The 115343-nt window shown below is 65.8% G+C and carries 99 protein-coding genes (2 of these 99 only partly in view); 41 read left to right on the top strand and 58 right to left on the bottom strand.

The window, feature by feature from the left end; all coding sequences use genetic code 11:
* Both ACP7AR_RS08600 and ACP7AR_RS08605 read left to right on the top strand, forming a co-directional pair.
* A protein-coding gene (locus ACP7AR_RS08600) for a UDP-glucose dehydrogenase family protein (protein WP_426184727.1) crosses the window boundary here: on the top strand, positions 1 to 254 show its 3' end. It extends 1057 nt beyond the left edge of the window; only the last 254 of its 1311 coding nucleotides appear in the window; its start codon lies beyond the left edge, outside the window; it ends in the stop codon at positions 252 to 254.
* 73 nt (positions 255 to 327) lie between these two features.
* Positions 328 to 1269, top strand: coding sequence for a Ppx/GppA phosphatase family protein (locus ACP7AR_RS08605; protein ID WP_426184729.1), 942 nt, complete (start codon positions 328 to 330; stop codon positions 1267 to 1269).
* A 27-nt stretch (positions 1270 to 1296) separates the two neighbouring features.
* On the opposite strand, the gene ACP7AR_RS08610 is transcribed toward ACP7AR_RS08605, so the two are convergent.
* On the bottom strand, positions 1297 to 2730 hold the full coding sequence (locus tag ACP7AR_RS08610) for a GmrSD restriction endonuclease domain-containing protein (RefSeq protein ID WP_426184731.1): 1434 nt from the start codon (positions 2728 to 2730) through the stop codon (positions 1297 to 1299).
* Positions 2731 to 2869: 139 nt separating this feature from the next.
* Between ACP7AR_RS08610 and ACP7AR_RS08615 the strand changes: the two genes are divergently transcribed.
* On the top strand, positions 2870 to 3334 hold the full coding sequence (locus tag ACP7AR_RS08615) for a VanZ family protein (protein WP_426184733.1): 465 nt from the start codon (positions 2870 to 2872) through the stop codon (positions 3332 to 3334).
* A 76-nt stretch (positions 3335 to 3410) separates the two neighbouring features.
* On the top strand, positions 3411 to 4148 hold the full coding sequence (locus tag ACP7AR_RS08620) for a low molecular weight phosphatase family protein (protein ID WP_426184735.1): 738 nt from the start codon (positions 3411 to 3413) through the stop codon (positions 4146 to 4148).
* A 12-nt stretch (positions 4149 to 4160) separates the two neighbouring features.
* Here the strand turns inward: ACP7AR_RS08620 and ACP7AR_RS08625 are convergent, their stop codons facing one another.
* The 3 genes from ACP7AR_RS08625 to rfbA (ACP7AR_RS08635) are packed head-to-tail and all read right to left on the bottom strand — an operon-like array spanning position 4161 to position 7473.
* Positions 4161 to 5609: a sugar nucleotide-binding protein gene (locus tag ACP7AR_RS08625; protein WP_426184737.1), complete on the bottom strand. Its 1449-nt coding sequence runs from the start codon at positions 5607 to 5609 to the stop codon at positions 4161 to 4163.
* Positions 5606 to 6604 carry a dTDP-glucose 4,6-dehydratase gene (gene rfbB / locus ACP7AR_RS08630; RefSeq protein WP_426184739.1) on the bottom strand — a complete coding sequence of 333 codons (999 nt, stop codon included), beginning with the start codon at positions 6602 to 6604 and terminating at the stop codon, positions 5606 to 5608. The genes ACP7AR_RS08625 and rfbB (ACP7AR_RS08630) overlap by 4 nt, the downstream gene beginning before the upstream one ends.
* Positions 6601 to 7473, bottom strand: coding sequence for a glucose-1-phosphate thymidylyltransferase RfbA (gene rfbA / locus ACP7AR_RS08635; protein ID WP_426184741.1), 873 nt, complete (start codon positions 7471 to 7473; stop codon positions 6601 to 6603). Before rfbA (ACP7AR_RS08635) ends, rfbB (ACP7AR_RS08630) begins: the two co-directional genes overlap by 4 nt.
* Before the next feature lie 476 nt (positions 7474 to 7949).
* On the opposite strand from rfbA (ACP7AR_RS08635), the gene galE reads away from it, so the two are divergent.
* On the top strand, positions 7950 to 8981 hold the full coding sequence (galE, locus tag ACP7AR_RS08640) for a UDP-glucose 4-epimerase GalE (RefSeq protein WP_426184743.1): 1032 nt from the start codon (positions 7950 to 7952) through the stop codon (positions 8979 to 8981).
* A 1053-nt stretch (positions 8982 to 10034) separates the two neighbouring features.
* Positions 10035 to 11453, top strand: coding sequence for an O-antigen polymerase (locus ACP7AR_RS08645; RefSeq protein ID WP_426184745.1), 1419 nt, complete (start codon positions 10035 to 10037; stop codon positions 11451 to 11453).
* 25 nt (positions 11454 to 11478) lie between these two features.
* Here ACP7AR_RS08645 and ACP7AR_RS08650 read toward each other — a convergent pair whose 3' ends face one another.
* From ACP7AR_RS08650 to ACP7AR_RS08665, 4 genes are all read right to left on the bottom strand, one after another.
* A complete protein-coding gene (locus tag ACP7AR_RS08650) occupies positions 11479 to 12543 on the bottom strand; it encodes an acyltransferase family protein (protein WP_426184747.1) in 1065 nt (354 codons plus the stop codon).
* Positions 12544 to 12732: 189 nt separating this feature from the next.
* Entirely contained in the window at positions 12733 to 12876 is a 144-nt protein-coding gene (locus tag ACP7AR_RS08655; RefSeq protein ID WP_426184749.1) for a hypothetical protein, read from the bottom strand.
* Between the two features lie 505 nt (positions 12877 to 13381).
* Positions 13382 to 14710 (bottom strand): UDP-glucose dehydrogenase family protein, encoded by a 1329-nt coding sequence (locus ACP7AR_RS08660; RefSeq protein ID WP_426184751.1) that lies wholly within the window; start codon positions 14708 to 14710, stop codon positions 13382 to 13384.
* Between the two features lie 169 nt (positions 14711 to 14879).
* A complete protein-coding gene (locus ACP7AR_RS08665) occupies positions 14880 to 16742 on the bottom strand; it encodes a DUF4012 domain-containing protein (RefSeq protein WP_426184753.1) in 1863 nt (620 codons plus the stop codon).
* Between the two features lie 176 nt (positions 16743 to 16918).
* Between ACP7AR_RS08665 and ACP7AR_RS08670 the strand changes: the two genes are divergently transcribed.
* Positions 16919 to 18286, top strand: coding sequence for a lipopolysaccharide biosynthesis protein (locus ACP7AR_RS08670; protein ID WP_426184755.1), 1368 nt, complete (start codon positions 16919 to 16921; stop codon positions 18284 to 18286).
* On the opposite strand, the gene ACP7AR_RS08675 is transcribed toward ACP7AR_RS08670, so the two are convergent.
* From ACP7AR_RS08675 to ACP7AR_RS08705, 7 genes are all read right to left on the bottom strand, one after another.
* Positions 18283 to 19320, bottom strand: a complete 1038-nt coding sequence (locus tag ACP7AR_RS08675; RefSeq protein ID WP_426184757.1) for a glycosyltransferase family 2 protein — start codon at positions 19318 to 19320, stop codon at positions 18283 to 18285. The genes ACP7AR_RS08670 and ACP7AR_RS08675 overlap by 4 nt on opposite strands.
* Entirely contained in the window at positions 19290 to 20267 is a 978-nt protein-coding gene (locus ACP7AR_RS08680) for an NAD-dependent epimerase/dehydratase family protein (RefSeq protein ID WP_426184759.1), read from the bottom strand. Before ACP7AR_RS08680 ends, ACP7AR_RS08675 begins: the two co-directional genes overlap by 31 nt.
* A complete protein-coding gene (locus ACP7AR_RS08685) occupies positions 20264 to 21172 on the bottom strand; it encodes a glycosyltransferase family 2 protein (RefSeq protein ID WP_426184761.1) in 909 nt (302 codons plus the stop codon). The genes ACP7AR_RS08680 and ACP7AR_RS08685 overlap by 4 nt, the downstream gene beginning before the upstream one ends.
* 107 nt (positions 21173 to 21279) lie before the next feature.
* Positions 21280 to 22446 carry a glycosyltransferase family 4 protein gene (locus ACP7AR_RS08690; RefSeq protein WP_426184763.1) on the bottom strand — a complete coding sequence of 389 codons (1167 nt, stop codon included), beginning with the start codon at positions 22444 to 22446 and terminating at the stop codon, positions 21280 to 21282.
* On the bottom strand, positions 22433 to 24445 hold the full coding sequence (locus ACP7AR_RS08695) for an NAD-dependent epimerase/dehydratase family protein (protein ID WP_426184765.1): 2013 nt from the start codon (positions 24443 to 24445) through the stop codon (positions 22433 to 22435). The genes ACP7AR_RS08690 and ACP7AR_RS08695 overlap by 14 nt, the downstream gene beginning before the upstream one ends.
* On the bottom strand, positions 24445 to 26280 hold the full coding sequence (locus ACP7AR_RS08700) for a polysaccharide biosynthesis protein (protein ID WP_426184767.1): 1836 nt from the start codon (positions 26278 to 26280) through the stop codon (positions 24445 to 24447). The genes ACP7AR_RS08695 and ACP7AR_RS08700 overlap by 1 nt, the downstream gene beginning before the upstream one ends.
* Positions 26281 to 26463: 183 nt before the next feature.
* Positions 26464 to 27624 carry a hypothetical protein gene (locus tag ACP7AR_RS08705; RefSeq protein WP_426184769.1) on the bottom strand — a complete coding sequence of 387 codons (1161 nt, stop codon included), beginning with the start codon at positions 27622 to 27624 and terminating at the stop codon, positions 26464 to 26466.
* A gap of 110 nt (positions 27625 to 27734) precedes the next feature.
* Between ACP7AR_RS08705 and ACP7AR_RS08710 the strand changes: the two genes are divergently transcribed.
* Both ACP7AR_RS08710 and ACP7AR_RS08715 read left to right on the top strand, forming a co-directional pair.
* A complete protein-coding gene (locus ACP7AR_RS08710; protein ID WP_426184771.1) occupies positions 27735 to 29099 on the top strand; it encodes a polysaccharide biosynthesis tyrosine autokinase in 1365 nt (454 codons plus the stop codon).
* Between the two features lie 116 nt (positions 29100 to 29215).
* On the top strand, positions 29216 to 30661 hold the full coding sequence (locus tag ACP7AR_RS08715; protein WP_426184773.1) for a polysaccharide biosynthesis tyrosine autokinase: 1446 nt from the start codon (positions 29216 to 29218) through the stop codon (positions 30659 to 30661).
* A gap of 77 nt (positions 30662 to 30738) precedes the next feature.
* Here ACP7AR_RS08715 and ACP7AR_RS08720 read toward each other — a convergent pair whose 3' ends face one another.
* A complete protein-coding gene (locus tag ACP7AR_RS08720; RefSeq protein ID WP_426184775.1) occupies positions 30739 to 31182 on the bottom strand; it encodes a GtrA family protein in 444 nt (147 codons plus the stop codon).
* A 56-nt stretch (positions 31183 to 31238) separates the two neighbouring features.
* Between ACP7AR_RS08720 and ACP7AR_RS08725 the strand changes: the two genes are divergently transcribed.
* The 10 genes from ACP7AR_RS08725 to ACP7AR_RS08770 all read left to right on the top strand — a co-directional run bounded on the left by ACP7AR_RS08725 (position 31239) and on the right by ACP7AR_RS08770 (position 42434).
* A complete protein-coding gene (locus tag ACP7AR_RS08725) occupies positions 31239 to 32021 on the top strand; it encodes a glycosyltransferase family 2 protein (RefSeq protein ID WP_426184777.1) in 783 nt (260 codons plus the stop codon).
* Between the two features lies 1 nt (position 32022).
* Positions 32023 to 33471: a hypothetical protein gene (locus ACP7AR_RS08730; protein ID WP_426184779.1), complete on the top strand. Its 1449-nt coding sequence runs from the start codon at positions 32023 to 32025 to the stop codon at positions 33469 to 33471.
* A gap of 107 nt (positions 33472 to 33578) precedes the next feature.
* Complete coding sequence (locus tag ACP7AR_RS08735) at positions 33579 to 35384, top strand: DUF222 domain-containing protein (protein WP_426184781.1); 1806 nt, start codon at positions 33579 to 33581, stop codon at positions 35382 to 35384.
* Between the two features lie 147 nt (positions 35385 to 35531).
* Positions 35532 to 36023, top strand: a complete 492-nt coding sequence (locus ACP7AR_RS08740; RefSeq protein WP_426184783.1) for a hypothetical protein — start codon at positions 35532 to 35534, stop codon at positions 36021 to 36023.
* Between the two features lie 268 nt (positions 36024 to 36291).
* Positions 36292 to 37821: a sugar transferase gene (locus ACP7AR_RS08745; protein WP_426184785.1), complete on the top strand. Its 1530-nt coding sequence runs from the start codon at positions 36292 to 36294 to the stop codon at positions 37819 to 37821.
* A gap of 79 nt (positions 37822 to 37900) precedes the next feature.
* The gene (locus tag ACP7AR_RS08750) at positions 37901 to 38515 is read left to right on the top strand and encodes a hypothetical protein (protein WP_426184787.1); all 615 of its coding nucleotides are present in this window, start codon (positions 37901 to 37903) and stop codon (positions 38513 to 38515) included.
* 2 nt (positions 38516 to 38517) lie between these two features.
* Entirely contained in the window at positions 38518 to 39888 is a 1371-nt protein-coding gene (locus ACP7AR_RS08755) for an MFS transporter (protein ID WP_426184789.1), read from the top strand.
* On the top strand, positions 39885 to 40916 hold the full coding sequence (locus ACP7AR_RS08760) for a hypothetical protein (protein WP_426184791.1): 1032 nt from the start codon (positions 39885 to 39887) through the stop codon (positions 40914 to 40916). Before ACP7AR_RS08755 ends, ACP7AR_RS08760 begins: the two co-directional genes overlap by 4 nt.
* A 7-nt stretch (positions 40917 to 40923) precedes the next feature.
* Positions 40924 to 41784 (top strand): glycosyltransferase, encoded by an 861-nt coding sequence (locus ACP7AR_RS08765; protein WP_426184793.1) that lies wholly within the window; start codon positions 40924 to 40926, stop codon positions 41782 to 41784.
* Positions 41781 to 42434, top strand: a complete 654-nt coding sequence (locus tag ACP7AR_RS08770) for a polysaccharide deacetylase family protein (RefSeq protein WP_426184795.1) — start codon at positions 41781 to 41783, stop codon at positions 42432 to 42434. Before ACP7AR_RS08765 ends, ACP7AR_RS08770 begins: the two co-directional genes overlap by 4 nt.
* On the opposite strand, the gene ACP7AR_RS08775 is transcribed toward ACP7AR_RS08770, so the two are convergent.
* Entirely contained in the window at positions 42351 to 42842 is a 492-nt protein-coding gene (locus ACP7AR_RS08775; RefSeq protein ID WP_426184797.1) for a VanZ family protein, read from the bottom strand. The genes ACP7AR_RS08770 and ACP7AR_RS08775 overlap by 84 nt on opposite strands.
* Before the next feature lie 130 nt (positions 42843 to 42972).
* Here ACP7AR_RS08775 and ACP7AR_RS08780 point away from each other — a divergent pair, with 130 nt between their 5' ends.
* On the top strand, positions 42973 to 44529 hold the full coding sequence (locus ACP7AR_RS08780; protein WP_426184799.1) for a DUF4082 domain-containing protein: 1557 nt from the start codon (positions 42973 to 42975) through the stop codon (positions 44527 to 44529).
* Between the two features lie 39 nt (positions 44530 to 44568).
* On the opposite strand, the gene ACP7AR_RS08785 is transcribed toward ACP7AR_RS08780, so the two are convergent.
* On the bottom strand, positions 44569 to 45453 hold the full coding sequence (locus ACP7AR_RS08785; protein ID WP_426184801.1) for a hypothetical protein: 885 nt from the start codon (positions 45451 to 45453) through the stop codon (positions 44569 to 44571).
* On the bottom strand, positions 45450 to 46145 hold the full coding sequence (locus tag ACP7AR_RS08790; protein ID WP_426184803.1) for a hypothetical protein: 696 nt from the start codon (positions 46143 to 46145) through the stop codon (positions 45450 to 45452). The genes ACP7AR_RS08785 and ACP7AR_RS08790 overlap by 4 nt, the downstream gene beginning before the upstream one ends.
* A 76-nt stretch (positions 46146 to 46221) precedes the next feature.
* Between ACP7AR_RS08790 and ACP7AR_RS08795 the strand changes: the two genes are divergently transcribed.
* The 4 genes from ACP7AR_RS08795 to ACP7AR_RS08810 are packed head-to-tail and all read left to right on the top strand — an operon-like array spanning position 46222 to position 50409.
* A complete protein-coding gene (locus tag ACP7AR_RS08795; protein WP_426184805.1) occupies positions 46222 to 46980 on the top strand; it encodes a hypothetical protein in 759 nt (252 codons plus the stop codon).
* Positions 46977 to 48290, top strand: coding sequence for an O-antigen ligase family protein (locus tag ACP7AR_RS08800; RefSeq protein ID WP_426184807.1), 1314 nt, complete (start codon positions 46977 to 46979; stop codon positions 48288 to 48290). The genes ACP7AR_RS08795 and ACP7AR_RS08800 overlap by 4 nt, the downstream gene beginning before the upstream one ends.
* Positions 48287 to 49192, top strand: a complete 906-nt coding sequence (locus ACP7AR_RS08805; protein WP_426184809.1) for a glycosyltransferase family 2 protein — start codon at positions 48287 to 48289, stop codon at positions 49190 to 49192. Before ACP7AR_RS08800 ends, ACP7AR_RS08805 begins: the two co-directional genes overlap by 4 nt.
* A complete protein-coding gene (locus ACP7AR_RS08810; RefSeq protein WP_426184811.1) occupies positions 49189 to 50409 on the top strand; it encodes a glycosyltransferase family 4 protein in 1221 nt (406 codons plus the stop codon). Before ACP7AR_RS08805 ends, ACP7AR_RS08810 begins: the two co-directional genes overlap by 4 nt.
* Here the strand turns inward: ACP7AR_RS08810 and ACP7AR_RS08815 are convergent.
* The 13 genes from ACP7AR_RS08815 to ACP7AR_RS08875 are packed head-to-tail and all read right to left on the bottom strand — an operon-like array spanning position 50396 to position 71008.
* Positions 50396 to 52126, bottom strand: coding sequence for a hypothetical protein (locus ACP7AR_RS08815; protein WP_426184813.1), 1731 nt, complete (start codon positions 52124 to 52126; stop codon positions 50396 to 50398). The genes ACP7AR_RS08810 and ACP7AR_RS08815 overlap by 14 nt on opposite strands.
* Positions 52127 to 52147: 21 nt before the next feature.
* Positions 52148 to 52405 (bottom strand): acyl carrier protein, encoded by a 258-nt coding sequence (locus ACP7AR_RS08820; RefSeq protein ID WP_426184815.1) that lies wholly within the window; start codon positions 52403 to 52405, stop codon positions 52148 to 52150.
* A 23-nt stretch (positions 52406 to 52428) separates the two neighbouring features.
* Positions 52429 to 53655: a pyridoxal-dependent decarboxylase, exosortase A system-associated gene (locus ACP7AR_RS08825; protein ID WP_426184817.1), complete on the bottom strand. Its 1227-nt coding sequence runs from the start codon at positions 53653 to 53655 to the stop codon at positions 52429 to 52431.
* On the bottom strand, positions 53652 to 55214 hold the full coding sequence (locus ACP7AR_RS08830; RefSeq protein WP_426184819.1) for an acyl-CoA ligase (AMP-forming), exosortase A system-associated: 1563 nt from the start codon (positions 55212 to 55214) through the stop codon (positions 53652 to 53654). The genes ACP7AR_RS08825 and ACP7AR_RS08830 overlap by 4 nt, the downstream gene beginning before the upstream one ends.
* Complete coding sequence (locus ACP7AR_RS08835; RefSeq protein ID WP_426184821.1) at positions 55211 to 56572, bottom strand: glycosyltransferase family 4 protein; 1362 nt, start codon at positions 56570 to 56572, stop codon at positions 55211 to 55213. Before ACP7AR_RS08835 ends, ACP7AR_RS08830 begins: the two co-directional genes overlap by 4 nt.
* Positions 56548 to 58929, bottom strand: a complete 2382-nt coding sequence (locus ACP7AR_RS08840; protein WP_426184823.1) for a glycosyltransferase — start codon at positions 58927 to 58929, stop codon at positions 56548 to 56550. Before ACP7AR_RS08840 ends, ACP7AR_RS08835 begins: the two co-directional genes overlap by 25 nt.
* Positions 58926 to 60383, bottom strand: a complete 1458-nt coding sequence (locus tag ACP7AR_RS08845; RefSeq protein ID WP_426184825.1) for an oligosaccharide flippase family protein — start codon at positions 60381 to 60383, stop codon at positions 58926 to 58928. The genes ACP7AR_RS08840 and ACP7AR_RS08845 overlap by 4 nt, the downstream gene beginning before the upstream one ends.
* Positions 60380 to 61492, bottom strand: a complete 1113-nt coding sequence (locus tag ACP7AR_RS08850) for a DegT/DnrJ/EryC1/StrS family aminotransferase (protein WP_426184827.1) — start codon at positions 61490 to 61492, stop codon at positions 60380 to 60382. Before ACP7AR_RS08850 ends, ACP7AR_RS08845 begins: the two co-directional genes overlap by 4 nt.
* Positions 61489 to 62121 (bottom strand): NeuD/PglB/VioB family sugar acetyltransferase, encoded by a 633-nt coding sequence (locus ACP7AR_RS08855; protein WP_426184829.1) that lies wholly within the window; start codon positions 62119 to 62121, stop codon positions 61489 to 61491. The genes ACP7AR_RS08850 and ACP7AR_RS08855 overlap by 4 nt, the downstream gene beginning before the upstream one ends.
* Positions 62118 to 63263, bottom strand: a complete 1146-nt coding sequence (locus ACP7AR_RS08860; protein ID WP_426184831.1) for a DegT/DnrJ/EryC1/StrS family aminotransferase — start codon at positions 63261 to 63263, stop codon at positions 62118 to 62120. Before ACP7AR_RS08860 ends, ACP7AR_RS08855 begins: the two co-directional genes overlap by 4 nt.
* Complete coding sequence (locus tag ACP7AR_RS08865) at positions 63260 to 64255, bottom strand: NAD-dependent epimerase/dehydratase family protein (RefSeq protein WP_426184833.1); 996 nt, start codon at positions 64253 to 64255, stop codon at positions 63260 to 63262. Before ACP7AR_RS08865 ends, ACP7AR_RS08860 begins: the two co-directional genes overlap by 4 nt.
* Positions 64252 to 65319: a Gfo/Idh/MocA family oxidoreductase gene (locus tag ACP7AR_RS08870; protein WP_426184835.1), complete on the bottom strand. Its 1068-nt coding sequence runs from the start codon at positions 65317 to 65319 to the stop codon at positions 64252 to 64254. The genes ACP7AR_RS08865 and ACP7AR_RS08870 overlap by 4 nt, the downstream gene beginning before the upstream one ends.
* Positions 65320 to 65371: 52 nt before the next feature.
* A complete protein-coding gene (locus tag ACP7AR_RS08875; protein ID WP_426184837.1) occupies positions 65372 to 71008 on the bottom strand; it encodes a DUF4082 domain-containing protein in 5637 nt (1878 codons plus the stop codon).
* A 226-nt stretch (positions 71009 to 71234) separates the two neighbouring features.
* On the opposite strand from ACP7AR_RS08875, the gene ACP7AR_RS08880 reads away from it, so the two are divergent.
* From ACP7AR_RS08880 to ACP7AR_RS08895, 4 genes are all read left to right on the top strand, one after another.
* Complete coding sequence (locus ACP7AR_RS08880; RefSeq protein ID WP_426184839.1) at positions 71235 to 71837, top strand: acyltransferase; 603 nt, start codon at positions 71235 to 71237, stop codon at positions 71835 to 71837.
* A 125-nt stretch (positions 71838 to 71962) separates the two neighbouring features.
* Complete coding sequence (gene rfbA / locus ACP7AR_RS08885; protein WP_426184841.1) at positions 71963 to 72835, top strand: glucose-1-phosphate thymidylyltransferase RfbA; 873 nt, start codon at positions 71963 to 71965, stop codon at positions 72833 to 72835.
* Complete coding sequence (rfbB, locus tag ACP7AR_RS08890; protein WP_426184843.1) at positions 72832 to 73827, top strand: dTDP-glucose 4,6-dehydratase; 996 nt, start codon at positions 72832 to 72834, stop codon at positions 73825 to 73827. The genes rfbA (ACP7AR_RS08885) and rfbB (ACP7AR_RS08890) overlap by 4 nt, the downstream gene beginning before the upstream one ends.
* Positions 73824 to 75251 carry a sugar nucleotide-binding protein gene (locus tag ACP7AR_RS08895; protein WP_426184845.1) on the top strand — a complete coding sequence of 476 codons (1428 nt, stop codon included), beginning with the start codon at positions 73824 to 73826 and terminating at the stop codon, positions 75249 to 75251. The genes rfbB (ACP7AR_RS08890) and ACP7AR_RS08895 overlap by 4 nt, the downstream gene beginning before the upstream one ends.
* Here ACP7AR_RS08895 and glmM read toward each other — a convergent pair.
* Genes glmM through rplM form a run of 3 tightly spaced genes read right to left on the bottom strand, consistent with a single transcriptional unit; the run spans position 75229 to position 77563 of the window.
* Entirely contained in the window at positions 75229 to 76587 is a 1359-nt protein-coding gene (glmM, locus tag ACP7AR_RS08900; RefSeq protein WP_426184847.1) for a phosphoglucosamine mutase, read from the bottom strand. The two genes, ACP7AR_RS08895 and glmM, sit on opposite strands and share 23 nt — an antisense overlap.
* Positions 76588 to 76601: 14 nt before the next feature.
* Positions 76602 to 77087, bottom strand: a complete 486-nt coding sequence (gene rpsI / locus ACP7AR_RS08905; RefSeq protein WP_426184849.1) for a 30S ribosomal protein S9 — start codon at positions 77085 to 77087, stop codon at positions 76602 to 76604.
* Positions 77088 to 77116: 29 nt separating this feature from the next.
* Positions 77117 to 77563, bottom strand: a complete 447-nt coding sequence (gene rplM / locus ACP7AR_RS08910) for a 50S ribosomal protein L13 (protein ID WP_426184851.1) — start codon at positions 77561 to 77563, stop codon at positions 77117 to 77119.
* Positions 77564 to 78026: 463 nt separating this feature from the next.
* On the opposite strand from rplM, the gene ACP7AR_RS08915 reads away from it, so the two are divergent.
* The gene (locus ACP7AR_RS08915; protein WP_426184853.1) at positions 78027 to 79022 is read left to right on the top strand and encodes a hypothetical protein; all 996 of its coding nucleotides are present in this window, start codon (positions 78027 to 78029) and stop codon (positions 79020 to 79022) included.
* A gap of 145 nt (positions 79023 to 79167) precedes the next feature.
* On the opposite strand, the gene ACP7AR_RS08920 is transcribed toward ACP7AR_RS08915, so the two are convergent.
* Positions 79168 to 81054 (bottom strand): acyltransferase family protein, encoded by a 1887-nt coding sequence (locus ACP7AR_RS08920; RefSeq protein WP_426184855.1) that lies wholly within the window; start codon positions 81052 to 81054, stop codon positions 79168 to 79170.
* A 53-nt stretch (positions 81055 to 81107) separates the two neighbouring features.
* Here ACP7AR_RS08920 and truA point away from each other — a divergent pair, with 53 nt between their 5' ends.
* Both truA and ACP7AR_RS08930 read left to right on the top strand, forming a co-directional pair.
* On the top strand, positions 81108 to 81959 hold the full coding sequence (gene truA, locus ACP7AR_RS08925; protein ID WP_426184857.1) for a tRNA pseudouridine(38-40) synthase TruA: 852 nt from the start codon (positions 81108 to 81110) through the stop codon (positions 81957 to 81959).
* Between the two features lie 43 nt (positions 81960 to 82002).
* A complete protein-coding gene (locus tag ACP7AR_RS08930; RefSeq protein WP_426184859.1) occupies positions 82003 to 82671 on the top strand; it encodes an endonuclease/exonuclease/phosphatase family protein in 669 nt (222 codons plus the stop codon).
* 321 nt (positions 82672 to 82992) lie between these two features.
* On the opposite strand, the gene ACP7AR_RS08935 is transcribed toward ACP7AR_RS08930, so the two are convergent.
* The 3 genes from ACP7AR_RS08935 to ACP7AR_RS08945 form a co-directional block, all read right to left on the bottom strand.
* A complete protein-coding gene (locus ACP7AR_RS08935; protein ID WP_426187698.1) occupies positions 82993 to 83592 on the bottom strand; it encodes a methionine ABC transporter permease in 600 nt (199 codons plus the stop codon).
* Positions 83593 to 83666: 74 nt separating this feature from the next.
* Positions 83667 to 84731, bottom strand: coding sequence for a methionine ABC transporter ATP-binding protein (locus ACP7AR_RS08940; RefSeq protein ID WP_426184861.1), 1065 nt, complete (start codon positions 84729 to 84731; stop codon positions 83667 to 83669).
* Positions 84728 to 85642 carry a MetQ/NlpA family ABC transporter substrate-binding protein gene (locus ACP7AR_RS08945; protein WP_426184863.1) on the bottom strand — a complete coding sequence of 305 codons (915 nt, stop codon included), beginning with the start codon at positions 85640 to 85642 and terminating at the stop codon, positions 84728 to 84730. Before ACP7AR_RS08945 ends, ACP7AR_RS08940 begins: the two co-directional genes overlap by 4 nt.
* A gap of 88 nt (positions 85643 to 85730) precedes the next feature.
* Between ACP7AR_RS08945 and ACP7AR_RS08950 the strand changes: the two genes are divergently transcribed.
* Positions 85731 to 87044, top strand: coding sequence for a M20/M25/M40 family metallo-hydrolase (locus tag ACP7AR_RS08950; protein ID WP_426184865.1), 1314 nt, complete (start codon positions 85731 to 85733; stop codon positions 87042 to 87044).
* Positions 87045 to 87155: 111 nt separating this feature from the next.
* On the opposite strand, the gene ACP7AR_RS08955 is transcribed toward ACP7AR_RS08950, so the two are convergent.
* From ACP7AR_RS08955 to ACP7AR_RS08965, 3 genes are read right to left on the bottom strand one after another with little or no spacing between them, the layout of a single operon-like run.
* Complete coding sequence (locus tag ACP7AR_RS08955; protein ID WP_426184867.1) at positions 87156 to 88277, bottom strand: aminopeptidase; 1122 nt, start codon at positions 88275 to 88277, stop codon at positions 87156 to 87158.
* Entirely contained in the window at positions 88274 to 89821 is a 1548-nt protein-coding gene (locus tag ACP7AR_RS08960) for an FGGY-family carbohydrate kinase (protein ID WP_426184869.1), read from the bottom strand. The genes ACP7AR_RS08955 and ACP7AR_RS08960 overlap by 4 nt, the downstream gene beginning before the upstream one ends.
* Complete coding sequence (locus ACP7AR_RS08965) at positions 89818 to 90612, bottom strand: inositol monophosphatase family protein (RefSeq protein WP_426184871.1); 795 nt, start codon at positions 90610 to 90612, stop codon at positions 89818 to 89820. Before ACP7AR_RS08965 ends, ACP7AR_RS08960 begins: the two co-directional genes overlap by 4 nt.
* Positions 90613 to 90856: 244 nt before the next feature.
* Here ACP7AR_RS08965 and ACP7AR_RS08970 point away from each other — a divergent pair, with 244 nt between their 5' ends.
* Positions 90857 to 91654, top strand: a complete 798-nt coding sequence (locus ACP7AR_RS08970) for a DeoR/GlpR family DNA-binding transcription regulator (RefSeq protein WP_426184873.1) — start codon at positions 90857 to 90859, stop codon at positions 91652 to 91654.
* A gap of 53 nt (positions 91655 to 91707) precedes the next feature.
* Entirely contained in the window at positions 91708 to 92523 is an 816-nt protein-coding gene (locus tag ACP7AR_RS08975) for a BtpA/SgcQ family protein (protein ID WP_426184875.1), read from the top strand.
* An 84-nt stretch (positions 92524 to 92607) separates the two neighbouring features.
* Here the strand turns inward: ACP7AR_RS08975 and ACP7AR_RS08980 are convergent, their stop codons facing one another.
* The 6 genes from ACP7AR_RS08980 to ACP7AR_RS09005 all read right to left on the bottom strand — a co-directional run bounded on the left by ACP7AR_RS08980 (position 92608) and on the right by ACP7AR_RS09005 (position 98979).
* The gene (locus ACP7AR_RS08980) at positions 92608 to 93231 is read right to left on the bottom strand and encodes a DAK2 domain-containing protein (protein WP_426184877.1); all 624 of its coding nucleotides are present in this window, start codon (positions 93229 to 93231) and stop codon (positions 92608 to 92610) included.
* 2 nt (positions 93232 to 93233) lie between these two features.
* Entirely contained in the window at positions 93234 to 94235 is a 1002-nt protein-coding gene (locus ACP7AR_RS08985) for a dihydroxyacetone kinase subunit DhaK (RefSeq protein WP_426184878.1), read from the bottom strand.
* Entirely contained in the window at positions 94232 to 95347 is a 1116-nt protein-coding gene (locus ACP7AR_RS08990; protein ID WP_426184880.1) for an ABC transporter permease, read from the bottom strand. Before ACP7AR_RS08990 ends, ACP7AR_RS08985 begins: the two co-directional genes overlap by 4 nt.
* Positions 95344 to 96363 carry an ABC transporter permease gene (locus tag ACP7AR_RS08995; protein WP_426184882.1) on the bottom strand — a complete coding sequence of 340 codons (1020 nt, stop codon included), beginning with the start codon at positions 96361 to 96363 and terminating at the stop codon, positions 95344 to 95346. Before ACP7AR_RS08995 ends, ACP7AR_RS08990 begins: the two co-directional genes overlap by 4 nt.
* A complete protein-coding gene (locus tag ACP7AR_RS09000) occupies positions 96363 to 97859 on the bottom strand; it encodes a sugar ABC transporter ATP-binding protein (RefSeq protein WP_426184884.1) in 1497 nt (498 codons plus the stop codon). Before ACP7AR_RS09000 ends, ACP7AR_RS08995 begins: the two co-directional genes overlap by 1 nt.
* Positions 97860 to 97938: 79 nt before the next feature.
* Positions 97939 to 98979 carry a substrate-binding domain-containing protein gene (locus ACP7AR_RS09005; protein WP_426184886.1) on the bottom strand — a complete coding sequence of 347 codons (1041 nt, stop codon included), beginning with the start codon at positions 98977 to 98979 and terminating at the stop codon, positions 97939 to 97941.
* 195 nt (positions 98980 to 99174) lie between these two features.
* On the opposite strand from ACP7AR_RS09005, the gene ACP7AR_RS09010 reads away from it, so the two are divergent.
* On the top strand, positions 99175 to 99912 hold the full coding sequence (locus ACP7AR_RS09010; protein ID WP_426184888.1) for a DeoR/GlpR family DNA-binding transcription regulator: 738 nt from the start codon (positions 99175 to 99177) through the stop codon (positions 99910 to 99912).
* Between the two features lie 37 nt (positions 99913 to 99949).
* Here ACP7AR_RS09010 and ACP7AR_RS09015 read toward each other — a convergent pair whose 3' ends face one another.
* Positions 99950 to 100321, bottom strand: coding sequence for a winged helix-turn-helix transcriptional regulator (locus ACP7AR_RS09015; RefSeq protein WP_426184890.1), 372 nt, complete (start codon positions 100319 to 100321; stop codon positions 99950 to 99952).
* A gap of 94 nt (positions 100322 to 100415) precedes the next feature.
* On the opposite strand from ACP7AR_RS09015, the gene ACP7AR_RS09020 reads away from it, so the two are divergent.
* On the top strand, positions 100416 to 101270 hold the full coding sequence (locus tag ACP7AR_RS09020) for an SDR family oxidoreductase (protein WP_426184892.1): 855 nt from the start codon (positions 100416 to 100418) through the stop codon (positions 101268 to 101270).
* A gap of 60 nt (positions 101271 to 101330) precedes the next feature.
* Here the strand turns inward: ACP7AR_RS09020 and rraA are convergent, their stop codons facing one another.
* The 9 genes from rraA to ACP7AR_RS09065 all read right to left on the bottom strand — a co-directional run bounded on the left by rraA (position 101331) and on the right by ACP7AR_RS09065 (position 109867).
* Positions 101331 to 101798, bottom strand: a complete 468-nt coding sequence (rraA, locus tag ACP7AR_RS09025; RefSeq protein WP_426184894.1) for a ribonuclease E activity regulator RraA — start codon at positions 101796 to 101798, stop codon at positions 101331 to 101333.
* Positions 101799 to 101832: 34 nt separating this feature from the next.
* Entirely contained in the window at positions 101833 to 102159 is a 327-nt protein-coding gene (locus ACP7AR_RS09030; protein ID WP_426184896.1) for a DUF6385 domain-containing protein, read from the bottom strand.
* 43 nt (positions 102160 to 102202) lie between these two features.
* Positions 102203 to 103537 carry an FAD-dependent oxidoreductase gene (locus tag ACP7AR_RS09035; protein ID WP_426184898.1) on the bottom strand — a complete coding sequence of 445 codons (1335 nt, stop codon included), beginning with the start codon at positions 103535 to 103537 and terminating at the stop codon, positions 102203 to 102205.
* Between the two features lie 17 nt (positions 103538 to 103554).
* The gene (locus ACP7AR_RS09040) at positions 103555 to 104484 is read right to left on the bottom strand and encodes a DUF6772 family protein (RefSeq protein WP_426184900.1); all 930 of its coding nucleotides are present in this window, start codon (positions 104482 to 104484) and stop codon (positions 103555 to 103557) included.
* 75 nt (positions 104485 to 104559) lie between these two features.
* Positions 104560 to 106098: an ABC transporter substrate-binding protein gene (locus ACP7AR_RS09045; protein ID WP_426184902.1), complete on the bottom strand. Its 1539-nt coding sequence runs from the start codon at positions 106096 to 106098 to the stop codon at positions 104560 to 104562.
* A gap of 61 nt (positions 106099 to 106159) precedes the next feature.
* On the bottom strand, positions 106160 to 106981 hold the full coding sequence (locus tag ACP7AR_RS09050) for an ABC transporter ATP-binding protein (protein ID WP_426184904.1): 822 nt from the start codon (positions 106979 to 106981) through the stop codon (positions 106160 to 106162).
* Entirely contained in the window at positions 106978 to 108006 is a 1029-nt protein-coding gene (locus ACP7AR_RS09055; protein WP_426184906.1) for an ABC transporter ATP-binding protein, read from the bottom strand. The genes ACP7AR_RS09050 and ACP7AR_RS09055 overlap by 4 nt, the downstream gene beginning before the upstream one ends.
* Entirely contained in the window at positions 108006 to 108896 is an 891-nt protein-coding gene (locus tag ACP7AR_RS09060; RefSeq protein WP_426184908.1) for an ABC transporter permease, read from the bottom strand. The genes ACP7AR_RS09055 and ACP7AR_RS09060 overlap by 1 nt, the downstream gene beginning before the upstream one ends.
* The gene (locus ACP7AR_RS09065; protein ID WP_426184910.1) at positions 108893 to 109867 is read right to left on the bottom strand and encodes an ABC transporter permease; all 975 of its coding nucleotides are present in this window, start codon (positions 109865 to 109867) and stop codon (positions 108893 to 108895) included. The genes ACP7AR_RS09060 and ACP7AR_RS09065 overlap by 4 nt, the downstream gene beginning before the upstream one ends.
* A 218-nt stretch (positions 109868 to 110085) precedes the next feature.
* On the opposite strand from ACP7AR_RS09065, the gene ACP7AR_RS09070 reads away from it, so the two are divergent.
* From ACP7AR_RS09070 to ACP7AR_RS09090, 5 genes are all read left to right on the top strand, one after another.
* Positions 110086 to 111051, top strand: coding sequence for a DUF6772 family protein (locus ACP7AR_RS09070; RefSeq protein ID WP_426184912.1), 966 nt, complete (start codon positions 110086 to 110088; stop codon positions 111049 to 111051).
* A gap of 13 nt (positions 111052 to 111064) precedes the next feature.
* Positions 111065 to 111400: a DUF6385 domain-containing protein gene (locus tag ACP7AR_RS09075; protein ID WP_426187700.1), complete on the top strand. Its 336-nt coding sequence runs from the start codon at positions 111065 to 111067 to the stop codon at positions 111398 to 111400.
* A gap of 11 nt (positions 111401 to 111411) precedes the next feature.
* Positions 111412 to 112467 (top strand): LacI family DNA-binding transcriptional regulator, encoded by a 1056-nt coding sequence (locus ACP7AR_RS09080; RefSeq protein WP_426184914.1) that lies wholly within the window; start codon positions 111412 to 111414, stop codon positions 112465 to 112467.
* A gap of 35 nt (positions 112468 to 112502) precedes the next feature.
* Positions 112503 to 113891, top strand: coding sequence for an FAD-dependent oxidoreductase (locus tag ACP7AR_RS09085; RefSeq protein ID WP_426184916.1), 1389 nt, complete (start codon positions 112503 to 112505; stop codon positions 113889 to 113891).
* A 135-nt stretch (positions 113892 to 114026) separates the two neighbouring features.
* Positions 114027 to 115343 carry the 5' portion of a protein kinase domain-containing protein gene (locus ACP7AR_RS09090; RefSeq protein WP_426184918.1) on the top strand. Its footprint extends 33 nt past the window's final position, so 1317 of the gene's 1350 nt are visible here — the first part of the coding sequence; its start codon is at positions 114027 to 114029; its stop codon lies off the right edge, out of view.

Raw genomic sequence — 115343 nt, forward strand, 5'->3', positions numbered from 1 at the left:
CCGACCCGCAGGCCATCGACAACGCCCGCCGCCTGCATCCTCAGCTCACGTACGAGCCCTCCCGTGATGAGTCGATCCGCGACGCTGATGCTGTCGTGATGGTCACGGAGTGGGACGAGTACCGCCGTGATCTCACCCCCGAGCACGCTTCATCGCTCACTGCGGGGCGCGTCGTCGTCGACGGGCGCAACGGCTTCGACGCCGCCGCGTGGCGTGCCGCCGGCTGGTCGTACTTCGGCATGGGACGCCCCTAGGTCTCACCCGCCTGTCATAGTCGCCGCGACCGACGACCCGTGACCGAAGGCGCCGAGCGAGTACGCTCAACCCGTGCGCCTGGGAATCCTCGACATCGGTTCGAACACCGTCCATCTTCTCGCTGCGGATGCCCGCCCCGGTGGCCGTCCGCTCGCGACGACGAGCGATCGCACGGTGGTGCGCCTGATGCGGTACCTCACACCGGAGGGCGCGATCAGCGAAGAAGGCGTGCAGGCGCTGGAAGCGGCCGTCACCAGGGCGCGCGAGATCGCGACCACTGAGCGCGTCGAGACTCTGCTGGCGACGGCCACCAGCGCCGTGCGCGAGGCGCTCAACGGCGATGAGGTCATCGCCCGCATCGAGGCTGCACTCGGCCAGCCACTGCAGGTACTCACGGGCGTCGAAGAGGCGGAGCTCACCTTCCTCGCCGTGCGGCGCTGGTTCGGGTGGGATGCCGGACGCATTCTGCTGCTCGACATCGGCGGAGGATCGTTCGAGTTCGCGGCAGGTGGCGACGAAGCGCCTGAGGTCGCGGCATCCGTTCCGCTCGGTGCCGGACGTATGACCGTCCAGTTCTTGCCGGAGGACCCGCCGGGCGCGGATGCTGTCGAGCGGCTGCGCGCGCACGCCGCCGAGGTGCTCGCGCCTGTGGCTGCGAAGCTCAACGCCCTCCCCGATCCGGATCATATGGTGGGCTCGTCGAAGGCGATCCGGTCACTGGCGAACCTCGCAGGTCGCGAGGTGTCAGGGCTCGGGTTCGACCGCACCGTGCTCTCGCGCTCGGCGTTGAAGTCCTGGATTCCGCGGCTCGCCCGGATTCCAGCATCCGCCCGCCAGGAGCTCCCCGGAATCACCCCAGACCGCACGTTCCAGATCGTCGCGGCTGCGGTCTCGCTGCACACCGCCATGAAGATGCTCGACATCGACGAGCTCGAAGTGTCGCCGTGGGCCCTTCGCGAGGGCGTGCTGCTGCGCTACACCGAGTCGATGAACTGGGGCGGCGCGGGGATCTGACCCGGGCGCCGCGCCAACGTGACGCCGTCACTCGCAGGCGATTCCGTCTCCGTCTCGGTCGAGCTTGCGGCTGTAGCCAGGGTCGCCGGCGCGGATGGGAGCAGCTCCCGCAGCGCGGACTGCCGTGCAGTTCTCGTAGTACGTCGAAGCCGGCGGCGCAGGAGCGGGAGCGACCGGCACAGGCGCGGGCGCGACCGGCGCGGGTGCGACGGGCGCAGGAGCTGGGGCCGGTGCGACGGGCGCGGGTTCTGCGGGAGCGGGAGCGGGAGCAGGTGCGACGTCGACAGGTGCCGCCGCGGCGAACGCCGACGTCATCGCCGGCTCATCCGCGCAACCGCCGAGCACGCGCGCGATGGCGTCATACTCGGCCTGTGTCACCCACAGCCCATAAGTGGCCTTGACCGACACCTGCCGTGCGACGTACTCGCAGCGGAAGCTCTTGTTCGCCGGCAACCAGGTGGCAGCATCGCCATCGCTCTTCTGGGCGTTGGCCTTGCCGTCGACCGCGAGCAGGTTCAGCGGATCGTTCGCAAATGTCGCCCGCTGGTCGGCCGTGAGCTGCTGCGCGCCCTTCTGCCATGCATCCGAAAGCGCGACGACGTGATCGATCTGCACCAGCTCCGACGTTCCCTGGCCACGCTCGAAGGTGATCGTCTGCCCGGTGAACGGGTCGTCGAGGATGCCGGAGAGGACCCTGCAGCGTCCCGAAAGGTTGACGTCAATCAGCTGCGCGGCGAGGGTGTCGTTGCGGGTGTCGCAGCCGTTTCGGTCGACGTCCAACCAGCGCTGGCCGAACTCGTCTCGGTCGTAGCCGGTCTTGGCCGCGCGTCCCTTGATCGGCAAGGTCTCGAGCACGTCGAGCGCCGTCAGCCCCTCGGTGGCGGAGGTGTCGGCAACCGTCGCGGTGTCTCCGATGAACGCGGCGGGCTCGGCGTCGTCGTCCGCGAACGAAGAGGTGGGCGTCGGTGAGGGAGCCGGTGCCGGGCTGGCTTCGGCTGTCGCGCTGGGTGAGGCCGCCGCCACCGGCTTGTCCGTGGTCGAGCCGACCACGATCGTGCTGATGTTTCCGGTGATGAGAAATGCGACCGCTGACACCGCGGTGACGATCGTCGCGACCTTGCGGTCACGGAACCGCAGCCAAGTCGGCGTGTTCTTCACGAGGGCGACGATGCCGGTGATGAGCACCACCAGCCACAGCGGCGCGAAGATCGGCGCCAAGATCAGCCCGAGTACCAGGACGGCCAGCCCGAGCACGATCCAGGCCCATATCGGCAGTCGACGCTTCTTCTCGGCGATCACGGCGGCCGGTGCGGCGGATGCAGCGGGCGGGGGCATTACCGATGTCGGCTGCGCGACAGAACGCACCTGAGCAGTCCAGGTGGAGCCATCCCACCAGCGCAGGTCGCTGGAGTTCTCTGCAGAGGGATCCGGATACCACCCGGCGGGAGGAGACGATGACATTCCAACTCCTTAGGCAGCCTGTCAAAGATCACTGTCGGCCGTATTCACCTGCACGTAACCGGCAAGGCGGGACTGGATGACGGCAGGACGCGGACGCGTCACTCAGGCTGTCCCAGGGTCGCGCTCATAGAATCGGCCCATGCCCGCACCCCGCGTCCCGCCGTTCGCGATCGTCGCCCGTGTGATGCTCGTGCCCTACGCCATCGCGGTGGCGCTGATCGTGTGGTTGCCGGCCACCGCAGCATCCAAGGTGACCGGCATCGTCTTCCGGTTCGCTCGGTACGTGAGCGAGCACTCCGGCATCTCGCTCACCACGAGTTACGCGGTCTTCGAGTTCCTCGCGAACATCGCACTGTTCGTTCCGCTCGGTCTGCTGCTGGTTGCCGCGTGGCCGCGATCGAACGCGTGGGTGGTGCTGCTGCTGGGTTATTCGGCGAGCGCCACGATCGAGTTGGTTCAGACGATGCTGCCGAGTCGATACCCCACTCTGTCGGATGTCGTCGCGAACACGATCGGCACCGCGATCGGATGCCTCGTTATTCGCCTGTTCGTGCAGCGGCATCCCGCTCCGCGGAGGGTGCAACCGGCGATGGTGGACGCATGATCCGTGCTGCATCTGGCTGGGCGTCTGCCTGGGTCACATCGACACCGGTCTTGCACGTGAGTCGTAGGGTGGAAGCGTGACACCTCTCCCCCCCGACCGCCCTGCCGGCATGAGCCGTCGCGAGTGGCGCGAGCAGCGAATGGCGAAGAGCACTCCGACGCCCCAGCCGCCCGCGGCCCCATCACTCTTCGGCAGTGCGAAGCCGGCCGAATCGACAGACGATGCCCGGCCGACCATCCTTACGGTGTGCACCGGAAACATCTGCCGCTCCCCCATGGCCGAGGTGCTGCTGCGCGCGCGGCTCGAGTCGCTCGGTGTGCGCGTGCACAGCGCCGGCACGCACGCGTTGGTCGATCACGCGATGACCGAGCCGGCGCAGGCACTCGCGGTCGAGTCGGGTGCGAGCCCGGCGGATGCCGCGGCTCACAGCGCCCGCTACCTGGTCGAGCCGTACCTGCTCGGGGCTGATCTGGTGCTCGCCATGGCGAGGGAGCACCGTTCGTACGCCGTCAAGATGATGCCGAGCCGGATGCGCCGCACGTTCACGGTTCGAGAGTTCGCACGGCTCGCGTCGACGCTCAGCACCGATCAGGCCCACGCCGCCGCCGAGGCCGCCGGCGCCGATCCGAAGGCGCGGCTGGCTGCTGTGTTGCAGGCTGTCACGGATCAGCGTGGACTCGTGCCGGCTGATCCTGAAGACGACGACGTGATCGACCCGTATCGCCGCTCGCAGGAGACATACGCGAAGTCGGCCGCTCAACTGATCCCTGCCCTGGATGAGGTCGAGCGCGTCGTGCGGGCTGCGCTCGGCTGAATCGGTCGAATCCTAAGAGGGTAGTTTGCGTCCAGCTTCGCTCGGCGAGCGAACAGCGAGGTAGTCGGCCAGCGCCACGCCGCCGTCACGCAGGGTGAACCCTGTCGCGGTGATCTTCGCCAGATCCAGCACGCTGTTTAGAGGACGCGGAGAAACCGGAGTGGATGCGTTCGCGAAGTACGCCGCAGTCGTCACGTTGCCGACGCGTGCGTTGTCGTTGCCAGTAAGGCGGAATACCTCGCGGGCAACGTCGGCCCATGAGAGCGCTGGGCCGCTGCAGGTGACGTTGTACGTGCCATACGCGGCATTCTTCTCCAACAAATGCACGATGGCATCCGCGATGTCGTTCGTGAATGACAGCCGCCCGATCTGGTCGCTGACGACGCTCGGATCGACACCACTGTCCGCGAGCGAGGCCATGGTGCGGACGAAGTTCTTGCCCTCGCCGATCACCCAGGATGTGCGCACGATGTAGTGCCGTGACGAGGTCTGCGCGGCGAGATCTCCGGCCGCTTTGGTTTGACCGTACACGCCGAGCGGCGCGAATTCGGCATCCTCGGTGTAAGCGCCCGTCGCGGAACCGTCGAACACGTAGTCGCTCGAGACGTGCACGAGCGTGATGCCGTTCTCGTTGGCGACGCGTGCGAGTGCCGCGACCGCCACAGCATTCGCCTGCCATGCGGCAGTACGTCCTTCGGCCGTCTCTGCGGCATCGACGGCCGTGTACGCGGCGGCGTTGATGATCGTGCCGTAGTCGCGCCAGCGTCGCGCTCGTGCGATGTCGGGAGCCGTGACGTCGAGCTCGTCACGGGTGACGTACTCGATGTGAGGCGCGTCTCCGAGCCGTTCACGTAGCGCGAGACCGAGCTGCCCACCCGCACCGAGCACCAGCGTTTTGCGTGGGGCGATCGGTGTGACGTCGGCGAGCCGTGGATGCGCCTTGTCCTTCTCCGAGATCTCGACCTCGCTGAGCGGGATGGGCCACTCGATTGCGGCGCTCTCGTCGGCGAGATTCAGGAAGGCGTACTCCGCCGCCGGAGACCAGTGGTCGTTCACGAGGTAGGCGTACGCCGTGTCCGGCGCGAGCGTCTGATAGGAGTTGCCGACACCGCGGGGAACGAAGATCGCCCGCGACGGGTCGATCTCGGTGGTGAAGACCGCGCCGAAGCTCGGACCCTCGCGCAGGTCGACCCAGGCGCCGAAGATGCGTCCGGTCGCGACCGATACCCACTTGTCCCACGGCTCTGCGTGGATGCCGCGAGTGGTGCCGACCGCGTCATTGAAGGAGATGTTGTTCTGCACGGGGCCGAAGTCCTCGAGACCCAGTGTGGTCATCTTCTCGCGCTGCCAGTTCTCCTTGAACCACCCGCGTGAGTCGCCGTGCACCGGCAGCTCGAACACGATGAGTCCTGGGATCGGCGTTTCAATGGGCTGCAGCTGTTTGCCGAAGATGTCGCTCATTGCCCTTTTCCTGCGTAGAAGCCCTCGGTGGCATCCTTGCTGGGCGCCCACCAGCCCTCGTTCGCCCTGTACCAGTCGATCGTGGCCGAGAGGCCCGACTCGAAGTCGCCGTACGAGGGGGTCCAGCCGAGCTCGGTGCGCAGCTTCGTCGAGTCGATCGCGTAACGCAGGTCGTGTCCGGCGCGGTCGGTGACGTGCTCGTATGCGTCCGCGGGCTGTCCCATCAGCGTGAGGACCAGCTCGACGACGTCTTTGTTGTTCTTCTCTCCGTCGGCGCCGATCAGGTACGTCTCGCCGTCGACGCCCTTCTCGAGAATGGTCAGCACAGCGGAGGAGTGGTCGTCGGCATGGATCCAGTCGCGCACGTTCTCACCCGCACCGTAGAGCTTGGGCCGGATGCCGCGGATCACGTTGGTGATCTGGCGGGGGATAAACTTCTCCACGTGCTGGTACGGACCGTAGTTGTTCGAGCAGTTCGAGATCGTGGCCCGCACTCCGAACGAGCGCACCCACGCGCGCACCAGCAGGTCGCTGCCGGCCTTGGTCGAGGAGTACGGCGAAGACGGATTGTAGGGCGTGGTCTCGGTGAATCGCTCGGGATCATCCAGTTCGAGGTCTCCGTACACCTCATCGGTCGAGATGTGATGCAGACGGGTGTCATGGCGACGCGCCGCCTCGAGCAGCGTGTAGGTGCCGACGATGTTCGTGTCCAGGAACGGACGCGGATCATGCAACGAGTTGTCGTTGTGCGACTCCGCCGCGTAGTGCAGCACCGCATCCGAACGTGCGAACAGCTCGTCCACGAGCGGCGCATCCGTGATGTCGCCGTGAACGAACGCGACACGGTCCTCCGACAGCCCCACGAGCGATGCTCGGTTTCCGGCATACGTCAGCGCATCGAGAACGGTCACATGGTGGTCGGTGTTCTCTACAACGTGGTGCACGAAGTTCGATCCGATGAATCCGGCCCCTCCGGTCACGAGCAGACGGCTCATGCGTGTCCTCTCTTGAGCATGTCGAGCAGGTAGCTCCCATAGCCCGACTTCACCAGCTTGTCCGCGCGTGAGCGCAACTCGTCATCCGTGAGGTATCCCTGGCGCCAGGCGATCTCCTCCGGCACGCCGATCTTCAACGCCGTCCGCCGCTCCATTGTGCGGACGTAGTCGGCAGCATCAGTCATCTGATCGAATGTGCCGGTGTCCAGCCATGCGGTACCGCGCGGCAGCACCTCCACCTGCAGCTTGTCTCGCTCCAGGTAAGCACGGTTGATATCAGTGATCTCGTACTCTCCACGCGCACTCGGTTGGAGGTTCTGTGCCATCGCGACGACGTCGTTGTCGTAGAAATACAGGCCGGGTACCGCATAGTTGCTCTTCGGTGACGCCGGTTTCTCCTCCAGAGAGATCGCCTTGCCCTCACCGTCAAACTCGACCACGCCGTACGCCTGGGGCTCAGCGACCCAATATGCGAAAACCGCGCCGCCATCGATGTCAGCGAAGCGTTGGAGGCGACTGCCCAGCCCTGGACCGTACAGGAGATTGTCACCGAGCACGAGGGCGACACTGTCATCTCCGATAAAGTCGGCGCCGATTGTGAAAGCCTGCGCCAGACCGTCCGGAGACGGCTGCTGAGCGAACGCGAGATTGATCCCGAACTGCGATCCGTCGCCCAGCAGACGCTCGAAATGCTCCGCGTCGTGCGGCGTCGTGATCACGAGAATATCCCGGATGCCCGCGAGCATTAACGTCGACAACGGATAATAGACCATCGGCTTGTCATACACCGGGATCAACTGCTTCGACACACCGAGAGTAATCGGATGCAACCGAGTACCCGAGCCGCCCGCAAGAATTATGCCCTTCACGGCTCCATCGTGCCATACAGCTCACCCTCTAAGCGTTGGGGCCAGCGGTCCAGGCGCTGGCTACGGCAGGTTAAGCGTTCGACCCGGACAGCATTGTGGTCCGGCAAAAGACGTCGACGCGGCAACGGCTGCCGAGCCTCACTTCCGCGCGCGCTTACTGGTCGCATTACTCATTGCTCTGCTGTCCTCTTTCTTTCTGCAGCTTTTCTTCCTGTATTTTCAAATCAAGACATGAGCCCTGCCCCCGTGCGGGACTGCGGACGCACCGGACGAGGCTCTGCCGCCACGCCTATAGGGGATGTTCGGACAGCTGCGCTGATGCGCTCGGCTGCTCCAACCCGACTACGGCGCAAGTCACTGCACCGGCACTCGAGCTGCGCGCATAGCGCGCCGGCCGGTGCTCGCACACTAGGGCAAAGTCACCCACCGGCGCGCAGATGATTCTGCCTCACGTGCGCATAGCTAAGCTTGGGCCCATGCGCGTTCTCCTCACCGGCGGTGCCGGATACATCGGCTCGCACACGGCTCTCGTGCTGCTCGAGGCAGGTTACGACGTAACCGTGTTGGATGATTTCTCGAACAGCAGCGCCGAATCGGTAGCTCGCATCGAAGCTCTGACCGACCGTTCCGTGCAAACGATCGCCTGTAACCTCGGCGACCTCCGCGAAGCAGCGCAGGCGCTCCAGGTCATTGACTTTGAGGCCGCCATTCATCTTGCTGGTTTCAAGGCTGTAGGCGAATCCGTGAAAAACCCCTCAGCGTATTACCGCAATAACATCGTCTCGACGTTGAACCTTCTCGACATCCTTCGGGCGAAGAACGTGCGCGAGCTGGTGTTCAGTTCCTCTGCGACCGTCTACGGCGTTCCCCAGACTGAACGGATCGACGAGTCTCACCCGACCGGTCAGGGTCTTACGAATCCCTACGGACGGTCCAAAGCGATGATCGAGCAGATCATCCGAGACGTGCACGCCTCATGGCCTGACTTCAAGGCAGTGCTGCTCCGTTATTTCAATCCGGTCGGCGCCCACGAGTCTGGACGGATCGGCGAGAGCCCGTCGGGTGTTCCGAACAATCTCATGCCTTATGTGGCACAGGTCGCCGCCGGACAACGTGAGAGCGTGAAAGTGTTCGGCGACGCGTACGCGACGCCAGACGGCACTGGGGTTCGCGACTACATCCACGTCATGGACCTGGCGGATGGCCATCTTGCTGCGCTGCAGCATCTGGAGCCTGGGGTCGCGACGTATAACCTGGGCTCAGGCATCGGTTATAGCGTGCTCGACGTGATCGGTGCGTACGCCGAAGCCAGCGGCAAAGATGTGCCGTACGTCATCACCGAGCCCCGTGCTGGTGACGTCAGCAGGGTGATCGCAGACCCGTCCCGCGCCAACCAGATGCTCGGCTGGTCCGCGAAGCGCTCCCTCGACGATGCGTGCCGGGATTCCTGGCGCTGGCAGAAGCAGAACCCTGAGGGCCTGCAGGGGCGGTATACGGTGGCGGAATGAGCGGACGCTGCGCGCACCAACGCATTCCGTCAGGAGGTAGCACCCGGGCAGCATTGACTACGGTGCGTTCGAGGTCGTCCTGACCGACGTCACCGAACTGGGACGGGATGTGGGTCCACCCCGCAAGATGCCGTACTGCGACGATTTCCCGAAGCTACCGCAGGTACCGCCCCGCTACCTCACGATCGATGCATACCCCCGCGCTGCCGATCATCCCTCCGACCTACTTGCCGCACGTGCTTTGTGGCTGCAGCGCGCCTGCGGACTTCGATCCGGAGAGTTGCTCGATCTCGAGCTGGACCGCGTCCACGAGATCGACGGGGACGGGCCCTGAGTGTGGTCGCCCTAGGCAACTCGCCAACGAACGCTTCGTTCCGCTCGATGAGAACACTCTCATCCTGATCGATGAAATCACCGATATCCGCTCCCACAGTCCGGCCTTCGCCATGACTGCCGCCCCACGCAGTGCCTATTCACCGGCCACGGCCGCCGCCTCGCCCAGCAAGTTGTCCGCCGCGAACTCGACTACGCCGCCGTCACCGCTGACCTCAGCCATGGCATCTCCCATCAGCCGCGACTCGCCGGCACGACCGTGCTGGTCAACGCAGGCGTCTCCCCTGCAAGCGCGGAACCGAAGATGAACGCGTACTCGAGCTCGCAAAGCAGGACGCACCTGCCCGCGCACAGGCCGGCACCCCGGCGGTACGCAACATCGACCCGGCGATCCCGGGCCACCCGGGCAGAGTTGCGCATCGCGAACGCGACCTACATCGAACGGACGTCCCATCGCCGCCGACGGCGGACTAACCCGGACGTTTCACGCTCGCCGAATTCGAGACCATCCTGAACACGACCTCCGCCCTGGTGCCGTGACGCGAGCCGTCGCCTATCCGTGCAGCAGTCCCTGACTAGAAACTGTCACCTAACCGTGCAGCAGTCGCAAGCTGAGACGGTTCAACATGCGGTGAGCACGAAGATTTCCAACGCCAAGGGTGGCTAGGATTCGTAGAGGCTTCACGCACTGACCCTAACCCCGCGAAGGGAACTCACCTCTTGGAGTTTGCGCTTCTCCTGTGCTTCGTAACGATCGGCGGACTGCTGCTGACACGCGCCAGCCGCATGCCCCTGATCAACGCGGTGTCGGTCGCCACAGTGCCCTGGCTAGGTAGTGTCCTCGTGGCTGTCTGGTTCGGCGGTGTCACCGATGGCATCCTGGACCTGACGTGGATCATGTTGCTTGCGTCTTGGCTGGCTACGATCGTGGGCGCGTTGATCGGATGGGCGTGGCGAGGCGGGCCGCAGGTTGAGGAAAACGTGCGACCCAACATCGACATCGCGAACCTTCGATCGAAGCACATGATACTGATCGGTGTGCTCGCCGCCTATGTCGCGACCCAGTTCCTCACAATGTGGCCGACGATCCAGTCTGTTGGCGGGCTCGGCGCGATCTTCGACGGCGCGGGTGACGTATACCGGCGGGCGGTCATCGATGATGCGTTGAGCAAGGCGCAGTCCGGGCTGGGAGAGGGTGGCCTGCTGGCTGCTGGCCTCAACTATGTCCTGTTCATAGTGGGGATGTCTTCACTGTTCACGGGTTCGGTGCTGTGGGTGGCAAGGTACCGGCTGGCGGCGATCGTCCCGGTGGCGCTGTCCAGCGCGATCAGTATCCTCACGCTTCAGCGGACGTCCGTCGTGTTGAGTGTTCTCCTATTCACGTTTGGCGTGTTTGCCGTGAAATGGTCGGGTGTGGACCTCGAGCGTCGAGCGAAGGGAGCACGCCGTAGGTCAGCGCTCCCTGGGATTTTTGCAGGGCTGGTGGCACTCGGGGCCGCTGCGTGGTTCATGGTCTTCCTCAGTGGGACGCGCGGCGGCAAGGCGGAAGAGCGCGGCATTGTCACAACGTTCGCCGAGTACCTCCTCGGTGGGCTCGCAGGTTTGAACGCGCGCAACGCGCAAGGCGCAGACTGGGCACCACTTCCCGCGGAAGGCGGCGGCCTTGACCCCACGCTCGGCATGGGCGGATACACGTTCGGTGGGCTGTGGTCTGTTCTCGCACGCCTCGGATTTCCGGTGGAGCAGACTCGATACAACCTCAATTTCACGCCCGTGAACCTGTTCGGCGAAGCCACGATCACCAACGTTGCCGGCGCCTTGGGCGAGTATTATCTCGACTTCCGCTGGGCGGGGATCATCGTCATCTCTGCGGCCCTCGCCTTCCTCACTGCAACATTCCAACGACGCCTGCTGCGAGACGGCTCCATGGTCGTCATCCCGGCGCTCGCATTCCTGCTCACGGTTGGCGCGTGGTCATTCTTTGGCTCCTGGTTCTCTGATCTGCGCCTGATCCTTCTCGCCGTGCTGGGCGGACTCATTCTGAAATGGGCGATCTCCGGCACGAAGAAAGGTCACCACGAGCGCGCTGCGTCACTCGATTCCGGACACCAGCGTCCGACGCTAGGGCGGCCCGCATGATTCGATAGAGCGTGCGCCGGTTACGTCACAGTTCGACAGCAATCTTCCTAGCCCGAGCGAATCGGTTCTTCAGCCGAAGGAACGGGCTTTCGACGTACCGATATGACAGCGCCGGAATCACAATGGAGAAGGTCACCCCGAGCCCTGCGGCGAGAAGGAACGGAAGTGTGCTTGCTGCGAGAATTCCGAAGATAGGGTAATGCCAAAGATAGATGCCGTACGACCTCTTTCCTATCCAGACAAAGGGGCGCAGCGAGAGAAATGCTGTCACCCGTCTTTCATTGAGAACCACGTGCCCGATGATGATCGCGGTCGCGAACCCGACGACGACTGCTCCTCCGAACAGGTAGATTGGGGACTCGTATGGCATGAAGAAGAAGGCGGCAACGAGTGCTAGTACCGCGATTAAAGCAGCCCACAGACTGATTCGTGTCAGCCGAGGCAGGAGGGCTGCCAGCGCACATCCGATGAGAATCTGGAAGGCCCGGGTGTCGGAACCGTTGTAAACACGGTCGAACGACCACCCAAGTGCGGGCGCGATCAGTTGGTAGACGACCGCTAGCACCATGATCAGCACGATCGACATGCGCACATGCTTGGTGATCTTGATCGCGAGAAAGAGACACAGCGGCCAGAGCAAATAGAAATGCTCCTCAACTGACAGCGACCACGTATGGCCCAAATACCCCAGTGTGCTGAGATCGAAGGCGCGCACCCATGACGACAGGTAGCTAATTGCGGCGGGCACACCGACAAGCGTCGCTTCCCTCGTGGGGGCCCAGGGCACTGCGGCCCAGACTGCGGCTATGACGATGCACACCAGCAGCAGCGCCGGGAACAGACGTAGTGCCCGCTTCGCGTAGAACACACCGAAACGGATGCGTCCCGTCGCAGAGATCTCGGTCAACAGGATCGTGGTTATTAGGTAGCCGCTGAGAACAAAGAAAACGTCTACGCCAACGTACCCGCCCTGAGTCAATGGCAAGTGGGAATGATATGCGAGAACAGCGATGACTGCGAAGGCTCGAAGTCCATCCAACTGCGGCAGATACCTGTTGTCTTTGAGGCTGTAGGCAGATGTTCTCGTCACTATACGATTCTGCCATGCCCAACGTCCGCGTCGGATCTCGTCGATCGGCGTCGGTAACGGCACCCGCAGCGGACGCAGTTGAGGTGATCACCACTGATATCGAGGGACTGCTGCCCGGATAGGCGACAACTCTCGTTACGCCGCCAGTCCGACGGTCGTGTTCATGATGGTCTCGAATTCGATGGGCCACTAAACGCCCAGCGCCGCCAGACGGCCGCGCTGGTGGTAGGAGCGTTCGATCCAGGTCACGATTTCGACGCGCAGCTGGTCATGGGTGGTCCAGGAGCGACGGTCGAGGACGTTCTTCTGCAGCAAGCTGAAGAACGATTCCATGAAGGCGCCATCGCCGCAAGACGTGACCCAGCCGATGGATCCGACCAGACGAAGACGGGTCAGTGCGCGCAGGAACTTCCGGCTTCGAAATTACGACCCTCGTCGGAATGGACCACGCAACCGGCGCTTCGCCGCGCATCGCGATGGCATTATCAAAGGCTCGGACGGCCGGGCTGGACTTCACCCGCGGGTCGATCGAGTACCGACTGTGTTGTTCCCGAACATGTTCTTGATCGCCCAGAGTTAAAGCTTGCCTTCTGCGGTCCGGTGTTCGGTGATGTCGGTCAGCCAGAGCTAGTTCGGGCTGTCGGCGGTGAACTCGTGCCGGACCCTGCCGTTCTCGGCGGCCACCGTGCAGAGGTCATCCTGGACCGCAGGGCCGGGCTTCTTACCATCTCGTCCGCGCCCGGCTGAAAGGCGTTGGAATCCCGGCGCCGAGCACCATTCGTTCGATCGTTGAACGGTGCAGCTGAGCATCGGGAGCTTGCGCGAAAACGCTCGCGAATCAGGGACGGCCCATACCGTAGTAAACGAAACCGGCATCGCGCCACTCACGTGCATCCAGGCAATTGCGTCCGTCGACGATGATCGAAGCCGACACCAGATCAGCGACCTGCAGCGGGTGCATCTCCCGGCGATACTCGTCCCACTCAGTCACGAGAAGGACCAGATCTGCGCCTTCGAGCGCCTCATCGCGATCCGCGACATAAGTGAGCTGGGGGCTCACTCGGCGCGCGTTCTCGATCGCAGCGGGATCTGTGACCTTCACCTTCGCGCCTAGACCGTGCAAACGCGTCGCGACGTCGAGAGCCGGCGAGTCGCGGACGTCGTCGCTATGGGGCTTGAAGGCCGCCCCGAGAACCGTGATCTGCTTCTCGAAGACCGATCCCCCGAGCGCCTCCTCTACGATCGCGACCGCGCGGTCGCGTCTCCTCATGTTAATCTCGTCAACCTCGCGCAGGAAACCGACCGCCTCTCCACGCCCGAGCTCCTCCGCACGTGCCGCGAAAGCTCGGATGTCCTTCGGCAGACACCCACCACCAAATCCGATTCCCGCACCGAGGAAGCGACGACCGATCCGAGTATCATGTCCAATCGCGTCGGCAAGTGTCGTCACGTCTGCGCCGGTGACCTCTGCGATCTCGGACATCGCGTTTATGAACGAAATCTTCGTTGCAAGGAAGGCGTTGGCTGCGACTTTCACGAGCTCCGCCGTGGCAAGGTCGGTGACGATGAAGGGCGTTCCCGTCGAGACTGCTGGCGCATAGACCTCACGGAGAGAGGCAACAGCCAGGTGCCCTGCCGCCGTCGGCTCACCGTCAGCTCGACTGGGCACGCCGACCACGATTCGGTCGGGCTCGATCGTATCTTTGACGGCCCAACCTTCGCGCAAGAACTCCGGGTTCCACACAAGTGTCCCGCCGACGGATTCGACACGCGGTGTGAGTTCTTGCGCGGTACCCACAGGGGTGGTCGATTTCCCGACGACGATGTCGCCGTCGCTAAGGATGGAAAGTAGTCCGTCGATCGCCGCGTTGACGTACGTAAGATCGGCGGCCGAGCCGTCCTTGCGTTGAGGCGTTCCGACCGCAACGAAATGGAACTTGGCGCCGCGCGCTTCTTCGAGATCATGGGTGAACCTCAATCGACCGCTGGCCACACCATCGGCGAGCAGCCGTTGAAGGTCGGGCTCGAAGAATGGCGCTTCGCCGCGAGACAGGGCCTCCAACTTGTCGGGGTCGACATCGATTCCGACCACCTCATGGCCGATCGAGGCCATGGCGGCCGCATGAACCGCACCCAGGTAACCGCATCCGATCACAGACAGCTTCACTGAATATCCCCCGAGACTGGGCGAGCCTCGACTCGCATGAACATCAATCCAGCTTAGCCGGGAGCGTTGACTCAGTCGCACCGTTCGTCGTTAGTGTTCAGGGTCGTCGCATCCAAAGCCGACCCCGTTGCCCCGGAAGACATCTGAGCGCCGAGTCTCCAGTCGGCCTCTACTCGCACGACTGGCCGCTGGCGTCATTGACGCTCACGCGGCTCATGGGAGTGCGCCATACTTCGAGTGGGCCGAGCTCGTTATTCGCCACCTCGAACGCATACTCGATCACGTGCTGGTCGGCGAGGTGGTTGCGCACTTCAACCTTTACGGCTGGACGCCCCCCATGCAGGCCTTGCGCAAGCACGGTCGCTGGTGCTCCGTCGATTGTCACGGACGCCAAAGAGCCGCCCGCGGGGCCGTACAGCACCATGTAAGTACTGATGTCCTCTGGCTCGAAGTACGGGCCCTTAATATAGTACGGGAGGCGTGCAGCCTCATTAGCCGTCAGCATCGACGAAAGTTTCGCCGTGCCAGTGACCGTCGCTCCGTCAGCTGTGCACGTCAACTTCGCGTTCACTGCCAGATCGAGGTAATAGCTCTTCTTGGACCCGGTATTGTCATTCGCGTAGACGCCGATGACGGTGCGGTCCGCGTTGTCGGTTGGCATCGCACCGCTCATGCGGGAGGATTCGATCAAAGCAGTCTCGTCCGGATCGTTCGACTGGTAGAGCAGTCGTCCCTCGTCGACGGCGCGGGTGAGTCCCTGAATAAGTGGAGCAGGTGCGGCTTTGCCGCCGACGATTGCACTGAACACGGCTTCCGCGGTGCCCCCGAAGAACGCGTTCTGCATGTCTGGGTCCTCGTAGCGGAAGTAGACCTCGTTGAGTAACAGCGGCGCGGCGTTATCTGCGCTGATCGTGTCACCCGTGGCGAGCGGAAGAGGCCCGGTAGCCTTCAGAATGTAGGCTAGCGCGACGGGGTCGAGGGAGATCGCGGCGTCGAATGGTTCGCGGCCGGCGTCCGCCCACCAGGCAGAGAAAATCCGCACCGCCTCGGGGAACTCGGGGACCATCGTGAAGTCGGGTGTGTACATCCCGATCTTCTCGCCGTAGATGTGCACGGCCTCGGGGTCGAGTTCGGTGATGGGGGTGGTGCGGTGGTGGAAGTCCGAGCTGTTCACGACGTCGGTGATCGACATCTTTCCATCCTCGGTGTGGAGCACCACGAAAACTGCTGCATTGCCCCCAAGGCTGCGTGCTTCGCTGTTCCCCTGGAACATGAGGAGATAGGTGCGGGGGCCCTCTGCGCCGAGCGCACCGGGGAGCACGCCGAGGATGTCGCGCGCTGGACCGATCAGGCCTTCTGCCGTAACGACGACGTCGTCGAGCTGCTTGAGTGCGTCGGAGACCTGTGGGACGAGGTTCGTGCGCTCCGCATCCCCGAGCCGGACCATCGCGCTGTCAACAGCAGTGCTGATTACGTCGATCGTAGCGGATAGTCCGCCGATCGCGGCAACGTCGATGCCGCCATCCTTCGGGACGAGTGCGGACATGTCGAACGAACTCAATGGGACGAGCACCTTTCGGGCTAGGTCGTCTGTCACATCGACGGCGGTCCGCACAGAACGCAGGTTCTCGATGTAAGGTGCCGGGATGGCGGACGCGATCGACCATGCGGTTCCGTGGACGAGTTCGGATGCTGCTTGGGTCTCCGCGGTGATGATTGCCGCCGACGCCTGGGCCGCATCCAAATCGCCCGCGACTACAGCGGCTTGGACGTCCCGCACCTCGCCCATCGCAGTAGTGAGGTGTGAGCGCACCTGCAGCGCATCGTCGACCACACGCCAGCCCAGGATCCCGACCCCGACCACGAGCACCGCGAGCACGGAAAGCGTGATCCAGATCCCGCGCCGGGGGCGCCGAGCCTTCGGATTCTTCTCCGGCGACTCGAACAACGCGAGGACCTCGTCCGGGGCGGCTGCGCGCTGCTGGCGCATCTGACGGCGGGATATCGGGTTGTCGGCGCTCACAAGCACCATCTAACCAGGAGCCGACTGGGCATCAGACATGAACGAGCCGTCTCCGACGGGTTTACGGCTCGATGGCCGCTGAAGGGCCGGGGCTGCACACCCACTACGGGGCCACGCGATCGCGCTCACGGTAAGGTGGGAATCGGGCGCCCCTCCTGATCCATATATCAGGAAGGGGCAACCGCGTGAAGCTCAATGCTGGCTCGTTCTGTCACCTAGAACAGAACAAGACCCACCGCCTCGCCCATCAGACACACCAATGCTCAAACTTGCCGAGGAATCGGCCGCTTTCGATTGCTCGAAACCACATGATCCTTAAACGCTTGCCCCGCGGTGCCGGGTGGATGATGTACTCCTATCTCGCTGGGTTCGCCCTTCAGGGCGCATACTTCGTACTTCTCGCGCGGGCTCTTGGGGCCGATGATTACGGCATATTCGTAGGCGCTCTGTCGTTGGTAACGATCTTCGCCTCCGTGTCGGGGCTTGGGGCCGGCAACGTTCTCGTCCTCAAGACGTCTCGCGACTCCGATCAGTACCGCACCCAACTCGGCACCGCCTACGTGTATATCGCGGCGACTTTCCTGCCGCTGGCTGTTGCTGCGGTTCTTTTCACTCAATGGCTGGCCCCGGCGGTTGCGTTTGCCCTCATTCCGTTGCTGCTCTCCGAGCTCGTCTTCACCCGAGCCTACGACGTCGGCCTGCAATCGTTCCAGGCGCACGATGAACTCAAGGGTGTAGCGCACCTCAATGTTTGCGCTGCCGCACTCCGTGTGGCACTCGTGGGGGTATTCCTCCTGGTCGGCGCGCAAGGCGCTCTGAGTTGGGCATGGTTCTACGCGGGTTCGACGATCGCGATCGCCATCGGCGTCCTTATCATCTGCGCAGTGCGATTCGGAGGCCCGCGCATCGATCGGCAGTCGATTCGAAGCACATGGCGTCTGGGCACGTTCTTCGCCCTAGGGATGTCATCTCGCATCCTAGTGAACGACAGCGACAAGTTCATCCTCGCCGGCAGCGGGCGAACAGCCGAGGCGGGGCAGTACGGCGCCGCGCATCGGCTTATCAACATGGCGTTTGCTCCACTCCAAGCGATCACGTACTCCTTGAACACGCAGCTCTTCCGCGCGGGGGTAGGGGGGTATTCGGCCGTGTGGCGCGTACTCAGCCGCGTCCTCCCGGTGGCTGCGGGATACGTGCTGGTGGCCATAGCGGCTCTGTGGGCGCTGGCGCCGGTCGCTGTGCTGATCCTCGGCCCGGGCTACGAGCTCGTCGGCGTCATACTCCCGCTGCTCAGCCTGATGCTGGTCGGGCAGACCGGAACCTATTTCTTCGGCGACGCACTGATGGGGCTCGGCAAGCAAGGTGTCCGGAGCATCTGTCAGGCTGTCGTGGGGGTGCTCGTCCTCGTGCTGAATGCGCTGCTCACTCCCACTTACGGCTGGATTGCCGCGGCCTACATCGGTATCGGCGCGAGCCTACTGCTTGCGCTGCTGCTCAGCATGATCTTTACCTCTGGTGCTCTTGCTGAGCGTCGACGGCGGGAATCGTCTTAGAGCGCCACAGTTCGCGAGAAGTCGCCGCGCTCCGCATCTCTTACGGCAGTAAGGAAGATTCGCAGGCCGTCTCGCTCGCAGTAGCGGAGCGCACTGATCATGGCGAACAGCATTACCGTTGAACGATTGAGAAGGTAGCGCAGCCGCGATCCGACACCACTCAAGCTCTGATGGTCGAAAAACACCCGGTTACGCGTCGACAAATACAGCCGATCGCGCCTCGGGCTCCGTAGTGAGTTCGTCAGCGAATTGCCCTGCTGGGCCTGCGTCCATTTGCCCTCAGCATCCGCGATCACGATATCAAGGACAAGGAGGATGCGATGGCCTGAACGCACGAGACCCGACGTCCAGACCGTGTCGTCTGCGTAGAGCTGGAGACGGGTATCCGGGAGCCTCCGCAGCCGCAACAGCTCGCGCGGAATGAGTAGCCCGCCGTACGGGGCATAGGGCACTTCGACAACTCTCGTCTTATCACCATTCATGGCGCCACGCCGACGAAGTCGACGCCACATCAGCGCGAGAATGTCGAACCCGAGAAACGCACCGGGCCGGGGGTAGACGAGTTCAATTGGGATGCCGCTTGCAACGCGCTCGTGGAGAGCATTGGGGATGCGGCGGGGCGTCACTATCACGTTGTCGTTCGGCGAGATCGATGCAGCAGCACGAGCGTCGATCAGCGCCGCGAGCGTGCCGGGATCGACGGCATTATCGTCGTCGAGCAGCCAGACGAGATCCGCATCCGTTCCGGAAGCCCAGATCATCGCTGCGCGGAACGCGCTCGCGGAACCTTCATTCGAGCCGTTGCGCAATATCGTTACGCGTGGTTCCTCAGCGGCGAACTCGTCCATCGCTCGCGCGCTCGCCTCAACTGAGCCGTTGTCCACAACGAGCAGTCTGAATACCCCCTCCTCCAGTACACTCTCGACGGTACGACGACAGACGGTGTCGAACCGGTCTCCGTAAGTCACTGTAGCCGCGACGACATCGGTGCCGATCGCGCGCATCAGACGAAGTTCTCCGGGAGGTTTGTCCACACGTCCATCGTGTCCTTCGCCCATTCGAACTGCCTACGGAGTCCCTCCTCGATTCCGATAGAACTCGCCCACCCCAGCACGTCAGCTGCCTTATCGCTGGAGCCGCCTGTGCGATGGACATCACCGGCGGCGCGTTCGACATACGACACTTTCAAACGATGACCGGCGATCGCGGTGAGTGTGTCCAACACCTCGTTGACCGAAATATTGCTCCCGCCCGAGACGTTCACCACCTCGCCGGGGCGTGCAGCTGTAGCCTCTCCTGCACGACGGTTGGCATTTACGATGTCGTCGATGAACGTGAAGTCCCGGATCTGTTCCCCGGTGCCGAAGATGCGGATCTCCCGTTCGGACAGCGCGGACTGCATGAAGCGAGTGAACGCCATGTCCGGACGCTGCCCAGGCCCGTAGACGGTGAAGTAACGCAGAGAGATGGTCGGCACACCGAAATTCGATCCGTAAAGCGACACGAGGTGCTCCGCAGCGAGTTTCGTCACTCCGTACGGGGACACCGGCTGCGGGATATCCCGTTCCGTTGTCGGAAAGCGTTCTGCGTCGCCGTAGATGGAAGACGACGAAGCGTACACGAACTTCTGCAACTGCCCTTGACGCCGTGCCGCCTCGAGCAGGCGCTGGGTCGCGACTACGTTGTTTTGCGTGTATACTTCGAACTCGCGGCCCCAGGAAGAGCGGACGCCCGGTTGGCCCGCCTGGTGATAGATGACGTCGACGCCATCGAGCACGGCGTCCAGGTCCACCTCGTTTACGTCGGCTTCGAGGAGTTCAAATCCGGGGCCGCGCAGTCCCTCGAGGTTGTGCAGCTTGAGCTGCGGCGCATAGTACGGCGTGAGGGAATCAATGCCCACGACGGAGTGCCCGTCGTCGAGGAGACGGCGGGCGAGATTGCTTCCAACGAAACCGGCAGCGCCGGTGATGAGCGCCTTCATGGCTTCTCCTCGCTTCGGGGTTGAGCGGACGGAACAGGTGTGCGAAGAGATCGCAGAAGGACATCATCCCAGACGTGGACATCATCACGGCTCAGAGCAGCATATCGCCTGGTCATGACGGCGTCGCCGCGCCCCAGAGACGACGCGACGACGATGAGTTGCTGTTTGATCCAGCTACGCGCGGTGGTCGATGCCGTCGCCCACTTTCCAATGCGGGCAGGGCCGTAGCGTCGAATGATGATCCTTTCGAAGCGCGCCGATCTTGCGTACTTCTTCGGATCCAGATCGCTCGAGACCCGATAGAACAGCACGCGCTCGGAATCACGTGCGATTATCGAATCCTCAGACGCTGTGATCCACAGCGCCTTATCCTGACAGCGAAGCAGCGACTCGTCGTAAGGGTGCTTCCTGAACCACTCTGTGCGCGCGAAGACGGCGGGGTGGATCAACGGCGTCGCCGCAAACATTTTTTCAACCCGAATACGTTCTGTCACGGTCGGGGTCGCCGCGACGATCCCCGCTTTCTCGTCGATCACGATAGCTCGACCGTCGATCACGTCGGCGCCCGACCTACGCAGGAACTCCAACTGGTGGGTTAGCCGGTTCGGCATCATGATGTCGTCCGCGTCAAAGCGAGCGAGAAACTCACCACGCGCGAGAGAGGCGATCTCGTTTAGTCGCGCAGCGAGCCCCGCGGAGTCCTTATGCGCGACGACTCGGATCCGCGGATCGGTAAAAGTATGCAGAAGGCGGACTAGCTGGGGCGTTGAGCCGTCGGCGACGATTAGGAGCTCCCAATCGGAGTATGTCTGATTTACCACCGACTGGACCGCCTGTCTCACGTAGGTGTCAGACTCTCGTGCCACTGGCAGCCCAACTGTGATCGTGGGCTTATTGTTCGTCATTTCGTCGAAGACTTCCTTCTCGAGGCTTCCTGGTGGCCGATCGCGGCGGTCCCATACCAATGCGGACCGCGTTGGCCGTTGCGCACCCCATTACGCCGCATCAGTCGTTATCGATGCTTGCTCGCCCACATACGCTCCAGCGTATCCGTCCACGCACGCTGGACTGTCTCTCGCGAGAACCTGTCCGCGACCAGCTGCGCCGCGGATGCTGCCATCCGCAGAGAACCTTCACGATCGTCGAAGGCGTCGAGCAGTTGCCGCTTCAGCGCAGCTCCATCATCGATCGGCGACAGGCGGCCCGTCTCATGGTGGGAGACCAGGTCCACGATTCCGGTAGCGCTTGTCGCGACGACAGGGACGTCGGCGGCGAAGGCCTCGAGGACGACGGTCGGCAGGCCCTCCCGCCGACTTGGGAGACAGAAGACGTCGGAGATCGCGAGGTAGGGCGCTACGTCATCGACCTCTCCGACGAGCACGAGGCGCGGCACGGTTTTTCGAAGACGCTGCTCGCCCTCGAGGCCCGATCGGTCGTCGATCCCGCCTACGACCAGAAGCCAGGCCCTGTTTCGCTCCTCCGCCCCTGCCATGGCCACGGTGAGCGTTTCCAGCCCCTTGTCTGCGGTGAGCCTCCCGACGAAGGACACGACCTGGGCATCCTCGGGGATACCGAGATCCGTGCGGAGCGAGGTCTTCGCGACAGTGTCCGCACTCGCGCGTCGGAAGCGCTCGACATCCACACCGTTGGGGCTGCCGGCGCCGAGAACATCCACCTTCGCACTCGGCGCGAGTCGTTCTGAGAGTGCACGATCTCGCAACGACGCCCCGACGGCAATGACGCGCGTCGAGGCCGCACAGCTGACCTTCTCCAAAGTCCGGAGGAGGACGCGTAGCGTGCCGGAAGCACTCTCGAGCCGAAGCCCATGGAGCTCGTACACGCGTCCGGGGACCCGCGCCAGCATTCCAGCGATGCTGCCGAGAAGGCCCGCCTTGGGTGTTCCCACTACGATGAGGTCGGGTCGAACACGATTCAGAAGTCGCATCCATTGCACCAGTCCACGGAGGTCAGCGACCGGATTCGGCGCGCGAGCCATGTCAAGGACGTGCCTGGTGACGCCAGGGTGTTCACCGAATCGATCGCCGATCGGGCCATCGCCGGCCACCAGATGCACTTCCCACCCGTCATCGGCCAGGCGCTCGTAGAGCCCATCGTGATACCGAAGCTGGTAATCGATGGTCACACCGAACAGGACCGAACGCTTCTCAGATCTGGACACGCTGATCCTCCCCGGTGGTAAGAACGTCCCGGAGCCACTGATCGTCGCGCGTCACCCTGCCGTCCGCCCACCCGGCTTCCTGGCTCTGTCCGAACCACATCATCTCGAGCCGTCTGGCCAGGCCTGCGAACTGCGGTGCCACTCGACCGGCGATATAGCTCGCGGCGAGCGTCACCGCACAGATCCATCGTGGGATCGTCAGGGGCCGCCGATCGCCGGCCAGGGTCAACACGTCCTCAACGGACAGCCCCTCCCAGGGTTGCAGAACGATTCCCGAAACAGCCCCTTGCTCCGCACCGGTCGCCTCAACCGTCGCGGCGAGACCGTGGAGCCCGCTGATGACCGACGACTGATTCCCCGGGGCTGCGACACTGGCGAGGTGCGACGATGCGAGTCGACGCAGTTTCTGCGTCGTCGGCCTTCCTGGTCCCTGCACTGAAGTGGCGCGAACGATGACGATCCCCGTCTGATCAGCGGACTCGGCACGGGCGAGCGCCAGCAGGGCCAGCTCACCCTCGGTTTTGGATCGCGAGTAGGGCGAGAAAGGCGCGTACCGCGGCGTCTCATCGAGGTGACGTGCTCTGCCCTGGACAGCGGCCGAGCTCAACTGGATGAACCGTGCGGAGCCGGCGCGCCGGCTCGCGTGCGCGAGGACAGCGGGCAGGTAGGCATTCGCTCCCCAAAGCTCACGCGTCGCGTCTGCGTCCGGCGAGGCCGCACCGGCGGCGTTGACGACTACATCCACCCCGACCAGCTGTCCGGCGAGCTGATCAACGGTCGCGTCCTGCTTCGCCGCGTTCTGGATCGCGTCTCCATCACGCACGCTCACATCGAAGGACAGCCGCGGTCCCGGGAACTCGAGAACGTCGAATCCGCGTGCCCGGAGGTGCGCGACGACGCCGGCGCCGACAAAACCGGATGCTCCGAACACCGCCCACCGCTCGCGGGAGCCAGGAGCGGCCGGGGCGGACACGACCGCAGCAGTCACGACCAGCGGTTGATTCGGGGATGCTGGCAAACGGGAACCGCGCCAGCGCGGAAGTAGCAGATAAATCGCGCAGAGCAACGCGATGATCGATATGCCGAGCCAGATTGGCACGACGGCGCACCACGCCAGGAACCCGATGAAGGCACAGCCTGCGCTGAAGGCCGCAACGACAAGCGTGACGGCGCCGTGGCTAAGACCCGTGTCGGTGAGGCGCTGATACGCGTGCGTTCGATGTGCGGAGAGCACCCCTTCATCGCGGATGAATCGGCGAACGACGGCGGCGACAGTATCGGCCAGCCAGGGAGCGACGACGGGGATAATCAGCAGAGGGCTGACACCGAGTGCCAGCGACAGCAGCCCGCTCGCACCGACCGCAGCGCCGAGGAAGTAGCTTCCCACGTCGCCGAGGAAGAGGCTGGGGCGCCGGAGGTTCCATGGAAGGAACGAAGCGAAGGCCGCGGCGAGCACAATCCCCGAGATTGCGAGCCATAACTGGTCGGAAGCGAGACCGGCGATCAGGAACGCGACGCCGGCCAATGTTCCATGCACGCCGGATATGCCGTTGATGCCGTCGATGAAGTTCGCGACGTTGACGTAGCCTGCGACGACGATCATCCCGACGATCACCCACCAGATCGACTGGGCGGCCACGACGGTGACCGCTGCACCGGTACCTAGGCCGATCAGGAGCTGCAGAGCCAGTCGAAGCCCAGCCCGGAGGCTGAGCAGGTCGTCGATGAAGCCGACCAGCGCAGCGAGGTTCGTCGCGACTAGGACGATGCTCAGCGCTGCGACGTCACCGGTACCCGCGACGATGGCTGCGAGGAGTGCAACGTCCCATGCGAGCAGAGGTGCGAGCCCACCGCCGCGCAACGTCGGGGCGGTGTGCGACGAGCGTTCGTTCGGCACATCGACCGTACCAATGCGGCGCAGGAACGGCCGAATGGTGAAGGGCAGCAACGCGCCCAAAGCGAGCGAGATTCCACCAGCGAGCCATAGCTCGACGCTCATCAGCGCTTCCCGAGATCGAGCGGCTCGATGATGGCTGTGTCGTTGTTCCGGGGTTCCGAGACCATTCGCGCCTCCCAGCCGGCCTTATCCAGCCGTTCCGGCGAAATCGGATCGGCAGTCGTATGCGAAACCTTCGGATGGAACGGTCGCTCGAGATCTTCTCTGTTGCCGACGAGAACTTCATGCAGCTTCTCGCCGTGGCGCAGTCCGGTGAAGACGATCTCGATGCTCTTACCCGACATCGCGATCATGCGTTTTGCAACTTCGAGAATCGAGACCGGCTCACCCATATCGAGAATGAGAACCTCGCCGGCACGACCGATCCCGCCCGCCTGGATCACGAGCTGACATGCCTCGGGGATCGTCATGAAGTAGCGGGTAACATCCGGGTGCGTCACCGTCAGAGGTCCGCCCGCTTCGATCAGAGTTTTAAATGTCGGAAGCATCGACCCGCGGCTGCCGATCACGTTGCCGAAACGCACAGATAGATAGCGCATTCCGGTCTGCTCGCCAGCCCAAGCAGTGAGCTTCTCTGCTACACGCTTCGAGTGCCCCAACACGCTGGTCGGGTTGGCTGCCTTGTCGGTCGAGATGTTCACAAAGGTGTCGACGCCGACAGCCTGAGCTGCTCTCAGCACATTGAGAGTGCCGAGCACGTTCGTCTTCCACGCTTCGTCCGGGTACTGCTCGAGCATCGGCAGATGCTTCAGCGCGGCCGCATGGAACACGACCTCGGGTCGACGATCGGCGAAGATCTCAGTGAGCGTCTCGTTCTCGCGGATGTCGGCGAGCACGACATCATTGGTGTCGAGAAGCCCATGACCGGACGTGCCCAGCTGCGCCAGCTGCAGACCAGTCTCATCGCGGTCGAGCATGATGAGCTCGCTCGGGCCGAATTTCGCCAATTGTCGACACAATTCCGATCCGATCGACCCGCCAGCGCCGGTAACGAGCACGCGCCGGCCGGTGACGTAGCCCGCGATGAGCTCAACATTGGTGTCGACTGGATGGCGGCCGATCAGGTCTTCAATACTGATATCTCGCACATCCGCCGCTGACTCTTCACCACTCACCAGACTCGACAGCGTAGGGGTGACCGAAACCGTCAGACCGGCGGCGGCCGCAGCGTCAGTAAGACGTCGAAGCAGCGTGCTGTCGGCACGACCGATCGCTATGACAGCTGTCGTCGCGCCAGTGCGCTCGACGGCTGCGGAGATCTGGCTAGTGCGACCGACGACCGGCACCCCACGCAACCGCAGGTTCTTCTTCGCAGGGTCGTCGTCGAGAATGCCGACTGCACGGATAGGCGAGGTCGGGTCGGTCGTGATGTTGTGAAGAAGTGTGTCGCCAAGGTAACCGGCGCCGATGATCAACGCAGGCTCGGCGGCGTCGCCTGGCTTACGGTTGCGTTCCAGTAGCAGGCGCGAGAGATAACGCACCCCGAACATCATTAACAGCACGAAGGGGAAAGCGAGGATGACCGTGCCTCGTGGGATATTGACGAAGGGGCCCACTGTCATGACAAGGACGGCCAGAACGAATGCTTGGGCTGTCACGGCCAGCCCAAGAGTGCGCACCTCCTCGAACGAGCCGTAGGTGAATCGGCCACGATAGAACGCAAGGAAGTAACCCACGACGATTTGCGTCCCAGCCGCAACGAGTGCCAGAACCAGCGTAGCTATCCAGCCGGTTGCCGACGGTTCAAACTCGAACCGCAACACCACGGCCGCGAGAATGCCTACGATCCACGCAAGGCTGTCGACGATGGCTGCGGCGATTCGTCGTCGACGTTGCGCGACCGACAGGATCGTGATCGATCCCGTATCCGTGCGCATGCTGCTGCTATCTGCTGAGTCCACCGTTAACTGCCCCTCGCCAATGCAGCACCCCTGCTGCGCAACCTCTGGACCCCCGAGGTCCATTCAGCTGATTGCTAATTCGACTCCATGTTGGCACACAACTGGACCTGAAAGGCGCACCGTTGCTCCGCGCTACGCATGAAAGTTCGTTCAGAACGCTCAGCTTGCTGGAACCTCGTTTTCGATGGGGTCGGTCACGCCGGGATCCGTGGCGCCAGGATCTGTGACCCCTGGATCAGTAGTGTCAGGGTCAGTCGCTCCAGAATCCGCTGGAGGTGTCTCCTGCGTAGGTGGCCAGTTGTTGTTCTGTGACTGTTGACGTTCCATTTCTTCGATCTCCCTTACGCGCCGATCCTCATCACGCAGCGCGAGCACGGCGTCGCGGAAAGATATGAGGGCAGCCGCGCCGGAGGCACCGTTCAGCGGAGTGGCTGTCACCGACGTCGCTGCCGTGGTGACGGCATCTCTGAATTCTTGGCCGGCGGCCGGGTATGCCTCGTTCTCGGCAGTCGCGTAGGCCGTAAGAGTGCCTGCAAAGGTCGCGAGCTGGCCCGTAAAGGTTGTTGTCAGTGCATCGATCGCGGTGCGCGCGGTGCGCAACTCGTCGGACGCGGCGTCCAACGCGGTCGACGCTTCTTGCACCCGATCGATCGCGTCGGCCACACTCGCGAGTGAATCTTCGTCGATGGCGCCGCGTTCGTACGCGGCGGGCACAGTCGGCACGACCGCCTGTTCGAGCGCGGTGCGATACGCATCGACCGCCTGAACTGCCGCCGTGAGAGCCGCCGGGTCGGCAGTCTCCGTACGCTCCTCGGTCGCTGCCATTTCGTTCAGCGCAGTACGGATAATAGCGGCGTCGGCGAGCTGTGTGGCGATGCTCGCATCGAGTGCCGTCGTCGATGTCACGAGCGACTTCTCCGCTCCCGCCAGCGACGCCTCATCTGCGGTAAGAACTTCGATCGCGTCAGCCGCCGGATCAGCGCTCGCGACTTGCACTCCGGTGAATGCTGCGGTCGCGGCGACCACAGCAACGGCAATCGCACCGACGGTCGTGTTAACCCAGTCAACGCGTCTATGCCCGCGGTGCTTCTTCCCCTTCGAGCCTTTCGCGGATCCGACATAGATGACCGACGGCGAGCTGTTCACGACCGCCGAATCGACCAGATTCACGAGTCGGACTGCGTCCGCCCCCGCGCCGGGCGCGCGAGATTCTTCGCGCGGATGCCCCACGAGCGCCTCCAGCAGTGGATCTGGTCGCGAGGACTCGCTTAAGGCGCGCGCCGGCTTATCGAGATCGGGCACCTCGTTGCTCACAGACATGGACTCACCGTTCTGGAATGCGTGTAGTCGCCATCACCGGCGCCGCAGTGGACTATTCTCTCTAAAGATACCCGGCGGCCGCCGACGACATCCGAAGAACTGGGAGCGCGATGACCGTCCAGGACTATGTGCGCCTTCTGCGACGCAACCTCGTCCTCCTCATCTCATTGACCCTGATCGGCCTGTGCATCGGCGTGCTCGTCGCGCTGACGACTCCCACCAGGTACAGCACATCGACGCAGCTGCTCGTGTCTGCGCAGGCCGGCGATGCGGCGACGCCGGCTGAGCTCAATCTCGCGCGCGGCTATGCCCAGCAGGCCGTCACCAGCTATGTCGACATCATCCCGAGTTCACTCGTGCTGCAGCCTGTCATCGACAGCCTTGGTCTTGATTCCACTGTTGCGCAGCTGTCTTCAAGGGTGAGCGCAACGGCATCGCCGACGAGTACCGCCATCACCCTCACGGTCTCGGACCACAATCCCGCTCAGGCCGCGCGCATCGCGAATGCGATCGGCGACAGCTTCACCACCGTCGTCGCCGAGCAACTGGAACGGCCTGTCGATGCGAGGCCAAGTCTCGTGCGCATTGACACGCTCGAAGCGGCCTCTGTGCCGGTCTCCCCCGCGGCTCCGAACATTCCACTGACGGTGACACTCGGCGCGTTGCTCGGGCTCGCCGGCGGAATCGCTGTCGCTGTGCTGCGCGCGGTGCTCGACAACCGCATCCGTACGATCGACGACGTCGAACGTGCGGTGTCCGCGCCGACGCTGGGTGGCATCGCGCTCGACCCCGAGGCGAAAAAGCGTCCGTTAGTGGTGACTGCCGACGCGCGGGATCCCCGTGCAGAGGCATTTCGTTCCCTGCGCACGAACGTGAAGTTCCTCGATCTCGGCGAGGGCTCGATGGCTCTGACCGTCACCAGTGCCGGTCCCGGTGAAGGAAAATCGACCACGACCGCGAACCTCGCGATCACGTTTGCCGAATCCGGCGCGCGGGTGGCACTCATCGACGCCGACCTGCGACTGCCGCGCATCGCCGACTACTTCTCGATAGAGGGCGGCGTCGGACTGACGGAAGTGCTGATCGGGCGCGCGACCGCCAGTGAGACCCTGCAGCATTGGGGACGCGGCGCGCTGTTCATCCTGCCCGCCGGCACCGTTCCGCCGAACCCGGCGGAGTTGCTCGGATCAACCGCGATGATCGCCCTGCTCAATGATCTGAAGGCCGCATTCGACATCATCATCATCGATTCTCCGCCCGTGGGCCTCGTGACGGATGCTGCGGTGCTGGCCCGCCAGACGCAAGGCGCGATCCTCGTCGCCGCAGCGGGAAAGACCCGCGCCAATCGTCTCGCCGACGCCGAAGCGACCATCGAGAAGGTGGGAGCGAAGGTGCTCGGCACCGTCGTGACGATGCTCCCGACCAGAGGCGCCGACCGCGCGGGCTACGGCGTATACGGGGCCTATGGGGCGTAGCGCGCGTCCGCACGACGTGCCGGCAGCCGCAGCGCCGCAGCGCCGCAGAAGCCTATGGAACAATGACTGAAGCTTTTTCGTACACCACTGACATTCAACTCAAGGGACCAGACCGCGTGGAACTTCGCGACTATATACGCATCCTGCACAAGAACTGGATCATCATTCTCGTGCTGCTGCTCGTCGGCCTCGCCGGTGGCGCCGCGTATGCCTTCTCACAGGCCCCCAAGTACGTGGCCTCGACCCAGTTGTATGTGTCAGTGCGCACCGAAGGCGCCGCGACCGGCGATCTCGTGCAAGGGACGACCTTCGCACGGCAGATGGTCACCAGCTATGTCGACGTGATCGGCACGGCGCTCGTGCTCGATCCGGTGATCGAAGAACTCGACCTCGACGTGTCAGCATCAGCACTCGCGTCGCGCATCACGGCGACCACCGCGCTGAACACGGTGCTGATCGACATCTCCGTCACAGACACCGATCCTGCACTCGCCGCGAAGATCGCCGATCAGACGGCGACGAGCTTCGCCGAGGTGGTGCAGAACGACCTCGAGCGCCCCGAGACAGAGGGCGGGGCGAGCCCCGTGCAGATCACCATCACCGACCCGGCCGCGAAGCCGACGGCGCCGACAAGCCCGAACGTTCCTCTCCTCATCCTGTTGGGCGGGCTGCTCGGTCTTGCGGCCGGCATCGCCTTCGCGGTGTTGCGCACGGTGCTCGATACCCGCATCCACACGCTGCATGACCTCGAACTCGTCACCGACAGGCCGATGCTCGGCGGAATCGCCTACGACCCTGACGCCAAGAAGCGCCCGCTGATCGTGCACGCCGACCCACGGAGTCCCCGCGCCGAGTCGTTCCGGTCGCTGCGGACGAACCTGCAGTTCCTCGACATCGACAGCGACTCGCGCACCTTTGTCGTCTCGAGCGCAGGGCCGGGTGAGGGCAAGTCGACCACGACGGCCAACCTCGCCATCGCTCTGGCAGAGACCGGCGCGCGTGTCGCGCTGATCGACGGCGATCTCCGCCTCCCCCGCGTCGCCGACTACATGGGCATCGAAGGCGGCGTCGGGCTCACCAGCGTTCTCATCGGCCAGGTCGAGGTGTCGGAAGCGCTGCAGAAGTGGGGCACGAACGAGCTCTACGTGCTTCCCAGCGGCCCCGTGCCGCCCAACCCGAGCGAGATGCTGGGCTCTGCGGCCATGGACCGCCTGCTCACACCGCTGGAGGAGTACTTCGACTACATCCTCATCGACGCTCCCCCGCTGCTGCTCGTCACCGACGCCGCCGTCATCGGCAAGAAGACGCGGGGCGTCATCCTGGCCGCCGCATCCGGAAAGACGCGCAAGCCTGAGCTCTCCGGCGCGATCCGTACGCTCGAGACCGCCGGCGTCAACCTGCTCGGCGTCGTCGTGACCATGCTGCCGACCAAGGGACCGGACAGCTACGGCTACGGCTCGTACACGTACGGCTCGACCATGGAGCACGGGCAGGATCCCGTCGAGCTCACTCAGGCGGAGTCGAAGCCGCGGGCACGCGCACGCGTGAAGACCAAGGCGTAGTCCGGCGTTTCGACAGGCTCAGCGAGCGGGGGGGCGTCGTGCACGCTTCGACAAAGGCGAAGCGGCGGAGTGCGCCCTCAGCTCGCGGGCGCGCCCCGGAAGACCACCTTGTGGTACAGAACGAACCGGATCAGCACGACGATCACGATGCTGATGAGGTTCACGATGTTGAGCGCGAGCGCGCCAGGCGCATGACCGCGCAGCTGGGTGAACGCCTCGACTCCGAGCCAGACGAGCGCGGCGCCCAGGAGCGTGCATGCCAGGTTCACGCCCAGGAACAGGACGAGCTCGGAGACCCGTCCGCGGCGATCGCGGTGCCTGAACGTCCACTCCCGGTTCCCGATGTAGGCGTTGACCAGCGCGACGAGAGAGGCGACGATCTTCGCGACGACGAGGTCCCAGCCGAAGACGAACACGAGCAGGTTGAACACGGCGATCTCGATGACCGTGCTGAGCGCACCGACCACGAGGAACCGGCTTCCCACGCCCACGAGGCGGCGCAGACGGGCAGGGATCTTCACTCCACTAGGCTACTTCGTGCGCGTACTCTCGCCGCACACGCCCGCCGAGGAACCTCTTGACCTTCTCCCATCTCGCCATCGTCATGCCGGCATACAACGAAGCCGAAGGCATCCGTGGCTTCATCGACGAGATCCGCGACCACGTCTCACCGCTCGCCGCACGCGTCTCATTCGTCATCGCTGACGACCGCTCCACCGACGACACCGCCCGTGTCTTCGACGACGTGGCCGACGTCGAGGTGCGCACTCAGCCCGCCAACGGCGGCCACGGCCCGACCGCGCTGGCCGCATACCGCGCAGGGCTGGCGATCGAGCCTGATCTGCTGGTACACGTCGACGGCGACGGCCAGTTCCTCGGCGCCGACTTCGTACGGCTCATCACCGCTGCGGAGTCGACCGGAGCCGATGTCGTGCACGGCGTGCGCGACGGCCGCACCGACCCCTGGTACCGGAAGGTGCTCACCGCTGCTGTCGGGCTGCTGATCGCCGCAGCATCCGGCCGTCGCATCCCCGACGTCAACACTCCCCTGCGCGCCTATCGCCCCGCCGCGCTCCAGACGCTCATCGATGCCGTACCCGCCGACGTGAGCGTGCCGCACGTGCACTTCTCGCTCGCCGAGGCCCGCGGCGGTTTCGTCGTGCGCTACGTGCGGGTGGCCAGCATCCCGCGGCGCGGGGAATCAGCCAGCGGGACGATGTGGGGGCGCGCTGCCGGGGTTCGACTGCCGCCGAAGCGTCTGCGTCAATTCGCTGTCACCGCCTTGCAGGAGGCGTGGACGCTGTCGCTGCGTCCATCGGCGCCGCTGCGCAGCATCCGACGACCAGGGTCCGCCGACTGACATGAGCAAGGCGCGTTCCGTCGTCTTCTGGGTGCTGGCCGCAGCACTGCTGATCGCGCATGTGCTCGTAACGTGGCAGAGCCTCACCGTCTGGCGGTTCTGGGAAGACGAGGCCCTCAACCTCACCGTGCCGCGCAATCTGCTCGCCGGCCTCGGTTACGCCAGCGACGGCGCCCTCTCCGGGTCGACGATCACGCTGTTCGACGCACGGATCTCCACAGGCCCGGCCGTGCTCCTGCCGGTCGCTGCACTCCTCGCCACCGGCCTCGATCCCGTTCTGGCGGCACGACTGGTCCCGCTCGCGTACTGGGCGCTGCTGCTCGCCGGACTCTGGGTGCTCGGCCGCCGCATCGGCGGACGCTGGGCCGCGCTCGTCGCCGTCGCCGTGCCGCTCGCGTTCACGACTTCAGCGGGCATCTCGCCCATTCAAGGGCCTGCCGATCTGCTCGGCGAGATCCCCGCGGCGGCGTTGCTCGTCTGGGCGCTCGTCGTACTGCCGCGACGCGCATGGCTCGCAGGTCTGCTGGTCGGCCTCGCCGTGCAGGCGAAGCTCATCGCGCTGCTCGCTCTGCCCGCGTTCGCCGTGGCATTGTTCCTGCTCGCTCCCGGTTCGGGGTGGGCGCGCGTGGGCGCATTCGTGCGACGCTCTTTGGTGCCGTTGCTGTTCGTGGCGCTGCCGACGTTCCTGTTCGAGCTCGCGGCACTCCTGACGTTCGGCTTCGACGGCTTCATCGACCACCTGCGTGCGCTGGTCGCGTTCGTCCGCAGCGGCGGGCAAGGCGGCGAGCCCACCACCGTGGTGCAGAAGATCACGACGCTCGCGGAATCGTGGTCGCTGCCGGTGTGGGCTGCGGTCACTGTGGCGGTGGCCTCGCTGGTTCTCATCGTCGGCGGCCTGTGGGTCTCGCGCGGATCCTCGTCTGGCGTGCTGGTCTATGTATCGGCAGCAGCGGTCGGCGCGCTCGCGTTCGTCGCATGGTGGGCCACGGCGTCGCACCTGCCGCTGTGGGTACGGCATCCTGCCCCCGGCGTGTTCGCGTTCTTCCCGATCATCGCCGCCTGCGCGGTATGGGGAGCCCAGCGGATGCTGCGCGCACAGCGCCTTCGCATCGTCCAGGTCGTCGCGGCGGTCGCTTCGGGCGTCGTCGTGCTCGGGGTCGGTGCGGGCGCCGCGATGCACGCGGTCGCGGCGACGCAGCGACCCTGGTTGACGCTCGAGACGCAGCGCGCGGCCGTGGCACCGCTGAAGGAGTGGGTAGAGGCGAACGACGTCGAGTGGCTCGCCGCGCAGCCGTGGGGCGTGGCGGTCGCACCGATCGTGCTCACCGGTGCTCACGTCGGGCTGTTCGACGCCCCGGCGATGGACGGCGTGCCCCGGCTCACCGGGCAGGAGTGCGCGACCGAGGTGCTCGTCGACAGCGGGCCGTACCGGATCTGCGCGGCGGAATAGGGGTCGACGGGGGCCGTGATCCCGCCCGCTGCGTCGTGACCGCGGTGATCTTTCCACAGTTTGGCGAATCTTTGTTCGAATGTCCGTGACGTCTGCCACGATGAAGTATGGCCATTTTCAGCGAGATGCGCGACACCCTTGAGGGGTTGGAATCGCGCATGGGTGACGTCGATATCGACGTCCTGCTGACGGCCATGCGCAGGCTCGACGACGACGCGGTCGTCGGTGCACTGGCCGGCGCGGCAGCCGTTGCGAACTGCGCCGAGCGGATGCTGACGGTCGGCGCAGGAGTGGTCGCAGAGCGGTCGCGACGCGAGGCCGGGCATTCCGGTTTGGCGGCGGCGCACGGACACCGCAATGCGGTGTCGCTGGTGCAGTCGATCGTCGGCGGGACGCGCACAGACGCGGCGCGCGCCGTGCGGTTGGGCGAGTCGTTGATCGAGGGCGCGGACGCTGCAGGTGCGGGCTACCGCAGTGGGGATGCTTCAGGCGCAAGCGGCTGGGGCGCGAGCGGCGGAGGCGGCGACACCGAACCGGACTGGGGCGGCGACAGCTGGGGCGACGGAACAGGCCACGGGGCGTCAGATGCCGACGGGTCGGGCGCCGATGCGGGGGCGGGTGCCGCGAACGGCGCCACCGGTGAAGGAGCGGCGGCGTGGGATGCCGATGGGCCGCATGCGGGGTCACCCGGCGGCGATGGCGGTGCGGGTCCAACGGCCGGCACGGGTGCGCCGCCGCACGATCACGACGTCCGGATGCCGTGGCACGAGCCATTGCGACAGGCGTTGTTCGAGGGCAAGATCACGCCAGCGCAGCACGATGCGATCCTCCGAGGAATGGGCCAGCCGCCCGCCCGCGACGGCGCCGATAGCCCGACGGACGCGATGATCGAGGTATGGTCACTCGCCGCGGCGCAACTGGTGGCAGAGGCCGCTGACATGGCAGTCGAAGAGCTCGCGCGTCGCGCGCGACAGGTGCGCGATACCCTGGATCCGCAAGGCGTGCAGGAAAGATTCGAGCGCTCGTACGCCGCCCGGTCGTGGCGGTCGTGGCGCAACACGGATGGGCAGCATCACACGCACATCATCTCCGACGACGAAACTGCTGCGTGGCTCGACTCGATCAGGGATGCGGCGATGCGCCCCCGCCGGGGCGGACCGAGATTCATGACCGATGAGGAACGCGCGGCGGCGAGCGTGCTTGTGGACGATCCGCGCACGAACGACCAGCTCGCCTACGACCTGTTCACGGACATCCTGCGCGCCGGGGCACTCGCCAATGCTGCGGACGTGTACGGCGCCCGCCAGCCGGGGATCAGAATCGTCACGGTCGACGGTGCCGTCGGCGCGCGCGATGCGTTCGGACGGATGCTCGCCACCGGACACCTGGAAGATCGCGGCGATGCACTTCCCGGAAGCGTGGTCGACCGAAACCTGTGCACCGTCGGCAGCCGGAGCGTCACCGTCGACAGCTGCGGCAACCCCCTTGATGTCGGTCGCGAGCAACGACTGTTCACCGCGAAACAGCGCGTCGCGCTGGCCGTTCGCGACGGCGGATGCATGTTCCCGGAATGTCGCGTCCCGGCTTCCTATTGCGAAGCGCATCACTGCGACCATTGGCATGACGATCTGGGGCTCACCGACATCAACCGCGGCATTCTGCTCTGCCGACATCACCACATGCTGCTTCATAACAACGGGTGGAAGATCACGCGTGAAGGACTTGGCAAATTCATGCTCCATCCACCCGGCAGACGCGGCGGAGTCGGTGTCGGCGTCGGTGACGACTCGGAGCCGATCCCCCTCACCAGCCGATCGGCGATCCGTTGGGCGTGGGATCCACCACCCGAGTGGCCGCACTGGAGAAACATGCCCGCTGACAGCGCCGACGCGCGAATGGCTCGGTCGGCGTAAGTGGCGGGCGGGCGGTAGAGCCCAGCGGCGTCACCCAGCGCTGTGGGGAGCAGTAGAACCCTGGCTATCTGCGAGATCCGGCGGCGGGCAGCAGTGCTCGTCGGCAGCGGGCTGTTCCGCATCTGTGCTGCACCGTAATCTGAGTGCATGACCGACGCGCTGGCGGGTTGGAGCGACTTCAATGTCGCGATGGCGGGCGCGAACGCCGCGCTCGCGGGACTCGTCATCGTCGCGGCGAGCGTCAACATCGACAAGATCATCCGCGCCGGCACGCTCACAGCCCGGCTGGGCGCGGCCATCGCTTCGCTGGTGCTCGCTCTCGTGGCATCCGCTGTCGGCCTCATCCCGGAACTCGACCTGACCTGGTACGGAATCGTCGTCATCATCGGCGCCCTCACAGCCGGAGCGTTCCAACTGCACGCCACGCGCACCATCGCGAGCGATCCAACGCCGGAGCAGCGCGCACGCTTCGCGAAATCAATGCTGGGGTGGTTGCCGGTCGCGGCATACATCGCGGCGGGAGTCGCGTTGGTACTGGGAAGCTCAAGCGGACTCGTCCTCACAGCGGCCGGGTCCCTACTGGCGGTAATCGCCGCGATCGTCGTGTCCTGGGTCGTGCTTGTCGAAGTACTGCGCTGATTCGCCGGCAAGCGATTTCGTGGAAACACCATTTTGTGTCTTTCCTTCGGGCGCGGGTTCCGCTAATGTGACCAGCATCCGAACTGCAAGACAGTGAGTGCCGCTGGGAATCGGCACGCACAACGTGATCTGGGGTCACGCCGTCGAGCAGCATCGCGAAGTCTGCGATGACGGATGACCCGTGCGTGTGGGACGTGCGGGCTGGGGATGTAACTGGGGAAATAATGTCGCACTGGGGATATTTGCGTACATTCAGGGCTCGACGGATATGACTTCCGTCGACGATGCTCTGAGTCTGACACGCGAGGAATCGGCCGTTCTCTCGGCCCCTGTTCCGCGCGTCCGGGTCGAGACGATCACGGCTTCGATGCCGCGTATCTCGGCGACGCTGGAGCGCCGTCTGCATTGGGAACGGGCGCACCGCGTCCGTCTCGGCGCGACGGACGCAACCGTGATCGCGATCGCCACTGGCGTCGCCGCGGCATTCCAGCTGCATCTGGGTGAACCACCGATGAATGTCGCGATGCGATGTGTGCTGCTGGCGACGGTGTGGTTCGCCACGCTGCTCGTCATGCGCACGAGTGTCACGGCGCTCTTCGGTTCGAGTACCGCCGAGTACAGGGGCATTGCGCATGCCTCGGGCCTCGCCATCGGAATGATGGCGTTCGTGGCCGTGCTGCTCGACTGGGACTCGATGCGGATCACCGTGCTCATCACCCTCCCCATGGGCCTGCTCGGCCTTCTGATGAGTCGGTGGTCGTGGCGGCGCTGGCTGAGCAACCAGCGCCGCCATGGCCGATTCACCTCCCGAACCCTGGTCGTGGGCAACCGCGATGAGGTCGAGTACGTGGCACGCGCTCTGCACCCGAGCGCGACGGGCGGATACCAGGTCGTCGGCGCCACGCTGCTCGACGGCAACGCCCGCGAACTGCAACTCGACCACTCGAGCGTGCCGGTACTCGGCAACTACGACACGGTGGCGCAGGTCGCGATCGAGCTCAACGCCGACACGATCATCGTCGCCGGCCGTCCGGAACGGGATCCCGATTTCGTCAAGCGCCTCAGCTGGGAGCTCGAGGGAACAGCAGCGGAACTCGTGCTCTCGAACCGCCTCGCCGATGTCGCCGGGCCTCGCCTCTCGTTCGTTCCAGTCGATGGCCTGCCGCTGATCAAGGTGCAGATCCCGACCTATGAGGGCGCGAAGCACCTTCTCAAGCGCGCCCTCGACGTCGTCGTGTCCGCCATCGCACTGGTCCCGATCATCGTGATGACCCCGGCGCTGGCGCTGCTGATCAAACTGGATTCTCCCGGCCCCGTGTTCTTCTTTCAAGAACGCGTGGGCCGGGATGGGAAGCCGTTCCAGATCGTCAAGTTCCGTTCGATGCACGCCGATGCCGAGCAGAAGCTCGCCGCGCTCAAAGCGCAGCACGACGGGGCAGGGCTCCTGTTCAAACTGAAGGACGACCCGCGCATCACCCGCGTCGGAAAGGTGCTGCGCAAGTTGTCGTTCGATGAGCTGCCTCAGTTCTGGAACGTACTCCTGGGCGACATGAGCGTCGTCGGCCCGCGGCCGCCGCTGCCGAGCGAGGTCAGCGACTATGACGGCACCGTCTCTCGCCGGCTGTACATCAAGCCGGGAATCACCGGACTCTGGCAGGTCTCGGGGCGCAGCGATCTCAGCTGGGACGAGAGCATCCGCCTCGATCTGCGCTACGTGGAGAACTGGTCAGTGATCACCGACCTGCAGATCATGTGGCGCACGGCCAGGGTGATGATCACTCCGAAGGGTGCCTACTGATGAGGGGCAGGCGAGCCCGCGCGACCTGATCGCGCACCGGCTCACGAAGAGCATCAACAGCCGCGGGGAGGCGGTAGCGATGACAGAGAATGACGTTCGACCGGCGCTCACGCCGGCCATGAAGACAGCGATCGCAGTGGTCGGAGTGCTCGTGGTCGGCGCACTCATCGTCGTAGCCGCGCTCACAGCGGCCGGACGGCCTGAAGCCGCTCCGGCCGCGTCGTCGACCCCGGCCGCGGCACCGACGTCCGGGCCACTGCCAGGAGCGACGCCGACGACAGGATCAGAGGTGCAGCCACCGACCGAAGCTCCGCGCAACGGCCTTCCGCCGCTCGAACCGGCCGAACCGCTCATCACCGCACCCCTGCCCGAACCGGGATCGCGCAGCGGGGGTATGGTGAAGGGCTTCCCGGACGGCGTCGCCGACCCGATGCGCGACTCGAACGTCGTCTCGAGCTCGATCGCCACCGAGGGCGCTGTCATGCAGCTCAGCCTGGTGGCGTCCTCCGCTCAGACTCCGGACGCGATCCGCGAGCACTACCGAGCGTTGTGGACCTCGCTCGGACTGCGCGCGGTGCCCACGGACGACGAGACCGTCGCATTCAGCGGCGACTACGAATCGCTGACTTTGAGCGTCGGCGCCTCGGGCACCGGCAACCTGTACACGATCTTCGGCGTGCTGCGGACGGAGTGACGGTGTACATCTCTTTCTCCAACAAGCCCAAACAGGCCGAACCGTCATCGCCGGACGGCGCAAGGCGCCAACCTGGCAGGCGCACGGTCTCGTCCACTGTCGTCACGCTCGGCATCGTGTCGATGCTCACCGACATCTCCTCCGAATCGGTCGCCGCCATCCTCCCCCTCTACGTGACGGGCTTTCTCGGGATGTCGACGATCGCGTTCGGCGTGCTCGACGGCTTCTATCAGGGCGTCAGCGCGCTCGTGCGCATCGCCGGCGGCTATACGTCCGACCGCATCGGCCGGCCCAAGTGGGTCGCATTCACGGGATACGCCCTCGCCGCGGTCGCGCGCATCGGGCTGCTCTTCGCGACCGGCTTCGCCGCGCTGACCGCCGTGATCTCGGCTGATCGCATCGGCAAGGGCATCCGGACGGCGCCGAGGGATGCCGTGATCACCGCCTCATCGCGGCCCGACAGTCTCGGCACATCCTTCGGCGTGCATCGGATGCTGGACAACATCGGCGCTGCGATCGGCCCTCTGCTCGCCTTCTTCATCCTGCTGCTGATTCCCGACGGCTACGGCACGATCTTCGCGGCCTCGCTCGCGTTCGCGGTGATCGGTGTGACGATCCTCGGGCTGTTCGTGCCCAACGTGCGCGCACGACGTCGCGACGCCGCAGACGCGCGAGCAACGAACACCCCGCGTCCGAAGTTCGCCTGGGGCGTCGTCACATCGGGCCCGATGCGTCGTGTGCTCGCGGCCGCCGGCATCCTCGGGCTGCTGACCATCGGCGACGGGTTCGTCTATCTGGCGCTGCAGGCACGGAACGACTTCGCCGCCCAATGGTTCCCGCTTCTCTACGTCGGCACGAACATCGCCTTCCTCGCACTGGCCATCCCGCTCGGGCGTCTCGCCGACCGGATCGGCAGGGCACGGGTCTTCGTATATGGCCACGCCGGAATACTGGGGGCGTATCTGGCGGCAGCCCTGCCGATCGCTGATGCCGCAGCCACCGTGCTCTGCCTTGTACTGCTCGGCGCGTTCTACGCGGCGACAGACGGTGTGCTCGCAGCGCTCGCCGCGCAGCTGACCACGCCCGAAACCCACGGCACCGGCATCGCGGCTGCACAGACCGTCGTCGCACTCAGCCGATTCCTCTCCGCGGCCGGCTTCGGAATCCTCTGGTTCCACGTCGGTCGCGAGGCATCGATGCTGATCGTGGCGGGAGCGCTGATCGTCGCGATCCCGCTCGCAGCGCTGCTGCTGCGCCCGCTGCTCTCCGCTCCTCGTGCGGAGGCGACAGCTGACCCGGATCACACCGACGTGGAACGCATCGAGGCGGAGCCCATCGACGCGGAACCCGTCGAAGCGGAGCCGAGAACGTGACGGCGCGGCTCAAATGGTGGCTGATCAGCCTCGTGTCGGTGGTCGCACTCGGCGCGACCGTCGGCATCGGAGTCTCGGCCTGGGCGCAGTATCAACACCGGCAGAGCATGCCGTCGGCTGCCGAGACCACCGCTCCTGCGGATGTGACGGACGACGCGCAGATCCTGTTCCGCAACACGGCCGCCGGCGAGGGCTACGGGCACGTGGCCAGCGTCCCTCTCGCTCGACCCGACGGCGCGCGCGCAGTACTCGACCTCGTCTGCGACCGGGTCGCCGCGACCGCCGATGCGATCTCCTGCCTGCGCTCCGAGCGCGGCATCACGCCGAGCTACGACGCCCGCCTCTACGACGCAGCCGGCGAGAGTCAGCGGCTCGAATGGGCGCTGCCAGGGGTACCCAGCCGCACCCGGTTCTCGCCGGACGGCTCACTCGTCGCCACCACCTCGTTCGTCACAGGGCACGCCTACGCATCGATCGGCTTCTCGACCGAGACGGTGATCCATCGCGTCGCCGACGGCGAGAGCTTCGGCAGCCTCGAGGAGTGGTCGTTGGTCGTCGACGGCGAGCCGAGCACGCCGATCGACCGCAACTACTGGGGAGTCACATTCATCGACGATACGTCCTTCTATGCCACCGTCGGCATGACGACGATGGGAACGACGTACCTGGTGAAAGGCGACATCGCGACCAGGACGATGACCTCTGTGCTCGAAGGCGTCGAGTGCCCGTCGCTCTCGCCCGACGGCACGCAGATCGCCTTCAAGAGGGTGACCGGCGGCGCCGGCCCCAGCGTGCACTGGACCCCGGCGGTGTACGACATCGCATCCGGCACCGTGACGGTGCTGGATGCCGAAACGCGCAACATCGACGACCAGATCGCGTGGCTGGACGACGAAACGCTGCTCTACGGGGTGCCGAACGACACCCCTGGCGACTCGGATGTCTGGGCGCTGGATGCCGACGGCAGCGGAGAGCCACGGATGCTGATCCCGCATGCGTGGTCGCCTGCCGTCGTCGACGAGAGATGAGGGACACATGATCAGCGTGATCATCGCGGCGCACGACGAGGAGGCCGTCATCGGACGGTGCCTCGACGCACTCGCCGGCGGAGGTCTGCCGATGCAGACGATCGTCAGTGCCAACGGATGCACGGATGCCACGGCCGAGATCGCACGGGCGCGGAACGCGACGGTCGTGGAGCGCGCAGAACCGGGCAAGTCCGGTGCCGTGAACGCCGCGGAACGGGTGGCGACCAGATTTCCTCGCGTGTATCTGGATGCCGACATCCTCGTTCCGCCCGGGGGAATCGCGGCGCTCGTCGACGCGCTCGACACAGACCGCGGCATCCTGGCGGTGATGCCACGCCGCCACATCGACGTCACCGGTCGGCCATGGCCCGTGCGCGCGTACTTCCGGATCAACCAGCGCCTTCCGGTGTTCCGGACAGGTCTCTTCGGTCGCGGCCTGATCGTGGTCTCGGAGGAAGGGCGCTCGCGCTTCGAGGAGTTCCCGGAGCTGATCGCCGACGATCTCTTCCTCGACTCGCAGTTCGCCAGCACGGAGAAGGCCGAGGTCGCAGCCGTCACCGTGGTCGTGGAGGCTCCTCGCACGACAAGAGATCTGGTGAAGCGGCTTGTGCGCGTGCGCCGAGGCAACGCCGAGATGCGGCGCGCAGCAGCGGTGGGCGCCGCATCCACCGTCGTCCGGTCGTCGGATCGATGGTCGTGGCTTCGTGACGTGGTGCTGCGCCACCCTCAGCTCGCGCCCGACGCCTTCGCATTCGTGAGCATCACGATGCTCGCCGGATACCGCGCCCGACGGGCGAGAAGTACAGACTGGGGACGGGACGAGAGCACCAGGGTGCTGTCACACGAGGGAAGGAGCGCCGTGCGATGACGATCCATCTCTGCTTCCACGGGATCGGAACGATCGAGACCGAGAGAGAGCCAGGCGAGGCGCGCTACTGGGTGGCGCAGGACATGTTCCATCGCATCCTCGACCTGCTGCCCGGAAGAGCGAACGTCGAGCTGAGCTTCGACGACGGGAATCGCTCTGATGCCGACATCGCTCTCCCCGCACTTCTCGAACGCGGGCTGGACGCCACATTCTTCGCCCTCGCAGGGCGGCTCGATGACCCGCTCAGCCTCAGCCGCGATGATCTGCAGCGCCTTCGCGGCGCAGGCATGCGCATCGGTTCGCACGGGTGGGGGCACGTGCCGTGGCGCGGCCTCGGCGAGGCTGACGCCCGGCGGGAGCTCATCGAAGCCCGCACGGTGCTGGAGGAGGCCGGTGGCGCGAAGATCACGCAGGCCGCGCTCCCGCTCGGCCGGTACGATCGCCGATTGCTGCGCCGCCTGAAGGAGGCGCGCTACCGGACGGTGTTCACCAGTGACCGGTTCCCCGCCCGCGATAAAGCGTGGTTGCGTCCGCGCTACAGCGTCACCTCAGACGACACCGCCGAATCAGTCCTTGCGATCCTCGACGGCCGGGCGGGTCTCGGCGGCGCCGCCGGATTCGGGAAGAGCCTGATCAAGCGGCTTCGGTGACCGGCGACGCAACAGCATCGCCACCGCGGCCCCGACAGCAGCCCCGGCCACGTTCGCAAGAATGTCGCGGAGGCTCGGTTGGCGCGAAGGGATGACGATCTGCACGAGCTCGGCCATCACAGACAGCGCCAGAGCAAGCACGATTCCGACCCACGGACGCCCGAACAGCAGCGTCAGGAGAAACCCGAGCGGGGCGAACATCAGCACGTTGGCCGTGAACTCGATCCAGCCGGTGCCGAACCCGGTGAGGCCGACGCTCGAGTGGAGCCACTCACCGATCGCATTGACGATGCCGGCGTAAGAGACCGGAAGCAGCAGCACCGCGACAACCGCGAGGGCATATACGGCGAGTCCCGCGACGACACAGACGCGCAGCCGTGAGCGTCTATGCATGCTCGGTGCACTCATGTACTCTTGCCCTCTGGAGGGGGTCTCCGCCTAAAGCTGATACAGGATTGTGATGTCTAGCCACAATACTCCCATCCCCATACGCAACCGTTCCCGCACGCGCCCACGCCGCGCGAGGTACACCATCGCTTTGATCACGGCCGCCCTTCTCGCCGTCGTCGGCCTCTCCTTGACGCCGACTCTCACCGCGCAGTCTGCGACCAACGGCATCTTCTCCGACACGCTCAAGCCCACGACGAAGGCCGATTCCGACCGCAGCGCAGTCGAGCTCGGCATCCGCTTCTCCCCCACCCGTTCCGGCACGGTGACGGCGCTGCAGTACTACCAGGGCGAGAAGGCGAAGGGCGTGACCACCGCCACCCTCTGGTCCACCAACGGCAAGGTGCTCGCCCGTGTGACGTTCAGGGCGACGTCGACCGTCGGCTGGCGCACCATCCCGCTCAGCAAGCCTGTGGCTCTCACCGCCGGCAGCAACTATGTGGCCTCCTACAACGCACCGAACGGCGGCTATGCCGTGAGCGAGCGCGCCTTCACCTCTCGAACAGTGCAGAACGGGTTCACGCTCACGTCGTACGCCGGCGTCTACCGCTACGGCAAGACCAGCACCGTTCCGGAATACACCTATCGTGGTTCGAACTATCTCGTCGACATCGTCTACACACCCTCGGCCGGAGCGGTGAAGCCCGGCGTCACGCCGAAGCCGACCACAGCGCCGAAACCCACCACCGCGCCGAAGCCGACCACGAAGCCGACGACTGCGCCCAAGCCGACACCGCCGCCCACGACGGCGCCGAAGCCGACACCGCCGCCGACGACCGCGCCCAAGCCGACACCAGCACCGACCACACCACCGGCGACGCAGGTGCCTTCGGACCCGAACGGCTTCATCGTGCTCGGACGCAGCTTCCCGTCAGCCGCGACGACCGGTGTGCCGGCAGGCAAGACGCTGAGCACGTACACCGGGCCCTGCACGATCCAGACGAACAACGTCGTGATCGACAGCAAGGTGATCAACTGCGACATGCGGGTGCTCGCCAAGGGGCTGAAGATCACGAACTCCGTCATCAACGGCCATATCTACAGCGACCCGGACTACTTCAACGGCTCGTTCACGATGACCGACAGCGAGGTGCGGATGCCGCAGTCCGCCGGCACCGGCGTCGGTGACGTCAACTTCGTGCTCACTCGCGTCGAGATCACCGGCGGCAGCCGCTCGGTGAACTGCGCCGCCAACTGCACGGTGCAGGATTCCTACATGCACGGGCAGTACACCGACAAGCGCGGCATCGACCACGAATCCGCCATCCGGATGGGTTCGAACAGCACGATCCGCCACAACACGATCACGTGCGACGCGGCCCCAGTGCCGCCGGATGCCGGCTGCTCGGCCGCTCTCACCGGCTACGGCGACTTCGCGATCGTGCAGAAGAACACGATCGACAACAACCTGATCGATGGCGGTCCGGACGGTTCCATGGGCTACTGCGCCTACGGCGGATCCACGACCGGCAAGCCCTACTCGGCCGGCGTCAACAACATCAAGTTCACGAACAACATCTTCAAACGAGGGCCGAGCGGCAAATGCGGAATCTGGGGACCGATCACGTCCTTCGACTCCAAGGCGCCTGGCAACCAGTGGACGAACAATCTCTGGGACGACGGCAAGACAGTCGCTCCATCGAACTGATCCACCCGCAGGACTACGACGAACTGGCTCTGCCTCCTGTCACCAGGAGAGCAGGGCCAGTTCGCTGTAGAGGTAATCGGATGGTGCGGGATCGCCTTTGACCATACGAGGGCGCGGGTTCTTCAGCTCACGTCCGAGCCCACCGGGGACGAAGCCGAGAATGTGCGACTCGGCGAGCGTGAACGGCAATCCCTTCGCGAGCAGGTGCGCTGCGACGGCTGGCCAGCTACGCCGAAGAATCTCACGATCTCCACCGGCGTACAGCGGCGTCATGAACAGCGGCAGGCGTTTGCGACGGTCCCGACGGTAGACGAGGTACGCGTATCCGGCCGAGGTCCGAACCAGGAGGTGCCTGGCGGCTGGAGCCTCGCGGTGATCGCGGTACAGGGTCAGATCTGCGCCGACGAGCGTGCGCTCGAGCTCCTCGGGAGCATCCGTCACCGAGACGCCGCCACCGAAGCCGGGTGCATTCAGCACGAGGCGGGTGGCACGGTCGAGATACCGGAAACCGAGGCGTTCATTCATGGCAGGGACCGCACCGCTCGGCGAAAGATCCGTGAAGACCAGTCCCTTCTGCGCGAGCATCGCGCGCATCAGCCGCAGTGAGTGCGTCCGGAACTCGGGGAGCACGCAGAACGCTGCGAGGTTGCACACCGAGACGGTTGCGCCCTCCACATCGCGATCCGAATGGACGGCGACGTAGGCACCGACGATCTCACCGTCGCTGATCATCAGGAAGCCCCGATTCGGGGCCTCTGACGTCCAGGGCGGGGTCATGAGAGACGCCCACGAAGACTCGGCGACCCGTGCGTTCAGATTGCGGTGGAGGAACGATGCGACGTCGGCGACGTCGGCGTGTTCGATGGCCCGCACCTTCACCGACGACTTCGCCCCCGTCGCGCTCTGGGGGCTCTCACCCGTCACGAGACGACCGCCGGTGCGCGTACTGCGGTGGTCGTGGGAGCAGGCGTCGACCCGTCAGGTCGCTTGCGCCGCCGCAGGTACTCCCGGAAGAGGACGGCGGCGATCGTCGCTCCGAGGCCGAGCACTGCCGTCATCCCCAACGCGCGTGCCTTGTTCACGCCGACGGCGTAGATGGTCGTGGACTCGGGGGCGGTGATCACCGTGATGTCATTCGTCGGGTCGACGCCCCACTCTCGCTGCAGGGCGTCCAGCTCGTGCTCGACCTCGTCGATCAACAGGCTCTGCTGCTGCCTGACCCACTCCTCGGAGGGGCCGACGATATCGAGGAAGAGACGTTGGGTGGCGAAGTTCGTGGCCCACTGCCCACCGGTGTCCGGCAGCCGAAGCGACCAGCCCTCGCGCACTCCGAGGCCGACCAGGGTCACATCCGGCGAGGCGTACTTCGTGACCTTCTCCGGCCCCGTGACCTGCTTGGCGACCAGACCGGCCGTGATGATGATGTCTTCCGACTGTGTACGCAGCGCGTTGGGGTACAGCGTGCTGGTCGGAGCGAGGAAGACGAGCTCGGTGCGAGTGAAGTACGCCCCGTCGGCTGTGGCGGCGGCGAACCCGGTTCCGGCAGTGAGCACAGCGCCGATGAGCACGATCGGCCAGTTGCGGATCAGTGCGCGGACAAGTTCCCAGAGTGTCATGTGCCCCTCGGGCATTAGACTACGGGATAGTCCGCGTCTCCATGACGAGATGTGGTCCAAGGCGAGGGGGAAGCTCTTGGTACTTGATGTCATCCGTGCGCTGGGGCGCCGGTGGTACGTCGTTCTGGTCGGCGCGATAGTGACGGCCGGACTCACTGTGGGCGCGTACGTCACGACGCCGCCCGAATACAACGCGCGAGCGCTGGTGCTCCTGCTGCCGTCGGAGGTGGCCGTCGGCGAGGGCGGGAACCCGTTCCTCACGCTCGGGGGGCTCGAGCAGCCCGCCGGCATCCTCGTCGCCTACTTCAGCAGCGCACCTGCCCGCGAGGATGTCAAACAGCAGTCGCCCACCGCGCAGTACGTGGTGGGGATCGACGACTCCACCCGCGGACCGGTCATCGCGATCGATGTCACCGACACCAGCGCGGAGAAGACTCTCGACACGCTGACATTCATCGCCGACCGCATCCCCGTCGAACTCGCCGCCCTGCAGGAGCAGGTCGACACTCCGGCCGACGCCGTGATCACCTCGATCCCGCTCACCGTCGACGAGAAGGCGGAACGTGGCATGGGGGCGACGATCCGCATGATGATCGCCGCGCTCGTGGTGGGCATCACCGCGACATGCATCACCGCGTTCGCACTGGACGGATTGCTGCGGCGTCGTCAACTGCGCCGGAGCGGGGAGCTCTCCGAGCAGCCGGAGAAACCGGAGAAACCGGAGAAGAAGAGAAGAAAGCACAGGGGGTCGAAGCAGGAAGACGCTGCGTCTGCTTCGGTCGACGACGAACACACCCCGGTCCCGGTCTCCGCCAGCACCGGGCGGGAGCGTTGAGCCTCCCGCTGCCGCAGACTGTCCTTCGCGGCACGGCCAGAGTGGACGCCGTCGCGTGGCTGACGCTCTACGTCGCGCTGCTGCTCTTCATCCCCTCGCGTCTCATCGTCGGGCCGCTCGGGAGTGCGGGTGCTCCATCGATGCTCTTCGGCCTCGGCAGCCTTCTGCTGTGGGGATTCCTCTTCCTGACCGCCGTGCGACGAGTCGATCTGGGGCCTCAGCCGATCCGTATCGCGCTGGGCTTCTTCCTGTTCTGCATCGGCGTCTCGTACGTACTGGCGATGTCGCGGCCCATGAGCCCGGACGAGGTCAGCCCGGCGGATGTCGCGCTCATCGCGCTCGCCTCCTGGACCGGGACGCTGCTGCTCACGCACGACGGAATCCATGAGCGCAGCCGACTGGACACGCTCATCTGGAGGTTCGCCGTCTGCGGCGGCCTGATCGCCGCGCTTGGTCTGCTCCAGCTCGTCACCCGGCAGCTGTGGGTCGATCAGCTCTCGATACCCGGGCTCAGCAGCGCGCCACCGTACGGCCTCACGACCCGCGGCGGCTATCCACGGCCCGCCGGCACCTCGATCCATCCGATCGAGTACGGCGTCGTCCTGACGATGATGCTGCCGCTCGTGCTGCACGTCGGCTTCCATCACACCCACCGCCGTGCTCTGATCCGGTGGCTGCCCGCCGCCGCCGTGTGCGCGATCATTCCACTGACCTCATCACGATCGGCGTATCTGGGAGCGCTCATCGCCCTCGTGATCTGCATGTTCGGATGGTCCAACAGCCGCAGGCTTCGTGTCGCCGCGATCGGTGTGGCCGGCCTGCTGGCCGCATTCATGATCGCTCCACGATTCGTCGACTCGATCATCGGACTGTTCGCCGGCGCCGATGAGGATCCCAGCATCGCCTCCCGTACGGACAGCTTCTCGCTCGCCTTCGAGTTCATCGCCCAGAATCCGCTCTTCGGGCGAGGCCTGGGCACGTTCCTGCCGAAGTACCGCATCTTCGACAACCAGTACCTGCTGCTGCTGGTGACCGTCGGCATCGTCGGCACACTGGCGTTCCTCGCCGTCGGCATCACCGCCGTGATCACGATGCTCAGACTGCGGCGACGGTTGCAGGACGAAGGCACTCGCGACCTCACCACGTCACTCGTCGCCTCGATCTGCGCCGGCTTCGCCTGCCTGTTCATGTTCGATGCCTTCGCCTTCCCGATGTCGATGGGCACGTTGTTCTTCGTGCTGGGCCTCGCCGGGGCCCTGCGCCGCATTCAGCACACAGAGTCATTCCCCGCTGTCCTCAAAGGAGCATGAGCATGGCCGTCGATGTCGCCGCAGTCGTCGTCACGTACAACAGTGAAGATCATGTCGGGGCTCTCCTCGACAGCATCCCGACCGCCATGGGCGCGCTGTCCTACTCGGTCGTCGTCGTCGACAACGGCTCGAGCGACGGCACGCTCGACCTGCTGCGCGCGCGCACCGACTGCATCGTGGTCGAGTCGATCAACGACGGCTACGCCGCCGGGATGAACCGAGCGGTCCGCGCCTCCCCCGATTTCCGCACGATCCTCATCCTCAATCCCGACGCAGCACTCGACGCCGGCTCGGTGCCGACGATGATGCGCGTGCTGGAGCGGCCAGGCGTCGGGATCGTCGCTCCCAGGGTGCGTGAGGAGGACGGGACCCTCTCGCCCACCCTTCGCCGCGGACCGACCATGGGAAGAGTGGGCGGGCTGAGCTTCACCGGACTCCCCGCGTTCACGGAGCGGATCGAGGATCCGAAGGAGTACGAGAGCGAACACGAGGTCGAGTGGGCCGTCGGGGCCATCCTCCTGGTGGATCGTGAATGCTACGACGCCATCGGCGGACTCGATGAGACGTACTTCCTGTACTCCGAGGAGACCGACTTCAGCCTGCGGGCGCGAGATGCCGGATGGGCGACCGTGTACACCCCCGACGCCGGCGCGATGCACATCGGCGGAGGATCGGGCGAGAGCGCGGCCACCCACATGATGAAGCAGATCAATCGGATCCGGCTGTACCGCCGGCGGACAGGGACCTTTCGGGCGGCGATCTACTACGGCTTGACCGTGGTGACGGAGGTGCGCCGGGCGGTCTTCGGGCACGACAAGTCGCGGCCCACAGTGCGCGCTCTGCTGCGCCCCTCGTTGCGACCACCGCTGCTCAACGCGAGCGACAGCATCCTGCCGAAGTGATCGGACAGCGCATGTCGAAGAAAGTGCTGATGATCGCGCCGGCGTGCGACGGGGAGGACACCGGTGAAGCCTGGGTGGCCGCGCAATGGGCGAACCGTCTCGCTGAACGTTACGAGCTGACGCTGCTGACCACTTACAAGCGCGGTCACACGCCGATGACGAGGCAGCTCGCCGACGCCCGTGTCATCGAGTGGGCGGAGCCGCCGGGAGTCGGTCGCTTCGAACGCTTCAACAGCCTGCTGCAGCCCGGATACCTGCCTTTCCACATGCGAGCACGCCGGTGGATCCGCCGCGCTCTGGCGGCCGGTGAGAGCTTCGACGTCGCCCATCAGGTCGTTCCCGTCGCGATGCGGTACGCCTCCCCCGCAGTGGGCCTCGGCATCCCTTTGGTGATGGGGCCGGTCGGTGGCAGCCTCTCGTCTCCGCCAGGGTTCGTCGAAGAGGAGGGCTCGACCGCCTGGTATCAGCGGCTGCGAGCATTGGACTCCTGGCGGATGCGACACGACCCGCTGCTGCGCCGCACGTACGAGTCCGCTGACGTCGTGATCGGCGTCGCCGACTACGTGCGCGACTTCCTCTCGGACGTGCGGCTGCAGCGATTCGAGATCATGAGCGAGACCGCGGTGACCGAGGTGCACCCGCCCGTCGACCGCACCGCGAGGACGGGACCGGTGCGGCTGCTGCATGTCGGCCGCATCGTGCGCACGAAGGGCCTGCGCGACGTCATCCGAGCGATGGCGACTCTGCGCGACCTCGATGTCGTTCTCGATGTGCTGGGAGACGGCAACGATCGGGCTTCGTGCGAGGAGCTGATCGCCGAACTCGGACTCGGCGATCGCATCACCCTCCACGGCGCCGTGCCGCGCGAGACCGTGGATGATTTCTATCAGCGCGCAGACGTCTTCGTGTTCCCCAGCTACCGCGAACCGGGCGGCAACGTCAGCCTGGAGGCGATGTCATGGGGGCTGCCCGTCATCGTCTGCCGACGCGGCGGGCCTGGTGCGAACGTCGACGAATCCTGCGCGATCCTGCTCGCGTCCGAGTCTCCGCAGCAGCTCGCGGCGGACTGCGCTCAGGCGCTGCGAACTCTCGTGGACGACGCGGAACGACGTCGCGAGATGGGCGAGGCCGGCCGTCAGCTCGCTCTGAACACGCACCTCTGGCCGCAGCGCGTCGAGCGCATGGGCCGGATCTACGACGACCTCACTGTCCGCTGAGGCCGCCGGGGTCGGTGGCGACGATCAGGTTGGTGAGCAGCGCCATCGAGCTCGGTCGCAGCTCTCGGTCGCCCGCGAGCGCCTCCACCAGGGCGTTCTTCTCGATGAAGGCCAGGTCGAACAGTCCGGCGACGACGCCGGGGTTCGCCCGCCAGTGCTCGAGCACCTTCGCGGCGAGCAGCTCACCTCCGGCCGGAGGGCGATTGCCCCTGCGGAGGCGCTGGACCGCCTTCTTCGTGAATCTCTTAGCCGTGGCAGCGCCCTGCGCGATCGGCCGCAATGCAGACGGGTGCGCATAGGCGACAGGCGCCGGTCGTCCGTCGAGCGGCATGCGCCCGAGATCGGGGTCGAGCTCCATCTGCAGCAGTGCGAGGAACCGTGACTGCGCCTTGTCGTGCGGCTTCAGACGGGCCGCGATGTCGAGGAAACCGCTGTCGAGCATCGGGTTGATGACCGTGCGCTGCGTGCTGACGGCGGTGTCGGTCGCCCCGGCCCATCGCTGCATCCGGTGGCGTAGATACAGATCGTCGGTCGCCCGGAACCATTCGGCTCCGCCTGCAGCGAGCGCGTCGTATACCTCTTGCTCGGCGTGGCCTCGCGCCCAGGCGGAGAACTCCGCGGTGAGCACGCCCGGTTCGACGGCGTCGTTCACGAACATCCGCCATCCGGCGAGCCGCGCCGCGTCCTTGCGCGTGTACATCCGGTCGGTGACGCGTCCGGTGTAATAGAAGCCGCGGGCGACCTCGCCGCCCAGACCGGAGATGCGCACGCCCTGCGGGAAGGCCTGTTCTGCCAGTCCGAGAGCTGCGAGCGCGATCGGGTCGGACATCGCGTCCAGTCGACGAGACGCATCGCACGACAGCATCCATGCGTCCGCCGGAGAGACCTCGGCCAGATCGGCGAGCCCGCGGACCTCGTGGTCGATGCCGTAGCGTGCGGAGATCTCGCTCGCGATCGCGACGTCGCCGCTCCCAGGTACACCGAGCGTCATGGCCCGCAGACCTCGACGCCGTGACACCGGGATCGCGCTCAGCAGCAGTCGGGAGTCGAGCCCTCCCGTGAGCTGCAGGACGGCATCCGGGTGATCATCGAGCAGCGCGGCCAGCGACGTGCGCATCAGCTCGGCCGCCTGCCGCACGGCATCCTGGATCGTCAGCTCGTCATGCGACGCACGAGCAGCCTGCGCGATCTCGAGAACACCATCGTGGAGGCGCGCGACAGCGCCGGGTTCGAGTTTGCGCACCCCCTCGAAGAGGGTGCGCTGCCCGAGCTGCCAGCCGAGCAGCGACTGGTTCCCCAGAGCGACCTCATCCAGCCCGCTTCCTGCTTCACGCGCGGCGACGAGCGCAGAGCTCGACATGATGGGCGGTCCTTGCGCGCCCGGAGCCGAGTGGTAGAGCTGACGGAACCCCATCGAGTCGGCGACCATCGTCACGCTGTCGTCACCATCGCGCCGCATCGCGGCGAACGGCGGCAGCAGAGACGTCAGAGTCTCGGGATGACTGCGCATCTCTTGGTCCACGGTCGAGGTCTCGACGACTCCGGCGGTGCGGCGCACGACGGGAGAGAGCAGCATGGTGGCCGACGACGAGCGCTGTTCGGCTCCCCACGTGGCCAGCCGAGAATCGTCGGCGATGTCCCAGTGCGCGCGGCCGAGCCCGGTGAAGCGCAATGGCTCTGCGCCGGCGACGAAACCGGGAAGCTCGGAGGTACGCATCGGGTTCATGCTCAGCCCGGTTCAGCCGGCCGTGCGCTTCGCGTCGACGAAGTCGGTCAGCGAGCCGACCGTCTCGAACAGCTCTGCACCGAACTCGTCGTCGTCGATCGTGATGTCGAACCGATCCTCCAGCGCCCCGACGAGCGCGACGACGCCGAAGGAGTCGAGCTCGGGCAGAGAGCCGAACAGCGCCGTCTCCCGGCTCAGATCCTCCGGGCTCTGCGTGAGTTCGAGAGCGTCGATCAGCACAGCGCGCACGTCTTCGATGGTCTGAGTCATTTTCAGCCTTTCTTCGTAGGAAGTCACACCAGCACCTCGGCGGGCGCCGGATGCCCCAGGAAGGCGGTCGGACTGGCGGTCAGCCCGTACGCACCCTGCTGGAAGATCACGATCAGGTCGTCGATGTCGGCCGCCGGCAGCGCGACGTCATCACCGAGAAGGTCCAGTGGCGTGCACAGACAGCCGACGACGGTCGCACTGTCATCCCCCAGCTCTTCGACACGGTTGCCGACGACGAGCGGATAGTTGCGGCGGATCGCCTGGCCGAAGTTGCCGGATGCCGCGAGTTGATGGTGCATTCCGCCATCGACGACGAGATAGGTGCGCCCGCGCGAGATCTTGCGATCGAGCACCCGCGTCACGTACACCCCGCATTCCCCGACGAGGTACCGGCCGAGTTCGATCACCGGCTCCGCCTCGGGGAAGCGTTGTGCGAGCGGACCTTCGACGAGAGCGTTCAGACTGTCGGCGACCGCGTCGAGATCCAGCGGACTGTCACGGTCGGTGTACGGGATGCCGAACCCGCCGCCCAGGTTGAGATAGCGCACCGGGACGCTGAGGTGATCTGCGAGTCCGCTCACCAGTTCGACAGTTCGCTGCTGCGCCTCGGCGATGGTCGGCGCGTTGAGATTCTGCGAGCCTGCGAAGACATGGAAGCCGAGGATGTCGAGACCGGACGCGCCGTACTCCGCGAGCACGGCCGGCACCTGTTCGGCGTCGATCCCGAACTGCTGCGGCCCGCCGCCCATCCGCATGCCGGAGCCCTTGACGGCGAAATCCGGATTGACGCGGATGGCGATCCGCGGTGTCAGCCCGAGCTCGTCACCGGCGGCGATGACGCGCCCGATCTCGGTGGTCGACTCGACCTCGATGATCACCCCGGCAGCCACCGCCTGGCGGATCTCCGCCGGTGCTTTGCCCGGACCTGCGAAGCTGACCTTCTCCGGACGGATGGGGGTGTCGAGCGCCGCTCGCATCTCGAGTGCTGACGCGACGTCGATGCGGTCCACACGGCTGACGAGGTGGTGCACGACGGCCGGCATCGGGTTCGCCTTCATCGCGTAGCTGAGTGATACGCGAGAAGGAAGCACGGCCCGCAGGTGCTCGATCCGCTGGTCGAGCAGTGATCGGTCGTAGGCGAAGAACGGCGTCGATCCGACCCTGGCAGCCAACTGCGAAAGCGGCATTCCGCCGATGCGGAGCTCTCCGTCTGCCACGCCGAATCTGGCCGCGTGCTCGTGCGGAGTCATACGCTCACCTGTGCCTTCATCAGATTCCGGTCGAACTTTCCATTGGGAGATCGCGGCAGCTCGTCACGCGTCTCCACACGCGCCGGCACCATGTACATCGGCAGTGTGTGCCGCAATGCCGTGGTCAGTGCCACGGTGTCCACCTCCCCCTCCGACGATGAGACGATGAGCACGATCCGATGCCCGATGCCCGGCTCCTCGACGCCCAATGCCACCGCGTCGCGCACCAGACCGGTGGCGTAGGCGGCCTCTTCGATCTCGGTGGGGCTCACCCGGTACCCGGAGGTCTTGATCATGTCATCCGTCCGCCCCACGAAGTAGAGGAAACCGTCCTCGTCCGTCCTGACCATGTCGCCCGACCAGACCGCCATCTCCGGCGCCCGCCAGGGCTGATCGGGATGCGGGACTGGTCGATACCGCTCCGCGGTCCGCTCCGGATCGTTCCAATAGCCGAGCGCGACCAGCGCACCGCGGTGCACGAGCTCGCCCTCTTCTCCCGGAGCGCAGGATGTGCCATCCGGCCGTAGCACCAGGATCTCGGCGTTCGGGATCGCCTTGCCGATCGAGTCCGGTCGGCGGTCGATCTCGGCAGGGTCGAGATAGGTCGATCTGAACGCCTCCGTGAGTCCGTACATCAGGTACGGGTCGGCGGATCCGAAGATCGCGCGCAGACGGTCGAGCACAGCCCGCGGCATCCGCCCGCCGGTGTTCGCCCAGTACCGCAGGCGACTCGACACATCATCCGGCCAGTCCAGGTCGGCGATCTGCATCCACAGCGGGGGAACGCCGGTGATGCCGGTGACCCCGTGCCGCGCGCACAGCTTCGGCACCTCCCTGGGCAGCAGATAGTTCATCAGCACGCAGTGCGCACCGACGGCGAAGGCCGTCGTCACCTGGCTCAGGCCGGCGTCGAAACTCAGCGGGAGGACGCTGAGGATGACGTCGTCCGCGGTGTTGCCCAGGTAGCTGCTGACGCTCTCGGCACCGACGATCAGGTTGCGGTGGCTGAGGACGACGCCCTTCGGGAGCCCCGTGCTGCCTGACGTATAGAGGATGGCTGCCGGGTCGAGATCGATGGTGGGCGGCGAGTCGGGTTCACCCTCCTGAGCGAGCGGCCACGGGTGGACGAAGATGCCGTCGCCGATCATCCCCGAGTCGTCGGCGCCGACCGCGATCACGTCGGTGACGGCGCTGCCCTTCAGCGCCTCAGCCAGCCGACCGAGTCTCTCCACCGAGGTCACGAGCACGCGTGCGCCGCTGTCTCGCAGGATGTGCTCGACCTGCGCCGGTTTGAGCACGTGGTTGACCGGCACGAAGACGCCGCCGGCGAGGGAGGCAGCGAACATCGCCGTGACGGTCTCGATGCGCTTCTCGAGGTAGATCGCGACACGGTCGCCGCGGCCGAGGCCCAGCGCTCCGAGCCGCGCGCCGACGGTGCGCACCTCATCCCAGAGTTCGTCGTAGCCGACCGTCGTATCGCCGTAGGTCAGGGCGGGGGCGGATGCCCGGAGCGCCGCCGCCTGGCTGAGCAGATCGTGGATGCGGGTGCGGATGGTCATCGTGCCCTCCGCTCGCGCAGGTACCGGTCGAACTCCTCCGCGTCGTCGAGATCGACGTAGCGGCGGCCGTGCGGGTCCGACTCGGCCTTCACCTCGTCGTCAGGGACGGCAGGACCTGGCTGCGAGAAACCGGAGACCTCGTCGTAGACGGCGACGTACGCTTCCGCCTGCGGACGCCAGTCGAGCTGAGTCGCCACACGCTCGCGCCCCTGTCTGCCGAGGCGGGTGCGAAGGTCCGGGTCGTCGATGAGGCGTTCGATGGCGTCGGCGAATGCCGAGACGTCTCCGGACGGCACGTACAGCAGGCTGTCTCCACCGGACACGCGCGTCTCCTTGAGGTCGAACGAGATCGCCGGCAGGCCGTACGCCATGTACTCCATCGTCTTGTTCATCGTCGACAGATCGTTCAGCGGCGTCTTCAGATCCGGGCAGAGGCCGATGTCCGCGCGGCTGAGGTGTTCCGCGATGGCCACACGATCGACGCGACCGGTGAACTCGACGTGATCGTCCAGGCCGAGGCCGGTGGCCTGCGACTTCAGATCTTCGAGGCAGTCGCCGAAGCCGAGCAGGGTCGCGGTGACGTTCGCGCGCCCGCGCCGATGGACGAGTTCATCCATCACCAACAGCACCTGGTCGACACCGTCCTGAGGCCCCATGATGCCAAGGTACGCGAGGTTGATGCCGTCGGACGAGCGCGGATTCTCGGGATAGATCGGCCGCATCCGCCGGGTGTCCGGCCCGCTGCGCACGACCGTCACGTGGCCGGGTCGCCGACCGCCGCGACGCACCGCGATCGCCTTGTACGACTCGTTCGTCGAGATGACGCGATCCGCCGTACGGAAGGAGCGGCGCTCCAGCCAGCGAAGCGCGCGGAACTGCAGCTTCTGGGCGATCCCAGTGGGCTGCCCGAAGCGTGAGATGAACAGCTCAGGGTTCAGATCGTGGTGGTCGAACACGAACCTCACTCCGCGGACGCGCCACAGCAGCGCGAGCAGCCAGTAGGTGTCCGGCGGGTTGCACGCCTGAATGATGTCGAAGGGCAGTCGGCGCCAGGCCATCAGCGAGAGCCAGGCGGTGCGAACCCAGCTGTACGCGAACTCCCATGCGAAGCCGAGGAAGCCCTCGGCCTCTGCTGCCGGCTTGTACTTGTAGATGTCGACGCCGTCGATCGTCTGCCTGGCGGGGTCTCCCGGACCCTTCGGGCAGATGACGCTCACGCGGTATCCCCGCGCGATGAGTGCCTGGCACTCCAGCCACACCCGGCGATCGAGCGGAACCGGCAGGTTCTGCACGATGATCAGGATGTGCGGTGCTCGTGCGGTGTTCGTCTCCATCATTCGCCCTCCCGGCTCAGCCACGTACGCAGTTCTTTCGCTCTCGCATCCCAGCCATGCTCGGCTGCGGCACGACGGATCTCCGCCCGGTCCCGTGGCGCTGCCGCGACCTCTGCGGCGAGCGCCGCAAAGGCCGCTGGTGTGCCTGCGGTGTGCACCCACCGCGCATCCAGGCCTTCGGGCGATGCGACATCGGTCGCCACGACCGGCACACCGGCGGCGAGGTACTCCACTGTCTTCAACGGGAAGCTGCGCCGGTTGAAGACGGAATCGCGGTAGGGCGTGAGACCGACGTCCATCGCGTGCAGGTAGGGCACGAGCTGGTCGGGCGGAAGCTCATCGATCCATCGCACATCCGGGTCGGCGATGAGTCGATCGAACGCCTCATCGTCGTCCTTCGAGGTGAACCAGCGTGGCCCGATCAGCAGCAGGCTCAGGCCCTGTGCCCTGACCGCCTGCAGGTAGCTCAGGTCGGTGCGCGAGTTGAACTGCCCGATCACACCCGCGATCGGACCGGCGAGCCCCACCGATGCGGGCTCGGTCGTCTCGATCCCGGCGAACCGTCCGAGCTCCGCACCATTGGGCAGCCAGCGCGACAGCGCGGTTCCCCGTTCCAGGTGCCGGCCGAGCTCGCGCGTGACCGACAGCACCACGTCGGCGCTGTGCAGATTGCGTTCGCGCGCGGCGCTCAGGTACTGCCTACTCACTCCCCAGATGCTCGCCGCCTCCACGTAATCGTCCGTGGCGTAGTAGACGCGTCGGCCGGGCAGGTCGTCGATGAGGTCGAGCATCGGGGCGGTCGTGGAGGCGATCACCGCACTCGGAAGCAGTCCCTCGCCGGCGAGGTACCGGCGCGCGGCTGATGCGCGACGCCGGTTGGCGAGGTCGCGAAGCAGCGGGCGCTGGACTCCGGCGATCGTGCTCGCTCGTAGTCGCACGATGTTCGGATGCGGATGGCTGACGGCGGGGAGCACACGGTCTCGGCGGCGCAGCACGGAATGCGGCGTGTCGACCCAGATGATCCGTTGCTCCCTGGCGATCTCCATCGCCAGGTGGCGGTCGGTCCCCGCCAGAGTGTCCCACCCGACACCGGGGAACCAGAGGATCGGACCGTCGGACGACGTCGACGTTGCGGTCGGTCTCTCTGATCTACCACGCGAGGCGACGGGCTCCGCATTGAAGTCATCGGTGCGCTGGTTGCCCCGCAGGCGGGCGATGCGCTGCCCCACGTGATAGCCGGCGAGACCGGAGAACGATCGGACAGCTTCGCGCAGCTGCCGCTTCTGCTGGGCACGCGTCGCGAACGCGTCCTGGTAGATCGCCAGCTGCCGCTTCGCCGCGCGCTCGAGCGAGAACTCCTCGACGAGCCGCCGACCGAACGCACCGAGCTCCGCCCGCAACTGCGCATGAGAAAGCAACGGCGCAAGTTCGGATTCGAGGCGGCGGAGTCCGGAGGTGGACGCTTCGCCCACCCCGTACCAGCCCTGCCAGCGGAACTCGTCAGCGGTCTCCTCGGTCAGCGTGCGGAAGTAACCGAGCTCGCCCTGCACGATCAGCGGCTTCGCGAAGGCGAGCGACCGCAGTGCAGAGCCGCCCATGCCGAGCATGATGTCTGCCGCAGCGTATGCGGCTCTGGGGTCGGCGAGTTCACCGGTGAATACGACGGCGCGACGGCCGAGCTGTTCGTTCACCTGAGCGGCGGCCGCCTCCATGGCGGGTCGGGCCTTGCCGTCACCCACGATCAGCAGTTGGAAGGGGGTCGTGCGGCCGAGCGCTCCGGCAGTCTCGATCGCGGTGAGGATGCCTTCGGATTTGAGCTCGGGGACGAGGCGGCTGACGACGACCACGACGGGGAGATCGCTCAGCTCCCACTTCCGGCGGAACTGTGCGACGGTGGCGTCGTCAACAGGTCCGTTGTGATCGAGGTCGACCGGGGGCTCGATCAGATGGACACGGCTTCGACCACGCGCCTGCTCGGTCGCCGAGATCTGCTGCGTGCCGACGACCAGCGGCAGCGATCGCGGCAGGAATGGAGCAACGGCCATCGACATCACTGTGCACACGGCTGCGACGTCCACCGAGCCCTCGGCCGCAGCCGCCGCTTCCAACCCTGGAGGCCATTCGTAGCCGTGGATGATGTCGATCCCCCTGCTGCGGACGAGGGCCCTCAGATCGCGCGCGATCGAGAGAGAGGGTCGCCGCCCAGGATCCGGCGACTCGACGAACTCCAGCCCGAGCTCCTCGATTCGTGTGCACAGAGATCCCCTGCGTCCGTAGACGATGCATTCGTGCCCGAGCGCGGTCACGGCGGCGGCGAGCTCGATCGCGTTCGTCTGACTGCCGCCCATGTTCAGATCATGGGGGTACACGAGGATCTTCACGCTGTCTCCTTGCCCCATGCCGCTGCGCGCAGGAGTCGCAGATCGCCGCGCTGTCGCCAGCAGAGCGCAGCGACCATCAGCATCGCGAAGAGCCCTGCGGCCGCAGCTGCGAAGAACGGCATGCCGATCGTCCGGCTCAGCACCCAGCCCACACCCCAGGCGATGACGCCGGCGACCACCGGCAGCGCGACCGCCGCCATCACCGCGCGCGCTCTGACCGCGATGCGAGCGAGACTCGCGACATAGAGCGGCGCGACGATCACGAGTCCGACCCCGAACTGGACGGCGGCGACGCCGGCCACCCCGTACGGCTCCGCGACGAGCAGCATCAGTGGAAGGGCTGCGACGAAGGAGCAGGCCTGGATGAGCAGCACGATGCTCGAACGGCCGGCGACCACGAGATAGTCGTACGCCAGCTCGAACCAGATCTTCAGTGCGGCCAGCGCAGCCAGCCACATGAGCGGTTCGGCAGCGGAGATCCACGCGGAGCCGTACACGAACTCGACGACGGGATCCGCCGCGCCGCTGACCGCCAGACACACCGGGATCGCGACGCAGGAGAGGATCGCGAGCACGCGGGTGAAGTTCTTCGACATGCGCTCCGGCTCGCTCTTCAGCGCGGAGAACGCCGCCGGTGCGACGGCGCGCAGCGGCAGCGAGAAGATCGACACCGGCCAGCTCGCGAGGTTGAAAGCGAGCACGTAGAAGCCGAGAGCCTGCGCCCCGAGCAGAGAGCCGACGATCATCTGGTCTGCGTACCCGGAGGCGAACACGACGATGCTCGCCGCGGCGAGCGGCAGCCCGAAGCGGAAGAGGCGGCGCGCGATCGCCGAGTCCCAGCCGAAGCGGTACGGCACGGGCGACCATCGGATGATCATGATCCCGAACACGATGCTGGCGATCAGCCGGCCGACCGCCAGGCTCATCGCCCCCCAGCCGAGGAAGACGAAGAGCAGCGAGAGTCCAGCGCCCAGCCAAGTGTTCACCTGGTCGGCGATCGTGCGCTGCTTCTGCATGAACTCCCGCTGCATCACGGCGGCCGATGTGGCGACCAGGCCGTTGAGCAGGATCGAGACGGCGATCACCTGCACGACGGGCGCGGCACGCACATCTCCGAGCAGCGCCGAGATCCACGGTGCACCGAAGATCACCGCCGCCGTCAGCATGGCGCTGCTGCCGACCGCGATCGTGTTGATCGTCGGCGCGATCGTCGCCGGTGCGTCCCGCCAGCGGATCACCGCGAGGCTCACGCCGAGCTCGTTGAAGCTCAGCACGGCCAGCAGCGTCACGGTCGCGATGGCGAAGATGCCGAACTCCTCCGGCCCGAGCATCCGCGCGAGCGCGACGCCGATGGCCAGCGTGCCGAGTCTCGAGAAGACGGTGTTCCCGAAGCTCCAGCCGAACGCTCGCGACGCTCGACGCGTCACGGAGACTTCGGTCGGCTCGGTGCTCATGACCGCACCGATGCCGCGATGCCGCTCACGACAGTCGTCTGCTGCTCTTCGGTCAGGTGCGGAAACATCGGCAACGAGAGGATGCGCTGCGCTGCCGCCTCTGCGACGGGGAACTGCCCCTGGCGGTATCCGAGTCCCTGGTACGCGGCGGTCAGGTGCACGGGTGTCGGATAGTGGATGCCGACGCCGATGCCCGCGTCGCCGAGATCGGCCATCACGCGGTCGCGCTCTTCGACGCGGACGACGTAGAGGTGCCACACGTCATCGTTGCCCGGCCGTACCTCGGGGGTGCGGATGCCGTCGATGCCGGTGAGCAGCTCTGCATATCGTGCGGCTGCCGCGCGACGCGCGGCATTCCAGCCGTCCAGTCGCCGCAGCTTGGCTCGCAGCACGGTGGCCTGCACAGCATCCAACCGCGCATTCATGCCGACCCGGTCGTGCACGTACTTGACGCTGCTGCCGTGCCCGCCGAGGTTCCTGACGATGTCGGCGATCGCCGGGTCATCCGTCATCACGGCGCCGGCGTCGCCTGCCGCCCCCAGGTTCTTGCCCGGGTAGAAGCTCGTGGCGGCGACACGCCCCAGCGCGCCGGCACGACCCGCCGGGCCGGATGCCCCCTGCGACTGCGCGGCATCCTCGATGACGACGAGGTCGTGCTTCTGCGCGATCGGCGTGATGTGCTCCATCGGCGCCGTCTGTCCGAACAGGTGGACGGGCGCGATCGCGCGAGTCCGCTCGGTGATGGCCGCTTCGATGGCGCCAGGGTCGATGAGGAGATGGTCGTCGTCCACGTCGACGAACACCGGCACTGCGCCGAGGCGCGATGCCGCCTCCGCCGTCGCGATGAACGTGTTCGCGGGCATGATGATCTCGTCACCGGCGCGAACGCCGACGGCGCGGTACGCCAGCTCGAGAGCATCCGTGCCGTTGGATACGCCGACGACGTGCTGCACACCGATGTATTCGGCGTACTCCCGCTCGAACGCAGAGACCTCAGGGCCGCCCACGAATGCGGCCGTCTCGAGTTGAGTCTTCCACCCCCGAAGCACCTCATCGGCGACTTCGGCCTGCTGTGCGGCCAGATCGAGGAACGGCACCTTCGCACTCATGAGTCCGCTCCCAGCTCTCGTGCCGGCACTCCGGCCCAGGTCTGCTGATCCGGCACATCCACGAGGACGACGCTTCCCATGCCGACGGTGGCTTCCACACCGATCGTCACACCCTGCTTGACCGAGGCGTTCATGCCGACGTACGCGGCTTCGCCGATCCGCACGGAGCCACCGAGCGAGACGCCGGCGGCGAGCGTGGCGAAATCATCGATGACGTCGTCGTGCGTGATCGTGCAGTTCGGCATGACGACGACGTGCTCTCCGAGCGCGGCATCCGCCGTGATGACCGCTCCGTCCAGCACGATGCTCCCCGCACCGATGTCGCTGGACGCGCCGATTCGGGCAGAGCGAGCCGCGAAGATGGCGAACCGTTCTGCCGTGACGCCCAGGGCGTGCAGTCGGCGCACGACCTCACGGCGCATCGCGCTCGGCCCGATGCAGACCAGCAGCTGCTCTTCGCGGTCTGCTGCCGAGTCGATCGCTCCGTGCACCGGCACGCCACCGACCTCGGTGCCGTGCAGCGCGGCATCGTCGTCGAGGATCCCGACCACCCCGACCATTCCCGCAGCCAGTACTTCTCTGGCCAATCCGCTTGCCCCGATCAGCAGAACCCCCTCCGCCGCGGTCATTCGGATTCACCTCCAGGGTGTTCGAGCACCGCGATCACACGGTCTTGGTCTTGCGTGCTGAGAGTATGGAACACCGGGAGTATCAGGGTGCGATCGTTGAGTCGTTCGGTGATCGGCAGCCCTGACTCGGGCGTGAGCTCTCGGTAGGGCAGCTGCCGGTGCGCGGCCATGATGCCGCGCCGCGCGGAGATCTCGGCGTTCGCGAGCGCCACGAGCAGCCCGTCGCGGTCGGTGGGGTACTCATCGAGCACCTCGACCCAGAAGGACTGGAAGTTGCTCGTGCCGTAGTCGGGATCTGCGACAGCTCGCAGTCCAGGGATCCCCGCGATCGCGTCCTGATAACGGCCCGCGATCTCGCGGCGGCGCTCGACGATCGAGGGAAGCCGCGTGAGCTGCACCAGGCCGACAGCGGCCTGCAGGTCGGTCATACGGAAGTTGAACCCGATCTCGCTGTACTCCTCGGCCGGTGGCAGCACAGACGCATGCCGATCCGCCGCGGAGACGCTCATCGCGTGCTCCCGAAGGTGCTTGGCACGCACTGCCCAGTCCTCACGTGCGGTGGTGATCATGCCGCCCTCCCCCGTGGTGAGGAGTTTGCGCGGGTGGAACGACCATGTCGAGATGTCAGCCCCGACACCCACCGGTCGGCCCTTGTAGGTCGAGCCGGCGCCGCACGCGGCGTCCTCCACGATGATGAGGTCGTGAGGATCGGTGACCAGGCGGACGTCATCGAGGTCGACCGGCACGCCGCCCTGATCGACCACGATCACGGCCTTGGTCTCCGGCGTCAGCGCGGCGGCGATGGTCGCACCCGTGACGTTTCCGGTGACGGCGTCCACTTCGGCGAAGACCGGCGTCGCCCCGACGTACCGTACGGCGTTCGTCGTGGCGATGAACGAGAACGAGGGGATCACGACGTCGTCGCCAGGTCCGATACCCGCCACGACCAGGGCGAGGTGCAGCGCGGTGGTGCAGCTCGTCGTCGCCACGCCGAACGGCGCCTGCATCGCGTTCGCGAACTCCTGTTCGAAGCGCGCGACTCGCGGGCCCTGCGCCACCCAGCCGCTCGCGATGGCCTCGGCCACGGCATCCGCTTCTTCCTGGCCCAGCCAGGGCACCATGACGTTGATGCGGTCGCTCATCGCGCATCCACCGCTCGACCGGCGGCGATCTCATCGCGCAGCGGCGTCCACCATTCGACGAGTCGTTCGAGTCCTTCTTCGAGATCGATCGTCGGCTCCCATCCGAGATCGCGCTTCGCGGCGGTGATGTCGGCCAGGCGACGTGCGACACCGTTCACGGCCCGCTCCGGTCCGTGCTCCACATCCAGGTCAGAGCCCATGACGCGCAGGAGCGACTCGGCGAGCTCGAGCAGGCTCGACTCCGTGCCGCTTGCGATGTTGTAGGTGCCCTCGACGACGTCGCTCCGGGCGGCGAGCACGTTCGCGCGTGCGATGTCAGGCACGCACACGAAGTCCATGGTCTGTTGTCCGTCGCCGAAGATCAGCGGCGGTTTGCCGTCGACGATGCGCTCCATCCAGCGGACCAGCACCTCTGTGTAGACGCCGTGGACGTCCATGCGGGGGCCGTACACGTTGAAGTAGCGCAGCAGGACGTAATCCAGGCCCTGCATCGCGCGGAAGCTGCGGATGAGTCCTTCGTTGAAGGTCTTCGCCGCGCCGTAGATCGTGTCGTTGTTCTCGTGGTGGTGACGCTCGGTGGTCGGGAACTCTTCGGCCATGCCGTACACCGACGCGCTCGAGGCCGCGACGAGCTTCTTCACCCGGTGCTTCGCTGCCGATTCCACGACGTTGAACGTGCCGTCGACCAGCACCTCGAGTGCGAGGCGCGGCTCTTCGGCGCACTGCGTGATGCGGATCGCGGCCTGATGGAACACGATGTCCTTGTCGGCGACGAGTTCGTCGACGAGTTTCGCGTCGCGGATGTCGCCGTCTATGAGTTCGACGCGTCCCGTAGCGAGGGCGTCATCGAGGTTCGCTCGACGTCCGCGCACGAGGTTGTCGATCACGTCCACGTGTGCTGCGCCGGCATCGAGGAGCTGGTCGACGAGGGTCGAGCCGATCGTGCCCGCGCCACCGGTGACGAGGATGCTGGCGCCTTCGATTGCGGTCATGCTGCGCTCCTTGCGGGCTGGATGTCGAGGAACATGGGCGCGGGCGCGCCGCCGGCAGCGAGGCTGCGGCGCGCGGCGTCGAGTACGGAGAGCACGCGCAGGCCCGCTTGGCCGCTCGTGCGAGCCTGGCGGTCCTCATTGATCGCGGCGGCGAACTCCGTGACGACGTTGCCGAGGGCTTCGCGTTCGGGCAGTGCCGGCGACCAGGTGTCACCGAGTCGGTACGAGATGTTCGCGTCACGAGCGACGGCGGAGGCCGACTTGGTGACCGAGGCGATGTCCACACCGCGGTCGTACACGCTGATCCGCTGCTGCGGGTTGAGGTCGTCCCAGACCAGGGTGCGCTCGGTTCCGCCGATCACCATCTGGCGGATCTTCGTCGGGCTCAGCCAGTTCACGTGGATGTGGGCCATCGCGCCCCCGGCCAGCGGCATCGCCAGGTAGCCCACGCATGCCTTGCCGGTGCGCAGCGGGTCGGCACCGTGCGCCGACACCGACGTCGTGTCGAGCCCACCGGGGAGCACGAAGTCCATGATCGACAGGTCATGCGGCGCGAGGTCCCAGAACACGTCGACGTCGGGCTGGATGAGCCCGAGGTTGATGCGCACGCTGTCGACGAACAGGATCTCGCCGAGCGCGCCCTCCGCGATCAGCTCACGGATCTTGAGCACCGCGGGCGTGTAGCAGTAGGTGTGATCGGCCATGAGAACGAGCCCGGACTCGTTCGCACGAGCGACCATGTCCTCGCCCCGATGCTGCTCATCTGCCAGCGGCTTCTCGACCATCACGTGCTTGCCCGCCTCGAGCGCGGCCAGCGCGATCGGGTGGTGCGTTCGGGCCGGCGTGGCGATGGCGATGGCGTCGATGGACGGATCGGCGAGCACCTCGTCAAGGCTCGCTGTGACCGGCACACCCCCGATGCCGTCTGCGACGCCCTGCGCGCGCTCGATGTCGAGGTCGCAGATCGCAGCCAGATTCCACTCGGCGCTCGCGCGGAAGTTCCGCGCGAGATTGGGTCCCCAGTACCCTGCACCGACCACGGCGACGTTCAGTTTTTCCGTCATGATTCCCCTCACTTCTTCCCCTCGTGTCATCACGGTGTTCGTACGATGAAAGTCATTCGACCGGGTCGAACATCACGTCGACCCAGTAGTTGTTGGTTGATGCATTCGTCGGGAACTCCCGCGAATAGATCCAGGCACTGCCGCTCGCCGGGACCGTGAAATGTCCTGTGGTCGTCTCGGCGGCGAGCGTCCCGATGTCCAGGGCATATCGTCCGAACGGGCTGTACAGACCCACGCGATACTCGACACCCGGGTCGAGGACGACGGGAGTGGCGAAGGCGGCCGTCTGCCAGCCGTCCGCCGTCTCGCTCGTGAACTCGACTTCCGCGAGCTTCGTTCCGTCGGCGTTCCACAGGTAGCCGGTGTGCTGGCTCGTGTTCGTGCCTTTGTAGAACCGGACGCCGGTGGCCTCCCCCGCGGAGTCGACGGTGAACCTCGTCGCGACCTGCACGCCGTCGGGGTCGTTCCACCACGGCGTCTGCGGCGTGGCATCGCCGAAGATGGTCGTCACATCCACGGTCTGCGGCGCGTCAGTGGTCGTGAAGCTCCAGGTCGGATCGGTGATCGTCACGCCCTCGGCGGCCACCGTGGCGGTGTAGGTCTTCGACCAGTCAAGCGGCTCCGCAGGCGTGAACGTCACTGTTCGCGTCGCGGAGTCGTAGGTCGATTCACCCGCGACCGGGGCCGCACCCGCGAGAAGCGACAGCGTCGCCGACGGCACATCGGATGCCAGGACAGCGGTCACCGTGGTCGTCGGTGCGACGTCACCCTCGTTGACGACCGGCGTCTTCGTCGAGACGACGACCGCGGGCGCCGGCTCCGGCGTCGGAGTCGGATCCGGAGTCGGTGTCGGATCCGGGGTCGGTGTCGGATCCGGGGTCGGCGTCGGCGTCGGTGTCGGCACCGGAGTCGGGTCCGGAGTGGGGGTCGGCGTCGGGGCCGGTGATCCCGAACCGAACACGATCTCGGCATCCACGAAGTACGCCGACGAGTTCCACGAACCGGTCGGGAACCCGCCTTCCGGCCCGTACGCGAACCGGCCGTTCGCACCGCCGGGAGCAGTGATCGATCCGCTGGTCCTGGCCGATGTGAAGTACGCCGACGATATTGCGTAATGCCCGTTCGGGGCCAGATACGAGACCACGTACGTGCTGCCCGGCGAGACCTGCACCGGCGACGAGAGCGCAGCACGCTGCCACCCCGATGCGGTCTCGTTCTCGAATGCGACCGTGGCGAGTACGTCTCCGGCTTCATCCCAGAGGTTGCCGATGTGTGCGCCGGTGTTCGCCGTTCCCTTGTAGAAGCGGATCGCCGTCACCTGACCGGCGCGCGCCACGGTGAAGGCCGTGCCGACTTCGACGGAATCCGAATCCGAGGCGGACGCGATGTCGGGCGTCGCCTCACCGAAGATGGTGTCCGTCGCCCCGGGTAGCTCCGGCTCGATCGTGGTGAACTGCCAGACGTCGAGCTGCTGACCGCCGAGCCGCACGACCGCGGTGTACGTCGTGGCAAGTGCGAGATCCGCCGCGGGCGTGAACCTGATCGTCTTGGTCGCCTGGTCATAAGAGGTCGATCCGGCGACCGCTGCTCCACCCGCCGAAAGCGTGATCGTGGGCGCGGGCGCGTCCTGGCTCAGCTCGGCTGTGACCTCAGCGGTGACGGCGACGTCAGTGCCGGTGGGGGTCTTCGCAGCGACAGCGACCGCGGGTTCGGTTGCGGTACCGGCGATGAAGTCGACGTCCACGAAGTAGTTCGAAGCGCCGAACGTCGATGTCGGCATCGTCCCGCCGCCGCCGTAGCGGAAGGTGCCGTTGACCGCAGCATCCGCCGTCAGTGGACCGCTGGTCTTCGCAGTGGAGAAGTAGCCGCCGGCCGTGACATACCGCCCCTGTGGAGACAGGTACGAGACGGTGTACTTCTGGCCTGCGACGATCGCGACGGGAGCCGACAGAACGGCCCGCTGCCATCCGGATGCAGTCTCGTTCTGGAAGACCACGCTCGCGAGCGCCTGACCCGTCGAAGACCACAGCGTGCCCGTGTGAGCGCCTGTGTCCCCGGCTGCCTTGAAGAAACGCAGTGCGGTCACCCGACCGGGTACCGAACTCTGGAACGACATCCCGAGTTCGACCGACGCCGCGTCGTTCGCCGGTGCAGCGGACGGCGAACCGCTGCCGAAGAAGTTGTACACGGTCGTCGCGGGATCCATCTCGACGGTGAACGCCCAGCTCCGGTCGGATCCGTCTCCGGATGCGCCGCTGACATCGCTGATCGTGACCGTGACGGCGGCTCCGTACGGCAGTGATTCGGCGGGGTCGAAGGTCATCGTCTTCGCATCGCTCGAGACGGTGACTGTGCCGTCGACGACATCTCCGTCCGCCGTGACCCCGACAGTCGGGGCCCCCGAGAGGGCCTCGTTGAAGGTGGCCGCGATCGAGACACCGCGGTCGACGCCGGTGGCCCCGGGGGCGGGAGTGATCGAGGTTGTGACCGGACCGACGATCGTGGTCTCGAAGACGATGTCGACGAAGAAGCTCGTGGTGCTGGTCTGCGTCGGGATCCCCTCGCCGTAGGTGAAGGTCCCGCCGTTGGCCGGCACCGAGATCGGGCCGTGAGAATATCCGTCGGCGAATGCCGATGGCGTCACCGCGTAGTGCCCGTTCGGTGCCTTGTACGACACGATGTACTCGGTGCCTGGCTGCAATGCGATGGGCGTGGCGAACGTCGCGGTCTGCCACCCCGATGTCGTCTCATCGCTGAACGTCACCTCGCCGAGCGGCTCCCCTGCCGCCGTCCAGAGTGCGCCGATGTGGGTGCCGTTGTTGCCGAGGCCCTTGTAGAACCGCACCGCGGTCACGAGCCCCGGCTCAGACACGGTCAACCGTGTTCCCAGCGTGACCGAGTCCGGGTCCGCATCGGCGGACATCAGGGGTCGATCGAGGTCGGTGTAGATCGAGCAAGGGCACTGCCCCTCGGGCACGACAGGTGCAGCGGTCGTGAACGTCCAGGCACCGCCTGCGTCGAAGTCCACTCCTGTCGGAGGCGTCGCGGTGACGGTGACGGTGTACTTCGTCATCGCATCGAACTCTGCCGCGGGCGCGAACCGCACGGTGCGGGTCGCCGCGTCGTACGAGCTCGTGCCATCGACGGCTGCACCGGCAGCATCCTTCACCGCAAGCTGCGCGGAGACCACGTCAGCGGTGAAGACCGCGGTGACGTCGGTGTCCGTCGGGGCACTCGAGCTGCCTGCGGCAGGCTCACGCGCGGCGATCCGCACCGTCGAGTCGAGCACGGAGTCGAAGATCACGTCGACGTAGTAGTTCGAATCGCCCCAGGTGTTCGTGGGGAACGAACCGGCGTGGCCGTAGAGGCCTGGGCTGGCCGACCCGACGCCAGAGGTGACGGTCACCGGCGACGAGGATTGCGCGAGGTACGGCCAGAAGTTGTCGACGTACGCGTACCCGCCCTGCGGCGCTGTGTATGAGACCACGTACTCGGTGCCGGCGGAGACTTCGACCGGCGTGCTGAAGAGGGCGGACTGCCATCCTGTCGCGGTCTCGCCGACGAACGTCACACTGGCGAGCTGCTCGCTGTCGTTCGACCAGAGAGATCCGGTGTGCGTGCCGACGTTGCGGCTTCCTTTGTAGAACCGGACGCCAGTGACATATCCATCGGCTGCCGGTGTAAAACGCAGGCCGAGCTCCACGGGCTGCGTATCGTCCGATGAGGCGAGTGTCGGCACCGCCTCGCCGTGGGCGGAGTACGGCCCGGCGACCGCGACGCTGCGGGTGGTTCCCGCGGCGGAGTAGTTCGCGCTGTCGTCGATGGCGCGCGCGATGACAGTCGCCTGGCCGGCCCCCTGCTGAATGTAGGAGTAGGTCCAGTTCGTCGTGCCCTGGGCAGGGTGCCATGAGCTGCCGCCGTCGGTGGACACCTCCACACCCGCGACCCTGCCTCCGGCATCCGTCGCAGTGCCGGTCGCAGTGACGCGAGTGCCGTGGGGGATCTGCTCCCCCTCGGTCGGTGACGTGATCACGGTCGTCGGCGCTGCCGTATCGGTACTCTTCGACGCAGCGGTGAGTCCTTCCATGAGTGTGGCGGGCTGCGCGTCCATGTCGGCGAGGAGGTTGACCTGCGCCTGCTGCATGCGCGGATCCGCGGCAGGACGCGACACGTCGTGCGTGCTGTCGAGCCCCCAGCCCCACTGCACGCTGCCGGCCGAGAAGACCAGGGCGCCGCTCGGCGCACGATAGAGCGTGATGTGGTGCTCTGTCGTACCGGCCGTCACCGTATTGCCGTAGTCACGAAGGTACTGAGGTGTGCCGCCGATCATGGTCGACAGACGGATGAGGCCCTCCGGCCGGAAGCCGTTGTCGATGTCTTCGTTGGACTCGTAGCCCACGGTCTGATCGCCCAGCGGCTCGGACTGCCCTTCGGGAATCGAGTCGAGCCCGGTGTTGCGCCAGAGGCGCATGTCTCCCTCTTCGGAGGTGACGGTGACGGGGTACGAGACGTCGTTGACCATGTACATGGTTCCGGTGAGCGCGTTCTCGGGAAGATGCCCGCCCTGTGCGGCGTCGGCGAATCGCGGGTCGCGCCAGGTGCCGGTCCACTCCGGCGAGGTGTCGTCGATCTTGCCGTTGCCCCAGGTCTCCTTGTACGAGACGAGCGTGCGGTAGGCCGTTGCCGATTCGTCCGCGGAGGTCTCGTAGCGGGTGCGCCAGTAGCCCTCGTTGCCGGTGAGGAACTGCATGTTGACCCCGGCGTCCCTGGCGGCCTCCATATTGGCGCGCTGGGCGCCAGACCAGTACTCGTCGTGCCCGACCGAGAGGAAGACGTCATGATTCAAGAGCTCGCTGCCTCGGCGGTCGGTGTCGACACCGGCGATGTAGCTCATGTCATAGCCGTTGCGCTCCAGGAACCGCACTGTGGCGTATTCCGCGCTGAAGTAGAAGTCGCGGGCCTCTGTTCCGCCCCGCGTCGCGAACGGCCGGTTGTAACTGATCTTGTACGCGCGTCCGTTGGCCGCCCCCTGGTAGAAGTCGGAGCCGCCGTACGTGTTGTACGCGTGCCACGTCGGGTCGGAGGTCTGGAAGACGATGTCGGAGGTGTTGCCGTCGTGGCGGACGATGAAGGTGATGTGACTCGCCCCACCGGTGTCCGCACGGGTCAGCTTCGCGACGTAGACGCCCGAGACGGCGTCGGCCGGCACATTCCACGACGCCGAGACGTGCCAGGTGCCGCAGTCGTACAATTCGGTCGCGATGTCAGAGATGCACTCGGGCTGGTCCTGCGGAAGAGCGGCCGACGGTGTGACCGAATCGATCTTGCGTGCACCGAGGCCCTGGTACCAGCCGGTGCGATAGACGTCGATCGAGTAGGCCGCGGCATCCGTGTCGATCTTGAAGTCGATGCGCTGACCGATGTTGACCGAGATGTCAGTCGCGAAACCCTGGATCGTCGGGTCGCCCGCACCCGTGATGTCCCAGATCTCCGGCTCGGTGCCCTGCTTCGAGTTCTCGCAGACGATCTGGTTGATGTCCGCACCGCACGACGAGCCACCGGCCGCCACAGCGTGTGTCGGGAGGGTCGCGAGTCCGCTCGCAACAACCGCAAAAACTGTCGCCAACGCAGCCGAAAGTCGCCCCACACGGTGCGCGGACTTCGTACGGCGAACGGATGTGTTCCCCATGCTCCCCAGTTTCCCCAGTTCGATCGCTGCGCTCACACACGCGACCCATACGATCTGCGCGCCTTCACCGCTCATCCCCAGAACGAGCGGACGCAGCAAACCGTCCCGAGCGTTACTATAGCGGCCAGGTCGCTCGGCGTCACCTATTTTTTCTGGAGGCACTCCGAGCCCTGTGCAGCGGCGCATCCGTGAGGAGCAGCCGATCCGAGATGAGCCTGGAGGCCGTATGAGCGTTGCAGAATCAGCCAGCATCCGATCGACGGCCGATGTCGACGAGGGTGCGTCGATAGGCAGCGACTCCCGTGTCTGGCATCTCGCCCAGGTGCGCGAGGGCGCGCAGATCGGTGCCGGCTGCAACATCGGACGCGGTGCCTACATCGGACCGGACGTCGTGCTCGGCGACAACTGCAAGATCCAGAACTATGCGCTGATCTATGAGCCCGCCCGTTTGGCGAACGGCGTGTTCGTCGGCCCCGCGGCCGTGCTGACCAACGACGAGTTCCCGCGCGCGGTGAACCCTGACGGGTCGGCGAAGTCGGCAGATGACTGGCACGCCGTCGGCGTGACGATCGAGGAGGGTGCGTCCATCGGCGGCCGCGCCGTGTGCATCGCCCCGGTGACGATCGGGGCATGGGCGCTGGTCGCCGCCGGTGCGGTCGTCACCAAGGATGTGCCGGCGCACGCGCTCGTCGTCGGGGTACCGGCACGTCGCGTTGGGTGGGTCGGACGCGCTGGCCGCCCGCTGGTTCGCGAAGCCGAGGAGTGGGTGTGCCAGGAGACCGGCGAGCGCTACAGGGAAGACGGCGAGACGCTGCACCTCGTTCAATGAGCTGATGCCCTCTGTCGGACCGCTCGCCGTTCGGCTACGCTGTGCGGAGCGGGACAGCTCTGGGAAGCCGTGCCGCAGGGGAGAACGCATTCTGGGGAGTGCGTATCACGAAACTGGGGAGTTTCATGAAGGGGATCATTCTTGCTGGGGGCTCTGGTACCCGGCTGCATCCGATCACGCTGGGCGTCTCGAAACAGCTGGTGCCGGTGTACGACAAGCCGATGGTGTATTACCCGCTGTCGACGCTGATGCTGGCCGGTATCGACGACATCCTCGTGATCACCACGCCGCACGATGCGGCGCATTTCGAGCGGTTGCTCGGCGACGGGTCGCAGTTCGGGATCAGCATCCGGTTCGCGCAGCAGGAGTCGCCGGACGGCCTGGCGCAGGCATTCACGATCGGCGCGGACTTCATCGGCGATGATCCGGTCGCTCTCGTCCTCGGCGACAACCTGCTGTACGGGCAGGGACTCGGCACACAGCTCACGCGATTCTCCGAGATCGACGGGGGCGCGATCTTCGCATACTGGGTCGCCGAACCGCAGGCGTACGGCGTCGTCGAATTCGACGGCGCAGGAACGGCGGTGTCTCTGGAGGAGAAGCCTGCCTCGCCGAAGAGCAACTACGCCGTGCCAGGTCTCTACTTCTACGACAACGACGTCGTCGGGATCGCCCGTGGGCTGCAGCCGAGCGCGCGCGGCGAGTACGAGATCACCGACGTGAACCGCGAGTACCTGGGCCGCGGCAAGCTGCAGGTCGAGGTGCTCCCCCGGGGGACGGCATGGCTCGACACCGGAACGTTCGATCAGATGACGGATGCCGCCGACTACGTCCGCACCATGGAACGACGCACCGGCATGAAGATCGGCGTGCCCGAAGAGGTCGCATGGCGGCAGGGATTCCTCGATGACGACGGGCTGCGCTCTCGTGGGGAGCAGCTGGTGAAGTCGGGATACGGCAAGTACCTGCTCGAGCTGCTCGAGCGGGGTGAGCGATGAGGCTGCTGGTCACCGGCGGCGCCGGGTTCATCGGATCGAACTTCGTGCACCACGTGGTGGCGAACACCGATGACCACGTCACAGTGCTCGATGCGCTGACGTATGCGGGCAATCGTGCGTCGTTGGCCGGCGTGCCGGCGGATCGGTTGACGTTCGTGCATGGCGACATCACGGATGCTGCGCTCGTCTCATCGCTGTTCGCGAAAGCGGATGCTGTCGTGCACTACGCGGCCGAGTCGCACAACGACAATTCGCTGGATGATCCGCGACCCTTCGTGGACACGAACATCGTGGGGACGTACACGCTGCTGGAGGCCGCGCGTCGTCACGGGGTCCGTTTCCACCACATCTCCACTGATGAGGTGTACGGCGATCTGGAGCTCGACGACCCCGAGCGGTTCACGGAGTCGACCCCTTACACCCCTTCGTCGCCGTATTCGTCGACGAAAGCCGGATCCGATCTGCTCGTACGGGCATGGATCCGCTCGTTCGGTGTGCAGGCGACGATCTCGAACTGCTCGAACAACTACGGGCCGTACCAGCACGTCGAGAAGTTCATCCCCCGCCAGATCACGAACGTGATCCGCGGCATCCGCCCCAAGCTCTACGGCGCGGGTCAGAACGTGCGCGACTGGATCCACGCCGATGATCATTCCTCGGCCGTGCTCACCATTCTCGACAAGGGCGTGATCGGTGAGACGTACCTGATCGGCGCCGACGGGGAGAGGAACAACAGGGACGTCGTCGAGTTGATCCTCACGCTGATGGATCAGCCCTCCGATGCATACGACCAGGTAACCGATCGCGTCGGGCACGACCTGCGCTACGCGATCGACTCGTCCAAGCTGCGCCGCGAACTCGGCTGGACTCCCGCGTACAGTGATTTCGAGCAGGGGCTGTCGGCGACGATCGACTGGTATAGGGCCAATGAAGAGTGGTGGGCGCCCGCGAAGGACGCCACCGAAGCGATCTATGCGGGGAAGGGCCAGTGAGCGACATCGTCGGCAAGAATCTGCAGCGGATCGAGACGCCGATCCCTGGGCTGGTGCTGTTGGAGCTGCCCGTGCGCGGGGATTCCCGCGGCTGGTTCAAGGAGAACTGGCAGCGGGAGAAGATGACCGCCCTCGGCCTGCCCGATTTCGGGCCGGTCCAGAACAACATCTCCTTCAATGACGCGACCGGAACGACCCGCGGCATCCATGCAGAGCCGTGGGACAAGTGGGTCTCGGTCGCCACTGGGCGCATCTTCGGTGCCTGGGTCGATCTCCGCGAGGGCCCCACATTCGGTGCGGTGTTCACCGCCGAGATCGACCCTTCGCGGGCGATCTTCGTGCCCCGCGGCGTCGGCAATTCGTACCAGACGCTGCAGCCGAACACCGCGTACACATACCTCGTCAACGACCACTGGTCGCCGGACGTCGACTACGCATTCCTGAACCTCGCCGACGAGACCGCCGCGATCGACTGGCCCATCCCGCTGAGCGATGTCGAGGTCTCCGAGAAGGACAGAGCCCACCCGCGGCTCGCCGATGTCACCCCGATCCCACCGCGACGGATGCTGGTGACCGGTGCCGACGGGCAGGTCGGGCGCGCCCTTCACGCGCTCTACGGCGACGCCCCGCACATCGAGTACGTCACCCGCGCCGATCTCGACATCACCGACCCGAACCTTGCGACCGCACGGCGCTGGCGTGACTACGGCACCATCATCAACGGCGCCGCCTACACTGCGGTCGACGCGGCAGAGACGTCCGAGGGGCGCGCTGCGGCATGGGCCGTGAACGCCACAGCTCCCGCTCGCCTCGCCAGGATCGCCGCCGAACACGGCATCACTCTCGTGCACATCTCCAGCGACTACGTCTTCGACGGAGCCTCCCTGCAGCCGTACACCGAGACGTCGCCGTACAGCCCGCTGAGCGTCTACGGACAGACCAAGGCCGCCGGCGATCTCGCCGCCGCCACCGCGCCACGGCACTACATCGTCCGCACCTCATGGGTCATCGGCGACGGCAAGAACTTCGTGCGCACGATGGCCGCGCTCGCCGAACGCGGCATCAACCCGAACGTCGTCGAAGACCAGATCGGACGGCTCACCTTCGCCGACGACCTCGCCGCGGGCATCCATCACCTGCTCGACACCCAGGCGCCCCACGGCATCTACAACCTCACAGGGTCGGGGCCGGCGCGCACCTGGGTGGACATCGCCCGCGACATCTACCACCGCACCGGGCACGACTCCGCCCGCATCACGCCGGTGAGCACCGACGTGTACTTCGCGTCAGCGTCCGGACCGATCGCCCCACGACCGCGCAACAGTCTGCTCGATCTGGCCAGGATCACTGAAGTCGGATTCGCTCCGCGCGACCCGGCCGATGCGCTCGGCGACTATCTCGCTAAAGCGCGAGCCGCTCCTTGACCACGTCGGCCAGGCGCTGCGCGTAGGACTGCGCTGACTCGGCGTCCGCCGCCTCGACCATCACGCGAACGAGCTGTTCGGTGCCGGACTTGCGCAGCAGCACGCGTCCGGTGTCGCCGAGTTCTGCCTCGACAGCGGCGACAGCACTCTGCACGCCTTCGTCGTCGGCGCAGCGATCCTTGTCGACGTCGCGCACGTTGATGAGAACCTGCGGGAACACGGTCATGACCGAAGCCAGCTCGGCGATCGTCTTCTTCTGGCGCGCCATCTCGGCGACCAGGTGCAGCCCTGTGAGCACGCCGTCGCCGGTGGTCGCGAACTCGCTCATGATCACGTGGCCGGACTGCTCGCCACCGAGCGCGTAGCCGCCGGCGTTCATGTCTTCCAGCACGTAGCGGTCGCCGACACCGGTCTGTCGCACGGTGATGCCGTTCTCCTGCATCGCCCTGTGCAGACCGAGGTTGCTCATCACCGTCGCGACGAGCGTGTTGTCGGTGAGGTGTCCTCGGTCCTTCATCGCCACCGCGAGGATCGCCATGATCTGGTCGCCGTCGATGATGTTGCCGTCGGCATCCACTGCGAGGCAGCGGTCCGCGTCGCCGTCGTGGGCGATGCCGATGTCGGCGCCGAGACGCACGACGGCTTCTGCGAGCTTGTCGAGGTGCGTCGAACCGACGCCGTCATTGATGTTGATGCCGTCGGGTTCTGCACCCATGACGGTCACGTGCGCGCCCGCGTCGTTGAACGTCTCAGGCGAGACTCCGGATGCTGCGCCGTGGGCGCAGTCGAGCACCACATGGATGCCGTCCAGGCGGTGCGGCAGCGAACCGAGCAGGTGCAGCGCATAGCGGTCTTCTGCGTCGGAGAACCGCTCGATGCGCCCGACGGAGGAGCCGGTGGGCTGAAGCTTCTCCCCCGCCATCGCGGCTTCGATGCGCTGCTCGACCAGATCGGGGAGCTTCACACCGCCGCGGGCGAAGATCTTGATCCCGTTGTCCGGCGCGGGGTTGTGCGACGCGGACACCATGACGCCGAAGTCGGCATCGCGATCCGCGACGAGGAACGCCAGGGCCGGAGTGGGGATGACGCCGGCGTCGAGGACGTCGACACCGGACGCTGCGAGGCCGGCAGAGACTGCGGCCACGAGGAATTCACCGGAGATGCGCGGGTCGCGGGCGACGACGGCGGTGAGCCGCTTGCCCTCTGCCTTGCGTTCCTCTGCGGTGCGGCCCTGGCCCAGGACGACAGCAGTCGCCTGGGCCAGGGTGAGCGCGAGGTCGGCGGTGAGGATGCCGTTGGCAAGTCCTCGAACGCCGTCCGTGCCGAAAAGCGGCATCCGGGCTCTCGTGCTTAACGCTTCGAGTACTGAGGCGCCTTGCGGGCCTTCTTGAGACCAGCCTTCTTGCGCTCGATGACGCGAGCGTCACGAGAGAGGAAGCCGGCCTTCTTGAGCGTCGCGCGGTTGTTCTCCGCGTCGATGCCGTTCAGCGAACGGGCGATGCCGAGACGCAGCGCGCCGGCCTGGCCCGAGTCGCCGCCACCGGAGATGCGTGCGATGACGTCGTACGCGCCCTGGAGGTTCAGCACCGTGAACGGGTCGTTGATCAGCTGCTGGTGCAGCTTGTTCGGGAAGTAGTCCTCGAGCGTACGGCCGTTGACCGTGATGACGCCGGAGCCGGGGACCAGACGCACGCGGGCGATGGCCTGCTTGCGACGACCGACGGCTGCGCCGGGAACGTTGAGAACGGGGCGGGGAGCCGCCTCGGTCTCGACCGTCTCCGGGCTGGAGGTCGAGTAGTTCTGAGGGGTTTCGGTGGTGTCCTGAGTATCAGCCACGAGAATGTCCTTAGTAGTCTTAGCGGCGCTTACTGGGCGACCTGGTCGAGGGGGTACGTCTTGGGCTGCTGAGCTGCGTGCGGGTGCTCTGCACCGACGTACACCTTGAGCTTCGTCAGCTGCTGACGACCGAGGCTGTTCTTGGGGAGCATGCCGCGGACGGCCTTCTCGACAGCGCGGATCGGGTTCTTCTCGAGGAGCTCCTCGTAGGAGATCTTCGTGAGGCCGCCCGGGTAGCCCGAGTGGCGGTAAGCCATCTTCTTCTGGAGCTTCTGACCCGTCAGCGCGACCTTGTCGGCGTTGATGATGATGACGAAGTCACCCGAGTCGAGGTGGTTGGCGAAGGTGGCCTTGTGCTTGCCGCGCAGGAGCGCTGCGGCGTGCGAGGCGAGGCGACCGAGAACGACGTCATTGGCGTCGATGACGACCCAGTCACGCTGGATCTGCCCGGCCTTCGGGGTGTATGTGCGCGTCACGATAGTGCTGCTTTCTTGTTCGAACGGAGAGGTTCGTGAATCCCACTCCGGGGTGGTTTTTCCCTAAGGGGTAAAACACGCCAGTGGAGGGCTCACGTTCGTGGCACTCTGCAGTCGAGTACCAAAGGGATAGCCTACGGCAATTTCCCCAGAAGTGGGAATCCGTCCCGTCGTGGGTTTTCTTGTCGCGCGAGGTGTCGTGTCGCGGGAGGCGTCACGTCGCAGGGTGGCTTTTCGCACAAGGTGTCGTGTCGCAGGGTGTCTTTTCGCACAAGGTGTCACTGGATGCCGCTTCCGCTGCCCCAACCCGACCATCCGCGCCACCTCCCAGCGCGCCCCACCGACCCCGGTCGGGAGAAGTCGCGGGCGCAACTGCGTCTGCACAGTTCGCCGGAGCATCGGCTTCTCCCCCGAACGTGGAAATCGACATACGGAGCAGCGCCTCGTGCGTCATTGTGGCCGCATGCCGATGCATCCTCATCCTCTTCCGCCCGTGCTCGGCGGGCAGTTCACAGTGCACGACGCTGTCGCGAAGGGCTCGTCTCGACGTCGGATGCGTGCGAAAGACCTCACCGCGCCGTTCATCGGCGTTCGCCGTAGCGCCGATTTCACTCGGCAGCGCGCCGAGATCGACGAGGACGATCCGGGCCCTGACGCGGCGTTCAGACAAGTGAGGCGGAGGCTGCTCGACGATGCGCGCGCCTATGCGATGGTCATGCCTGAAGGCAGCTTCTTCTGCGGACGCACGGCAGCAGCTTTCGGCGGACTGCCGGTGTCGACGCCTCAGCTGCTCGATGTGGCTGTCATCGCTCCGCACCGCGCTCCGCGAGCGAAGGGGGTACGCGGGCGCAAAGTCGAGGGACATCTCGTAGCCGTCACCACTTTCGAGGGGTTGCCGGTGACGAGCCCGGTAGCGACGTGGGCGATGCTCGGCCAAGAACTCTCCGTACGCGAACTCGTGCAGGTCGGCGACGCTCTGGTGCAGATCCCGCGGGACGATTTCGGGCGGCAGCATCCGGAACGTGCCCTCGCAACGTTGAACGATCTGGCTGAGGCGACGGCGATGAGCCCTCGACGCCCGGGCACCCGGAAGTTGCGCGCGGCCTTGGAGCTTATCGAGGTGGGAAGTTCCTCACCGTTGGAGACCGACTACCGGGTGGGTGCAGCTGAGGTCGGCTTGCCGACCCCCGAGTTGGACGTTGAGATCTTCGACGAGAAGGAGAGACGTCTGGGCATCTCGGAGTTCTTCTATCGCGAGTACCGAGTGGTCGTCGAGGTCGAGGGCGATCAGCACCGCACTTCCAGACGGCAGTGGAATCGTGACATCGAGAAATATCAGGACTACGCAGGAGCGGGAATCGAGGTTGTGCGCTTGACGTCGAAGCACGTCCGGGGCCCGTACGCGACGGGCTTCGATGTCGTTGCGGCAGCGCTGCGCCGTCACGGCTGGACCGGCTGAAACGTGTTCATCTCACAGGGCGCGGAGGTGCGCAGGCCCCATCAGCTGCTTGACGTGTCGCAGATGGTCGTCAAACCGTCCCCCAAGCGACAATCCGTGACACCCCAGCCGGGGCCGCCGCTCGGGAGCCGCCACCCCGCCGCGCTCACTCCGGGAACGGAACGTGATGTGCACGGCCGGAGGGCGCGTGCGCGAAGTCCTTCTCGGCGCGGACTCGGTCCTTCTCCACGCGCTCCAGCGCGGTCTCCACCGAATCGGCGAACACGTCGCCTCCGGCCTCGCCCGGGTGGATGTCGTCGCCGGCGAGCAGCTCGGTGTGCGGCGCGATGGCACCCGACCAGTCCGCGACCCACACCGCGCGGTGGCTGTCGGCGAAAGCATCGAGCTCAGCGTTGACACCGGGGATCCAGTCGCGCGGCGCATGTGCGTTGACGAGGATCAGGTTGCGGTCCTTCCCTGTGACCTGCGACATCTGCTCAAGAACGTCCCGATCGACCGGACCGTTCGTGCCGAGCGCCACCACGACGTTGTCGCGCAGCTCTCCCCTCGCGGCGAGGTCGGTGAGGATGTCAGGCCCCGCCCAGACCGAGCGCGAGACCTCGGCATCGACGGCGATCCCGGGGAACTGCTCGTACAGCGACGGCGCAGACGCGAGCATCACCGAGTCACCGACAGCCGTGATCTCTGTGCCGTCGGGGATCTCGATCTGTTCCGGAGCATCCTCCGTTGCCTCTGGTGCAGCCTTCGCAGCATCCTTCACCGCCTGCTCCCCCGCAGCGATCGCCGCCGCAGCCGCTGTGGTGTTGGGGGCAGTCACGATCGCTGCCGCCGTTCCACCCATCGCGACCGCTCCCACGGCCAGGGCAGACACCCCCGCAAGCCGCATCATCGGACGCCCCGTGATCCGCAGCCACAGTGCGCGCCCCGTGCGGCGGAACCCGTACCGTCGCAGCGGCTGCTCGACGAAACGGTACGACAATGCCGCCGCCCCGACGGACAGCGCGAGCGCCGCCCCACCGATTGCGACCGGCACACCCACCTCGGGCCCGGTCCCTTGCATCGCGACCACGGCCAGGACGAGCACCGGCCAGTGCCATAGATAGATGCCATACGAGCGTTCGCCGATCCAGCGCAACGGCGCGACGTCGAGACCTCTTCCGAGCCACGAGCCCGGCCAGGTGCCGGCGAAGATCGTCAGCGCAGTGCCGACGGATGCGAGCACGAGCGCACCGGGGAAGGTCACGGCATCCTGCGTCTCCGGCAGAAGCGCGGCGACCAGCACCGCGCCCAGCCCGACGAGCCCGAAGAGCAGCGAACCGATCCGCGCGCCGGGGCGCAGCATCCATGCTCTTTCCGGCATGTTCGTCACGCCGAGCGAGAGTGCGATGCCGACCAGCAGCCCGAAGGCGTGCGAATCGGTGCCGAAGTACGCCCGAGTGACGTCTCCGTCGGCGACCAGAGTCGCCATCCACCACGCCGAACCGCCCGCGGCGATGAGGGTCAGCGCGACCCGCATCCATCGCCCGGGGATCAACAGCACGAGAGGCAGCAGCAGCGGCCACAGAACGTAGAACTGCTCTTCGACAGCGAGCGACCACACGTTGCGGAAGAGCTCAGGTGCGGTCGCGGTGAAGTAGTCGCTGCCCCCTGCGACCGCGAGCCAGTTGTAACTGAAGGTGGCGGCGCCCAGCACCTGACGCCCGATGCCGACGAGCACATCACCGCCCAGCATCCACGCCGCCGTCGCACACACCGTGACCACCACGGCGAGCGCGGGCAGCAGCCGACGGGCGCGTCGACGCCAGAAATCGAGCAGACGACGCGGCGATGCGATCCGCCCGTCCCGAGAGGAGCGCAGCAGGAGCGAGGTGATCAGGAAACCACTGATCACGAAGAACACATCGACGCCGACGAACCCCGACCGCACAGGCGACGACGGGAAGAGGTGATACGTCACGACGAGGATGACCGCCACCGCGCGCAGACCGTCCAGTCCCGCGAATCGTGTGGAAGGTGTCGTGGAAAGCGTCATGATGAGGAGGCGTATCGGCTCGCGGCCGAAGATTCCAGTCTAGGCTGGCCTTCGTGCGAATACGGCTTGACATCGCCTATGACGGCACCCAGTTCCGCGGGTGGGCGAAGCAGCCGCAGCTGCGCACTGTGCAGGGCACACTCGAGGCCGCACTCGCACGCATCGTCGGATCCGACGTGCAGTTCGTCGTCGCCGGACGAACGGATGCCGGGGTGCACGCCGCAGGCCAGGTCGCGCATGTCGATCTCGATGACGAGCAATGGTCGCGCATCCTCACTCGCCATGGACGCAGTTCGCACGACCCGGCAGGCTCCGTCGCCGGACGCATTCGCGGCGTGCTCGGCGCCTACTCCGATGTCACCGTGCATCGTTCGTCGATCGCTCCGGAAGGGTTCGACGCGCGTTTCTCCGCCGTCTGGCGTCGGTATCGGTACCGGCTCACGGATGACGTCGCAGGCTACGATCCGGCCAGACGGTTCGACACCACCAGCATCCGAGGTGAGCTCGATGTGGCGGCGATGGATGCTGCGGCGCAGAGCCTGATCGGCCTTCATGACTTCGCGGCGTACTGCAAACCGCGCGAGGGAGCGACGACCATTCGCACGCTCCTCGACTTCGGCTGGCGTCGCGACGCGGACGGGGTGCTCGTCGCCGAGGTGAAGGCGGACGCGTTCTGCCACAGCATGGTGCGTGCGCTGGTCGGAGGGTGCGTCGCCGTCGGAGAGCAGCGCCTCGACGTGGGTGATCTCGTGGTGCTGCGCGATGCGCTGGAGCGCACCAGCGAGTTCAAGGTGCTCGCGGCTCGCGGACTCACACTCACCGAAGTCGGATATCCCGCAGACGCCCTGCTCGGGGCACGCGCCGAGCAGACGCGCGCGCGACGAGACGGAGAAAACTCCGACTGATTCGACACCTCCGGCACAGGTGGACGCAGTAGCGTTGGCAGCGATGAAGGTGATCTCCTACAACCTGCGTAAGCATCGTGCGGCGACCGAGCTCAAGGAGCTCGTCACGGAGCACGAGCCTGACATCCTGTGTCTGCAGGAGTGCGACGTACAGGCCCTGCCTTCCGAGATCTCGGGGCTCGCGATGGCGGATGCGACGCAGGGAAATCGGCTCGGGCTGGCCATCTACTACCGGATGAACACCTTCCGCCTGCAGGAGATGCGCACCTTCGGGCTGAAGAAGTCGTTGCACGATCGCGTGCTGAAACCTGCGCATGAACGCGTGCTGGGCGCGCGTCTGCAGGACATCGACAACGGCCGCGAGCTGATCGTGGCGTCGTTCCACGCGGCGCCGCTCACAGCGCTGAACTCACTGCGACGCAACCAGATCCGCGCTGCGCTGACGGAGCTCGAATCGATGGGGCGCGGGGTTCCGGTGCTCATGGTCGGCGACTACAACTACCCCGTCTTCAAGGAGAACCTCGGTCAGACCGTCCGCGACCACGGCTACACGCTGACGCTCAGCGACGAGCGCACCTACACGCGTTACCGCGTGTTCAAGGGCCACTACGACTTCGCGACGTCGAACGGCTTCACGATCGACACGATCCAGACCCTGCCGCAGCGTTCGAGCGATCACCGCCCGATCCTCGTCACGGCCGCAGTGGACTGACGGCGCCCGCCGCGCGCCGCGCGTGCTCGTCGCGCGTGCCCGGGTTCACGACCTCCGGGAGATTCAGCGATGAAAGGTGTCGCTGGATGCCGCATCCGGGCCGTGGACGCGGCATCCAGTGACACCTCGTGAGAATGCGGCCGCGCTACCGCTCCCGCCGGGCCAAAGGGTGTCACTCAATGCCGCATCCGCCGCCACCAAGCGACCACCAGCGCCACCTCCCAGACCCAGCCGGGCCAAAGGGTGTCACTCAATGCCGCATCCACCGCCACCAAGCGACCACCAGCGCCACCTCACAGACCCACCCGAGCGGCCCGTCCCCTATCGCCGCAGCACGCGCTGCGCGAGCCAGTTGCCGAAGATCTGACCCACCTGCACGATCACGATGATGATCGCGACAGTGACCCAGGTCGCCTGCTGGTCGAACTGGTTGTAGCCGTAGATGATCGCGAAGTTTCCGAGTCCGCCGCCGCCGATGTATCCGGCCATGGCCGACATGTCGACCACCGCGATGAACATGAACGTGTATCCGAGGATCAGTGGCGCCAGCGCCTCGGGGATCACGACGCCGAACAGGATCGACAGCCGCTTGGCGCCGATCGCGAGGGCTGCCTCGACGACCCCTGGATCGACGGCCACGAGGTTCTGCTCCACCACACGCCCGATCACGACCGCAGCCATGATCGTCATCGGCACGATCGCGGCCTCCGTGCCGAGCGTCGTCCCAGCTACCAGCTTCGTCACGGGGCCCACAGCGGTGAGGAAGATGATGAACGGGATCGGCCGGATGACGTTGATCACCAGGTTCATCACATTGAAGACGACCCTGTTGCCGAACAGGTTGCCCGGACGTGTGGCGTACAGCACCGCGCCGATCAGCAGCCCGGCGACGCCGCCGATCACGAGCGTGACGGCGACCATGTAGATGGTCTCCTGGATCGACTGCAGCAGCACCGGCGTCAGCGAATCCCAGTTGGCGAGAGGATGGATGCCGCTCACGAGACCCCCTCCGATCCGGATGCCGCAACCCCGGAAGCCGAACCCCGCAGCACCGTCACCTTCGTGCGCGCGGACAGCTCCCCTACGGCCTCGGCGACAGCATCCGCCCCTGCCTGCAGTCGGTACGTGAGCGTGCCGAGCTGGCGGCCCCGGATGTCGGTGACCCCGCCGAAGACGACCGCATGCCGCACACCGTGCTTCTCGAAGACCTCATCGATGTTCTCGCTGGTGAACTCGTTGACGTCGACGCTCACGAGCGTCCCACCGCCCACGAGCAGAGCGTCGAGGGTGTCGCCAGACGGCACGCCCTGCGTCACAGCGGCGACGAAGCGCTCCGTGAGCTCCGCACGCGGATGCGCGAACACGCGGTAGGTGTCGCCGCTGTCGACCACACGACCGCCGTCCATCACGACGACCTGATCGCACAGCTCGTGCACGACCGAGATCTGGTGGGTGATGACGACGATCGTGATGCCGAGGCGACGGTTGATCTCCTTGAGCAGCGCGAGCACCTCGCCGGTGGTCTGCGGGTCAAGGGCGCTGGTGGCCTCATCCGCGAGCAGCAGCTCGGGATTCGCCGCGATAGCCCGCGCGATGCCGACGCGTTGCTTCTGCCCGCCGGAGAGCGCACGCGGGTACCTGCCCGCTTTGTCGCCGATGCCCACGAAATCGAGCAACTCGGCGACGCGAGGTTCGATGTCGGCGCGCTTCCAGCCTGCGACTTTCAACGGATATGCGACGTTGCCGCGCACCGTGCGCGAGTTGAAGAGGTTGAACTGCTGGAAGATCATGCCGATGCGTGACCGCAGCCCTCGCAGTTCCGTCTCAGAGGCACCTCCCACGTCGACGCCCAGGACATTGACGGTGCCGCCGGTGGGCTTCTCGAGCCCGTTGATCAGCCGGACGAGCGTGGATTTTCCCGCCCCGGAGTAGCCGATCACGCCGACGATCGAGCCGCGCTGTACTTCGAGGTCGACGTCTTCGAGGGCATCGACGACGGGCCCCCGCCGCGTTCCGGGGAACGCTTTGGAGACCCGCTCGAACGAGATGATGTCGGTCACTGCTGTGCGCGCAACTTGTCTTCGAGGCCGGTGAGCTCCTTCTGCAGGTCAGCGGCGGTCCAGTCACCCTTGAACTGCAGGTTGCCCTGGTTCAGCTCGGTGACGGCCTCTTCGACTTCGGTCGAGTGGTACGCCTCGATGAGCTTCTCCCAGCGCGGGTCGTCCTTGTTCTCGTCCTTGACGACGAAAGCGTTGATGTACGGCGCGAGCTCGGGGTTGTCGAGGTCTTCCTTGAAGATGATCAGGTCGTCGCCGAGCCCGCCCTTCTGGGCCTGGGTGTTGTTGACGATCGCGGCCTGGGCGCTGCCGTCCTTGAGCGCGGTCACGGTCTGGTTCGAGTCGACGGGCAGGATCTCGATCTTGCTGGAGGTGATGTCCGCTTCGGTCGAGAAGGCGTCGCCGCCGTCCTCGAGTTCGAGCAGTCCTGCACGCTGCAGGTTCAGCAGGGCGCGGGCGAGGTTTGTGGGGTTGTTCGGCAGCGCGACGGTCGCACCCTCCGGGATCTCCTCGACGCTCTTGTACTGCTCCGAGTACAGCGCGAGCGGGTACACCGCAGTCGCGCCGACGGGCACGAGCGTGCCGCCGCTGTTCACGTTGAAGTCGGAGAGGAAGATCAGGTGCTGGAACAGGTTCACGTCGAGCTCGCCGTCCTGCACGCCCTGGTTCAGCTGCACGGCGTCGGTGATCGTGCGCACCTCGAGCTCGATCCCCTCATCCGCCAGCTTGTCCTTGAGGATCGTCCAGTGCTGCTCGGTGCCGTCATCCGCACCGAGCACGATCTTGGTCTCGTCGGCGGCGTCGCCGCCGGTGTCGCCGCCTCCCGCGCACGCTGCCATCGACAGCGTCAGCGCGCCGGCTGCCAGCACGCCGATGGCGGAAAGGATCTTGTTCTTCGCACGGGAGTTGTTCACGAGAGAGAGTGAATCACGCGCCCCGCGCATCGCCGATTCGAACGGTAACGGCGCGTAACGCGCGCAGTCCGCCCCATACGCTGAGGACGTGACACTCAGCCAGCTGGAGGATGAGGCGCTCGACTTCGTGCGCGATCTCATCCGCATCGACAGCGTCAACACCGGCGACCTCCAGACGATCGGCGACGGCGAGACGCGAGCCGCACGGTTCGTGCAGACCCGGCTGGAAGAGGTCGGGCTCGAGACGTCTTTCGTCGAGCCTGTTCCGGGCCGCGGCAGTGTGATCGCCCGCCTTCGCGGCACGGATCCGGATGCCGGTGCGCTGATCGTGCACGCGCACCTCGATGTCGTGCCGGTGGATGCTGCGGACTGGACCCATCCGCCCTTCGGCGCCGAGATCTCAGACGGCCTGCTCTACGGCCGCGGCGCCGTCGACATGAAGAACTACGCGGGCGTCATCCTGGCGGTGGCGCGGCACCTCGTGCGTTCCGGCATCCGCCACAGGCGTGATCTGATCTTCGCCTTCCTCGCGGATGAGGAGAGCGGCGGAGTGTGGGGCGCGTCGTGGTTGGTCGACAACCGGCCGGAGCTGTTCGCGGGCGCGACAGAGGCGATCAGCGAGGTCGGCGGGTTCTCAGTGCCGCTCGTCGAGGGACGCCGCGCCTACCTGCTCGCGACGGCGGAGAAGGGCGTCGGCGGTCTCAGACTCACGGCACGCGGCGAAGCGGGGCATGCGTCGCGGCCGTTGCCGAGCGATCCGGTGCCGCAGTTGGCCAGCGCGGTCGCCAGGATCGGCGCGCATCGGTTCCCCGTCGTCCGCACACCGGCGCTGGCGCGCTTTCTGGAGGTGTTCGGCGAGGCGCGGGGCATCACGTTCAGCGACGAGAATCTGGATGCCGAGCTGGAGGACATCGGATTCGTCGGGCGTGTGATCGCCGCGGCGGCGCGGAACACGGCGGCGCCGACCGTGCTGCGCGCGGGCGACAAGAGCAACATCATCCCTGGCAGCGCAGAGGCGATCGTCGACTACCGGGCGCTGCCCGATGGCGAGGAGGAGCTGCTGTCCGAGGTCGCGCGTCTGTCCGGTGAGACCGTCGAGGTGCAACGACTTCGGTCGATGCATCCGGTCGCGTCGCCCGTCGACGGCCCGTTCGTCGACGCCATCTCCGCTGCTCTCACCGCCGAGGATCCCGACGGCGTCGTGGTGCCCTATCTGCTGCCGGCCTCAACCGACAACAAGCACTTCGCGCGCCTCGGCGTGCACGGGTACGGGTTCGTACCGCTGCGCGTACCGGACGATTTTGACGTCTACGGACAGTTCCACGCGGCGGACGAATGCGTCCCGGTGGAGAGTCTGTACTTCAGCGCCCGCGTGACCGCCGGGATCCTCGCGACGGCGTGACGTCGTTCGGCCCGCCGCATGAGGTGTCGCTACTTGCTGCATCCTGCGCCGCGACACGACCATCTGCGCCACCTTCCGCGCCGCAGGTCGGAAGCCACGGCGTGACCGATGCTAGCCCGCCAGCCCCGGCCACACGACATTGCCTGCATCGACGATCGGGCGGCCGTCGATCGCCAGCGTGCCTGGACCACCCGCGGCATCGACACGAAGATCTTTGACGATGTCCCAGTGCAGTGTCGACTCGTTGATACCGCCGCACTGCGGGTATGCACGCCCCAAGGCGATATGCACTGTGCCGAGAATCTTCTCGTCGATGAACAGATCCCCCGTCCACTGCTGAACTGTGCTGCTCAAGCCGATGCCCAGCTCGCCGACGCGGTGAGATCCCTCATCGGTGTCGATGAGAGCGCGAGCGACCTCGGCGCCGCGATCCGCGCGCACCTCGATCACGCGTCCGGCCTCGAATCGCAGGTAGAGATTCTCGAAAACTTCGCCTGCGAAGACAGTGATTCCGGGAAAGCTGATGTGCCCGTCCACTCGGTCGTCGACGGGCGCCGTGGCGACCTCTCCGTCCGGAAGATTGGCTTCTCCAGCGAACAGGGCCGCCGTGCGCCCTTCGATTCCGAGGCGCAGATCGGTGTCGGCCGAAGTGATGGTGACACTGGTACCGGCGTCGATCGCGTCGCACACCGACTGCCAGCGGGTCTTGGCTGCGTCCCAATCGTCCAGCGCTCCGGCGAAGAACTCATCGAGCAGCGATGCGGGAGACACTCCGATCTGCGCCGCCCATGCCGGCGTGGGGATACGCACGATCGCCCATCGCGTGTTCTGCCAGCGGAGCGTGGAGATTGCGCCTTTCGCCTGTCGTTGCGCAGCCAGGCGTTGCGGGAAGTCAGCGGGCCGTGCATCGTCCGACGGCTCCGGCCACAGCATCGAACGGAACGAGACGTGCACGGTCGACCACTTCATCGCCGCAGCTTCCACGGCAGGAGGCTCCGCGATCTGCTCGAGCGCGGAGTGGATGAGTTCTTCGGTGTCGGCCAACTCCGGCTGGTACACGGTCTGCACCATCGCACCGTGTCGCATCGCCACTCGGATCAGCGCATGCGCCGCCGGCAGCGCCGAGTCGTCGTTGACGAAGATGCTCACGCGATCGCCAGAAGCGACTTCCAGACGTTCGGCGAGGTGCTCGCCCAGATCGCCCCAGCGAGGGTCTGATGAGGCGTCGGTCATTTCGGGGTCTCCGTTTCGTCGGCAGCTCGCGGATCGGACAACGCGGAGACGATCTCACGCGTCGCGGTGTCAAGAAGTTCAAAGGCCGCAGCCTGGCGGGCGTAGAGATCGGCGAATTCCGCACGTGGAGCCACCGTCCTCTGCACGCTCACCCATGCGGAGATGCTCTGGACATCATCGAGGAAGCCAACGGCCATCGCCGCGAGCATCGCATCCCCGAAAGAGGCCCCGAGCCCGGGCACGGCTTCCTGCGTGAGTCCGGAGACGTCGCTGACGGCCTGCAGCCAGACGGCGTTCTTCGTGCCACCGCCGACAGCACGCACGCGTCGTGGTTCGAGGCCGTCATAACCGAACCGGCGCAGCACCCGACTCACCCCCTGGGCGATCGACTCGACGACGGCGCGCGCCATGTCGCCCCTGGTGTGCTGCATCGTGAGACCGACGAAGCTGCCCCTGGCCTGCGGATCGCCGCTCAGGTATGGCAGAGCAACCAGTCCGCGGGCACCCTGAGGAGATGATTCCGCCGCGACGGTGAGTGCGGAGTAGAGCTCATCGCTGCCACCGGAGTCCGCGTCGAGCAGGTTTGCGAACCACCGGGTGAAGCTGCCGGCAGTGGGGAGACTGGCCGCCACGAGATGGCTTCCAGGGAAGAGGAACGGCGCAGGCCAGAGGGTGTTCGAGGTGTGCGCGTGGTCAAGCACCTCGATGATGAAGTGCGACGACCCGTACATGATCATCATGTCGCCCGGTTCGGCGACTCCCGCGCTGAACGCTTCGGCGACGGCATCCGGCGCGCCGACCAGCACCGGTGTTCCGGCATCCAGCCCGGTTGCCGCTGCGGCATCGGAATGGATGTGGCCCGCGATCTCGCTGGACCATGCGAGCTCAGGCAGCTGCTCGCGTCGCAGCGCCGTCGGCGCACCGTCGAGATTCCACGTCATGACGCGACGATCATAGAACGGGTGGAAGTACGCGGCCGTGGCGTGATCCACACGCCATTGCCCCGTCAGCCGACCGACCACGAACGTCTGGCACGTGACGAAGCGGTGCGCACGCGCGAAGATGTCCGGCTCGTTCTGCTCGATCCAGAGGATCTTCGGACCGGCCGACTGCGAGCTGAGCGGCGTACCGGAACGCGCAAGGATCTCATCTTGCCCGAACGACTGATTCAACTGGTCGATCTGGTCCTGCGCTCTTGAGTCGACGGCGTACAGGATGGCATTGCGCAACGGCTCCCCCGCCGTGTCGATCGGAAGCACGCAGGGACCGATGCCGCTGACGGCGACGGCACGGACGGCCGAGGCATCGAGTCCAGAGCTCGAGAGCAGCGCTCGAGTGATCTCGACGAAGCCATCCCACCACACGCTGCGCGCATCGTGCTCGACCCGACCCTGACCGGGAGTCAGCACCGAATGCGGCCTGCGGTGCTGAGCGACGACGCGGCCGTCAGCGGCCACCAGAACACCCTTCGCCTCATAGGTGCCGATGTCGACGCCCATGACGACGGCGGCGGATGCCGAGTCTTCAGCCGCTTCGGCGTTCACGCAAGTCCTCCGTCTGACATGGTGCGCGGTGGCCGCCCGTGCGCGATAATCGCGCCGCGCCCCAAGCCCTCGGGCCGTCCGACCTCCGCACCGGCTTCCTCTGCGATCAGCGCGCCTGCGGCCCAGTCGTACACGAACAGATCCGTCTCGACGAACGAGGCGAAGACACCCTCCGCGACGAGGCACAGTGCATACGCCGCTGTTCCGAGGCTGCGCAAGTCGTCGTAGTCGCGCATGCGCTCGCGGATGTCATCGAGTTGGCGAATCCGCGCCTCTGGGTCGTACGACAGCCCGACTCCGAGCAATCGCGGCACCCCTGGTGCGGGGGTGGCGGTCAGCTCGACCGCCGTCCCGTCTGCGAAGAGCTTCTGTGCCCCGGCGCCAAGGGCCGCCGCGTATGTGATGGCGCTCGCAGAGACGTGGATCGCCCCGGCCAGCCATATCTCGCGAGTGGAGTCGAATACCGCCACTGACGTGCAGTGCAGCGTCAGGCCGTGGACGAAGTTGCTGGTGCCGTCGATGGGGTCGATGAACCACTCGAGCCCGGTACTGCCGGTTCCCGAATCCGGCAATTCCTCACCGACGATGCGGTCATCCGGGCGGACAGCGGAGAGATGCTCGCGGATGCGCAGTTCGACGGCGCGGTCCGCTTCGGTCACGACGTCGCCGGGGATCTCCTTCGCGATGGCGGTTCGCGGAGCAGATGCATGCGTCAGCGCCTCGCCGCCGAGCTGCGCGGCGGCGATCGCGAGCGTGCGGAGCTCCTGCGGTGTCGGAGTGCTCGTTGCCATGCTGACTACCCACTCTCTGTTAGAGATTCACGCGAACGATGCATGATCACTGTTAGGCAATCTCATCATACGGCGTCGCCAGGCGAGGGCAAGGAACGACCTCGCACCAAGCCAGAAGTGCACAGCGGCTTGCGGCTCGACGGCGGTCGCGGTTAGAAAACGGGACTGGACGACCGAGAGTGCGCCGTGCAAGACTGTCTGCATTGTGTGAACTATTCACATCCAATCGTTGAGGAGGACGCCAGTGGCCAAACCCGGTAACAGTCGAACTCAGCAGATCCGCGAGCGACTCCTCACCGAAGGCGAGATCGAGTTCAGCGTCCTGGCCGCCGAGTTCGGCGTCTCCGAGATGACCGTTCGACGCGACATCGACGTGCTCGAGGCCGAGGGCCTTGTGCGTAAGGTGATCGGCGGTGCGATCGCCCTCAGCAAGATCTCCGAGCCGACCTTCGAGGCCCGCTCGCATCTCGATGTCGCGAGCAAACAGCACATCGCCGAATACGCGGTCGCCCAGCTCTCCCCGCATGAGACTGTCGTCCTCGACAGCGGAAGCAGCGCCCTGGCCGTGGCACGCGCTGTGCGAGGACGTGAACTGGGACTCACCATCGTGACGCCGAGCCTGCTCGTCGCGACCGAGCTCCGATCCGAACCTGACACGACGATCCTCCTGACCGGGGGGCTGTTGCGACCTGGGGAGCTCAGCCTGATCGGGATCGAGGCGGTCGAGAGCTTCCGCCGCTACAACTGCGACACCTTCATCATGGGGGTCGCGGGCATCCACCCACGTCGAGGATTCACGGACTATCACCGAGATGAGAGCGCCGTGAAGCGCGCAGCGATCGAGGCGTCAGACCGGTTGATCGTGCTCGCCGATAAATCGAAGATCGGACGCGCTCAGCTCAGCAGCATAGCCCCGCTTTCTGCTGCCGAGTTGATCGTGACGGATGCGGCATCCGATTCCCCCGCGCTCAGCGCGGCCACCACCGCCGGCGTATCCGTCGTCAGCGTGACCGCGGCCGGAGGCGCCGACATGACCACGTGATGGCGCATCCGTTCTCCTGCTCTCCACCCACCTCCAAAGAAGAAGGGACACTCATGACCACCTGGCTCGATGATGTCTTCACCGCCCCCAAGCCGATCATCGCCATGCTGCACCTCGAGGCGCTGCCGGGCGACCCAGGGTACGACTCGAAAGCCGGCATCCGCGCCGTCGTCGACCGTGCGCGGGAAGAACTCGAGGCGCTCCAGACCGGCGGCGTCGACGGCATCATGATCTCCAACGAGTTCAGCCTTCCCTACCTCACCAAGACCGAGCCAATCACTGCGATCTCGATGGCTCGCATCATCGGCGAGCTGCTGCCCGAGCTTTCGACCCCATACGGGGTGAACGTTCTGTGGGACGGCCAGGCGTCGATCGATCTCGCCCTGGCGACCGGCGCACAATGGGTGCGCGAGATCTTCACCGGGGTCTATGCCTCCGACTTCGGCCTGTGGAACACCAACGTCGGCGAGATCGCGCGCTACCGTCAGCGAATCGGTGCGGGAGACGTGAAGATGCTGTTCAACATCGTTCCGGAATCGGCGGCGTACCTCGCCGAACGTGATCTGCGCTCGATTGCGCAGAGCACCGTGTTCGTCGCATCCCCTGACGCGCTGTGCGTCTCGGGTCTGACCGCAGGAGCCCCGACCGACACGCAGGCGCTGCGCGTCGTCAAGGATGTCGCCGGTGACACTCCCGTGTTCGTGAACACCGGAGTGCGCCCGTCGAACGTCGCCGAGCAGCTCTCGGTTGCCGACGGCGCCGTCATGGGCACGTTCTTCAAGGAAGACGGCAAGTTCGAGAACCGCGCAAAGGTCGAGCGTGTGCATGAGCTCATGAGCGCCGTGAAGGACTTCAGGAACACCCTCTGATGCGGAACGAGATGAGGGCCGAAGCGGTGATTGCCCCGGCCCTCATCTCGGCCGACGAACGTCAGCAGCAGATACTTTACGCACCTATTTCGAGTCGACGCCCGCGATCTTCCACGACTCGACGAACCGCTGCAGTGCCGTGGCACCAGGGTCTGCCATGCCGATGCTGCGCTCTTGCAGCCACGAAGCGCGTCCGCGTCGAGATTGGAGGTCCTTGGTGTTCTCCACCGCTGCTGCTGCAGCGGTGATCGCAGCGGCAAGGGCCTCGTCGGCATCGGTCTGGTCGACGAGGGCGTCCGCGACGGCTGCGAGGCCGTCGAGGATCGTCTTGTCACCGATCTGCGTCTTGCCGCGCTGAGCGATGCTGGTCGCGGCAGCGGCGGCGAAAGCCTGCGCATCGGCGATGGTCACGTCCGTGACGTCTGCCCACACCCGTGATCCGGCAAGGAGCGCACCGGCCACCAACGCCGCCATGGTCGATGGGTTCGCGTTGGCGAAGGCCTTTGCGCTCGCCCTGGCGATATCGACAGGGGTGGAGTCTGCCGGCAGCTGTTCCAGCGCGGCGATCACTGCGGCGGAGCCCGCCGAGATCGTGATGCCGAGATCGCCGTCGCCCAGGGCCTGGTCCAGATCTCGCAGCTCGTCCGCCGAGTCGATCAGCACTGCGAGGCTGCCGCGGATGCGGTCGTTCAGTTGTTCGGCTTCCATTTTCAACCCTCCTGGAAGAACGGCGACTTCGCGGGCGCCTCAAGCAGCGCAAGGCGCTCATCGTTCAGTTCGAGCAGCGAGATCGACGCGCCGGCCATCTCGAGGCTCGTCGCGTACTCGCCGACGTAGTTCTTGACGATCTCGATGCCGGACTCCGCGAGGATCTGGTGGGTCCGGCGGTACAGCACATAGAGCTCTTCCAACGGGGTCGCTCCGAGACCGTTGACCATGACGGCCACGCGAGCGCCGGACTTCAGATCGAGGTCGGTGACGAGCGCCTCGACCACGTGATCTGCGATCTCATCCGCGGTCTCAAGCGGCCCGCGACGGCTGCCGGGCTCCCCATGGATGCCGATCCCGATCTCCATCTCGCCATCATCGAGTTCGAAACTCGGCCGGCCGGTGGTCGGAAGGATCGTCGGCGCGAGCCCGATCCCCATCGTCGCGGTGTGTTCGACGACATCCTCGGTGATCGCTGCGACCTCCTCGAGGGAATCGCCACGCTCGGCGGCGGCACCCGCCGCCTTGTAGGCGAAGATGATTCCCGCGACGCCACGCCGGTCGAGCTTGCGCTCCCTTGGTTGGCTGGCCACGTCATCACGGCCGAGGACCGTGCGGGTGGGGATGTCATCGAGGTCGGCGAGATCAGCCGCTAGATCGAAGTTGAGCACGTCGCCGCCGTAATTGCCGTACAGGTACAGGACTCCGGCGCCGCCGTCGACTGCCTTCGTGGCCTCGAAGATCTGATCGGAGCTCGGCGAGCTGAAGACATTCCCGATGGCGACCGCTGAGCAGAGTCCGGTCCCGACGTATCCCTTGAAGAGAGGCAGATGGCCGGAGCCGCCGCCGGTCACGATTCCGACGTGCCCCTGACGCGGTGCATCCGCACGGGCGAGCACTCGCAGATCGTCACCGGGCGTCTTCACGAGGTCGGGATGTGCGAGGAGGATTCCTTCGACGAACTCGTCGACGAACGCCTCCGGTGCATTGATGATCTTCTTCACGGCCGTGTGCCGTCCTTTCCTCGTTTCGCGGTGGCGATCGCCACCGTCTCGCTGGACGACCCTGGCGAAGCCCGCCGTCGGCGACGGAATCTGAGCTGGTCGAAGATCATCACCGCTATCAGCAGCACGCCTTGAGCGATGGCGTACTCGTATGCCGAGAGCCGCAGCGCCGTGAACCCGCTGGATACGACCTGCAGGGTGAGAGTTGCCAGCACCACGCCGGTCACGGTGGCGAAACCGCCGTTCGGGTTGGTCCCGCCGAGAACCGCGATGACGATGGCCAGCAGCACGTAGCTCGAGCCGTAATCGGCGCTGGCCGACGGGTTCCGCGAGAGGAAGACCAATCCGGCGATCCCGCCGAGCATCCCGCTGATGATGTACGTGAGCATCAACGTGCGGCGCGCGCTGATACCGGAGTATCGCGCGGCGACCGGGTTGGCCCCCTGCAGCTGGATCTTCCGTCCGATCGGAGTCCGATCGACCACGATGGCCAGCAGCACCGCGACGATCAGCAGGATCAGGAACAGCACGGGGATCCCGATGACCGTCGCCTTGCCGATCATCTGCAGCGCAGAAGGCGCTCCCGAGATCGTCAGCCCGCCCGTCCACACCAGTGCGAGCCCGTTGAACAGCTGCATGGTACCGAGTGTGGTCAGGATCGGCGTAATTCCGACCACACTGATCAGCACGCCGTTCACCGCGCCGAGAAGGGCTCCCATCACCACGCCGGCGAGGATGATGAGCCCCGAAAGCGACTCGGCCGTCTGTGCGCCGGCGCCGACCGAGATCGCCGTGTACAGCGAAGACACCGTGATCGCAGACACATTCGCGATCGCGACGATCGACAGGTCGATTCCGCCGGTGAGCATCGCGAGCATCATGGCCAGGCCGATCAGGCCGATCTCGGGAGCGGCGACCCCGATGTTCTGAAGGTTCACCGGGTTGAGGAACACCCGTGGATTCATGATCGCGAAGAACGCGAACGTGATCACCAGCAGCAGCACCATGCGACCGGCGCCGCGTGGCACCTGGATGCGGGAGATGATGCCGGCGAAGCCGTCATCGAGTTTCTGATTGGCGTCACGCAGGCCGTTCAGGTCGTTGCCGCTCATGCCTTGCTCCCCTCCTCCTCGACCAGGACGGGTTGCCGCCTGGATCGCATCGCCGCCAGCGCCTGGATCGAGACGCCGACGATCAGCAGGATGCCGACTGCGGCACGCTGCCAGGTGCTGGGCACACCGACCAGGACCAGATTGTTGTTGATGAGCTGAACCAGTACGACGCCCAGCACCGTGCCGAACACCGATCCACGACCGCCGAAGATCGACGCGCCACCGAGGACCACGGCGGCGATGATGTCCAGTTCCGTGCCCACCAATGTCTGAGGGTTGGCATTCTTTCCGAGGATGACGAAGATCACGCCGCCGAACGCCGCGAGCGCTCCCACGAGCACGTACAGGATGACCTGCGTGCGAACGACCTTGATGCCGACGCGTCGCGCCGCCTCAGCGTCTCCACCGATCGCGAAGATGCTTCGGCCGAACGTCGTGTACTTAAGCATCCACCAGATCACGACGACGATCATGACGACGGGAACGAGCATCCCGTGCAGGTAACCGGCTCCCGGAACGTCGAGGAGATGCGCATCTCCTGCCTGGGCGACACTGTCGGGCAGTTTTGCGGCCGAGATGTACGTGGATCCGATGTATGTCAGCAGGATGCCCTTGATGATGCCCTGAGTACCCAGGGTCACGATCAGCGTAGGCAGCCGGAACCGCGCGATCACCACGCCGTTGAGTAGGCCCCAGAGCGCGCCGATCACGATGGCGATGGCGAAGATGCCGACGATGGTGGGGTCGAAGCTGGCCTCCGAGGACCATGCGACCGTCGTATAGGCCGCGAAGATCGCGATGGCGGGAAAGGAGACGTCGATCCCGCCGGAGATCATGACCAGCAGAACACCGAGCGCGAATACCAGGGGGACCAGGGAGCTGCGCGCAAGGCTGAAGAATGTGCCGGGGGTGAAGAACGCCGGGCTGGCGAAGGCCATGAGCACGATCACCACGATGATCACGGCCAGCAGCACGCCCTCGTTGTTCGCGCCGCGCAGACGTCGCAATATCTTCATCAGGCGGTCATCCTCATCTGAATGGTGTCGACGTCGATCTCATCGCCGGCTATCTCCGCGACGATGCGGCCGGCGCGAACGATCAGCACACGGTGGCAGCTCGTGACCAGCTCGGGGATGTCATCCGAGATCACGATGATTCCCATCCCCTCGGCTGCCTGTTCGCGAAGGATCGCAAAGATCTCTTCCTTGGAGCCGATATCGACCCCGACGGTGGGACCGTTCAGCATCAGAACCGACGGTTTGCGATCGAGCCATTTCGCGATCACGACGCGTTGCGCGTTTCCTCCGGAGAGACTTCGCACAGGTGCCTGCACATTGGGCGCCTTGATCCGCAGACGCGCGAACAGGTCGGCCATGGAGCGCGCGATGCGCCTGCGGTCGAGCACCAGCGCTCTGCTGCGGTACTTGTCGAGCGACGAGGCGACCATGTTGTCGGCGATCGACTTCTCCAAGAACAGGCCTTGCGTGAGGCGATCCTCCGGGACATACCCGATGCCCGCCTTCACTGCATCCGCAATGGAGCGGATGCGGCCCTCGCGCCCGTTGATGACGATAGTACCCGTGTCGGCCGGCGCGACTCCGAACAGCGCTTCAGCGATCTCGCTGCGCCCGGATCCGAGCAGACCTGTGATGCCCAGGATCTCGCCGGAGGCGAGACTGAAGCTCGCGTCGCTGAATGCTCCCTCGCGACCGAGACCCTCGACCACGAGCAGGGGTTTTTGATCTGGAGAGAGATCATCCACGAGACGCTCTTCGCTGACCTCGCGTCCGGTCATCGCCTTCGCGATGGAACGCGCGGTGAAATCGACGGCCGCGCCGGATTCCACCACCGCGCCGTTGCGCACGACCGTGACGTGCTGAGAGATGGCGAGCACTTCATCGAGCTTGTGGCTCACGAACACGACGGCCACGCCGCGCTCCTGCAGGCGCCTGACGATCGTGAAGAGCCGCTGAACCTCCGAGTGGGTGAGAGCCGTGGTCGGCTCATCCATGATCAGCACGCGGGCCTCACCGACCAGTGCGCGGCAGATCGCGATCAACTGCCGGTCGGCAACAGACAGATCTGCGACATCGGCGTCGAGGTCGATCCGCAGTCCGAGGTCGGTGACGATCGCCTCAGCCGCGGCACGGATGCGCTTGCGCGACGAGATCTTGCGCCGGTCGGCCAATTCACTCAGCATGGCGATGTTCTCGGCCGCCGTGAGATTGGGGAAGAGCGAGAAGTCCTGGTAGATGACCTGGATGCCGGCGCGGATCGCACTGCTCGGCGTCGTGTGCGGGTGGGACTCGCCGTCGATGACGATCTCTCCGGAATCCGGGCGCTCGACACCGCTGATGATCTTGATGAGAGTGGACTTTCCGCTGCCGTTCTCACCGGCGAGGCAGTGGACTTCGCCCGACACGAGAGACAGCGAGACGCCGTCGAGCGCGCGGACGCCACCGTAGGTCTTGATGATGTTGCGAACCTGCAGCACTGGTTGGGAGGATGTCATGAGGTCGATTACTCCTTCGTGGCACTGCGCGGGAGCGTGCAGTCAGCACACCCCCGCGCAGTGATCGGGATCCTCCGGATCAGAAGTCGTACTCGTCCACATTGGACGAGTCGACAGCCAGGCCTGCATCGCCGGCGAAGACGTTGTCATAGCCTTCGAGCTTGACGAGAGACTCGTATCCGGGAACGCCGAGATCGGTGCCCTCCTCGATGGTCCCGCCGTCTACGAGGATTTGAGCGATCGCCAGTTGTGCCTTTCCGGCCATCGCCGGGTCCCAGAAGAAGATCTTGTCGATCGCCCCGGATTCGAAGTAGCTGCTGGCGACCGAAGGAATCGAGGTTCCCATGACGCAGACGCTGTCAGCCTTGCCCGCTTCTTCGACAGCGCGGGCGATGCCGACGACGTCCGTACCGGCTGAACCTTGGAAACCCTTGATGTCCGGGTACTTGGCGAGCAGCTCCTTGGCCTTGTTGTAGGCGACTTCCTCGTTCTCCTCGGACTCGATGGGGTCCTCGAGACGCGTCATGTCGGCGAAGTTGGTCGTCTGGTTCTCCAGCGCGCCGTCGACCCACTCACTGTGCGAACCGTTGGTCAGACGGCCGACGAACTGCACGTAGCCGCCTTCCTCGGACATGCACTCGGCGAGGTTGTCCATGATCTGGGCGCCATAGGCGCGGTTCTCGAAGCCCTCGATGTCGATGTCGACGTTCTCGATGCCGGCAGCCTCATGCGCGACGACGACGATGCCGGCCTCCTTGGCGTCCGCCAGGACGCTGGCAACGCCCGCGACGTCGTTGGGGACGACCGTGATGGCAGCCGGCTCCTGAGCGATCAGGTTCTGGATGATGTCGACCTGGCCCTCGTTGGTGGCCTCAGCCGGGCCTTCCTGGCGGGCATCGATACCGGTCTCCTCGGCCCATTCGTCGACGCCGACCTCCATACGGTCGAACCACCCGATGCCCGTGGCCTTGACCACAGTGACGTACGCACCTTCGGCCGAAGTGCCGCCATCAGAGGTCCCTCCGTCACCGGAATCGGTGCCGGCGGTGGTTCCGCAACCTGCGAGAGCTAATACAGCGGCTCCCGCGAGTAGGGCGAATGCAGGACGATTGCGCTTCATGCTCACTCCTTCGTGACGGCCCGGGTCTGTGTGGTGCAAGGTTCCGAGCTCTCGGGTTTTTCTTGAACTTAGCGCGGCTCTGCGCACGCGTCAATCGATATCGCGCATTTCATGCGCGATATCGCGCAATCAGATCGGCACTAGCGCGCAGTACGCGCGCTAGACTCGTGCGAAAGGCAGGGAGAGGACCTCGCAATGTCGCGTCAGGCTCGCATCGTGGAACTACTGGTGGAGCAGGGATTCCAATCGGTCACCACGATGTCCGATGCTTTCGGCGTCACCCGCTCGACGATCCGTCGGGACCTTCAGGTCCTTGAGGATCGTGACCTGGTCCAGCGCACGCACGGCGGCGCTGTCCCGGTCCGCCAGACGGTGACGCCCAACGATCTCAAAGGCACGCTGCATCGGCGCGAGAAGGTCGCGATAGGAAAGGCCATGGCCGACCGCATCCTCGATGGTCAGACAGTGCTGCTCGACAGCGGCACCACGACGCTCGAGGTGGCGAAGCACCTGTCCAGTTCTCGCAACACCATCGTCACGAACGACCTTAAGATCGGCATGGTCATCGCAGAACGTCAGAGCGCTCATCTGATCTTCATCGGCGGAGAACTGCTCCCGACGGATATCTCGATGTGGGGACCGACTTCGGTGCAGCAGGTGCAGAATCTGCGTGTCAACGTGGCGATCTTCGGGTCCGACACCGTTATGGAGGACGGGCTCTACAACACGTCCAGTTACGAGATCGAGCTGAAGCGGTCGATGCTGTCGGTTGCTTCCGAGGCATTCTTCGTCGCCGACAGTTCGAAGTTCGGACGCGAGGGCGTGTTCAAGTGCTTCGACCTTGAGCCGTTCACCGCCGGTATCACTGATTCACGCCTTGATCCCATGCGAGCGGCGCACTTCCCCCTTCCGCTGATCCGCGCCGAGGTGTAGAGCCGAGGTGTAGATGTGATCCGGGGTCGATCGTGGCTCACGCGCTTTCGCGGCCCAGCATCCCGTCGGAGTTGTCCGCGACCCAGGCGACCAACGGCAGCATGCGCTCCATGAGGTCGACACCGAGCGGAGTCAGGCTGTACTCGACGTGCGGAGGAACCGTGGGAAACGACTCCCGGTGCACAAGGCCGTCGGCGGCGAGTGTGCGCAGAGTCGAGGCGAGCATCTTCTCGCTGATGCCGTCGACCTCGCGTCGAAGCTCGCCCCAGCGGCGGGTTCCGTCCGAGAGGCTGGACAGCACGAGCACTCCCCATTTGCTCATGATGTGATCGAGAACGACCCGCGTGCTGCAGCCGTCTTCGAAGACGTTCGGAATGCTCTCCTTGATCTGCGCAAAACTAACGTTCATGTAGGTATCTTACTTCAAAGTGGGTACCCACCGATCGGAATGTCTCCGCCCGCCGCGGGTTGTCACCGAGGACCGATTCCTCGAAAGGACACTCATGACCATTCTCATCACCGGTGCGACCGGACAGCTCGGCCGCCTCGTCATCGACAGTCTTCTCACTCGCGGCGCTGATCCGAAGTCGATCGTCGCGGGCGCCCGCGACCTTTCGAAGGCGGCAGACCTCGCTGATCGCGGCATCCGCGTCGTGAGCTTGGACTATGACGACGCGGCATCCGTCGACGCTGCGTTCGATGGCGTCGACTCCGTACTGCTCGTCTCGGGCTCCGAGGTCGGAAAGCGCACGGCTCAGCACAAGGCGGTCGTGGATGCGGCGAAGGCAGCCGGCGTCTCCAAGCTCGTCTACACGAGCGCACCCAAGGCCACGACGAGCGACCTGGTTCTCGCACCGGAGCACAAGGCGACGGAGGAGCTGATCGTTGCGTCCGGCGTGCCCGCCGTCGTCCTCCGCAACAACTGGTACACCGAGAACTACGCGGGCAGCATGGCGCACGCGGCCGCGTCCGGCGTGCTCTCCGCGAGCGTCGGAGAAGGCAAGGTCGCATCCGCGAGCCGGCGTGACTTCGCGGATGCCGCGGCGGTGGTTCTTCTCGAGGACGGCCACATCGGCGAGGTGTACGAGCTCGGTGGCGACGTCGCATGGGACTTCTCAGAGCTCGCCGCCACGATCGCTGAGATCGCCGACCGTCCGGTGGAGTACCAGGCACTGTCGTCCGAGGAGCATGCGGCGTACCTGACCGCTGCCGGCCTGGACGAGGGAACGATCGGATTCCTCACGGCACTGGATGCCGGCATCCGCGAGGGCGCTCTCGCCGACACCGACGGTACCCTCGCTCGTCTCATCGGGCGTCCGACGACGCCTCTCGCCGAGGGGCTGCGCGCGGCTGTCTGACGCGCCGATCCGCGTTCAGGTCGCCTCTGACCTGGACGCGGGCCTGGCTCGCGGGCCACGTCACCTCTCGACGAGGATGCCGTCCTCATCGCTGTACAGGTGCGCGCCGACCCGGAAGGTCACTCCCCCGAACGAGACCTCGACGTCGATCTCGCCGGCGCCGAGCTTGGCACTCTTGCGAGGGTTGGTACCGAGCGCCTTCACGCCTAGTGCCAGATCATTGATCGCGACGCTGTCGCGGATCGCACCGTTGATGACGACTCCTGCCCACCCGTGGGCGACGGCGGATTCGGCGATCATGTCGCCCATCAGCGCGGTCTGCAGCGATCCGCCGCCATCGACCACGAGCACCGCACCATCGCCGGGCGTCGCGAGCAGCGTCTTCACGAGGGCGTTGTCCTCGACGCAACGGATCGTGCGGATGGGGCCGTCGAACGCGGCACGATCGCCGAAGCTGCGGAACTGGACCGACAGGGACTGGAGTTCTTCTCCGAACTCGTCATAGAGATCGGCGGTGGCTCTGGTCATGCTGTCATCCTGACACGGCGTGATCGAGCCGGTCTCAGCCCTTGCCGTTGACGTGCACCAGGATGCGGGCCGGCTGCTGCGGCGTCGCACCCTTCACCGTCACGCGCAGCCAGTTTCCGAACGTGGCCAGCGACAGCTCTGCGATCGCGGATGCGGCCTTCAGCGTCACTGCCTCTCCGCGACGGATCCAGTGGATGCCGTCGGGCGAGATCTCGGTCGCGAGCTCGAGGTCGGGATGCGGGCCTTCCGTCTGCACGAAGATCACCGCTTCGCTGGCCCAGCCCGCCTCATAGGATTGCGTGGCGTAATCGCCATCGATCACGACCCGTCGCGCGATGACGGATGTGTTGGTCTGCTGCATGTGCGTCTCCTGTTCAGCTCGCGAACGTTCAGCCCGTGAACGCTCAGCTCTCGGCGGCGAGCGCCGAGACGTTGTCGAAATCGATGATCGCGTCCTGCTCGATGAGCGTCGTGCGCAGCACCTCGAAGTCGAGTTCCGACATCGACATCCCGTCGCGCACCGCGAGGGCGGCGGCTGTGCCGGCCCCCTGCCCCATCGCCATGCAGGTGGCCATGACCCGCACGGACCCGAAGCCGGGCCCGTCGGCGCAGATGACTCGCCCCGCCGTCATGATGTTCTCGCTGCCCTGTGGCACGAGCGAGCGCAGCGGCACATTGTATGGACGACGCAGGATCACGAGTTCGTTCTGATCGATCGAATCGGTGTGGTGGATGTCGATCGTGTGCGCACCTTTGGCGATCGTGTCGGGGAACGGCTTCGGGTTGACGATGTCATCCTTGGACAATTCGTACAGTCCGACGATGTGGTGCGTCTCGCGCACCCCGGTCTGGATGCCGGACTTCGCGAGCCAGGCATCGCGGAACTCGGGGAACTCCCGCCGCAGCACGTCGATGACGAGATGCATCTTCTCGCGCAGGCTCGTCTCGGTGCGAGAGAACCACTCCGGGTCGCTCGCATCCGTCGGCTCTCGGAGGACGTTGATACTGACCATGCCCTCGTGGAAGAACCGGTTGATCCACGGTCCACCGAAAAGCGGGAACTCGCCCGCACCGTACAGCTCTGAGAGCCGAGCGCGAATCGTCTCCGACACCGGAAGGATGCCGTCCACGGCGTCGCCGAAGACGTACTCCAGCGCATCGGTGTCGACCCCGCCGAGCTGGAACCACAGCGAGGCAGGCTGCAGCACGTCGCCCTTCGTCGTCGGCAGTCCCGCCGCGCGCACGACATCCGCATCCCCCGTGCAGTCGATGACCGCGTTGCACGCGTACGCCACCCGGCCGGCCTTGTTCTGCACGACCACGTGGCTCACACGCCCGTCCTCAGAGACCACATCCGCGAACCAGGTGTGCAACAGCATTGTCACACCGCTCTCCAACAGCAGCCGCTGCGCGGCCAACTTGAGGATCTCGTCGTTCACCGGCCAGTTGCCGCTGTCGCGATCGAGCTCGGCTCCCCCGAGTTCGGCGGCGATGCGCATGAGCTCGAGGGGAATCCCGCCGACGTGCTGCCGACCCGAGACGCGGAACTCGCTGATCGGCGTGACCAGGGCGCTCGTCGACATCCCGCCGACGAAGCCATAACGCTCGATCAACAGCGTCGTCGCCCCGTTTCGCGCGGCCGCGACCGCCGCGATGACGCCCGCCGGCCCTCCGCCTGAGACCACCACGTCGTACTCTCCGACGACGGGGGTCTCCCGCGCCGGTTCACTGATGAACACTGCTGACTGCTCCGCTCTCACTCGCACGAGTAGACGACCGAGTCGAGGAACAGACTCACCGAACGGTCGGTGTCGGTCTCGACGAAGAAGATCGGGTTGATGAGGTCTTTGATCGACTTGTAGCCGGGCACGAGCGTCGGGCTGAGCTCGCGCATGTCGAACACCTGATCCATCGACTGCAGCTCGACGTACTGACGCGCCTTCACGTCGACCGTCAGACGGAAATAGAGCCAATTGATCTTGTCCGGACTCTCGTTGTAGAGCAGGTCCTGCTCACCGCCCGGTATCCACTGGAACCCGTCACCGGATCCGTCTTCGAAGCGGCGGCCGTACCACTGGTTGTCGACGCCGGGCACGCACCACCCGTCTTCGACGCCGAAGTTCCAGTCCTTGCGGGTGACGCCGTCGCCCACCCGGTAGTACTGCCACTTCTTGACGGGCTTTCCCCCCAGAGCGTTCACGTAGCGCACTCCGGGCATGTACCTGTGCTGGTCGTCCTGCACGTCGAAGAAGAAGCCGATCGCGCGGATGTCCTCTTCGCCCAGACCCTCGCGGTCCTGCGTCGGCGTATAGGAGTACCAGGCCTCGATCTGGATGTAGCGCGGGTCGCCGAAGCGCGACAACCGTTTGATCGCGTGGCCCATGCTGCCAGGACGCGGAGGTTCCGTGTGAGGGCCACCCGTGGGTGCGGTGGTGAGCTTGAGCGAGTACGTGCCCTCCATCGATCCACTGGAAGATGCGAACCGCATCGAGGCGGAGCTCAGCTGCGTCGCCGGCCAGCTGCCGAGATCGACGACCGAGTCGAAGGACTCGTAGTCGTCGTAGACGTAGTTCGGGGTGAGATCGAGCCAGCCGTTGTAGCCGGTGTCGAAGTCGTCGTAGGTGATCACGCGCGCGAGCGGGTTGAAGCGCTCGAGACCGCGGTCGTAGCTGAGGAAGCGTTCCATGTCGTTTTCTCCAGTGCGCAGAGGAGGAGAGTGCGTGCGACGGGAGCGGTGCGCGCCGCCCCCGTCGCACGTGGATCACTGCTGCGTGAGATACACCGTGCTGAAGTCGATGAACTCGGTCGGCGGGATCTCCAGCCCCTGCACGTTCGATCGGGCTGCGACGTTCGCCTTCACCTGGAACAGCGGGATCGCGGGAACGTCCTCCGCCATGATGTCGACGACCTGCTGGTACAGCTCGGTGCGCTCAGCCTCATCAGTGGACTGCTGCGCCTGTGTCATCAGGGCGTCGAGCTCGGGGTTGCAGTATCCGAGTCGCGCAGCTGCACAGCTGTAGAGACGGTTCAGCGTGTAATCGGCGTCACCGGTGATCGTCTGGTTCGGCTGCACGTCCATGTCCCAGTTGAGGGCTGTGAACTCCGCGAGCCAGGTCGCGGCATCCATTCCCTTGGGCTCGACGGTGACGCCGATCTCATCCCATGCCGAGATCATCGCCTGCACGAGGTTGTTCGTGCCGGCGACACCCGTGTTGAAGATGATGTCGGTCTCGAATCCGTCGGCGTAGCCCGCTTCGGCCAGCAGCTCCTTGGCGTGCTCCGGGTCGTACTCTGGCAGGTCGGCCGGGAGGCAGCCGAACGCGGACGACGGGCAGAACGACTCCATCGGGGAGACCGTGTCGCCGTACAGGCTCTTCAGGATCGTCGGGATGTCGAGCGCCTCCCACAGGGCAGTGCGCACTCGCACGTCATCGAGCGGGGTGTGCTCGTTCTCGAACCACACGAACCAGTAGTTGAGGCTGTCGATCTGGGTGAGCTCGACGTCCGGCATCGACTCGATCGAGGCGATCTGATCGAAGGGCACGTCGTTGACGACCTGCACCTCGTTGTTCGACAGCCCGGTCATCTTGGCGTTGATGTCAGGGATGATCTTGAACGTCAGCGTGTTCAGCTTCGCCTTCTCGCCCCAGTAGTCCTCGTTGCGCACCAGCGTCACGTGGTCGTCGGCGACGTAGTCGTCGATCACGAACGCGCCGGTGCCGATGGGCTCCGCCCACCACGCGTCATCCGTTGAGTGCGCCGCCTGACCGATGTAGACCATCGACAGGATGCCGACGAGTGTGCCGGTGGGGGCGTTGGTGTTGATCACGACGGTGTGATCGTCGGTCGCCTGATAGTCCTTGATGACGGAGAGGGACGCGGCGAGCGCCTGCTGCTGAGCGATGTAGCGGTCGAGCGAGCCGACGACGTCGGCTGCCGTGAACGGCGTGCCGTCGCTGAAGGTGACGTCCTCGCGGAGTGTGAACTCGAGGCTTGTCGGCGTTGTCCACTCCCATTCCGTGGCGAGAACCGGGTTGATGCTCTCACCGTCGAACCGCACGAGCGGTTGCATGACGTTGGAGAGCACCTGGTTCATGCCGATCTCCAGCGGCGCCTTCGAGATGTCCAGAGCCTGGATGCCGTAGTTCGGCACGAACGTGAGAACCTGCTGGTCATCGGGAAGCGGGTCACCCGCGGCTCCGCCGCCCCCACCACCGCCACCGGCACAGCCGGTGAGAGCGAGTCCGACGACGGCGGCCACTGCAGCCGCCTTCGCCAGTCGTGTGCGTAGCGTTGTCATGCTGTCTCCTTCGATCTGTTGACATGTGATGCGGCCTCTCGGTCGGGATACCGTGAAGCGTCTATGGGGTCTGTTCGAGCCAAGGTCGGACGACGGGCACGGCGGCGAACAGTCGCTTGGTGTACTCGTCCTGCGGGTTCTCGAACAGTTCGACCGCTGTGCCCTCTTCGACGACCACGCCGCGGTTGAGCACCATCACCCGGTCGCAGATGTGCTCGACGACCGACAGGTCGTGCGAGATGAACAGGTAGGCGAGGTTGAGCTCGCGCTGGAGGTCGTCGAGCAGATTCAGCACCTGCGCCTGCACCGACACGTCGAGGGCTGACACGGCCTCATCGCAGATGATGAGCTTGGGTCGCAGCGCAAGGGCGCGGGCGATGCCGATCCGCTGGCGTTGCCCTCCCGAGAACTGATGCGGATACCGATCGGAGTAGTCGGGGTTCAGACCGACGCGCTCGAGAAGCTCTTTGACCTCGGCGGTCCAGCGCGACCGAGCGACGAGGCCAGGATGCACGCGCCACCCCTCCGCGATGATGTCCCGCACAGTGAGTCGCGGATTCAGCGACGCCTGCGGGTCCTGAAAGATCATCTGCATCTGTCGGCGCACCGACTTCAACTGCCGCGGCGAGTAGTCCGTGATGTCCTGCCCGTCGAAGCGGATCCGCCCGGCGCTCGGCTTCACGAGCCCGATCACGGTGCGCGCGACGGTTGATTTACCCGATCCGGATTCGCCCACGAGTCCGACCGTCTGGCCGGCCGACAGTTCGAAGTTCACGTCGCTGACGGCGACGTTCTCCCCCGTCTTGCGCAGCAGAATGGAAGAGCGGATCGGATAGGCGACCTTGAGGTTCTCGACCTGCAGCAAAGGTCCTGTCCCAGTCATTTCGCCAGCACCTCCTCGGAGCGGATGCACGCGGCCAGATGCGGCGGCAGCCATCCGTCCGGCTGCCGAAGCGGCGGGACCGCCGCCTTGCACGCCTCTGTCGCGAACGGGCAACGAGGGTGGAAGGAGCAGCCGGTCGGCAGCGACAGCAGATTCGGCGGTGCGCCGACGATCGGCTTGAGACGTTCGCCGATCGTGCTCGCGCTCGGGATCGAATCGAGCAGACCCTGCGTATAGGGATGTGCCGGGTGGTCGTACATCTCCCGGATGCGGCCCGTCTCGACGATGCGCCCGGCGTACATGATCGCGGCGCGTTCTGCCACGTCGGCGACGACGCCCAGGTCGTGGCTGATGAGGATCAGCGCCATCCCCGTCTCGGCCTGCAGATCGGCGAGCAGCGTCATGATCTGCGCCTGGACCGTGACGTCGAGGGCGGTGGTCGGCTCGTCGGCGATGAGTACCCGAGGTTCGAGAGCGATCGCCATCGCGATCATGATGCGCTGGCGTTGTCCACCGGAGAACTGATGCGGATAGTCACGGATGCGTGTCTCGGCATCCGGGATTCCCACGCGTTTGAGCAGCTCGAGCGCTTTCGCCCATGCTTCACGCTTGCCCATACCCCGACGACGCCGGAACGGCTCGGCGATCTGATAGCCGATGCGGAACACCGGGTTGAGCGAGCTCAGCGGGTCCTGGAAGATCATCGCGATCTCGGTCGCACACAGCTCACGCACCTTCTTGATCGGCTGCGCGGCGAGGTCGGTGCCGCCGTACACGATCCTCCCGCCGGCGATCGAGCCCGCGGGCCGCGGCAGCAGCGCCATGATCGCCTGCGCCGTGACCGACTTGCCCGACCCGGATTCGCCGAGGATCGCCAGTGTCTCGCCCTCGGAGACCTCAAAACTCACGCCGTCCAGTGCCCGTACGACGCCGGCCGACGTGGAGAACTCGACGGCCAGGTCCTGCACTGACAGCAGCGGCCCGCCCGACGACGTTGCGTCGCGCTCAGGTTGCGTCATCGTCATCATGCGCTCCTCAATCGAGGGTCGTAGTGGTCGCGGATCGCGTCGCCGAGGATGCCGGTCGCGAGAACGAGGATCAGCAGGGCCACACCGGGCAGTGTCGAGATCCACCATGCGGTGGTCATGTGCGCGGTGCCGTTCGCGATCGTGCTGCCGAGGCTCGGCACGCCCAGCGGCACACCGACGCCGAGGAACGACAGCGCGGCTTCCGCGAGGATGACCTGCCCGAACTCGACGGTCAGGATCACCAGGATCGGCGCCATCGCGCCAGGGAGAAGAGTGCGTGCGATCAGGTGCGTGTTGCCTGCCCCAAGGGTGCGCGAGGCTTCGACGAACTCGCGCGTCTTGAGGGAGAGCACCTGGCCGCGCGTGACACGGGCGATGATGACCCAGTTCGCGATCGAGAGCACGATGATGATGTTCCAGATGCCCTGGCCGAGGACCGAGGCGATCAGGATCGCCAGGAGGATCGCGGGGAAGGCGAGCTGGATGTCGGCGATGCGCATCAGGACCATGTCGAGCTTTCCGCCGAAGTGGCCGGCGAGCATTCCGAGCAGCACGCCGACGAAGCCGGCGAACAGCAGGGTGCCTGCACCGACGACCAGAGACACCCTGGCGCCCTCCATCATCTGGGCGAAGAGATCCTGGCCGACCTGGTCCGTCCCGAAGATCGCCACCGATCCGTTCGGCAGTGTCGATCCGGGCGGGAGCAGTCGCGATGTGACGTCCACCCGTAATGGGTCGAAGTCATACAGGATCGGTACGAAGATCGCACCGACCACGTAGAGGCCGATGACGATCAGCGGCAACGCCATTCGCAGGGCGACCGCTTTGCGCGTGCGACGCGCCACCTGCATCGTCTGCAGCGCGATCGTGACAGGGGCTGCACTCATGATGCGAGCCTCACTCTCGGGTCGAGGTAGGCATAGACGAGGTCGACGATCAGGTTGATCACGACGAAAGCGGCGGCGATGATCACGACGCAGGCCTGCACGACGTTGTAGTCGCGGGCCAGGATCGCGGAGACGAGCAGGCGCCCGATCCCGGGGAACGAGAACACCGTCTCGGTGATGACTGCTCCGCCCAGCAGCGTGCCGACTTCGAGGCCGACGACGGTGACGATGGGGATGAGTGCATTGCGGATCGCGTGCGGGAAGATGACGATCCGTTCCGGGAGCCCTTTCGCCCGCGCGGTGTTCACGTACCCCTCACCGTTGACCTCGAGCAGGCCGCTGCGGGTGAGGCGGGTGAGGATCGCGATGAACGGCAGCGCGAGGACGATCACGGGAAGGATCAGACTCTGCGGGCTGCTCAGCCCCGAGCTCGGCAACCACTGCAGCGTGCGAGAGAACACGAGGATCAGCACGACTCCGACCCAGAAACCGGGGAGCGCCTGCACGAGGATCGATCCGACGCTCACGACTCGGTCGGCGAACTTGCCTGCACGCAGAGCGGCGAGCAATCCCAGCGGCAGGCTCACGGCGAGGGCGAGCAGGCAGGCGAGGAACGCCAACAGGGCGGTGTTGGGCAGCACCTGACCGATCAACGTCATCGCCGGAACCCCCTGGCGGTACGAATCGCCGAACTGGCCCATCGCCGCCTGGCTCAGGAACTGCGCGTACTGGATGATCAACGGCTGATCCAGGCCCAGTTCCTTGCGCAGCGCAGCCAACTGCTCGGCCGTCGCCGAATCTCCCGCGATGAGAACCGCAGGATCCGCCGGCACGAGGCGGACGATCACGAAGACGACCGTCGCGACACCCCAGAGCACGAAGACGGCGAGCAAGAGTCGCCGAACCGTGTATCCGAGCACTGTGCACCTCCACAGGACCGGCGACCGACCTTCGTCGATCAGGGTCCTCATCGATCCTGAACATTATCGTTCATGTAGATTCCCGCATCCGGCCCGCTTTGTCAACCGGGATCTTTTGGCCCCGTATTTCCGGGGATCGCACGCCCTAAGGACGCGTGAGGCATTCAAAGGCGGGTTCCGTTGACACATGATTACGATAACGCTAATGTTGCCCGCACACGGTGCCCTCAACGGATGGCGGCGCCGAACCTCACGTCTAGGAGTCAACGGTGACAACACCACAAATCGCGGACACCGCAGCGGCGCTGCGAGACGCGATCCGCAGCAGCGACCCACGGCTGTCGAAATACAATCCCCTGTCTCGAATCCTCACGTTCGACGACTTCAATCACGGCGCACACGGCTGGGTGGAGCTCGGAGGCAACTACAACGGGCGCGGCGACCTCGACTCGATGGACGAGCACTTCCGGGATTTCCGTCCGCCGCAGCTGTCGAACCAGAACTTCTTCGACGTCGGCACGCACGGAGGCATGACGGGCACCTACTCGTTGAAGCTCGCCACCCGGAACATCCCCGGTCATGCGGCCACCGCCATCCGGCGTCTGACGATGGCTGGTCGCGGACTGCTGCAGATCGAGGCGCACATCGCCTGGAAGGTCGAGGCGAACCTCGGCGGCGGCGAAGAGGCCAACAGCTACGGCGACATCACGTGGGATGCGAACTCGCACCCCTCGGAGGCGCAGTTCGGATCGTTCACGGTGGCGACCGACCTCAGCCACGAGGGCGTGCGCTATCACAACGTCATGCGCTTCCAGAACGCTGACGAAGAGGGCCGCATCATCCAGAAGTGGATGTACCCCACCGTCGCCGAGCCCACTCCTCATGAGCGCTTCGAGGGCAAGCACGACTACGGCCGTTACTCAGACTTCACCGCTCCGAACCCGGAGGACTGGCGCGATCTCAGCGAAGAGCGTCAGGAGGCGTGCTTCAACGAGGTGCCGACCAAGGTGAACTGGCACTACGTGCGCTTCCTCATCGACACCACCACGCGGTCGAACGTCGAACTCCAGTTCAACAACACGGTCTATGACCTGCGCGACGTTCCTGTGCCCCCTTACGCTGAGAAATACGAGTCGCTGGAGACTCTGCTCAACTTCTACTTCTCGGTACGCACTCTCGGCCCGCACCGTAACTTCCTGTTCCTCGACTCCGCCGTCATCTCGGCAGATTGGTGATCCGACCGTGAGCATGCGACAGTCGCAGAGCGCAGTCCTCGAGCGTGGAGTCGACCTCGGCGACGCCTACGACACCGAGCCGTTCGAGGTGGCCTGGGCGGGGGAAGCCCGCTGGTGGATCCACTTCCTGCAGCCCGCGGAAGAGACCACGGTCGAGTTCCGGGTGCAGATCTCCCCGGACGGGCTGAACTGGATCGATCATGAGGGCATCGAAGCGGTCACATCGAAAGCGACCGGGTTCGTCTCGATCCCGGTCACGAACTTCGGCCATTGGCTGCGACTTCGGAGCACTCGAACGACGGGAGAAGCATCGCCGATGCTTCGCATCTACCTGGAGCTGAAGGAGTAGCGAGGCAGATCATGCCCAGAGAAACAGGAGGGTCTCGGCGACGCACGCTTCAGGACGTCGCCGAGACGGTCGGCCTCTCGGTCAACACCGTCTCGCGCGCACTGCGGGACCTCCCTGGCGTCGGCGATGCCACTCGTGCGCAGATCAAGGCCGAGGCCGAGAGGATCGGTTACGTCCCCAACGCGCACGCGCGGTCGCTGGTTCTCGGATCGCGCAAGACGATCGGCGTGATCATCACCGATCTGGCGAACCCGTTCTTCAACGACCTCGTCACCGAGATCGAAGAGCAGGCGATCCAGGCGGGGTACACGCTCGTGCTGCTGCTGTCCGATGAGGACCCCGAGCGCGAACAGGTCGCCGTCGACACGGCGCTGCGCTCAGGTGTCGACGGCATCATCGCCGTCCCGGTGCAGGGTCGTTCGAACCCGTGGGAGGCGGTCACCCGTGCCGGCGTTCCGCTCGTGCTCGTCGCGCGCGAGATGCCCGGGCTCGGTGTCGACTTCTTCTCGAGCGACAACCAGACCGCTCGGCGACAGACCACCGAGACGATGATCGCGCTCGGCGCACAAGACATCGTCCTGCTCGAGGAAGACCTCCGCATCTCCACTGTCAGCCATCGTCTCGACGGATTCCGTGCGGCTCTCGAAGCCCACGGCATCGAGTACGACTCGCGGCGGACGGCAGTCGTGCCTTCGCGGCGCACGGCGCGTGGCGCGTCGCTGTGGCGCGGCGAGGACGCCTACCTCGTCGCCAGCGACCTGCTCGAAAGCGGGCGCGTTCCGGACGGCATCCTCGTGGGCAACGACTTCTTCGCCCTCGGGGTGTACGCGGCGCTGCGGGAGCGCGGCATCGTGGTCGGCAAGGACACCATGATCATGGGGTGGGGCGACTATCCGTTCTCGCGCTACCTCGACCCGCCGCTGTCTACGGTGCGCCTGCCGGTCGTCGAGGTCGCACGCCGCGCGACGACCCGCATGCTGTCGCTGCTCGACGGCACCGCGACGCCTGGCCCCGTGGCCGAGTACATCCAGCCGGAGATCATGCTCCGCGCATCCACGAACCACTGAGGCTCCGCCTTTCACTGACGCCGATGGAGGCGCTCATGTCGCGTACGCACTATCTCGAGCCGAGCCGGGAAGTCCCGATACTCGCAGACGTCGACGTGCTGGTCGTCGGCGGTGGACCGGCCGGGGTGTCGGCCGCCGTTGCTGCCGCCAGAACCGGCGCGCGCACGTTCCTCGTCGAAGAGAGCGGCGGCTTCGGCGGCATGTGGACGCAGGGCCTCGTCATCACGCTCGCCGTGTACAACTCATGGCTTGCCCCTTCGCGCGAGCGCGTCGTCGACGGTGTCGGCGGCGAGTGGCTGAGGCGTGCAGCGAACCTGGGCGGCGCAAGCGACCACGATGGGTGGGTGCTGAACTCGGACCCCGAGAAGATGAAGCTGGTCGCCGACGAGCTGCTGACTGAAGCCGGAGTCGAATTCCTGCTGCACGTGCTGGCGACGTATCCGATCGTCGAAGATGGGGCGGTGGTCGGGTGCCTCGTCGAGACGAGGGAAGGACGGATGGCCGTCACGGCGAAGGTGACGGTGGATGCCACGGGCAACGGCGACGTGGTCGCACGCGCTGGTTCGGACTGGCTGAAGGGCGACACGCTGCAGCCGATGACGATGCCGATGTACATCGCGAACGTCGCTCCCCGCGTCGGTGTGGATCATCTGACGCCCGCGCATGTGCGCATCGGGCCTGAGGCGGGGTATCTGGACGGGCGAGGACTCGCGGACTCGCAGGCCGCGAGACGCGATGTGCCGCTCGACCTCCACGCGATGCGGGAGGCGCGTGTCCGCGACGAGCTGCCGGTGTTCGGCGGGCCGTGGTTCGGCGGAATCGAGAAGGATGAGGTCTGGGTCAACACGGTGCGCATTCTCGGAGACGCGACAGACAATCGCGACCTCACCCGCGCCGAGGTTCAGGGGCGCCGCGACGCGCACACGCTGTTCGAGTACCTGCGCGATCATGTCGACGGGTTCGAAGACGGCCGGCTCGAGCGGACGAGTCCGACCATCGGTATCCGTGAGACGCGGAGGCTGGTCGGCGTCGCGACACTGACCGGCGACGAGATCAGAGCCGGCGAACAGGCGGAGGACTCGATCGCGCTCGGCGCCTGGCCCATCGACGTGCACCCGGCGGACGGCGAGGTTGGAGCACACACGATGTTCGTGCCTGCCCCGTACGGCATCCCGTATCGCTCGCTCGTTCCGGCGAGGACGGACGGGCTCCTCGCCGCCGGACGGTGCATCTCGGTCGATCGTGAGGCACTGGGGTCAGCGCGAGTGGGTGCGACCTGCTGTGCGACAGGGCACGCGGCCGGAACAGCAGCGGCGCTCAGCGCGCTGAACGGTGTACAGCCGCGCGAGCTGGACGTCAGGATGCTGCAGCTCACACTCCGAGAGCAGGGTGCTCTCGTGTCGGTGGACGACTTGCAGCGCTGACTCTGAAGCACGTTCGATGGTCCGTGTCAAGGCGGGCGACGGCGAAGAATCGAGCTCATAGCATTGATTCCAATGCGGCACCCGAGCCGCGCGTGAACTGTTGCGGCACCCGAGCCGCGCGACGTGGAGTGACCCGTGGATGCGATCGATGAGCCTGCGACCGAAATGCTGCTCGACGGACGTTACCGCCTCGGACCGTGCCTCGGTCGGGGCGGGATGGCTGTGGTGTACCGCGCGGAGGACACGATCCTCGGGCGCACCGTCGCGATCAAGCTGCTCGGCCAAGCGGACCAGCCCTCCCCGGACACGGCGCGAGTGCGCAGCGAGACGACGGTCCTGGCTTCGCTGAACCATCCCTCCCTCGTGACGCTCTACGACGCGAGGCTGGATCCCGGGCACGCGCAATACCTGGCGATCGAATACGTCGACGGGCCGACACTCGCCTCGCGCCTTTCTCACGGGCCGATGTCCGAGGCCGAGACCGCCTCTCTCGCCTGCGACCTCTCAGAAGCACTGCAGGTCGTCCACGATGCGGGGATCATCCACCGTGACGTGAAGCCTTCGAATGTGCTGCTGGCTCCGAATTCCCGGAGGGAAGCCGGCTGGACCGCGAAGCTCACGGACTTCGGTATCGCGTTCAGCCTCGGGGACCCGCGCGTGACATCACCCGGAATCGTCGTCGGTACGGCCGCCTACATGGCGCCAGAGCAGGTCAGAGGGGCAGATCTCACCCCGGCGGTGGACATCTACTCCCTGGGACTCGTGCTCATCGAGGCGCTGACCGGCGAACCGGCCTTCCCCGTCACCGGAAAGGTGCAGACCGCTCTTCGCAGACTCACTGATTCCCCGGTCATACCCGACTCCGTTGATCCGAGCTGGGGCACCCTTCTCGCGCGCATGACCCGCGCCGACCCGAAGGAGCGCCCGTCCGCGCGGGACGTGGCGGAGGCCGCCGCCTTCCTGAGCGCCGATGTGCCCCTCCAGCGTCGATCCGCTGCACCGAGTGCGCGCCCATCGGCGGTCCCCGCGATGGCCTCCGGGGTCGCGACCACCGGCCCCACCCAGCAGATCACGGCCGTCGGCCCACCACCGGCGCCCCGACGCCGCGCCACGAGGAAGATGCGAGCCGGGGCGCTGGGAGTGATGGCCGTCGTCGCCGCTGCGATGATCGCCGTCGTGGGGTTTTGGACGCTCTCCCCTGCCGACGCTTCTTCTGGCCGCGTCGCTTCATCGACCACCGCCGAGGATGTCTTCGAAGCGCCCGCAGAGACGACCCCGCTGAATTCGGATCCGGTTGACACCACCACGACCACAGGCACCACGGAGACCACCGACACGCCGGTGGACGATGTGACCGAGGACGACGTGACCGAGGACGACGTGCCCGAGGACGACGCCGACGAGAACCCGAACAAGGGACCGGGCAACAACTCCGGCAACCAGAAGGACACC

Source organism: Microbacterium sp. TWP3-1-2b2 (assembly GCF_049896145.1).
Taxonomy (GTDB): domain Bacteria; phylum Actinomycetota; class Actinomycetes; order Actinomycetales; family Microbacteriaceae; genus Microbacterium.

Coding starts and splice junctions, on each gene's coding strand:
- ACP7AR_RS08610 (WP_426184731.1), bottom strand. CDS start 2,730: ATGTCATCGTCTCCTCCCGCCGGGTGGTATCCGGATCCCTCTGCAGAG.
- ACP7AR_RS08615 (WP_426184733.1), top strand. CDS start 2,870: ATGCCCGCACCCCGCGTCCCGCCGTTCGCGATCGTCGCCCGTGTGATG.
- ACP7AR_RS08625 (WP_426184737.1), bottom strand. CDS start 5,609: ATGAGCGACATCTTCGGCAAACAGCTGCAGCCCATTGAAACGCCGATC.
- rfbB (WP_426184739.1), bottom strand. CDS start 6,604: ATGAGCCGTCTGCTCGTGACCGGAGGGGCCGGATTCATCGGATCGAAC.
- galE (WP_426184743.1), top strand. CDS start 7,950: ATGCGCGTTCTCCTCACCGGCGGTGCCGGATACATCGGCTCGCACACG.
- ACP7AR_RS08655 (WP_426184749.1), bottom strand. CDS start 12,876: ATGGAATCGTTCTTCAGCTTGCTGCAGAAGAACGTCCTCGACCGTCGC.
- ACP7AR_RS08665 (WP_426184753.1), bottom strand. CDS start 16,742: ATGGTGCTTGTGAGCGCCGACAACCCGATATCCCGCCGTCAGATGCGC.
- ACP7AR_RS08680 (WP_426184759.1), bottom strand. CDS start 20,267: ATGAAGGCGCTCATCACCGGCGCTGCCGGTTTCGTTGGAAGCAATCTC.
- ACP7AR_RS08685 (WP_426184761.1), bottom strand. CDS start 21,172: ATGACGAACAATAAGCCCACGATCACAGTTGGGCTGCCAGTGGCACGA.
- ACP7AR_RS08695 (WP_426184765.1), bottom strand. CDS start 24,445: ATGAGCGTCGAGCTATGGCTCGCTGGTGGAATCTCGCTCGCTTTGGGC.
- ACP7AR_RS08700 (WP_426184767.1), bottom strand. CDS start 26,280: ATGCGCACGGATACGGGATCGATCACGATCCTGTCGGTCGCGCAACGT.
- ACP7AR_RS08705 (WP_426184769.1), bottom strand. CDS start 27,624: ATGTCTGTGAGCAACGAGGTGCCCGATCTCGATAAGCCGGCGCGCGCC.
- ACP7AR_RS08710 (WP_426184771.1), top strand. CDS start 27,735: ATGACCGTCCAGGACTATGTGCGCCTTCTGCGACGCAACCTCGTCCTC.
- ACP7AR_RS08730 (WP_426184779.1), top strand. CDS start 32,023: ATGAGCAAGGCGCGTTCCGTCGTCTTCTGGGTGCTGGCCGCAGCACTG.
- ACP7AR_RS08735 (WP_426184781.1), top strand. CDS start 33,579: ATGGCCATTTTCAGCGAGATGCGCGACACCCTTGAGGGGTTGGAATCG.
- ACP7AR_RS08740 (WP_426184783.1), top strand. CDS start 35,532: ATGACCGACGCGCTGGCGGGTTGGAGCGACTTCAATGTCGCGATGGCG.
- ACP7AR_RS08745 (WP_426184785.1), top strand. CDS start 36,292: ATGACTTCCGTCGACGATGCTCTGAGTCTGACACGCGAGGAATCGGCC.
- ACP7AR_RS08750 (WP_426184787.1), top strand. CDS start 37,901: ATGACAGAGAATGACGTTCGACCGGCGCTCACGCCGGCCATGAAGACA.
- ACP7AR_RS08765 (WP_426184793.1), top strand. CDS start 40,924: ATGATCAGCGTGATCATCGCGGCGCACGACGAGGAGGCCGTCATCGGA.
- ACP7AR_RS08770 (WP_426184795.1), top strand. CDS start 41,781: ATGACGATCCATCTCTGCTTCCACGGGATCGGAACGATCGAGACCGAG.
- ACP7AR_RS08775 (WP_426184797.1), bottom strand. CDS start 42,842: ATGAGTGCACCGAGCATGCATAGACGCTCACGGCTGCGCGTCTGTGTC.
- ACP7AR_RS08790 (WP_426184803.1), bottom strand. CDS start 46,145: ATGACACTCTGGGAACTTGTCCGCGCACTGATCCGCAACTGGCCGATC.
- ACP7AR_RS08805 (WP_426184809.1), top strand. CDS start 48,287: ATGAGCATGGCCGTCGATGTCGCCGCAGTCGTCGTCACGTACAACAGT.
- ACP7AR_RS08815 (WP_426184813.1), bottom strand. CDS start 52,126: ATGCGTACCTCCGAGCTTCCCGGTTTCGTCGCCGGCGCAGAGCCATTG.
- ACP7AR_RS08820 (WP_426184815.1), bottom strand. CDS start 52,405: ATGACTCAGACCATCGAAGACGTGCGCGCTGTGCTGATCGACGCTCTC.
- ACP7AR_RS08825 (WP_426184817.1), bottom strand. CDS start 53,655: ATGACTCCGCACGAGCACGCGGCCAGATTCGGCGTGGCAGACGGAGAG.
- ACP7AR_RS08830 (WP_426184819.1), bottom strand. CDS start 55,214: ATGACCATCCGCACCCGCATCCACGATCTGCTCAGCCAGGCGGCGGCG.
- ACP7AR_RS08845 (WP_426184825.1), bottom strand. CDS start 60,383: ATGAGCACCGAGCCGACCGAAGTCTCCGTGACGCGTCGAGCGTCGCGA.
- ACP7AR_RS08850 (WP_426184827.1), bottom strand. CDS start 61,492: ATGAGTGCGAAGGTGCCGTTCCTCGATCTGGCCGCACAGCAGGCCGAA.
- ACP7AR_RS08855 (WP_426184829.1), bottom strand. CDS start 62,121: ATGACCGCGGCGGAGGGGGTTCTGCTGATCGGGGCAAGCGGATTGGCC.
- ACP7AR_RS08860 (WP_426184831.1), bottom strand. CDS start 63,263: ATGAGCGACCGCATCAACGTCATGGTGCCCTGGCTGGGCCAGGAAGAA.
- ACP7AR_RS08865 (WP_426184833.1), bottom strand. CDS start 64,255: ATGACCGCAATCGAAGGCGCCAGCATCCTCGTCACCGGTGGCGCGGGC.
- ACP7AR_RS08870 (WP_426184835.1), bottom strand. CDS start 65,319: ATGACGGAAAAACTGAACGTCGCCGTGGTCGGTGCAGGGTACTGGGGA.
- ACP7AR_RS08875 (WP_426184837.1), bottom strand. CDS start 71,008: ATGGGGAACACATCCGTTCGCCGTACGAAGTCCGCGCACCGTGTGGGG.
- ACP7AR_RS08880 (WP_426184839.1), top strand. CDS start 71,235: ATGAGCGTTGCAGAATCAGCCAGCATCCGATCGACGGCCGATGTCGAC.
- rfbA (WP_426184841.1), top strand. CDS start 71,963: ATGAAGGGGATCATTCTTGCTGGGGGCTCTGGTACCCGGCTGCATCCG.
- rfbB (WP_426184843.1), top strand. CDS start 72,832: ATGAGGCTGCTGGTCACCGGCGGCGCCGGGTTCATCGGATCGAACTTC.
- glmM (WP_426184847.1), bottom strand. CDS start 76,587: ATGCCGCTTTTCGGCACGGACGGCGTTCGAGGACTTGCCAACGGCATC.
- ACP7AR_RS08915 (WP_426184853.1), top strand. CDS start 78,027: ATGCCGATGCATCCTCATCCTCTTCCGCCCGTGCTCGGCGGGCAGTTC.
- ACP7AR_RS08920 (WP_426184855.1), bottom strand. CDS start 81,054: ATGACGCTTTCCACGACACCTTCCACACGATTCGCGGGACTGGACGGT.
- ACP7AR_RS08930 (WP_426184859.1), top strand. CDS start 82,003: ATGAAGGTGATCTCCTACAACCTGCGTAAGCATCGTGCGGCGACCGAG.
- ACP7AR_RS08935 (WP_426187698.1), bottom strand. CDS start 83,592: ATGGTCGCCGTCACGCTCGTGATCGGCGGCGTCGCCGGGCTGCTGATC.
- ACP7AR_RS08955 (WP_426184867.1), bottom strand. CDS start 88,277: ATGACCGACGCCTCATCAGACCCTCGCTGGGGCGATCTGGGCGAGCAC.
- ACP7AR_RS08965 (WP_426184871.1), bottom strand. CDS start 90,612: ATGGCAACGAGCACTCCGACACCGCAGGAGCTCCGCACGCTCGCGATC.
- ACP7AR_RS08975 (WP_426184875.1), top strand. CDS start 91,708: ATGACCACCTGGCTCGATGATGTCTTCACCGCCCCCAAGCCGATCATC.
- ACP7AR_RS08980 (WP_426184877.1), bottom strand. CDS start 93,231: ATGGAAGCCGAACAACTGAACGACCGCATCCGCGGCAGCCTCGCAGTG.
- ACP7AR_RS08990 (WP_426184880.1), bottom strand. CDS start 95,347: ATGAGCGGCAACGACCTGAACGGCCTGCGTGACGCCAATCAGAAACTC.
- ACP7AR_RS08995 (WP_426184882.1), bottom strand. CDS start 96,363: ATGAAGATATTGCGACGTCTGCGCGGCGCGAACAACGAGGGCGTGCTG.
- ACP7AR_RS09000 (WP_426184884.1), bottom strand. CDS start 97,859: ATGACATCCTCCCAACCAGTGCTGCAGGTTCGCAACATCATCAAGACC.
- ACP7AR_RS09005 (WP_426184886.1), bottom strand. CDS start 98,979: ATGAAGCGCAATCGTCCTGCATTCGCCCTACTCGCGGGAGCCGCTGTA.
- ACP7AR_RS09010 (WP_426184888.1), top strand. CDS start 99,175: ATGTCGCGTCAGGCTCGCATCGTGGAACTACTGGTGGAGCAGGGATTC.
- ACP7AR_RS09015 (WP_426184890.1), bottom strand. CDS start 100,321: ATGAACGTTAGTTTTGCGCAGATCAAGGAGAGCATTCCGAACGTCTTC.
- ACP7AR_RS09020 (WP_426184892.1), top strand. CDS start 100,416: ATGACCATTCTCATCACCGGTGCGACCGGACAGCTCGGCCGCCTCGTC.
- rraA (WP_426184894.1), bottom strand. CDS start 101,798: ATGACCAGAGCCACCGCCGATCTCTATGACGAGTTCGGAGAAGAACTC.
- ACP7AR_RS09030 (WP_426184896.1), bottom strand. CDS start 102,159: ATGCAGCAGACCAACACATCCGTCATCGCGCGACGGGTCGTGATCGAT.
- ACP7AR_RS09040 (WP_426184900.1), bottom strand. CDS start 104,484: ATGGAACGCTTCCTCAGCTACGACCGCGGTCTCGAGCGCTTCAACCCG.
- ACP7AR_RS09045 (WP_426184902.1), bottom strand. CDS start 106,098: ATGACAACGCTACGCACACGACTGGCGAAGGCGGCTGCAGTGGCCGCC.
- ACP7AR_RS09050 (WP_426184904.1), bottom strand. CDS start 106,981: ATGACTGGGACAGGACCTTTGCTGCAGGTCGAGAACCTCAAGGTCGCC.
- ACP7AR_RS09055 (WP_426184906.1), bottom strand. CDS start 108,006: ATGACGATGACGCAACCTGAGCGCGACGCAACGTCGTCGGGCGGGCCG.
- ACP7AR_RS09060 (WP_426184908.1), bottom strand. CDS start 108,896: ATGAGTGCAGCCCCTGTCACGATCGCGCTGCAGACGATGCAGGTGGCG.
- ACP7AR_RS09065 (WP_426184910.1), bottom strand. CDS start 109,867: ATGAGGACCCTGATCGACGAAGGTCGGTCGCCGGTCCTGTGGAGGTGC.
- ACP7AR_RS09075 (WP_426187700.1), top strand. CDS start 111,065: ATGCGACAGTCGCAGAGCGCAGTCCTCGAGCGTGGAGTCGACCTCGGC.
- ACP7AR_RS09080 (WP_426184914.1), top strand. CDS start 111,412: ATGCCCAGAGAAACAGGAGGGTCTCGGCGACGCACGCTTCAGGACGTC.
- ACP7AR_RS09085 (WP_426184916.1), top strand. CDS start 112,503: ATGTCGCGTACGCACTATCTCGAGCCGAGCCGGGAAGTCCCGATACTC.